Genomic DNA, 110,966 nt, shown 5'->3' with positions numbered 1-110,966 from the left:
CCGGGCAGTGGCTGCTCAAGGCGACCGCTACCCTGGAGATCGAAGGCGAAGAGAAGCCGGCCTATATCGCTGAACCCCTCTCGCTCTGCTTCGTCTGACAGGGGCGATTCGCGGGTGAACCCGCTCCCACAGGATCGCCACACGGCCAGGCCTTGTGCCGTACCTGTGCGAGCGGGTTCACCCGCGAAGGATCCAACACCGATTCCGATTGGATCACAGATACCTGCGCCCCGTATTCTGCGGCATACTCGGCAGACCTTTTGCCCGGATTCCGCCATGCGTCCACTGCTCCCCCTCGCACTGACCCTGATGCTCGCTGCCTGTGGCGATGGTGAATCGTTGTCCCCGCCTGACGCGCGCCTGCCCGACGGTGGCCGCTACCGTGGGCAGGTGGTCGATGGGTTGCTGCAGGGCGAGGGGCGCATCGACTACCCCAACGGCAGCTGGTACGCCGGCAGCTTCAAGGACGGCCAGTGGCACGGCCAGGGCGAGTGGCACGGCAGCAATGGCGAGATCTACCGAGGCCAGTTCGACAAGGGGCTGTTCCACGGCCTGGGCGACCTGACCACCCCCGGCAGCCACTATGCCGGCACCTTCAGCCACGGCCGACGTGACGGTGAAGGTACGCTCAAGCAAGCCGACCTGACCTACCGCGGCCAATTCAAGGATGACCAGTACGAAGGCGCAGGCGAACTGGAAATGGCCGACGGCAGCCGCTACCAAGGCTTGTTCGCCAAAGGCAAACCCAATGGCGCCGGCGTGCGCAGCGATGCCAGCGGCAACCAGTTCAGCGGCCGCTTCGTCGATGGCCAGTTGCAGGGCAGCGGCACCTACGACAGTGTCGATGGCGAGCAATACATCGGTGAGTTCAAGGACAACCGCCTGGAGGGCCGTGGCCGCTACGAGAACGCCGACGGCGACGTCTGGATAGGCGAGTTCAAGGACGGCTCGCTGACCGGGGAAGGCGAATTGCTCGGCAGCGACGGCAGCCACTACAAAGGCACCTTCGTCGACTGGCACCTGTCTGGCCAAGGCAGCCTGCAGTTGCCGGATGGCAGCCAGTACGTCGGCGGTTTCGACAACGACGCCTACCAGGGCCACGGCAAGCTGACGCTGGCCAGCGGCCAGGTCGAAAGCGGCTTCTGGGTCAATGGTGTGCGCGTACGTGACCAGAAAGGCAAGCTACTGCCCGACCCGCTGGACCTGGCCCTGCTCAATCAGGGCCGCCTGCTCGATGAAGCCTTGGCGCGGGTACCGCGCTCGGCGCCGCCCGTCCAGCTGTACAGCCTGGTAGTGGCCGGCGATGGCCAGCAGAGCGTGTTCCTGCGCGAAGCCGACTATGTCAGCAACATGCTCAATGTGCGTTTCGGTGCCCGTGGCCAGGTCACCTTGGTCAACCACCGCGACCAGATGACCACCCGCCCCATGGCCACCCGCGAGAATCTCAGCCGCGCCGCCCGCACCCTGGCCGAACGCAGCGGCCCGGAAGACTTGATCTTCATCTACCTGACCAGCCACGGCAGCCAGGACCACCAGCTGGTGCTCGACCAACCGCGCCTGCAGCTGGCCGACCTGTCCGCCGACGAATTGGCCAGCGCCCTGGCCCCGCTCAAGGACCGCGACAAGATCATTGTCATCTCCGCCTGTTATTCAGGTGGCTATATCCCCCCGCTCAAGGATGACCGTACGCTGATCATGACGGCCGCCCGTGCCGACCGGGTGTCGTTCGGGTGCTCGGAAGAAGCTGACTTCACCTACTTCGGCGATGCCTTGTTCGCCGAGGCCTTGAACCAGACCGATGACCTGAAACAAGCGTTTGAACTGGCGCGCGCCAGTGTTGCCGAAAGAGAACGGAGGGAAGGTTTCGAGGCCTCCGAACCCCAGATCTGGGCGCCGCCCGCAGTACTGGCACACTGGCAGCAACTGCGTAAGCACCAGGCCGAGGAAGCCTTGCGTAATGCGGCACAGGCCAAGCCGGAGGAACAGGCAAAAACGCCTGCCAGCCGCTAAGCTTGTGTGTAACAAGGGAGAGACATCATGTATTTGACGCCTCAGCATGTCCTGCTTGCCGGTGCCACCGGCCTTACCGGTGAGCACCTGCTCGACCGTCTGCTCAACGAACCCACCATCAGTCGCGTGCTGGCCCCGACCCGTCGGCCACTGGCCGAGCACCCCCACCTGGAAAACCCGGTGGGCGACCCCGCAGTGTTTCTCCCGCAACTGGCCGGCCGGGTCGATATTGCCTATTGCTGCCTGGGCACCACCCTCAAGCAGGCGGGCTCTGAGCAAGCGTTTCGCGCCGTCGATCTGGACATGGTCGTGGCCTTCAGCAAGCGCGCACGGGAAATGGGTGCGCGTCACCTGCTGGTAGTCAGCGCCCTTGGAGCAGACCCCAAGTCGTCGATCTTCTACAACCGGGTCAAAGGCGAAATGGAAGAAGCGCTCAAAGCGCAGGACTGGCCACAACTGACCATCGTACGGCCATCGTTGCTGCTCGGTGAACGGGTGGAACCCCGCCTGGGTGAGAAGCTGGCCTCGCCGTTCTCGAAGTTGATGCCAGGTAAATATCGCGGGATCGAGGCATGCACACTGGCACGGGCGTTGTGGCGTCTGGCGCTGGAAGAAGAGGACGGAATCCGCGTGGTGGAGTCCGACGAGTTACGCAGGCTCGGCAAGAATTAGCCGCTACAGGCCACCCGTAGCCTGAAACCCTATGCCTGCCGCCGTCAGCAATGACAGCGGCAGGAACAGCGTGTCCAGCAGCATGCTGCCAGGCAGGTCCAGGTGAGGATACGCCGGTGCCTCGGCCCCGAAGCGATCCTTGGGGCAGCAGCCACCCTTGATCACGTACAGATCCAGCCGGGTCCCGGCATACACCACTGGCGCCCCAGGCTTGTTGGCGTCCAGCGTGCGCACCGTGGCGCAGCCGCCAAGCAGGCTTGCCGCCAGCACCCCGGCCAGAAAGCGCCTCACTCATCAGCCCCGAAGTGATGCTCGCCCCAGCGCGGCAACATGTCCTGTGGAATGTTCAACAGGTTGAGAATGCGCGCCACGACGAAGTCGATCAGGTCATCGATGGTCTGCGGCTGATGATAGAACCCCGGAGCCGCCGGCAGGATCACTGCCCCCATCTGTGACAGCTTGAGCATGTTCTCCAGGTGAATGGTCGACAACGGTGCCTCGCGTGGCACCAGGATCAGCTGCCGGCGCTCCTTGAGGGTGACGTCGGCGGCTCGCTCGATCAGGTTGTTGCAGGCGCCGGTGGCGATTGCCGACAAGGTACCGGTTGAACACGGCACCACCACCATCGCCGCTGGCGCCCCAGAGCCCGAAGCCACCGGCGACATCCAGTCTTCCTTGCCATAGACACGGATCTGCCCATCGGCAGCCCCCGTGTATTCGGTGAGAAACGCCTGCATGGCCTGCGGCTTGGCCGGCAGGAGCACGTCGGTCTCGGTGGCCATCACCAGTTGCGCAGCCTTGGAGATGAGGAAATGCACCTCGCGGTCCTCGCGCACCAGGCAATCGAGCAGGCGCAGGCCATATTGCACGCCGGAGGCGCCAGTCATGGCCAGGGTGATGCGTTCCGGGCCGCTCACTGCAGTGCCTCGGCCAGCTTGCCATGCAGGCCGCCGAAGCCGCCATTGCTCATGATCACCACATGGGTACCCGGGCGAGCCTGGCCCTTGACCCGGTCGATGATCGCGTCAAGGCTGTCGGCCACCACACTGGGCACCTTGCATTGCGCGGCAGTGCCGGCCAGGTCCCAACCCAGGTTGTCGGGCGCGTACCAGATCACCTGGTCGGCGTCATTGACGCTTTCCGGCAGGCCATCTCGATGGGCGCCCAGCTTCATGGAGTTGGAGCGCGGCTCGATGATGGCGATGACCGGCGCTTCACCCACCCGCTTGCGCAAGCCGTCGAGTGTGGTGGCAATGGCCGTCGGATGGTGGGCGAAATCATCGTAGATGGTCACGCCCTGGACCTCAGCCACCTTTTCCATGCGCCGCTTGACGCTCTTGAACGCACTCAGGCCTTCGATACCCATTACTGGCACCACGCCAACATGACGGGCGGCGGCCAGCGTGGCGAGGGCGTTGGCGACGTTGTGCTGACCGGTCAGTGCCCAGTCCACCACACCCTGCACCTCACCCTCGAACAGCACCTCGAAACGCGATCCGTCGGCACTGAGCAGGCGAGCCTGCCACTCGCCACCTTCACCGGTGGTCTGCACCGGGGTCCAGCAGCCCATGCCGATCACACGCTCCAGCGCCTGCTCGGTGGTCGGGTGAATGACCAGGCCTTCGCTCGGGATGGTCCGTACCAGGTGGTGGAACTGCCGCTCGATGGACGCCAGGTCAGGGAAGATGTCCGCGTGGTCGAACTCTAGGTTGTTGAGGATCGCGGTGCGCGGGTGGTAATGCACAAACTTCGAACGCTTGTCGAAGAAGGCGCTGTCGTATTCGTCGGCCTCGACCACGAAGAACGGTGTGCCGCCCAGGCGCGCCGACACCGAGAAGTTCTGCGGCACGCCGCCGATCAGGAAGCCCGGGCTCATGCCGGCGTGCTCCAGCACCCAGGCCAGCATGCTGCTGGTGGTGGTCTTGCCGTGGGTACCCGCCACGGCCAGCACCCAGCGGCCCTGCAGCACATGGTCGGCCAGCCACTGCGGGCCGGACACATAAGGCAAGCCCTTGTTCAGCACATACTCCACTGCCGGGTTGCCCCGCGACATGGCGTTGCCGATCACTACCAAGTCTGGTGCAGGGTCCAGCTGAGCCGGATCGTAGCCCTGGGTCAGCTCGATGCCCTGGGCTTCGAGCTGGGTGCTCATGGGCGGATAGACGTTGGCGTCGGAGCCGGTGACGCGGTGGCCGAGCTCTTTGGCCAGCACGGCCAGCGAACCCATGAAAGTGCCGCAAATACCGAGAATATGAATATGCATGGTCGACCTCGCAAAACTTCGAGGCAGGGTAGCCTAGGGCGAGAAAAATCGCACACGCTCTTTCGGTTATTACACGCGGCTGATGCCGTGTTTTCGAAGTTTTCGATATAAGGTATTGCGGCTGATGCCCAGGTGCTCGGCGACCCGGGTCAGGTGCCAGTGTTTTGCTTCCAGCACTTCCATCAGCGCCTGATGTTCAGCGCTCTGCAATACATCGACGCCCTCCGAAACTTCAGGCTCGACAGCCGCTCCCACAGAGGGCGCGTACGTCTTGATGATGGCGGGAAGGTCCAGGAAGTGGATGATGGTGTCTTCGCACAGCGCCACCAAGGTCCGTAGCACGTTGCGCATCTGCCGGACGTTCCCCGGCCAGGCAAAGCCAAGCAGTGCCTGACGCGCCTCGGGCGCCAATCGGACCACCTGCCCCTGTGCCTCTTGATGCAGCAGGAAATCCAGCAACTGCTCCTTGTCACTACGCTCGCGCACCGCTGGCAGCGCCACCTCCAGGCCATTGAGCCGGTAGTACAGGTCTTCGCGGAAACTGCCCTGATCCACCCGTTCCAGCAAGTCGCGGTGAGTGGCGCTGACGATCCGCACATCCACCGCCTGCGGCTCACCACCAATCGGCACCACCTGGCGCTCTTCCAGCACCCGCAACAGGCGGGTCTGCAACGCCAGCGGCATGTCGCCTATCTCGTCCAGCAACAAGGTACCGCCATCGGCCTGCAGCAGCTTGCCACGCATGCCCTCTTTGCGTGCTCCGGTAAAGCTGCCACCGCGGTAGCCGAACAGCTCACTTTCGATCAGGCTCTCGGGGATCGACGCACAGTTGACCGCCACGAACGGCTTGCCACGGCGCTGGCTGGCCTGGTGCACGGCCTGGGCAAAGGCTTCTTTACCGCAACCGGTCTCGCCGCGCAGCAGCAGCGGCACATCGCGCTCGAACACGCGCACGGCACGTTGAAAATCGAGTTGCAGGGCCGGGTCCAGCAGGCAGATGCCCGACGCTGCGGCAGGCCTGGCCTGGGGCAGGCTGGCCGGCACCGTCCATCGCGGCGCCTGCGCCTGGCCGCGCAGGCTGGCGAACACCTGGCGTCCATCACGGGTGCGCAACGGCCAGACCGTACTGCCGCCTGGCGTAGCGCGGCTGAACAGCTCGTCGTGGCTGCAGGCGAAGAACATCTCCAGCGGTTTGCCCAACACGCCCCCGCGAATGGTCCCGAGCAGGTTCAGGGCACTCTGGTTGGCGGCGCAGATCCGACCATCGCCGTCGAACGCCAGCAACCCTTCACTGAACTGGCCGACCGACTCCGCCTGCACGTGGATGCGCAGCAACCACTGCTGCTCGAAATGACGCAGGAAATAGCAGCTCTCGATCATCTTCGCCGAAAGGTTGACCAGCGCCATGGTGTGGAACTGGCTCTGGCGCGACACGTCCGGCCGCGCCGAGGACACATCGAGCACCGCCAGCAGCTCACCGTGCGGGTCGAACACCGGGCTCGCCGAGCAGGTCAGCCCGGTATGGCGGCCGCGAAAGTGTTCATTCTGGTGAATGGTCAGGGCCTGGCGCTCGACCAGGCAGGTGCCGATGCCATTGGTACCCTCGCGCGCCTCGCTCCAGTCAGCGCCCAGCCACAGCCCGGCACGCTCGAAGTTGCGCCGCTCGCTGGGCGCGGTGACACAATTGAGGATCACCCCTCGGGCATCGGTCAGCAGCACCGCATGGCCGGCACCGGAGAGCTGCTGGTGCAGGCTGTTCATCTCGCTGTCGGCGATCTTCAGCACCTGGCGCAGGCGCTCGCGGCTCTCGAGCAGGCGGCCGTGTTCCAGCACCACCGGCGCCTCGATCACTGACGGGTCGAGATGATAGTCGTCCAGGCAGCGCAACCAGGAGCGGGCAATCGACGGGTCGCTGCCAGCTTCACCACGGGCGACGGTATGCACCTGCTGGGCATGGCGGCTGAATGAGTTGCTCTGCATTTGTTGTTGTTCTCCGCAGATAGAGATTCACGCCAGCATCCTCCACCCGGGCAGGGTTTGCAACGTGCCCACCGGCAACGTGTCGCAAACGGTACAAAGTGTCACCCCGGGCGTGCCAGGCTTGGCACAGGGCCGCTTCCCGCCCGCATTGCAGCTTGACCCAAGTCATTGATTCCACTGGCTTGCACCACGCTGGCCCAACCTTTGCTCTACGCTTTCCAACTCCTCAACAAACATAACAGCCAGGAGACACACCATGCGTTACGCACATCCCGGTACCGAGGGCGCGAAGGTTTCCTTCAAGAACCGCTACGGCAACTTCATCGGTGGCGAATTCGTGGCCCCCGTCAAAGGCCAGTACTTCGACAACACTTCCCCGGTGAACGGCCAGCTGATCGCCGAATTCCCGCGTTCCACTGCCGAAGACATCGAGAAAGCCCTGGATGCCGCCCATGCCGCCGCCGACGCCTGGGGCCGCACCTCGGTACAGGACCGCTCCAACATCCTGCTGAAGATTGCCGACCGTATCGAGCAGAACCTGGAAATCCTGGCCATTACCGAAACCTGGGACAACGGCAAGCCGATCCGCGAAACCCTCAATGCCGATATCCCGCTGGCCGTCGACCACTTCCGCTACTTTGCCGGCTGCATCCGCGCCCAGGAAGGCGGCGCTGCCGAAATCAACGAAAACACCGTGGCCTATCACATCCATGAGCCACTGGGTGTGGTCGGGCAGATCATCCCGTGGAACTTCCCGATCCTGATGGCCGCCTGGAAGCTTGCCCCAGCCCTGGCCGCCGGCAACTGCGTGGTGCTCAAGCCGGCCGAACAGACACCACTGGGCATCACCGTGCTGGTCGAGCTGATTGGCGACCTGCTGCCCAAAGGCGTGCTCAACGTGGTGCAAGGCTATGGCCGCGAGGCCGGTGAAGCACTGGCCACCAGCAAGCGCATCGCCAAGATCGCCTTCACCGGCTCCACCCCGGTCGGCTCGCACATCATGAAATGCGCGGCCGAGAACATCATCCCGTCCACCGTCGAGCTGGGTGGCAAGTCGCCGAACGTGTACTTCGAAGACATCATGCAGGCCGAGCCGAGCTTCATCGACAAGGCCGCCGAAGGCATGGTGCTGGCGTTCTTCAACCAGGGCGAGGTGTGCACCTGCCCATCGCGCGCGCTGGTGCAGGAATCGATCTACCCGCAGTTCATGGAAGTGGTGATGAAGAAGGTCCTGCAAATCAAGCGCGGCGACCCGCTCGACACCGACACCATGGTCGGCGCCCAGGCCTCCCAGCAGCAGTTCGAGAAGATCCTCTCGTACCTCGACATCGCCCAGCAGGAAGGCGCCGAGCTGCTGACCGGCGGCAAGGTGGAAAAACTCGAAGGCTCGCTGGCCACCGGTTACTACATCCAGCCGACCCTGCTCAAAGGCAACAACCGCATGCGCGTGTTCCAGGAAGAAATCTTCGGCCCAGTGGTCAGCGTCACCACCTTCAAGGACGAAGCCGAAGCCCTGGCCATTGCCAACGACACCGAGTTCGGCCTCGGTGCCGGCGTGTGGACCCGCGACATCAACCGCGCCTACCGCATGGGCCGTGGCATCAAGGCGGGCCGCGTGTGGACCAACTGCTACCACCTGTACCCGGCGCATGCCGCATTCGGTGGCTACAAGAAGTCCGGCGTCGGCCGTGAAACCCACAAGATGATGCTCGACCACTACCAGCAGACCAAGAACCTGCTGGTGAGCTACGACATCAACCCGTTGGGCTTCTTCTAAGACCGAGTCGCCTGCTTCGCGGGTAAACCCGCTCCCACAGGGACCGCACAAGCCTGAAAACTGTGCAATCCCCTGTGGGAGCGGCTTTAGCCGCGAAGAGGCCAGACCCGCTTCCACAGAACCCAGAGCCCCAACCGCTCTGGCTCGCTTCCTGCAGTACCTATCACCATCGGCCCGGAGCCCTTCCGGCCATCAAGAAAAACAACAGGTGAATCTATGCCAAGCGATCATTCCGCCGGCGTGCCGGCAGGTTCTTCCGTCGACTTCGAAAAAGTCGGTTCGGACTATTTCCAGCAACGTGAACTGAAAAAAGGCGCCGCCGGCTGGGTACTGCTGGTGGGCCTGGGCGTTGCTTACGTGATTTCCGGCGACTACGCCGGCTGGAACTTCGGCCTCGCCCAGGGCGGCTGGGGCGGCATGTTCCTCGCCACCCTGCTGATGGCGACCATGTACCTGTGCATGTGCTTCTCGCTGGCCGAGCTCTCCTCGATGATCCCCACCGCTGGCGGCGGCTACGGTTTTGCCCGCAGCGCCTTCGGCCCGTGGGGCGGCTTTTTGACCGGCACGGCGATCCTCATCGAGTACGCCATCGCCCCTGCCGCCATCGCCACGTTCATCGGCGCCTACTGCCAGTCATTGTTCGGCATCGGCGGCTGGATGATTTACCTGGCCTTCTATGTGGTGTTTATCGGCATTCACATCTTCGGCGTGGGTGAAGCGCTGAAACTGATGTTCATCATCACCGCAGTCGCAGCCATTGCCCTGGCCGTATTCCTGGTGGCCATGGTGCCCCATTTTGATGCAGCCAACCTGTTCGACATCGCCAAAACGGACGCCGCGGGCGCCAGCAGCTTCCTGCCATTCGGCTATGTCGGCGTGTGGGCCGCGATCCCCTATGCCATCTGGTTCTTCCTCGCCGTCGAAGGGGTGCCACTGGCCGCTGAAGAAACCAAGAACCCCAAGCGCGACCTGCCACGCGGCCTGATCGGCGCAATGCTGGTACTGCTGGCGTTCGCCCTGCTGATCCTGGTGGTCGGCCCTGGCGGCGCAGGCTCCGAAGCCCTGAAGGCCTCGGGCAACCCGCTGGTCGAAGCACTGGCCAAGGCCTACGGCGGCTCCACCTGGATGGGCAGTTTCGTCAACCTGGTAGGCCTGGCCGGCCTGATCGCCAGTTTCTTCTCGATCATCTACGCCTATTCGCGGCAGATCTTCGCCCTTTCTCGCGCGGGCTACCTGCCGCGCAAGCTGTCGGAAACCAACCAGAGCAAGGCCCCGGTCATGGCGCTGGTGATCCCCGGGATCATCGGTTTCGCCCTTTCGCTGACCGGCCAGGGTGACCTGCTGATCCTGGTGGCGGTATTCGGTGCCACACTGTCGTATGTGCTGATGATGGCCGCGCACATCACCCTGCGTATCCGTCGGCCAAAAATGGAACGCCCTTACCGCACCCCCGGCGGCATCTTCACCTCGGGCCTGGCCCTGGTGCTGGCCTGTATCGCCGTGGTCGCGGGCTTCCTGGTCGACCCACGGGTGGTGATTGGCGCTGCCGTGATCTACGCGGTATTCATCGCCTATTTTGCGTTGTACAGCCGCCACCACCTGGTTGCCGGCACACCGGAAGAGGAATTCGCCGCGATCCAGAAGGCCGAAGAGGCACTGCACTGATCGCCGCCACCTGCCGCGGGCCAGCCCGCGGCTATGGAGATTCTGTATGGCAAGTTTCGTACACACGGTGGGCCACCTGGTCTACCGCTTCGACAGCCTCAAGGACGTGATGGCCAAGGCCAGCCCGGCCCGTTCCGGAGACTTTCTGGCCGGCGTCGCCGCCAGCAACGACGGCGAACGGGTCGCCGCGCAGATGGCCTTGGCCAACATCCCGCTGACACATTTTCTGAATGAAGCTTTGATCCCCTATGAACAGGACGAGATCACCCGGCTGATCGTCGACACCCACGACGCCCAGGCCTTCGCCCCGGTCAGCCACCTGACCGTTGGCGGCCTGCGCGACTGGCTGCTCAGCGAAGAAGCTGATGAGCAGAGCCTGAGCGCCCTCGCCCCTGGGCTGACCCCGGAAATGGCCGCCGCCGTGTCGAAGATCATGCGTGTGCAGGACCTGGTGCTGGTGGCGCAGAAGATCCGCGTGGTCACCCGGTTCCGCGGCACCATGGGCCTGCGCGGGCGCCTGTCGACCCGCCTGCAACCCAACCACCCGACCGACGAGCCGGCCGGTATCGCCGCCAGCATCCTCGACGGCCTGCTCTACGGCAACGGCGACGCCATGATCGGCATCAACCCGGCCACCGACAGCATCGCCTCGATCTGCGCCCTGCTGGAAATGCTCGACGCCATCATCCAGCGCTACGACATTCCCACCCAGGCCTGCGTGCTTACCCACGTCACCACCTCGATCGAAGCGATCAACCGCGGCGTGCCGCTGGACCTGGTGTTCCAGTCGATCGCTGGCACCGAGGCGGCCAACGCCGGCTTCGGCATCAACCTTAACGTGCTGCAGGAAGGCTACGAGGCCGGCCTGTCGCTCAAGCGCGGCACCCTCGGGCAGAACCTGATGTACTTCGAAACCGGCCAAGGCAGCGCGCTGTCGGCCAATGCCCACCACGGCGTCGACCAGCAAACCTGTGAGACCCGCGCCTACGCCGTGGCCCGCCACTTCAAGCCGTTCCTGGTCAACACCGTGGTCGGCTTCATCGGCCCTGAATACCTGTACAACGGCAAGCAGATCATCCGCGCCGGCCTCGAAGACCACTTCTGCGGCAAGCTGCTCGGCGTGCCGATGGGCTGCGACATCTGCTACACCAACCACGCCGAAGCCGACCAGGACGACATGGACACCCTGCTGACCCTGCTGGGTGTGGCCGGGATCAATTTCATCATGGGCATCCCAGGCTCCGACGACATCATGCTCAACTACCAGACCACGTCGTTCCACGATGCGCTGTATGCGCGCCAGACCCTGGGCCTGAAGCCCGGGCCGGAATTCGAAGCCTGGCTGCAACGCACCGGCATCTTCACCCAGGCCGATGGCCGCGTGCGCTTTGGCGACAACCTGCCGCCGGCATTCCGCCAGGCCTTGGCACAGCTGGCTTAGAGGTGACCATGGCAGACCGATCCCCCACCCCGGACAACCCTTGGCTGGCCCTGCGCAACCTGACCCCGGCACGCATCGCCCTGGGCCGTTGCGGCACCAGCCTGCCCACCGGTGCGCAACTGGACTTCCAGTTCGCCCACGCCCAGGCCCGCGACGCCGTGCACCTGGCCTTCGACCACGCCACCCTGAGTGAACAGCTCAAGGACCGTGGCCGCGATAGCCTGGTGCTGCATAGCGCCGCCACTGACCGCCACCAATACCTGCAACGCCCCGACTTGGGCCGGCGGCTGAACCAAGACTCGGCCGAGCGCTTGCGCCAGCATGCCCAGGCCAACCCTGAAGGCGTCGACCTGGCCATCGTGGTCGCCGACGGCCTCTCGGCCCTGGCCGTGCACCGCCATACCCTGCCATTCCTGGCCCGCTTCGAGGAGCAGGCCGCAGCCGATGGCTGGACCAGCGCCCCGGTGGTGCTGGTCGAGCAAGGCCGGGTTGCCGTGGCGGACGAAGTGGGCCAATTGCTCGGGGCACGCATGACCGTGATGCTGATCGGCGAGCGCCCAGGGCTGAGCTCGCCAGACAGCCTGGGCCTGTATTTCACCTACGCCCCAAAGGTCGGCCTGACCGATGCCTACCGCAACTGCATCTCCAACATCCGCCTGGAGGGCCTGAGTTACGGCATGGCGGCCCACCGCCTGCTATACCTGATGCGCGAAGCCTGCCGGCGGCAGCTTTCCGGAGTGAATCTGAAGGACGAAGCCGAGGTCCATAGCATCGACAGTGAAAATACCCCCAATCAGCGCGGCAACTTCCTGCTCGGTGAAGGTTAAAGAACCTGTAACGGAAGGCGGATTGCACTGACGGCCAGCATTGGGGCAGCATGCCCATGAAAGCTGCAGGCTTTCCGCCGTTTCCCCAAATGGACTCTGAGGGCCGCACATGCGCATCATCAAGGCAACCCTGGAACACCTCGACCTGCTCACCCCGCTGTTCGTCAGATACCGCGAGTTCTACGGGCAGCTCCCTTTCCCCGACAGCTCGCGAGCCTTTCTCGAGAAACGCCTCAAACGCGACGAATCGGTGATCTACCTGGCCTTGGCGGATGACGATGACGGTAAATTGCTCGGTTTCTGTCAACTGTACCCGAGCTTTTCATCGCTTTCGCTCAAACGCGTATGGATCCTCAACGACATCTTTGTCGCCGAAGACTCGCGGCGCATGCTGGTGGCCGACCATCTGATGCGCGAGGCCAAGAAAATGGCCAAGCAGACCCAGGCCGTGCGCATGCGGGTATCGACCAGCGCCAACAACGAGGTGGCGCGCAAGACCTATGAGTCGATAGGCTTTCGCAAGGACACCGAGTTCGAGAACTACATCTTGCCGATCAGCCAGGACTGACCATACCGGCCTCTTCGCGGGTAAACCCGCTCCCACGAAGAGGCCCGGACAGGCTTGCACGGTAACCCCTCGCTACAAACTCTACGGGCAGGTTTCCTACTTGGCCGTATAATGCTTCGACCTGTCATGTGTGAAATTTTACCCACTCACAGGTAGTCATGCCGACGCCCAGGGCATTGTCCGTCATCGCGTGCCCGTATAGGCGGGTCAAGAACACAGGTGCTGTACATGGAATTCAACCCGCTGGACTTAATCCTGCATCTCGATGCCTACCTCGATCTGCTGGTCACCAACTACGGCCCCTGGATCTACGCGATCCTGTTTGCTGTGATCTTCTGCGAAACCGGCCTGGTGGTGATGCCGTTCCTGCCGGGCGACTCGCTGCTGTTCATCGCCGGCGCCGTGGCCGCCGGCGGCGGCATGGACCCGGTCCTGCTGGCAGGCCTGCTGATGGCCGCCGCCATCCTCGGCGACAGCACCAACTACATCATCGGTCGCACCACAGGCGAAAAACTGTTCAGCAACCCCAATTCGAAGATCTTCCGCCGCGACTACCTGCAGCGGACCCACGACTTCTATGAACGCCATGGCGGCAAGACCGTAACCATGGCGCGCTTCCTGCCGATCCTGCGCACCTTCGCGCCGTTCGTGGCCGGTATCGCGCACATGCACTACCCGCGTTTCCTGGGCTTCAGCGTGGCCGGCTCGTTGCTGTGGGTCGGTGGCCTGGTGACCCTGGGCTACTTCTTCGGCAATGTGCCGTTCATCAAGCAGCACCTGTCGCTGATGGTGGTCGCCATCATCCTGCTGTCGCTGGTACCGATGATCCTCGGCCTGCTGCGCAGCCGCCTGGGCCGCACCGCCAAGGCCCACTGACAGCAGGCATGTGGTCCTTCAGCGCCTGGCGGCGCAAGCGCACACTCGCACGCTACCCTATCGACCCACAGCAATGGCAGGTGATCCGTGATCGCCTGCCGATGCTCGATGGCATCACCGATGCCGAAGACCAGTGGCTGCGCGAAGCCTGCATCCTGTTCCTGCTCGACAAGCACCTGACCACCCTCCCCGGGGTCGAGCTGGACGACGAGCAGCGCCTGTTTCTCGCCGCCCAGGCGCAGCTACCACTGCTGCACCTGGGCGAGTTGAACTGGTACCAGGGCTTCCACGAGATCATTCTCTACCCCGATGACTTCAAGAGCCCGCAGCGCCACCGCGATGCCACTGGCGTGGAGCACGCGTGGGATGCCGAACACAGCGGCGAAGCCTGGCAGCAGGGGCCGATCATCCTGGCCTGGGCCGGGGTGCTGGCCAGTGGCGGCTGGGAGGCCTACAACCTGGTGATTCACGAGCTGGCACACAAGCTCGACATGCTCAATGGCGATGCCAACGGCCTGCCGCCGCTGCACCCCGGCATGCGCGTGGAAGACTGGGCAGCGGCCATGCAGCAGGCCTACGACGACCTCAACCGCCAGCTCGACGCCGACCCCGACGCTGAAACCGCCATCGACCCCTACGCGGCGGAAAACCCGGCGGAATTCTTCGCCGTCACCAGTGAGTATTTCTTCAGCGCTCCCGACCTGCTGCAGCAGGCTTATCCACAGGTGTACCAGCAGCTGTCGCTGTTCTACCGGCAGAACCCGCTCGAGCGCCTGCTGAAGCTGCAGGCCGGGCACCCGGATTACCGCGAAAGCCACGCCTGATGCGGCCGCACATCCGTCCACACGTGGCATGGCCTGGCAGAATGTGCCTATAATCGCCGCCACTTTTTTGATCAAACACGGGGGCACTGCCCAATGAGCTACAGCAAGATTCCGGCTGGCAAAGACCTGCCGAACGACATCTACGTCGCCATCGAGATCCCGGCCAACCACGCGCCGATCAAGTACGAAATCGACAAGGACAGCGACACCCTGTTCGTCGATCGCTTCATGGCCACCCCGATGTTCTACCCGGCCAACTACGGTTTCATCCCGAACACCCTGGCCGACGACGGTGATCCGCTGGACGTGCTGGTCGTGACCCCATACCCGGTTGCTCCTGGCTCGGTCATCCGTGCCCGTCCGGTCGGCGTGCTGAACATGACCGACGACGGCGGCGGCGACGCCAAGGTCATCGCCGTGCCTCACGACAAGCTGAGCCAGCTGTACGTCGACGTGAAGGAATACACCGACCTGCCAGCCCTGCTGATCCAGCAGATCGAGCACTTCTTCGCCAACTACAAGGATCTGGAGAAGGGCAAGTGGGTCAAGATCGAAGGCTGGGAAGGCGCCGACGCCGCCCGCGCCGCGATCACCAAATCGGTCGCTGCCTACAAAGGCTGATACCGCTTTACTGAAAAAACCCCGCCTCGGCGGGGTTTTTTTATGGGTCACGCAGGAGGTCGGTAAAAAATCCTACCCTGTCCTACGCCTTTGCCCTACATCCCGGCATTTTTCACACCGTTCACATCAACATCACGTTCATTTCGCTACTAGCAATCGGCCGCTACACTCGGCGATATGAACAGATCCGGTGACCGCCTCAAGGCACTCCTTCGGGAATGTGGCCTTACCCCCTCAGAATTCGCTGCCCAACGTCGCGTGTCGTCGCAGCACATCAACAACTGGTTCACCCGGGGCATCCCCATTGCCCGCCTCGATGAAATGGCCGAGTTGTTCTGCGTGCAACGCCGCTGGCTGCTGACCGGCGAAGGTCCCAAGCACCCACATTCGTTGCTGCGCATGTACGCGCCCCAGACCATTCCGACGCACAATGCCGGTTTGCCATCGGAGTCGCCTGCTGCCTTGGTGCACGTGCCCTTTCACGAACTGCGCAACGGCCAGCTCATAGCGCTAGACGGCCACCATATGGCAATGCCGGCACCTGCGCTGGAGGCATTGGCCGTGCCCGTGGACCAGGCCATCTGCATGACCATGCCTGCCGCCAACATGGTGCCGTGGATCCCGCGCGATGCCATCCTGGCGATCGACCTCAGCTACACCCGGGTGGTGGATGGCGAGATCTATGCCCTGCTGCACAACGGCAGGCTCAGGGTGAACAGCCTGAGCCTCGGCCATCAAGGCACGCTGTGCCTCCACAGCCACAATCGGCGCGAGGTGGTGGAGCGCTATACACCGCTACAATGCAAGGCGCAGAAGCTTGAGGTACTGGGCTGGGTGTTCCACTGGTCGCATTACCGCCAGCGACGCCCCGACTGACACACGCTATGCCATTTTTTGCTGGGCATACTGCGCCTGCCCTTGTATGCTACGCGGCACATTCAGCCCCGGCCGGCGCAAGCCGCGTTGCAGAGGGCTCGGCGACGTTCCACACGACCGTTTGCCATCTCTTTCAGGCCCTTGCTGGCCACACAGTTAAGGCGGTTGCGACTTACCATAAATTAGTCGGAAGCGTCCCCGAGAAGCCGGCCACAAGCCGGCTTTTTAATGCCTTGAGATTTTTCAACCAGTGATACCAAGCCAATTGTGCAAGCACCTCATGCACCGCACCTGGCCAGGCTTCGTGGCGAAAAATTCTTTGTCTATGAAAATGTGGCACGCAGATCACTGCCTCATGCCCAACTCGGCATCATCCATCAGTGCCTTGGCCATCGCGCTCAGGTAATGCGAGGCCCAGATCATCATCGGCTTCTCGTCCATCAGGCCGAGGATGGTCAATTCGCGCACATAGCCCATCAATTCCGAGGCTTGCTCGCGGGCATCGCGGCAGGGGATACCGGGTTCGATGCGGAACAATGGGTGGGTCTGGTTTTCACCTTGGAAGAAGGTGGTTTTGCCGACGGTGCAATGGGTGTTGTCTGTGGTCATTTGTAAATCTCCCTGAAAATTCTCGGTTGCTAGGGACTGGCTTCTTCGCAGGTACACCCGCTCCCACAGGGAATCGCCACAGGCTTGAAACTTGCGCTGTACTTGTGGGAGCGGGTTTACCCGCGAAAGGGCCAAACCTGGCAGTGCATCACTCAAGCCTTAATGCAGAGTCCGAGGACTTGCAGGCATCTGCACCTGGATCAACGCCGATTCAAGCAAAGCCCGCAGCGCCTCCAGCTCATGCATCGAGGCCATCATCAGGATCGACACTGGCGACTTGGGCTGCAGCAGCAACGCCTGATGGACCACGGTCGTCGCACACAAGGCGTAGTCGGTGGCCTGGATCAGGGTGTCTTCGAGAGAGTGAATATCGTGGGGTGGATCAGGGACAATCTTAAGCATGGTGAACCTCGTCTGTATTCGAAGGGACCACCACGTCATCACTTGCATTTGATGGGTGGCGGCTACGTGCGGGTCTGCAAGACCGGACAGACGAGAACCGGCAGATCCGAAGATCTCCCGCACGTAGCCACCATTGACCGAACTTGCTGGCAAGCAGCAGCTCGGAAAGCGGTACTGATGTCTGTACGGGCTTGCAGGCCCGGTCGCGTTTTTGGCAACGACAGGCCCACACTATTCCGCCGAGAACACCACCGCAATGGCCCAAGGGCGGTAGGAAGCTAATTCAGAAATGGACTACAAACAACGGGAATTTTCTGAACTTAGAAGTCATACCGCGCCCCGACCATCATGCTCCGCGATGGCCCATAGAAGTTGAACGTCGAGGTCGAGCCCACCCGCGACAGGTAATCCCGGTCGAACAGGTTGTTGACGTTGAAGGTCGCCGTCAGCTTCGAGGTCACCGGGTACGACAGCATCGCATCCACGGTGGCATAGCCCGGCGCATCGATACGCACGCCGCCACTCTCGGAGTAGAAGTTGCTCATCGCCGACACGCCGCCACCGATGGCCAGCCCGTTCAGCGGGCCCTGGCTGATGGTGTACTTGCTCCACAGCGACGCCTGGTTGCGCGGCATGATGAAGAAGGTGGTTTCGGCATCGCCCTTGACGGTGTCGGTTTCCATCCAGGTGTAGCCCGCCAGCAGCTCCCAGTTCGGCGTCAGCTTGCCGCTGACTTCCACTTCCGCGCCCTTGACCCGGGTCTTGCCGGAGGCGACCGAGAACCCGGTGTCCACGCCATCGGCATCGTACTCGGTGCTGGCGCGGTTCTTGTCGGTCAGGCGGAACACCGAGAAGCGGGTGTTCAGGTCGCCACCGAAGTAGCTGCTTTTCAGGCCGAATTCGTACTGCTCGCCCTGGCGCGGCTTGAGCACCCGGCCGTTGCCGTCGGTGTCCGACTGGGGCTTGAACACCTGCGAATAGCTGGCGTACAGCGCGTGGTTTTCGGTGAGGTCGTAGACCAGGCCGCCATACGGCGTGAAGCGGCCATCGACGCGCTTGTTGTCGTCGACTGTCGAGCCGCTGTTCAGGGTGGTGGTGTAGAAATCACCGCGATACCAGCTGAAGCGGCCACCGGCAATCAGCGCCAGGCGCTCGACCGGGCGGAAGGTGACCTTGGAATACAGGCCGTATTCCTCTTCCTGCATGCCGGTCTCGGTGCTGTAGTTCGGCGACGGCTTGGCGAAGCGCGTCGGCGTGTAGGTGTTGACGTTGATGCTGCCCAGATTGGTGGTGCCGTTGAGGTACTCGGTGTCGTAGTTCTTGTAGTCGGTGCCGACCACGAATTCGCTGACTTGGCCAAAGGTCTCGAACGGCTGGCTGTAGCTGGCGTCCAGCGAGTAGGTGTCCTGGGTGAAGTCGCGGGCGCTGGCACGCTCGGAGTTGGCCCCGGTGCTGGCATTGGTCGCGGTGAAGGCATACAGGTAGTTGGTGTCGCGGTGCGAGCCGCGGGCGGCGACGCGGCCATAGCCGCCGTTGTCGAAGCGGTGGGTCAGCTCGGCGACCAGGTCGGTGGTCTCGCCGTCGAAGTAGTTCCAGTCGGCGCCGAGGAACTTCGAATGGCTGAAATCAGGCACCTCGCCCGACAGCGTCGCCGGGTAGCCGTTGTGCGGGGTGATGTTCTTCACTTCGTGGATCAGGCCGAACGACAGCGTGGTGTCGTCGTCCAGGTCGATATCCAGCGCGCCGTAGTAGCTGTTGCTGGTGTTGGCGTTGTAGTCCACTTCACCGTTGGTGTCGTCACGCGAGGCGATGAAGCGCCCGCGCACCCGGCCGGCATCGTCCAGCGGCCCGCTCAGGTCGATTTCTTCGTGGTTGGTGTCCCAGGTGCCATAGCGGCCTTCGACATGGCCCTGGAATTCGGCGGTCGGGCGCTTGCGCACCATGTTGACGATGCCGCCCAGCTCGCTGGTGCTGCTGAACAGGCCGGCCGGGCCGCGCATGATCTCGACCCGGTCGAAGGCCGCCAGCGACGGCACGGTGCCGAAGATGCTGGCCATGGGCGCTGGCAGGCCGTCTATGTTGAATTCGCTGTACTCATAGCCACGGGCGTAGATCGACGAACGGCCACTGTCGTTGGTCAGGGTGCGCAGGCCTGCGGTGTACTTGGCCAGGTCATCCAGGTGCACGAACTGGCGGTCCTTCACGTAATCCTGGGTGTACACGGTAATTGATTGCGGTATGTCCTTGAGTGCCGCCGGGGTCTTGGTGCCCACGGTGGCGGCATCGACGCTGTAACCACCGGTCTGTTCCGAAGGCAGCATGTCGTACAGGCGGTTGCCTTCGATGGTCAGGGCCGGCAGATCGAGCGACGTGTCGTCCGCTGTCACCTCACCCGCCACTGTTTCAGCCAGTGCCGACAACGAAAACGGCGCCAGCAGCCCCAGCACCAGCCATCCCCGCACCCGTCGCGGGCTCCCCACGCCTTTGAAACCGCTCATGACACACCCTTCGCCCAAGTGATATTTAATCGCAAATGAAACACGTTGCTTTTTGCGAACGATACCGGACGAAAAACCAGGGTGCAGCAGGATTAACCTTCTTAACACACGCCGGCAGCACGGGATGATTGCCCTTTGCTTGCTGGCAGTGGGATGATTGCTAACTGATATGAATTCTCATTAAAGACAACCGATGCCCACCTCACTCCTCCTCGCCGAAGATGACGCTCGTCTGCGTGAGGACCTGCAGCGCCATTTTCTCAACCGCGGATTCCGGGTCAACGCCTGCGCCACCGGCACCCAGGCATTGAGTGCCGTGCAGCTCTGCCGTTTCGACCTGGTGCTGCTGGACATCATGCTGCCGGGCATCGACGGCCTCAGCCTGCTCGACGAACTGCGCCGCCAGCACGCCGTGCCAGTGATGCTGATGTCGGCGCTGGGCGCCGAGCAGGACCGTATCAGCGGCTTTACCCGCGGCGCGGACGATTACCTGCCCAAGCCCTTCAGCCTGGCCGAGCTGGACGCACGGGTGGATGCCCTGCTGCGGCGCGTGGCGTTCGGCCGCAATTCGCTGCCGCACAGCGAAGCCGGCCCGCTGGTCTACGACCAGTACCGGCAGGACGTACTGCTGCACGGCAAAGCGGCCGGCCTGACCGCTTCCGAGTTCCGCTTGCTGGCCACGCTCAACGCCCACCCCGGCGAGGCCCTGAGCAAGCCGTTCCTCTATCAGACTGTGTTGCACAGGGCCTACACCCGCCTGGACCGCGGCCTCGATGTGCACGTGTGCAACCTGCGTCGCAAACTGGCCGATATCGGCGCCCAGCACCTGCAGATCCAGGCCGTGCGCGGCCAAGGTTACCTGCTGGTCGACACGGAACACGCCTGATGCGCCGACACCCCTTGCTGTGGAAACTGGCCGCCTTGCAGGTCAGCTTCTGTCTGCTGCTGACCTGGCTGATCTGGACCTGGGGCCTGTCGGTGGAGCGCAGCACCTATTTTCTCTCCCAGGCCGACCAGGACTATCTCGCCCGCTACGCGCAGCAGGCTGAACAGGCCTGGCAGCAAGCGGGGCCGACGGGCGCCGAGGCCTTCCGGCGCCAGCTCGAACACACCGAGAACACTTGGGCGGTGCTGCTCGGGCCGCACCTGCAAAGCCTGGGCACCACACCGCTGGACGCCGAAGAGGCCAGCCACCTGACCTTCATGCGCAAGCTCGACTGGCCGATGAGCCGACGCCTGCAGGATGAACTGCCCTACGTCAGCATCGAGTTCCCGCAACACCCCGAGACTGGCCGCCTGGTGATGCAGCTGCCCGAGCGCCTGCTGCCCACCGGCCTGACGCCCTGGACCCATGTCATCACCCACGGCGTCGCGCCCACACTGCTGGCCCTGCTGCTGGGACTGGCGATCTATCGGCAACTGGTGGTACCGCTCAACCGCCTGCGCGACCGTGCCGACGCCCTGCGAGCAGACGACCTGGACGGCCTGCCGCTGCAGGAGCGCCGCGACGAGCTGGGCGAACTGGCCCAGGCCTTCGAACACATGGCCGGGCGCTTGCGGCAAAGCCTTGAGCAACAGCGCCTGCTGTTGCGCACGTTGTCCCACGAACTGCGCACGCCCTTGGCGCGGCTGCGCATCGCCCAAGACAGCGACTTGACGCCGGCGCAACTGCGTGAGCGCCTGGAGCGGGAGGTCAACGACATGCAGAAGCTGCTCGAGGACACCCTGGACCTTGCCTGGATGGACACCGAGCAGCCGCAACTGCCCACCGAGCCGGTGCTGATGCTTTCCGTGTGGGAAGCGCTGTGCCAGGACATTTGCTTCGAAAGTGGCTGGGACCGCTCGCGCCTGTCCTGCTCGCTGGGCACCGATTGCCGGGTGCAGGTGCATCTGGACAGCCTGGCCCAGGCCCTGGAAAACCTGATGCGCAATGCTATCCGCCATTCGCCCGACGGCGGCCGGGTCAGCCTCGATGGCTGGCGTGAGGGCGATTGCTGGCACCTGCGCCTGAGCGACCAGGGCCGCGGCGTACCGCAAGCGGACCTCGAACGCATCTTCAAGCCCTACCAACGCTTGCCCGACAGTGGCGCAGGCTTTGGCCTGGGGCTGGCCATCGCCCGCCGCGCCATCGAACTGCAAGGCGGCCAGCTGTGGGCCAGCAATGGTCACCCTGGCCTGTGCCTGCATATGGTGCTGCCAATCGGCAAGGAATGTTTAGAAAGTTAATGCGCTTTACGCCCAAACAGCACTGCTTATCATCTGGCCTCACACGCCTTGCGCGCCTTGCAAGGCCCTGACGAGACGCCAGATGAGCAAGATGACCCTGCCCCTGATCATGGCGCTGGCTTTGGCCGCGCCTGTTGTCGTGGCGCAGCCAACGCGTGAGCAGAAGATGGACACCTCGCTGCTGCAGCGCCAGGATCTGGCCTACCGCTTCAGCCACTTCGACCTGGATTCGGCCGACGGCCAGCGCCACTACCGCCTGTGGGTCGGCAAGCCGGATCGCCCGGCGCCTGCCGCCGGTTATCCGGTGCTGTGGATGCTCGACGGCAATGCCGCGCTGGGTGCACTGAACGACCAGCAACTGAGCCAGCTCGCCGCCGGCCAGGCGCCGCTGCTGGTAGCCGTGGGCTACCAGACTGACCAGCGCATCGAGCGGGCCGGGCGTACTTTCGATTACACCCCGGCAGTGCCAGGGCAGGCCGCGCAGCGCGATCCGCTGACAGGTGAGCCCAGCGGTGGGGTGGATGCGTTTCTTGATCTGCTGACCCAGAAGATGCGCCCGCTGGTGGCGGGCGTGGCGCCGATCGACCCGCAGCGGCAGACGCTGTGGGGGCATTCCTACGGGGGCCTGGCGGTGCTGCATGCACTGTTCACCCGGCCTGGTGCGTTCAGTGAGTATGCGGCGGCCAGCCCGTCGCTGTGGTGGAACGATGGGGCAGTCGTGGGTGAGGCGCAGGGGTTGCAGCAGCGCCTGGGTGATAGCCGGCCGCGGTTGTTGTTGATGCGCGGGAGTGAGGAGCCGGCGCATCCGCGCATGGCGGTGAAGGGCGATGTGGAGCGGCCGGCTAGGGAGTTGGCAGCTGATCTGGCCAAGGTGCAGGGGTTGCAGGTGCGTTATGAGCGATTGGAAGGGTTGGGGCATGGGCCGATGCTGCCGGCTTCGCTGGGTAAGGTGATTGAAGAAATGTCGCGGTAGGATTTATTTAGACCGGGTCGGGGCTCAGAGGTGTTCGTCACAGCATTTTCAGCGCCTGTGAGACCGAGCGCCGCCCGGGCGGCGCTCGATCTCTCAGGCGCCAAACATCCCAAGACATGCACACAACCTATCGCCGAAGGTCGTAGAACGGCGGCTTGCCAGCAAGGTGGCACAGTGCTGTATGCTTGGCCGGTCTTCAGGGCGGGGTGAAAGTCCCCACCGGCGGTAAATCGAAAGATGAGCCCGCGAGCGCCCCGGCCATGCCGGGGGTCAGCAGATCTGGTGCGACTCCAGAGCCGACGGTCATAGTCCGGATGAAAGAAGGCGTCAGGCAGGGGCCATTCGGGCGCCCCTGTGCGCGCATTTTGTTCGCCCCGAGACGTTCATCGATCAATCACGAGGAGCGTTTCATGTCCCCTTTGCTGCAAAAACAATTTCCCAATGTGTCCGCCGCCATCGCCGCCTTCCAGGCCGGGCGCCCTGTGCTGCTGCTCGACGATGACGACCGCGAGGACGAAGCCGATATCGTCGCCGCGGCCGAGAACCTGTCGCTGCAGACCATGGCCATGATGATCCGCGATTGCAGCGGCATCGTCTGCCTGTGCCTGGACGAAGCCACTGTCGATGCCCTGCAACTGGCGCCGATGGTGCAGAACAATCAGGCCCGTCACGGCACCGGCTTCACCGTCACCATCGAGGCAGCCGAAGGCGTGAGCACCGGCGTTTCCGCCCAGGACCGCATCACCACCATCGAAGCGGCGCTACGCTCGACCGCCGAACAGCGCCATATCGTCAGCCCGGGCCATGTGTTCCCGCTGCGCGCGCGTGAGGGTGGCGTGCTGACCCGTCGTGGCCACACCGAGGGCTCGGTGGACCTGGCGCGCCTGGCCGGGCTGCGGCCGGCGGCGGTGCTGTGCGAACTGATGAACCCTGATGGCAGCATGGCGCGGGGTGAACAGGTGGCGGTGTATGCGCGGCACTACAACCTGCCGGTGCTGACGATCGAAGAGCTGGCGCGGTGCCGTGAGGCCATGGTCGAGCTGGAAGCCGAGCTCGCCTGAGCCATCACGCCGGGCCGCTTTGCGGCCCATTCGCGGCGGTTCGGCGCCCCGACTAACCCGCTCCTACAGTGACGGCGCCAATGCTGAACCCGGTGCACAACCTGTAGGCGCGGGTGCACCCGCGAAAAAGCCAGTGAACCCAGCGGAAGTTTGCTCCCCTAGCCCCGCTCTGCTAACGTCGCGCGGTTCTGACCCGCCAACGAGACTGTCGCCATGGCCCGCAAAAAAGCCTCCATCGATTTCGAACAATCCCTCGCCGACCTGCAAGCCCTGGTTGAGCGCCTGGAGAACGGCGAACTGTCGCTGGAAGACTCGCTGGCCGCGTTCGAGCAAGGCATCGCCCTGACCCGCGACTGCCAGGGCGCCCTGGCCCAGGCCGAACAGAAAGTGCAGATCCTGCTGGAACGTGACGGCGAACTGGCCGCGCAGCCGTTCGATGCGGAGCCAGAGGCATGATCACTGCTTACCAGGCCAGCTGCCAGGCCCGTGTCGACGCCGCCCTCGAACCGCTGTTCGTCGCCCCGACCAAGGAGCTGGAGCGGCTTTACGCCGCCATGCGCTACAGCGTGATGAACGGCGGCAAGCGCGTGCGCCCGCTGCTCGCCTATGCCGCCTGCGAAGCCCTTGGCGCCCCAGCCGAGCACGCCAACGGTGCGGCCTGTGCGGTGGAACTGATCCACGCCTATTCGCTGGTGCATGACGACCTGCCGGCCATGGACGACGACGACTTGCGCCGTGGCCAGCCGACTACCCACAAGGCCTTCGACGAAGCCTGCGCGATTCTTGCCGGTGACGGTTTGCAGAGCCTGGCGTTCAGCGCCCTGCTCGACCCACGCCTGAGCCCGCAAGCCGACAGCACCCGCCTGGCCATGGTCCAGGCCCTGGCCAAGGCAGCAGGCCCTGCGGGCATGGTCGGCGGCCAGGCCATCGACCTCGGCTCGGTCGGCCTGAAGCTGGACCAGCAGGCCCTGGAATTCATGCACCGGCACAAGACCGGCGCCCTGATCGAAGCCAGTGTGCGCCTCGGCGCCCTGGCCAGTGCCCGCGCCGAGCAGGCACAACTGGATGCGCTGCAGACTTATGCACAGGCGATCGGCCTGGCATTTCAGGTGCAGGACGATATCCTTGACGTGGAAAGCGATACCGCCACCCTCGGCAAGCGCCAAGGTGCCGATATCGCCCGGGACAAACCGACCTACCCGGCGCTGCTGGGGCTGGAAGCCGCCAAGGCCTACGCACTCGAACTGCGCGACCAGGCGCTGATCGCCTTGCAAGGCTTTGGCGAAGCCGCCGAGCCGCTGCGGGCGTTGGCGCGCTATATCGTCGAACGCCGCCATTAAGGCTTGATACCAATCCCCTGTGGGAGCGGGTTTACCCGCGAGCATTCGCGGGTAAACCCGCTCCCACAGGGTCCGCGTAACCCGTGGTCGAATGGGCACTTTTCCCACAATGGGGTAAACTGCCGCGTCTTCACACACCTATAACGACTCGCCTGATGCCCACGACGTTTCAAGAGATCCCCCGCGAACGCCCGGTCACGCCGTTGCTCGACCGCGCTGACACGCCTGCCGGCCTGCGCCGGCTGGCCGAAGCCGACCTGGAGACCCTGGCCGACGAGTTGCGCCAGGAGTTGCTCTATACCGTTGGTCAGACCGGTGGGCATTTTGGCGCCGGCCTGGGCGTCATCGAGCTGACGATCGCGCTGCATTACGTTTTCGACACCCCGGATGACCGGCTGGTGTGGGACGTCGGCCATCAGGCCTACCCGCACAAGATCCTCACTGGCCGCCGCAACCGCATGCTCAGCCTGCGCCAGAAAGACGGCATCGCCGCCTTCCCGCGTCGCAGCGAAAGCGAATACGACACCTTTGGCGTCGGCCACTCGAGCACGTCGATCAGCGCTGCGCTGGGCATGGCCATAGCCGCCCGTCTGCAAAACAGCGCCCGCAAGTCGATCGCCGTGATCGGCGATGGTGCCCTTACTGCCGGCATGGCCTTCGAAGCGTTGAACCACGCCCAGGAAGTCAACGCCGACATGCTGGTGATCCTCAACGACAACGACATGTCGATTTCGCGCAATGTCGGTGGCCTGTCCAACTACCTGGCCAAGATCCTCTCCAGCCGCACCTACGCGAGCATGCGCGAGGGCAGCAAGAAGGTGCTGTCGCGCCTGCCCGGTGCCTGGGAAATCGCCCGTCGCACCGAGGAATATGCCAAAGGCATGCTGGTGCCGGGCACGCTGTTCGAAGAGCTGGGCTGGAACTACATCGGCCCGATCGACGGCCATGACCTGCCGACCATGATCGCCACCCTGCGCAACATGCGTGACCTCAAAGGCCCGCAGTTCCTGCACGTGGTGACCAAGAAGGGCAAGGGCTTCGCCCCGGCCGAGGTCGATCCGATCGGCTACCACGCCATCACCAAGCTCGAACCCGCCGACAAGCCGGCGGCGCCGAAAAAGGTCAGCGGGCCAAAGTACTCTGCAGTGTTCGGCCAGTGGCTGTGCGACATGGCCGCCGCCGACAACCGCCTGGTGGGCATTACCCCGGCGATGAAGGAAGGCTCCGACCTGGTCGATTTCAGCGAACGCTACCCCGAGCGCTACTTCGACGTGGCGATCGCCGAACAGCACGCGGTGACCCTGGCCGCAGGCATGGCCTGCGAAGGCAGCAAGCCAGTGGTGGCGATCTACTCCACCTTCCTGCAGCGCGGTTACGATCAGCTGATCCACGACGTGGCGGTGCAGAACCTCGACGTGCTGTTCGCCATCGACCGTGCCGGCCTGGTCGGCGAAGACGGCCCGACTCACGCTGGCGCCTACGACCTGTCGTACCTGCGCTGCATCCCCGGCATGCTGGTGATGGCCCCGAGCGACGAGAACGAACTGCGCAAGATGCTCAGCACCGGCCACCTGTACAACGGCCCGGCCGCTGTGCGCTACCCGCGCGGCACCGGCCCGAATGCACCGATCAGTGGCGACCTCGAACCGTTGGAAATCGGCAAAGGCGTGGTGCGCCGCCGTGGCGAGAAAGTCGCCCTGCTGGTGTTCGGCGTGCAGTTGGCCGAGGCGCTGCAAGTGGCCGAGCAAATCAATGCCACCGTGGTCGACATGCGCTTCGTCAAACCGCTGGACGAGGCCCTGGTGCTGGAACTGGCTGCCAGCCATGAGCTGCTGGTGACCGTTGAAGAGAACAGCATCATGGGCGGCGCCGGAGCGGCCGTGGGCGAGTTCCTGGCCCATGCAGGCGTGGTCAAGCCGCTGCTGCACCTGGGGTTGCCGGATATCTATGTCGAGCATGCCAAACCGGCGCAGATGCTGGCCGAGTGCGGGCTGGATGCCGCTGGCATCGAGGCCTCGGTGAAAGCCCGCATGGCCAGGCTCGGCCTCTAGGGCCTGTTCGCGGCGGTTCAGGGCGCCGAACCGCCGCGAATACAAGTGTGTTGCCCATGAGAATCCTGACCTTTGCACCGCTGCTCTGCCTCCCCCTACCCCTGCTGGCCGCTGAACGCGACGACGCCCTCAAGCTCCCCGACATATTGATCAGCGCCAACCGCCAGGTCGAATCGCGCAGCGCCACCAGCGCCGCCAATACCGTCTTCACCCGCGCCGACATCGACCGCCTGCAACCCAGCAGCGTCACCGACCTGCTCACCCGCGTGCCGGGCGTGCAAGTCGCGCCCACCGGAGGCCGCGGCAGCCTGCCTGGCATCTTCATCCGCGGCACCAAGGCCGCCCAGAGCCTGGTGCTGGTCGATGGCGTGCGTATCGCCAATGCCACCTCCGGCGACAGCGGCCTGCAGTTTCTCGATGTCGACCAGATCGAACGCGTCGAAGTGCTGCGTGGTTCGCGCTCGGCCGTGTATGGCAGCGATGCCATTGGCGGGGTGATCCAGATCTTCACCCGCCGCAGCAGCGGTGCCGGCCTGCAACCCCGCCTGCGCCTAGCGGCGGGCAGCAACCAGACGTTCCAGCGCAGCCTCGGGCTATCTGGCGGTGACGATGCCACCCGCTTCAATCTCGGCGCCAGCCTGGATGAAACAGCGGGTATCGACTCGACAGGTCCGTCGTTCGCCAGTGACGGCGACCACGACGCCTACCGCAACAAGTCGCTCAACCTGAGCCTGAGCCATACCTTTGGCGAGCGCTTCGAAGCCGGCCTGAACCTGCTCGACAGCCGCGGGCGACACGAGTACGACGAACCACGAGGATCCAGCCCACAAGAACCCTATTCGAACTTCGCTGTCAGCAGCCTAGGCAGTTATCTGGATGCGCAAGTAGCCGAGCAATGGAACACTCGCCTCGAGCTGGCCCACAGTGAGAATCGCGATGAAAGCCGAGACAAAATCAGCCATTCAAGCTTTCCGTTCACGACATACCGTGACCAGGCAACCTGGCAGAACACCCTCACACTGGACGACAGCAACAGTTTGATGCTCGGCGGCGACTGGTATGAAGACCGCGTCCACGCGAGCACCGATTTCACCGAAGACAGCCGCTGGAATCGCGCGGTATTCGCCCAGCATCGCTTCCGTGGGGAGCATTTTTCCACCGAACTTGGCCTGCGCCACGACAAGAACCAGCAGTTCGGCGGACAGAGCACTTGGAGCGGCAGCCTGACTGTACCGCTCAACCAAGCCAACGATGTACTGCTGTCGTACAGCGAAGGTTTCCGCGCCCCCACTTTCAACGACTTGTACTTCCCCGGTTACAACAACCCGGATTTGAAGCCTGAACACTCGAAAAGCTACGAGCTGCAGTGGCGCAGCCAGTTGAGCGAGAGCAGCAGGTTGGAAACATCGCTTTATCGCACCGATCTGCGTGACGCGATCGAATACAGCGATCAGCCTGAGAACGTCGGCTCCGCCCGAATCAACGGCGTTGAAGTAGCGCTGAGCCAGGAGTGGAACGGTTGGATGTCGCGACTGGGCATGGCACTGATCGATCCACGCAACCGCGAAAACGGCCACACCCTTTCTCGACGGGCCAGACGCACCTTGAGCCTTGATATCGACCGTCAGTTCGACCGTTTCAGCCTAGGGGCTAGTTGGCAGGCCGCCAGCAGCAGCTACAACGACGAAGCTAATACCGACCCAATCGGTGGCTACGGCGTCATCGGCCTCCGTGGCAGCTGGGCTGCAAGCCAAGAACTGAAATTCGATTTGAAACTGGATAACTTATTGGACCGACAGTACAGCCGCACCCATTACAGCTACCTGGGTAACAATTACGGCTACCGCGAAGAAGGCCGCACCGCGCTGTTCAGCGTCACCTGGACGCCGGCACACTAGCCGCCAGCAACGCGCACAGGCGGGCAGTAGCCTCGATCATTTGCCCGCTGGGCCGCTCCAGGCCCTTGTCCGGCACGACCAGCAAGCCCTTGCCTGCCACCGCGCTCAGCCGTGGCCAGGCCTTCCAGCTCGCCAGCTGCGCCTCGTCACCCGCCAGGATCACTTGTGGGTCGCGGATCAGTACCGACTCGACATTCACCTGCGGTGCCGGCTGGTCCAGATCGGCAAAGACATTGCGCGCCCCACACACCGCCAGGGCATCGCTGACCACCTGCCGTCCGCCCAGTGTGTACAGCGGCCGGTCCCATACCTGGTAGAACACCCGCAGTGGTTGCTCGCGCCGGTATTGCTGGCGCAGTTGCTGCAGGCGTGCGCGCAGGGCTTGCACGTAGGGCCGGCCTTGCCCACCCCGCCCGATACGCACGGCAATGGCCTCGATCTGGTCGAGCAGCTGGTTCAGGTCGTGGGGTTCGGCGCTGTAAGTGGCAATGCCCAGGCGCTTGAGCTGGTCGCGCTGGGCCGGCGCCACGCTGCCGGGCCAGAGCAGTAGCAGGTCGGGGTTGAGGCTGAGCAGGGTTTCCACGTCCAGCTGGCCCTGGCGGCCGACCGAAGGCAGCCGCTGCAAGGCTGGCGGCCGCTCGCCGCCATCGAGCACACCCACCAGCAGGTCATCGGCGTGCAATTCGAGCATGATTTCGCTCATCGACGGCGCAAGGCTGACCACGCGCAAAGGCTCGTCTGCCCTTGCGGCAAGGGCGAGCAGCGCCATCAGGCAGAGCAGGACGCGCATCAGCCCAGCTGACGCGGAATACGGTAGAGGTAAAGCAGCACCACGGTCGACAGCGCCAGAAGAATCTGCGGCACTGCCTCCAACCCGACCAGCACGGACAGCGCAGCAACCCAGGCCGGGAAGCAGGCGAACAGCATGGCCATGCGCCGCACTCGCGCCAGGGCGATCCAGGCGGCCGGCTCTTCAGCCGTGCCCAGCACCTTGGAGGTGGCGATCAGTGCCCGCTTGTAGGCGCCAAAGCGCGGCAGGCTGAGGAACATGGTTGCGGCGCCGGCGATGAACAGGGGCATCGCCAGCACCGGAATCAAAGCATCACCACCGCCAAAGGCCCAGGCCATCACTGGCAGCGGCACCAGGCCGACTGCCAGGTATTGCCACCAGGCCAGCGCCAGGCGCCGCTTGACCTCACCCCGGGTCACGCCTGGGGCGCCTCGCCCTGGTGTTCATTACCGAGCATGTGGCCAAGCTTGCCGGCCTTGGTCGCCAGGTAGTAGCGGTTGTGCGGGTTGTGCCCGGTGTGCAGCGGCACGCGCTCGGCGACCTTGATACCCATGTCGGTCAGCGCTTTGACCTTGCGCGGGTTGTTGGTCATCAGGCGCAGCGATTTCACACCCAGGTGTTCCAGCATCGGCAGGCACATGGCGTAGTCGCGCTGGTCCGCGGCAAAGCCCAGGCGCTCGTTGGCCTCGACGGTGTCGGCACCACCATCCTGCAGTTCATAGGCACGGATCTTGTTCAGAAGGCCGATGCCGCGGCCTTCCTGACGCAGGTACAGCAGCACGCCACGGCCTTCCCGGGCGATCGCCTGCAGCGCGGCTTCCAGCTGCGAACCGCAGTCGCAGCGCTGGCTGAACAGGGCATCGCCGGTCAGGCACTCGGAGTGCAGGCGCCCCAGCACCGGCTCGCCGTCGGCGATATCACCCAGGCTGAGCACGACGTGCTCACGGCCTGTGGCTTCGTCGAGGAAGCCATGCATGGTGAAGATCGCAAAGGGAGTCGGGAGTTTCGAGGCGGCAACAAAGACGACGGGCACGTTGTGCTCCTGGATTAAGTAGGAAATTTCTCGTGAGCCGATTGTATCAGCAGGTCGCTGCGTGTGCGCTCGTTGAATACCGTGGCTTAAGATCGAAAAGTTCGATGCTTAGCTGCCTCTGCCCTGGGCGATTCATGTGGGAGCGGGTTCACCCGCGAACACCGGCAAAGCCGGTGCCAGCCACCGCGTCGCTTGCTTCGCGGGTAAACCCGCTCCCACAGGGGGGCCTACGCAGGCCATGAGACTGTGGTCTTACTGCGGTTTGCTGTTCGCAGTGAAGGGGTACGGCTGCTTCCAGTGCTCGAAGATCGGCTTCAACTCGCCGCTGTGCACCAGCTCGGCCATGCGTTTATCGAACAGGTCGCGCAACGCCTTGGCGTGTTCGGTCTTGGCAAACGCCAGGTACAAGGGCAGTTCGGCCACATGGGTGCTGCGAAAACGCTCCGGCTGCGAGGTCTGCCCGAGCACATGGTCGACTTCGGTTTGCGCATCGATGTAGAAGTCCACCCGCCCGTGCTCGAGCATCGGCAGGATGCCTTCGCGGCGCTGGATTTCGCGGAAGTTGTGCGCGTTGGGCAGGTAACTGCCGTAGTCATAGCCGCGCACCCAGGCCAGGCGGTAACGGCCGACAGTGGCCAAGGTCGGCACCGGCTTGCTGGCCAGGCCCAGGGCGTAGATGTGGTCCATGTCGAAATGCCAGCGCGGATACAGGTTGTCGTCGATTTCTTCCTTGTAAGACCCGACCCAGGCGTCCGCCTCGCCACGTTTGACCAGGCCAACCGCACGGCTGTACGGCGCACTCTGGGTCAACACCTTGACCCCTGCAGGCTCGAACACCTTGCGCAACACATCCCAGGCCATACCACTGCCATCGGCATTGGTGTAGTCGATCCACTCTTCGCTGACCAGATGAATCTGCTTGGGTAATGCATCGGCCGCCACCGCCCAGGGGGCGAAGCTCAGCATCATTGCCAGCAGCACAGTCCTTATGGCCATCGAAACGCTCCCTGCTTCAGCCCACCGCCCACACCAGAATCTGCATGCCCAGCCAGGCAAATACACCGGCCAGGATATCGTCGAGCATGATCCCGACACCGCCGTGCACATGGCGATCGATCCAGCGAATCGGCCATGGCTTGAGGATGTCGAAGAAGCGGAACATCAGGAACCCCGCGAGAAGCCACTGCCACCCTTCCGGCACCAGCCACAGGGTGATCCACATGCCGACCATTTCGTCCCAGACAATGCCTTCATGGTCGTGCACACGCAAGTCGTTGGCGACCTTGCCGCACAGCCAGAAGCCGAACAGCATGGTCACGCCCAGCAACAGCCAGTAGCCCCAGTCAGGCAGCATCTGCCACAGCGGGATGAACGGGATCGCTACCATCGAGCCCCAGGTGCCGGGCGCCTTGGGCAGGGTGCCGGAGCCGAAGCCGAAAGCGATGAAGTGCCACGGGTTGCGCCAGACCGATGGCGGAACGAACTCCGCAGGCACCTGGTTGGGGTGGTCGGTCACGGTGTCTCCCTAAAGTGTTGATAGCCCCGTTCAACCGGGGTGATGTCCTGGCCCTGCGGGTCGCGCAGGGTCACACCCTGGCCTTCGAGTACGCGGCCGATGACGTGCACCTCGGCAAGTTCGAGGTCGGCCAGCGGAGCGAGCGCGGCAGGCGGCAGGGTGAAAACCAGTACGTAGTCGTCGCCGCCGGTCAACGCTGCCTGCCGAGCCGCATCGTGGCCAAGGAAGGCTTCCAGAGCAGCAGACACTGGCACCTGGGCCAGGTTCACCTCGAGTGCGACCCCGGACGCCTTGGCGATATGCCCACAGTCAGCGAGCAGGCCATCGGAAATATCCAGCGCCGCGGTAGCCCGGCCACGCAAGCGTTGGCCAAGGTGGAGCTGAGGCATCGGTGACCAGTAGTGGTCGAGCAGCGGTTTGCCCAGTTCGGCCGCTGCCTCGCGCTCACCCAGGACCAGCGGCAATGCCCCTGCGGCATTGCCCAGCAAACCGCCGACACAAAGCAGGTCGCCCGGCCGTGCGCCGCTGCGGCGCAACGCCTGCCCGGCCGGCACGCGGCCGAACACGGTGATGGTGATGCTCAGCGGACCACGGGTGGTGTCGCCGCCGATCAGGCTCATGCGGCAACGCTGGGCCATGCGGCTAAGGCCGTCGGCATAGGCCGCCAGCCAGTCGGCGCCGACATCAGGCAGGGTCAGGGCGAGGGTAAAGCCGATCGCCGTCGCGCCCATGGCTGCCAGGTCACTGGCCGCCACAGCCAACGAGCGCTGGCCAAGCAGCAGCGGATCGCAGACAGCAGGGAAATGCACCCCGGCGACCAGGGTGTCGGTCGACACCGCCAGTTGTTCACCGGGTGGAAGGTCCAGCAGGGCACAGTCGTCGCCGATACCCAGAGCCACGCCCTCGCCGCCCTGCGCACAAGGCGCGGCGGCGAAGTAATGGTTGATCAGCTCGAACTCACCCATGGGCAGGCAGCGCCAGGATCAGCGCTTGTTCGCCTTGACTTCTGCTTCACGCAGGGCCGGGGCGAGCTTGTCCAGCACACCGTTGACGAACTTGTGGCCATCGGTGGCGCCGAAGACCTTGGCCAGTTCCACGCCTTCGTTGATCACCACGCGGTACGGTACGTCGACGCGCTTGATCAGTTCCCAGGTAGACAGGCGCAGCACTGCCAGCTCGACCGGGTCGAGCTCTTCCAGGGCGATGGCCATGCATGGCACCAGCGCCTTGTCGATTTCGCCCTTGATCGCCGGGACCCCGTGGAGGATTTCGCGGAAATAGGCACCGTCGACATCGGTAAAATCGTTATCGACCCGGAACTGCGCTTCGATCTCGTTCAGCGAATGCTGGGCCATGTGCCACTGATACAGGGCCTGGGTCGCGAGCTTGCGGGCTTCGCGGCGCTTGGCGCTTTTCGAGGGCTTGCCGGCATCCGCAGGTTTTGGATCGCGCGGGTTGAAACGATCGCTTTCGTCGCTAATCACTTGGCCTCCAACTGCGCCAGCAGGCTGACCATTTCCAGAGCGGACAGGGCAGCTTCACCGCCTTTGTTGCCAGCCTTGGTGCCGGAGCGTTCGATGGCTTGTTCGATGGAGTCGACGGTCAGAACGCCGAAGGCCACCGGTACGCCGAACTCCATGGACACCTGGGCCAGGCCCTTGGTGCATTCGCCCGCCACGTATTCGAAGTGCGGGGTACCGCCACGGATCACGGCGCCCAGGGCGATGATCGCGTCGTATTCGCCTTGCTGGGCGACTTTCTGTGCCACCAGCGGGATTTCGAAGGCGCCCGGGGCACGGATGATGGTGATGTCGCTTTCGCTGACACCGTGGCGTACCAGGGTATCAACGGCGCCGCTCACCAGGCTTTCGACAACGAAGCTGTTGAAGCGGCCAACCACCAAAGCATAGCGACCTTTGGGGGCGATGAAGGTACCTTCGATGGTCTTCAGGGTCATTCCGATATTCTCATCTTCAAGAGCGAGGCCGCTTGCAAGCGGCCTCGACAGGGGTCTGGACTCGAGCTCTGGGCGTCAATGCCGCCTCAAGTCACTCGGAGGGCACGTATTCTACAACTTCCAGATCGAATCCGGATATCGCATTGAACTTCATCGGCGAACTCATCAGGCGCATCTTGCGCACGCCAAGGTCGCGCAGGATCTGCGAACCGGCACCGACGGTGCTGTAGGTGGTCGGCGCCTTGGTCGGTGCATCACCCGCACTTTCGCGGATGTGCGCCAGCAGCACGTCACCGTCCAGCGGGTGGCCCAGCAGCAGCACCACGCCGCTGCCCGCCTCGGCCACGGCGGCCATGGCCGCGCGCAGGCTCCAGCGGCCAGGCTGCTTGACCAGCAGCAGGTCGCGCAGTGGGTCCATGTTGTGCACGCGCACCAGGGTCGGCTCTTCGGCGCAGATGTTGCCCAGGGTCAGAGCCATGTGCACGTCGCCTTCCACCGAGTCACGGTAGGTGACCAGGTTGAACTCGCCCAGCTCGCTCTCGATCGGCTGCTCGGAGACGCGCTGCACGGTGCGTTCGTGGATCATGCGGTAGTGGATCAGGTCGGCGATGGTGCCGATCTTCAGGCCGTGTTCAGCGGCGAACACTTCCAGTTCGGCGCGACGCGACATGGTGCCATCGTCGTTCATCACTTCGCAGATCACGCCGCTCGGCTCGAAGCCGGCCATGCGCGCCAGGTCGCAAGCCGCTTCGGTATGGCCGGCGCGGGCCAGGGTGCCACCTGGCTGGGCCATCAGCGGGAAGATGTGGCCTGGGCTGACGATGTCTTCGGCCTTGGCGTCCTTGGCAGCGGCCGCCTGCACGGTACGTGCGCGGTCAGCGGCGGAGATGCCGGTGGTGACGCCTTCGGCGGCTTCGATCGACACGGTGAACTTGGTGCCGAAGCCCGAACCGTTGCGCGGCGCCATCAGCGGCAGTTTCAGGGTTTCGCAGCGCTCGCGGGTCATCGGCATGCAGATCAGGCCGCGGGCGTGCTTGGCCATGAAGTTGATGTGCTCAGGCAGGCAGCACTCGGCCGCCATGATGATGTCGCCTTCGTTCTCGCGGTCTTCGTCATCCATGAGGATGACCATTTTGCCCTGGCGGATGTCTTCGACCAGTTCTTCGATGCTGTTGAGCGCCACTCGGCACCCCCTTCTCAATCAGGATTTCAAGAAGCCGTTGGCGGCCAGGAAGCTTTCGGTGATGCCACTGCCCTTGCTCGGTTCGGCAGCCTTGTCGCCCAGCAGCAGACGCTCCAGGTAACGGGCCAGCAAGTCGACCTCAAGGTTGACCCGACGCCCTGCTCGGTAGTCGGCCATGATGGTTTCGGACAGGGTGTGCGGGACAATGGTCAGCTCGAATTCGGCGCCATTGACCTCGTTGACCGTCAGGCTGGTGCCGTCGACGGTGATCGAACCCTTGTGGGCGATGTACTTGGCCAGCTCCCTGGGCGCACGCACCCGGAACTGGATGGCGCGGGCGCTATCGCTGCGCGAGATGATTTCGCCGACGCCGTCGACGTGGCCGCTGACCAGGTGGCCGCCCAGGCGGGTGGTCGGGGTCAGGGCTTTTTCCAGGTTGACCTTGCTGCCGCTCTTGAGGTCGATGAACGCGGTGCGCTTGAGGGTCTCGACACTGACGTCGGCCCAGAACCCGTTGCCCGGCAGTTCGACGGCGGTCAGGCACACGCCGTTGACGGCGATGCTGTCGCCGAGCTTGACGTCACCCAGGTCGAGCTTGCCGGTTTCGACGTAGACGCGCACGTCACCGCCCTTGGGGGTCAGGCTGCGGATGGTGCCGATGGATTCGATGATGCCGGTGAACATGGGGACTTCCTCAGAAACGGGTCGCGCGGGGCAAGCCCGGCATTATACGCCGGGCGCCGGCAGAGGGATGGCCGTGACCCGCCAGTCATCGCCCACTGCGCGCATTTCGGTGATTTTCAGCCGTGGTGCCTGGCTCATCTTCTGCAGCGGCCAGTCCAGCAACGGCCGGGCCTGGGAACCGAGGAACGTACCGGCGACGAACAGCTGGTATTCGTCGATCAGGCCCCGCTGGGCAAAGGCGCCGACCAGGCTGGCACCGGCCTCCAGGAGGATCTCATTGACGCCGCGGGCGGCCAGCGCCTGCAGCAGCGCCGGCAAGTCTACCTGGCCATTGTCGCCCGGCAGGCTGAGCAGCTCATGGCCGGCAGCGGCATAGCGCACGTCATCTGCGACGGCAGTGACCACCAGCGCCGGGCCGGCCTGGAAGAACGGCGCGTCCAGCGGCAAACGCAGGCGGCCGTCGACCAAAACGCGCAACGGCGTGCGGCTCAGTGCCAGGGCGGTGGTTTCGGCGTCCAGCCCCAGTTCGCTGCCCCGCACGGTCATCCGCGCGTTATCGGCCAGCACGCTGGCCGCACTGGTCAGCACCACGCTGGAACGGGCGCGCAGGCGCTGCACTGCCGAGCGGGCAGCCGGCCCGGTGATCCACTGGCTTTCGCCGCTGGCCATGGCGGTGCGGCCATCCAGGCTCATGGCCAGCTTGGCGCGGACGAATGGCAGGCCGTGTTCCATGCGTTTGAGGAAGCCAGGGTTGAGGGCGCGGGCTTCGGCTTCGAGCACGCCGCTGGCCACGATGATGCCGGCTTCTGCCAGGCGCCGCAGGCCTTGCCCTGCGACTTGCGGATTGGGGTCCTGCATGGCCGCGACCACCCGGGCTACGCCGGCCTTGACCAGCGCCTCGGCGCACGGCGGCGTGCGGCCATGGTGGCTGCACGGCTCCAGGGTCACGTAGGCGCAGGCGCCACGGGCCCGTTCGCCGGCCTGACGCAGGGCATGCACTTCGGCATGCGGCTCGCCGGCACGCACGTGCCAGCCTTCACCGACCACCTCGCCATCGCGGACGATCACGCAACCCACTCGCGGGTTGGGGTGGGTGGTGTACACACCCTTGCGCGCCAGCTCCAGCGCGCGGGCCATGTAATGGGCGTCGAGGATCGCGGTCTGGCTGGGCATGCTCACTCTTTAGCCGGCTCGCGGGCCAGGCGGTCGATTTCTTCGCGGAATTCGTCGAGGTCCTGGAAGCGCCGGTACACCGAGGCAAAGCGGATATAGGCCACTTCGTCGAGCTTGCGCAGCTCGGCCATGACCATTTCGCCTACCACAAGGGACTTGACCTCGCGCTCGCCGGTGGCGCGCAGGCGGCTCTTGATATGCGCCAGGGCCGCTTCAAGGCGCTCGATGCTGACCGGGCGCTTCTCCAGCGCTCGCTGCATGCCGGCACGCAGCTTCTCTTCATCGAAGGGCTGGCGCGTGCCGTCCTGCTTGATCAGCCGGGGCAGCACCAGCTCGGCGGTTTCGAAGGTGGTGAAGCGCTCGCCGCAGGCGACGCATTCGCGGCGGCGGCGCACCTGTTCGCCCTCGGCGACCAGACGCGAGTCGATGACCTTGGTGTCGTTGGCACCGCAAAAGGGACAGTGCATGGTGGCAGGCAACAAAAAAAGGGAGGGCCATGGTAGCGCATTGCACTGGCAAGACAAGCCAAAGGGGTTAACATCCATACAATTCTGCCCGTGAAGGACCCCACCCATGCATCTTCGTGCGCTCGTCGTGCTGTGCTGCGCTTCCCTGCTCGCCGCCTGCGGCAGTGACCGCCCCAAGCCTGAAGCAGCCCCCGCACCAGCAGCGGCCAAGGTGGCGAAAAACGCCGAACCGCTTGGGCCGCTGCCGGCCTATCAGCGTGAATTGAGCGGCACCTTGCTGGAAATCCCCGCCGGCGCCGACGTGGAGCTGGCGCTGCTGGTCATCGACGACCGCGACCGCCCGCAACAGCTGTTGGCCAGCAGCAACCTGACCGGCACCGGCCAGGCCCTGCCCTATCACCTGCGTTTCAACCCCGAGGCCTTCCCGGCCGGCGCCCGCGTCGAGCTGCGCGGCCGCGCCAGCAGTTCCGGCCAGTTGATCATGCATCTGTCCCCCGTGCGGATCCTCCAGGCCCAGACCCAGGCCACCGGCCCGCTGCGTTTCGAGAAGATGCCGTAAGTGGCGCCGCTTGCCCTGCAACAGGCCCTCAGCAGCCTGATCGGTGAAGCGCGGCTGGTCGTCAGCCATCTGCCTGAGTGTGCGCTGAAGCTGTGGCTGATCGATGATCAGAACATGGACCGCGCCTTCAGCAGCGAAGAAACCCGGCGCATCCTCGAAGAACCACCGTACTGGAGCTTCTGCTGGGCCAGCGGCCTGGCCATGGCCCGCTACCTGGCGGCGCACCCCGAGTGGGTCGCCGGCAAGCGCGTGCTGGACTTCGGTGCCGGCTCCGGCATCGCCGGGATCGCGGCAGCCCGGGCCGGGGCGCTGGAAGTGGTCGCCTGTGACCTTGACCCGCTGGCCTTGGAAGCCTGCCGTGCCAACGCCATGCTCAACCATGTCGAGCTGGGCTATAGCAGCGATTTCTTCGCCGAAGCCGACCGCTTCGACCTGATCCTGGTCGCCGACGTGCTCTATGACCGCGCCAACCTGCCGCTGCTCGATGCCTTCCTTGGCCGTGGCCGCCAGGCACTGGTGGCCGACTCACGTGTCCGTGATTTCAGTCACCCGCTGTACCAGCGGCTTGGCGTGCTGGAAGCCCTGACCCTGCCAGACCTGGCCGAACCGCACGAATTCCGCCGGGTCAGCCTGTACCACGCCAGCCGCGAGCCTTTATAGTGGTGCCATTCACGGATTTGCGAGAGTCGCGATGAGCCAGGACACCCCATATATCTTCGATGCCACCGATGCCACCTTCCAGCAACTGGTGATCGAGAACTCCTTCCACAAGCCGGTGCTGGTGGACTTCTGGGCCGAGTGGTGCGCGCCGTGCAAGGCGCTGATGCCGCTGCTGGCAAAGATCGCCGAGGGTTACCAGGGCGAACTGCTGCTGGCCAAGATCAACTGCGACGTCGAACAGCAGGTAGTCGCCCAATTCGGCATCCGCAGCCTGCCGACCGTGGTGCTGTTCAAGGATGGCCAGCCGGTTGACGGCTTTGCCGGTGCGCAGCCGGAGTCGGCGATCCGTGCCATGCTCGAGCCGCATGTGCAACTGCCGCCCGCCCCAACCGCTTCGCCGCTGGAGCAGGCCAAGGTGCTGTTCAGCGAAAGCCGCTTCGCCGAGGCCGAGGCTGCGCTGAAGGCACTGCTGGGTGAAGACAACAGCAATGCTGAAGCGCTGATCTTCTATGCCCGTTGCCTGGCCGAACGTGGCGAACTGGGCGAGGCCCAAGTGGTGCTGGATGCGGTCAAGACCGACGAGCACAAGGCGGCACTGGCCGGCGCCAAGGCCCAGCTGACCTTCCTGCGCCAGGCCGCCAGCCTGCCGGAAGTTGCCGACCTGAAGAGCCGCCTGGCGCAGAACCCGCAGGATGATGAGGCGGCTTACCAGCTGAGCGTTCAGCAGCTGGCGCGTCAGCAGTATGAAGCGGCGCTGGACGGGTTGCTGAAGCTGTTCCAGCGCAATCGTGGCTATGAGAACGGGTTGCCGCAGAAGGCGATGCTGCAGGTGTTCGAACTGCTGGGCAGTGATCACCCGCTGGTAGGTGTTTACCGCCGCCGGCTGTCTTCGGCCATGTTCTGACCTGCCAATCTTTGCGAGGGCTTCGGCCTCGTTCGCGGGTAAACCCGCTCCTACAGGGATCGCGCAGCACTTGAGCGCTGTGCAGTAGCTGTGGAAGCGGGTTTACCCGCGAGGAGGCCCGCATGGGCAACCTCACCCTACCCAGTGATACACCGGCGCATCCACGCCACTCTCTACCTTCACCTCACTGCTGTGCCGCAAGCGCACCAGCAGCCGCTTGCCCGCCACCGTACTGCCGGCAAGCCCTTCCAGCCGGTCTAGCAATTCCGGCCCGTTCATCTGCCCTGCCAGGCGCAACACCTCACGCGCCGCATTCCATTGCCCATCGTCCTGGCGCGTTGCCGCTGCCGTGGCTACCGGCTGAACCGCCGGCACCTCGATCTGCCGCCCCAACTGCGCCCACTCCTGCGGCTCCAGCTCGATGGTCAGGTCCACCGGCCAGTCACCAATCTGTCCACGAATTCTCACGATGCGTTCCTTGAGCTCAGGTCAATGCCGCCATGCTACCGCAACATGAAACCTGCGCCACTCAGGCTGGCGGCGCAAAGAAAAGTTGTTATAACATAACCGAAACTTCCAGCCCGCCCCCGGAGTCGTCCATGCATCGTCTGCTGCTCGCCCTGCCCTTCGCCCTGCTGCCCCTGGCCGTGGCCCATGCCCACGACGATCACGACCATGACCACGCCCACGGCACTCTCGCCGCCCACGAGCATGGCGTGGCCAAGCTCAATGCCGTGCTCGATGGCAACACCCTGGAGCTGGAGCTGGACAGCCCGGCAATGAACCTGGTCGGTTTCGAGCACATGGCCAGCAGCGATGCTGACAAGGCCAAGGTCGCCGCCGTGCGCCAGCAGCTCGAACAGCCGCTGAAGCTGTTCGCCCTGGCCTCGGCCGCCGGCTGCAAGGAAGACCAGCAAGAGCTGGAAAGCCCACTGTTCGGCGACGCAGCCAAAGCTGACGACGACGGTGACGAGCATGAGAAAGGCCACGTGCACAGCGACATCAATGCCCACTACCAACTGACCTGCGCCACCCCGGAAAAACTGGCCCAGATCGACCTTGCCCCGCTGTACAAGGCCTTCCCGGCCACCCAGAAGATCAACGTGCAACTGATCGGCCCGAACGGCCAGAAAGGCGTCGAGACTTCGCCCGCCAAGGCCGTGGTCGCATTCTGAAATGCGCCAGGCGTTGATTGATCTGCAAGGCCTGGTGTTCGCCTGGCCTGGCCAGGCGCCACTGCTGGATATCCCGGCATTCCGCCTGGAAGCCGGCGAAGCACTGTTCCTCAAAGGCCCCAGCGGCAGTGGCAAGACCACCCTGCTGGGCCTGCTCGGCGGGGTCAACCGGCCGGGACAGGGGCGCATCCAGTTGCTCGGGCAGGACCTCGCCGTGCTCGGCCAGGGCGCGCGTGACCGCTTCCGGGTCGACCATACCGGCTACATCTTCCAGCAGTTCAACCTGCTGCCGTTCCTCTCGGTGCGCGAGAATGTCGAGCTGCCCTGCCGCTTTTCGCGCAGCCGCGCCGAACGGGCCATTCAGCGCCACGGCAGCGTCGACCAGGCCGCCAGCGAGCTGCTCGCGCACCTGGGCCTGGGTGACCCGGCGCTGCTCGCACGGCGTGCCGACAGCCTGTCGATCGGCCAGCAGCAGCGCGTTGCGGCTGCTCGCGCACTGATCGGCCAGCCGGAACTGGTGATCGCCGACGAGCCGACCTCGGCACTGGATGCCGACACCCGTGAGGCCTTCATCCGCCTGCTGTTCGACGAATGCCGCGCGGCCGGTTCCAGCCTGCTGTTCGTCAGCCATGACCAGAGCCTGGCACCGCTGTTCGACCGTCACCTGTCCCTGGCCGAACTCAACCGCGCCGCCAAGCCCCGGGAGGCCTGATGTACCTGCTCCGCCTTGCCCTGGCCAGCCTGGCCAACCGCCGCTTCACCGCCTTCCTCACCGCCTTCGCCATCGCCCTGTCGGTATGCCTGCTGCTGGCGGTCGAACGGGTGCGCACCGAAGCGCGCGCCAGCTTCGCCAGCACCATCAGCGGCACCGACCTGATCGTCGGCGCCCGCTCGGGGTCGGTGAACCTGCTGCTGTACTCGGTGTTCCGCATCGGCAACGCCACCAACAACATCCGCTGGGACAGCTTCCAGCACTACGCCCAGGACCCACGGGTGAAGTGGGCAATCCCTATCTCGCTGGGTGATTCGCACCGTGGCTATCGGGTGATGGGTACCACCACCGATTACTTCAGCCATTACCAGTACGGCCGCAAGCAGCACCTGGAGCTGAGCCAGGGCCGTGAATTCGCCAGCGACCCGTTCGAAGTGGTACTCGGCGCGGAAGTGGCCGACGCGCTGCACTACAAGCTCGGTGACAAGCTGGTATTGGCGCACGGTGTCGCCGCGATCAGCCTGGTCAAGCATGACGACAAGCCGTTCACCGTGGTCGGCGTGCTCAAGCGCACCGGCACGCCGGTCGACCGCACCCTGCACATCAGCCTCGGCGGCATGGAGGCCATCCACATCGACTGGCACAACGGCGTGCCGGCTCGTGGTGCCGGGCGCATCAGTGCCGAACAAGCGCGGACCATGGACCTGCAGCCAGCCGCCATTACCGCGTTCATGCTCGGCCTCAACAACAAGATCGCCACCTTCAGCCTGCAGCGCGAGATCAATGAGTACCGCAACGAGCCGTTGCTGGCGATCCTGCCCGGCGTTGCCCTGCAGGAGCTGTGGAGCCTGATGGGCACTGCCGAACAGGCGTTGTTCGTGGTGTCGTTGTTCGTGGTGCTGACCGGCCTGATCGGCATGCTCACGGCGATTCTCACCAGCCTCAACGAGCGCCGCCGGGAAATGGCGATCCTGCGTTCGGTGGGCGCGCGGCCATGGCATATCGCCGGGCTGCTGGTGCTCGAAGCGCTGGCGCTGGCGGTGACGGGTATCGCGGCGGGGCTTGGGTTGCTGTATGCGGGCATCGCGCTGGCCCAGGGCTACGTCCAGGCCAACTACGGCCTGTACCTGCCACTGGCCTTGCCCAGCGCACATGAATGGACACTGCTGGCTATCATCCTTGGCGCAGCGCTGCTGATGGGCAGCGTGCCGGCCTGGCGCGCCTATCGGCAGTCGCTGGCCGATGGCCTGTCCATTCATCTGTGAGAGGCATCATGCTCCGCGTACTGCTGTTATCGATCCTGTTCCTCGCCGCCCCTGTGTGGGCGGACGAGGTGCGCGAACTGGACTGGCCTGCGCTGATCCCCGAAGGCGCGCCGGTCATCCCGCCACAACTGGCACCGTTGCACGACATGTCGCAGTTGAGCGATGCGCTGTCAGCCGAATCGGCCCCGCCGGCACGCCAGCAGGCGCCCGACGCCCCGGTGGTGAAAAGCCTCGATGGCCAGCAGGTGAAGATCCCGGGCTACATCGTGCCGCTGGAGGTGAGTGAAGAAGGCCGCACCACGGAATTCTTGCTGGTGCCTTACTACGGCGCCTGCATCCATGTGCCTCCCCCACCGTCGAACCAGATCGTGCACATTTTCAGCGAAATGGGTGTGCGCGTGGAGGACCTCTATCAGCCCTACTGGATCGAGGGAAAGATGCAAGTTAGAGCCTCCAGCAGCGAATTGGCCGACGCCGGATACCAGATGGAAGCGGAGAAAATATACGCTTATGTTCTCAAGTGAGAACTGTGTCGGATTCATGACGACGCTTCTTTGAGCTGGGTCAAACATTCCGTTTGGCCAGCTCCGTACCATTGGACTACTCGATTACTCACGTCCTTTGGGAGCTTCCATGAACAAGTCCTTGCTCGGCGCCTCGCTTGTGGCCCTTGCGCTCGCCGCCCCTGTTGCCCACGCCCACCAGGCGGGTGATGTCATCGTCCGCGCCGGTGCCATCACCACCGCCCCGAACGAGAGCAGCGGCGACCTGAAATTCGACGGCAACAAGGTGTCGGGCACCAAGGCGACCCTGGACAGTGACACCCAGCTGGGCCTGACTTTCGCCTACATGCTCACCGACCACATCGGCCTGGAGCTGCTGGCCGCCACCCCGTTCAAGCACAGCGTAGGCGTCAAGGGCCTGGGCGGTGGGCTGGACGGTAAACTGGCCGACATCAAGCAGCTGCCACCGACCCTGTCCGTGCAGTACTACCCGATGGAGCCTAACTCCAAGTTCCAGCCCTATGCCGGCGTCGGCATCAACTACACCTTGTTCTTCGACGAAGACCTGACCAGTGAACGCAAGCAACAGGGCTTCAGCAACCTCAAGCTGCAGGATTCGGTCGGTATCGCCGGCCAGTTGGGCATGGACTACATGATCACCGACAACCTGCTGGTGAACGCCTCGGTCTGGTACGTCGACATCGACACCAAAGCCAGCGTCAACGGCCCAACCGCATTGGGCTACAGCAAGACCAAGGTCGACGTCGATGTCGACCCATGGGTGTACATGGTCGGCCTTGGCTACAAATTCTGACCTGAACACGGCAGGGCGGCTTCGGTCGCCCTTTTTCGTTGCCCCCACGCCCAGTACCCCAGCGCCAGCGCACTGATCGCCATCCCCAGCCCGCATACCGCCGTCCAGCCCCAGCGCGCATACACCCAGCTCGCCAGCACCGCCCCTGAACCGCTGCCGACCGAGTAGCAACACATGTAAGCGCCGATCAAGCGGCTGGCCATCGCGCCACGCCCCGCCAGCAACAGGCTCTGGTTGGTGACATGCACCGCCTGCACGGCGAAATCCAGCATCAGCACACCCAGCACGAACGCTGTCAGCGATTGCCCGAGCAAGGCTGTCGGCAGCCATGACAGCGTCAACAAGGCCAGCGCCAGGCCAGTGGTGCGCTCGCCCTGCCCTAGATCAGCCAGCCGCCCGGCCCTCGACGCTGCCAGGGTGCCGGCGAGACCTGCCAGGCCGAAGAGGCCGATCTCGGTATGGCTGAGCGCCCTGGGTGGTGCACTCAGGGGCAGCACCATGGCACTCCACAGCACACTGAAGGCAGCGAAGATCAACAAACCGAACAAGCCGCGCCGACGCAGCAAGCTGTCATGCCGGTACAAGGTGAACAACGAACCGAGCACTTGCCGGTAGCCTGGACGTTGCGCGGGTACCCGGCTGGCTGGCAGGCAGCGCCAGAGGACCACGGCCATCAGCGTGAGCACAGCTGCTGCCACGAAGTACACGTTGCGCCATCCGGCCAGGTCGGCGAGTGCGCCGGAAACCAGACGCGCGAGCAGAATGCCCAGCACCACCCCGCTGGTGACCGTGCCCACCACTTGCCCCTGACTGGCCGGGGTGGCCAGGGTGGCGGCGTGGGCGACCATCACTTGCACCATGACAGCCATGAGCCCGACCAAGGCCAGAGCAGCCAGCAGAATCAGCCATTGCTGCGCCAGGCTGACACCGATCAGGGCCAGGGCGGCAACCAGCAGCTGCCCCAGCAGCAGGCGCTTGCGTTCGACAAGGTCGCCAAGGGGCACGATCAGGATCAACCCAAGGGCATAACCCACCTGCGTTGCGCCGACCACCCAACCGATCTGCTGCTGCGCCACACCCAGATCACTGGCTATCGAATCGAGCAAAGGTTGGGCGAAATAGACCGTGGCCACGGCCATGGCACAGGTGGCGGCAAGCAACAGGGTTATCCAGCGATTCATCAGGCTGACTCCTTCATGCCTGGTTTCAAATTGAAACCACATGATGGATATTTAGCAAATGTGGTTTTAATCTGCAACCAGATGAACAACGCAGGTGCCGCCATGCTCGATGAAGTGAACGCTCGATGCCCCGTGGCCCGGGCGCTGGAAGTGCTGGGTGACCGCTGGGCGCTGATGATCCTGCGCGATGCCTTCGATGGCCTTCGCCGTTTCAGCGAGTTCCAGAAGAACCTGGGGCTGGCGAAGAACATCCTGGCGTCACGGCTGAAATGGCTGGTGGAGAGTGGGCTGTTGGCTTTGCAGCCGGCGTCGGATGGCAGTGCCTACAAGGAATATGTGCTGACCGAGAAAGGGCGCTCGGTGTTTCCGATCGTGGTGGGGTTGCGCCAGTGGGGGGAGCGCTTTCTGTTCGAGCCGGGGGAAGCGCGGTCTGAACTGGTGGACAGTGCCAAGGGGCGGCCAGTCGGGATTCTACAGGTGCGAGCAGAAGATGGCCGGCTGCTCACGGCGGAGGATTGCCTACGCAAGGTTGTCCGGCATAGGTAGGCTGGGGCCGCTCCGCGGCCCCGGCTCTCTCAGGCCTTGCCGAGCAACTTGGCCAAGCCCTGGACCATCGGGGTCGGCTGCGGGAAGTCGAAGCGCGCCAGCAAACGCTGGTTGTCCGCCCGGGAATGGCGAATGTCACCCGAACGCGCCTGGCCGTAGCTGATCGCCGGCAAGCTGCCCACCACCTGCTCCAGCGCCTTGAGCATCTGGTTCAGCGAAGTCGCCTGGTTCAGGCCGACATTCACCGCGCCCTCTTCCACCTGCGGCTGCTCCAGCGCCTGCACCATCACCTGCACCAGGTCGCCGACGTAGAGGAAGTCACGGGTCTGCTCGCCATCACCGAACACAGTGATCGGCAAGCCTTGGGCCGCCCGCTCGCTGAAGATGCTGATCACCCCGGAATACGGCGAGGAAGGGTCCTGGCGCGGGCCGAAGATGTTGAAGAAGCGGAAAATCACCGGCTCCAGGCCATGCTGGCGGCGGTAGAAATCCAGGTACTGCTCGCTGGCCAGCTTGTCCACGGCATAGGGCGTCAGCGGCGCCTTGGGCGTGTCCTCGGCAATCGACTCGCCTTCGCCATTGTTGCCATATACCGCTGCGCTCGATGCAAAAAGCACGCGGCGCACGCCATGCACGCGCATGGCCTCGGCGACGTTGAGCGTGCCGATGAAGTTGCTCTGGTGGGTCTTCACCGGATCTTCGACCGAGGCTTGCACCGACGCCACCGCGGCCAGGTGGACCACGGCCCGGCAACCGGCGGCGGCACGCTGAACCAGCGCGGCGTCTGCCACATCACCTTCGATCAGCTCGAGGCGCGGGTTGCCCAGTTGCAGGTTTTCGCGCTTGCCGGTGGAAAGGTCGTCGAGAATACGTACGGCATAGCCCTTGGCCAGCAACGCATCGCACAGGTGGGAGCCAATGAAGCCGGCACCGCCGGTGATCAGGATGGGGGCATCAGCCATGGCGGTAGAATCGATCCAATAGTGGCGGCAAGCCAGCGCGCCAGGCACGCGGCTTGATGCCGAAGGTGTGAAGAATTTTCTTGCAGGCCAGTACCGCGTGCTGCGGCTCCTCGCTGGCATCCGGCCGTGCGGCATGAGCCTGCGCGGTCGGGGCCTGCACGGCCAGCTGACGGTACTGCCCGGCCTCGCTGAGAATCGCCTGGCCCAGTGCCAGCGGCGTGGTCGCCTCGTTACCGGCGTAGTGGTAGGTGCCCCACAGCGGCGCGCTGCAATCGAGCTGCTTGAGCACCGACAGGATCACCCGCGCGGCGTCGTCGACCGGTGTCGGGTTGCCACGGCGGTCATCGGCCAGCAGCAGTTCCTGGGGTTGCTCGGCGCGGGTCAGGAAGCGGCCCAAGGCACCGTCAATGCTTTCGTCCAGCAACCAGCCGAAGCGCAGCAGCACATGCTGCGGGCACGCCGCACGCACGCTCTGCTCGATACGCCACAAGGCCTGGCCCCGCTGGCCCAGGGGGACCGGTTCGTCCTTTTCGCTGTAGGCCGTGGCCCGCGAACCGTCGAACACCCGGTAGCTGGAAGGCTGCACCAGGGTGATCTGGTGGTGCTGGCACAACTCCGCCAGCCGCTCTACCGCCCGCTCCTGCTGGGCCAGGCGCTGGTCGCTGACCGACTCGGCCTGGAACCAGTCGAAGTAATAGGCCAGGTTGACCAAGGCATCGGGGCGATGATCGTCAAGCAGCTGAGTGAGGCTGGCCGGCGCCCAGCCGCTCTCCGGCGGGCGCGGTGCCAGGAATGCGATGTCCTCCTCGGCCCCGAGACGAATCAGCGCTTGCCCAAGGGCATTGCCACCACCCAACAGCATCAGGCGCATACGCATAGAGTCAGCAGATCCGAACAGGTTGATAGAAGGAAAGGAGTCATTTTGCGGTTTCCGGGCGGGGAAGTCCAACCCTAGGGTGCGCTGCTACTAATGCGCCTCGGAGCCACCACCTCGCAGGAAAGTTCCTACACCTTCGAGTGGCCAGGTCCTGCATCCAACATCAAAAAAGTTGCCTAAATAGCTTCCGTATCTTCGAAAGTTTCACCGAATCCCTGCAGACAAGGACAAAACAATGACAGGGAGCTATAGCGAAGCATTAAACGATGTTGCTCATTTCAGCTTGCATTCTCGGGACACCATTCTTGATCACAGGAGGCTTCTGGTTCGGCTGTTTGCATATGCACCACACACGGAGCCTCTGGTGCTTCAATCAGACCCACTGGTCGTTCGCGGATAAGGCTGGATAACCAAGTATGGAAATCGAAACTTCAACTTTGTTGATCCTTGCCGTCACTGCATTGCTGGCAGGCTTCTTCGACGCCATCGCAGGCGGCGGTGGTTTACTCACGCTTCCGGCGTTATTCATTGCTGGAGTCGATCCGCTGGCAGCAATGGCTACCAAAAAGTTCCAGGCCTCCTCGGCCAGTTCTTCAGCAGTCTGGGCGTTCGCCCGCAAGCGAATGATCCAATGGCGAACAGACTGGCCAATGGCTTTGCTGTCATTCGCAGGTGGTGCGGCAGGGGCCTTATCGATCAGCTTGCTCGACAGAGCGGTCCTGGAAGCAACTGCGCCGTTCTTGCTGATAGCAGTCGCTGCCTACTTTGCACTCAGCCCCAAGCTTGAAGATCAGGACCGCAAACGGCGGCTGTCGTATTTCTACTTTACGCTCGTGGTTGCTCCAGGCATTGGTTTCTATGACGGGATCTTTGGCCCGGGTACCGGTTCATTCTTCATGGTCGCCTTCACACTGCTGCTGGGGCAGCCTCTCATGCAGGCAATCTGTAGCAGCAAACTGCTCAATGCATCTTGCAACCTTGGAGCATTGTCGGTGTTTGCCTTCGGTGGGGCCATCATATGGCCTTTGGCGCTGGCCATGGCAGCCTGCGCCATCCTCGGCGCTCAACTCGGCGCTCAACTCGGCGCTCGTTGCGCCCTCTTCTTCGGGCCGCAACTGATCAAACCACTGTTGATCACAGTGTGTTGCCTGATGGCCGTGAAGTTGTTGCTGGGTGATGGTCATCCGGTAGCTGAATGGCTGCGCGCTTACACAGCGCTGCGCTAGATGTTTCACTCAATCTCAAACAAGCTGTTACGCAACGGCCCCACACTCAACCGCTCACGCACATCGTCATCGATCCGTGGATCATCCGGCTGGTACAACCTCACCTGCCGATAGGCATTGATGCGGTTGATCTCCTCCCCCAGGTACTCCCACACCACCCGGGTGCAGGCCGGGTTGCGCCGGTCGCCGCTGGAGACCCCGGCCTTCAGGCCGTTCAGGCGGGTGATGCGGCTCTTGAAGCTGGGGATGAGGATGGTCTGGCTCATCTCGTTGAAGGTCAAGGATTCGTAGTCGACCAGGAACATCCGGTCCTGCAGCTGGAACGCCGCCCCCAGGTAGCGGCAGCGCACCTCGGCATGGGGGTCGGTGGCACTGGAGCGCTCCTGGCGTTCCTGGCGCTCGAACAGATAGCGGCCACGCTCCTCCCACAGGTGCACCAACGACACCAGGATGGTGCCCGGGACGGACATGCAGTTGGAGTATTCCAGGTAGTAGCCGCAATAACGCGACAGGTTACCCGCGTGATCGTGCAGCGGGCGGAACAGTTCGCTGATCGGGTCACCGCTCTGCTCGGCCGGTGTCGCCGCACGTGCACCGATCAGGCGGCTGAACTGCTCAGGCGGCAAGTTCAGCTCGTAATCTTCAACGCCGAAGAAATCACCGATGCGCTTGAGGTTGTAAGCCGTCGGACGGCTCTGCCCGCTCAGGTACTTGTTGAATTGCGCGCGGTTTATCGAAAGCTGGCGGCAAACTTCGGAGATAGAGCGGTAATGGCTGCAGGCCAGTTTGAGGTTGGTAGCGAAATGATCGCTCATGCTTAGGGGCTCGGGTGACGCGATTGACGCCAGTGTAGCATCAAGTCGCACCAAATTAGAGCAACCCGCGAAATTGTAACCACCTTTGTCATGGCCAACCATGCGCGCCAACGAATAGCGATACGCCTGCCGTCCGCTGTTCATTCCATGCGAAGAATAAGAATCGAGGTCATTTTCCAATGCTCGAAGCACTCAACGATTTCCTTTCGGGAAAACTCCTCATCGTGCTGATCGTCGGTCTCGGCGGTTACTTCACCATCCGTTCGCGGTTCGTCCAGTTCCGCCACTTCGGCCACATGTTTGCTGTATTCAAGGAATCGCTGCGTGGCCAGGCAGGCCAGCTGAGCTCCTTCCAGGCCCTGATGCTGAGCCTCGCCGGCCGCGTTGGCGCCGGTAACATCGCCGGTGTCGGTATCGCCGTGACCCTGGGTGGCCCAGGCGCGGTGTTCTGGATGTGGGTCACTGCCCTGGTCGGCATGGCCAGCAGTTTCTTCGAATGCACCCTGGCCCAGGTCTACAAGCGCGCTGACGGCGACGGCTTGTACCGTGGCGGCCCGGCCTACTACATCCAGCACGGCCTGAAGCTCAAGAGCATGGCCATCGTGTTCTCGATCCTGCTGCTGGTCACCTATGGCTTCGCCTTCATCGGCCTGCAGTCGTACACCGTGACCCACTCGCTGCAGAATGCCTTCGCCTTCGACCCCAAGCACACCGGCATCGTCCTTGCCGTGCTGCTGGCCATCACCTTCATCGGTGGCATCAAGCGCATTGCCGCAGTGTCCGACCTGCTGGTACCGGTCAAGACTCTGGCCTACATCGGCGTGACCCTGTACGTGATCGGCACCCAGATCGAACACGTGCCGGCCATGCTGGAAACCATCTTCAAGAGCGCATTCGGCCTTGACCCGGCGTTCGGTGGCCTGCTCGGCAGCGCCATCGTCATGGGCGTCAAGCGTGGCGTGTTCGCCAACGAAGCAGGCCTGGGCAGTGCGCCAAACGTGGCTGCCGTGGCCGCCGTGAAACACCCGGGCGCCCAGGGCGTGGTCCAGGCGTTCAGCGTGTTCCTCGACACCTTCGTGATCTGCACCTGCACCGCGCTGCTGATCCTGCTGTCGGGCTTCTACACCCCGGGCTTCGAAGGTGACGGCATCGTCCTGACCCAGAACTCGCTGGCCGCCGTGGTCGGTGACTGGGGCCGCCTGTTCGTCAGCGTGGCACTGTCGCTGTTCGTGTTCACCTGCATCCTCTACAACTACTACCTGGGTGAAAACAGCCTGCAGTTCCTCAGCCGCAACCGCGTAGTGCTGCTGGTATTCCGCGCCCTGGTGCTGGCGCTGGTGGTATGGGGTTCGATGCAGGATCTGTCGACCGTATTCGCCTTCGCCGACATCACCATGACCTGCCTGGCCTTCGTCAACCTGGTGGCCCTGGCGCTGCTGTTCAAAGTCGGCCTGCGGGTAATGCGCGACTACGACGAACAGCGCAAGGCCGGTATCCAGCAGCCGGTGTTCGATTCGTCGAAATTCGCCGACCTGGATTTGGACCGTAACGCCTGGCCTGCCAATCCGCAGGCGGAAACCGCCACTGACGCGGCCGCTGGCCAAGTTCAGACGCAGCGCTGATATCCTCCCCTGCCTGGCCGCCCCGTCCGTGGGCGGCTGCTTCACCTCCGCTCACCGCTACGGATGCTTTCCATGCGTGCTGTCAAGAATCTTCTCGTGCTCTACACCGGTGGCACCATCGGCATGCTCGAAACCGCCGAGGGCCTGGCGCCGGCTGGCGGCTTCGACGCGCGGATGCGCGAACACCTGGCCCAGTTGACCGACGCACCCCAGGTGCAATGGACACTGCAGGAAATGAACCCGCTGCTCGATAGCGCCAACATGCAGCAGCACAACTGGCTGGCGATGCGCGATGCCATCGTCGCGGCGGTGGACGCCGGCCATGACGGCGTGCTGCTGCTGCACGGTACCGACAGCCTGGCCTATAGCGCCGCAGCGCTGTCGTTCCTGTTGCTGGGCCTGCCGGTGCCGGTACTGCTGACCGGCTCGATGCTGCCGGCTGGCGCGCCGGGCAGCGATGCCTGGGGCAACCTGTGCGGGGCCTTGCGCTTGCTCGAACAGGGCCTGGAAGCGGGCGTGCAGCTGTACTTCCATGGCCAGCTGCTGCATGGCTGCCGGGCTTCGAAGCTGCGCAGCGAGGCCTTCGACGCCTTCGCTGCACTGCCGCGCCACCGTGAAGGCGAGCGTGCCGCCGAATTGCCTGCCGCCCTGAGCTATCGCCAGCAGCGTCAGCCAGTCAACCTGGCGGTGATGCCGGTGTATCCGGGCTTGCAAGCCGGTCATCTGAAGGGCTTGCTCGACAGCGGTGTGCAAGGATTGCTGCTGGAATGCTATGGCAGTGGCACCGGCCCGTCGGATGATCAGGCGCTGCTGGCAGTGCTGCGTGCAGCGCGCCAGCGGGGTGTGCTGCTGGCTGCCATCAGCCAGTGCCCCGAAGGTTCGGTCGTGTTCGATACCTATGCGGCAGGCAACCGCCTGCGCGCGGCTGGACTGGTCAGTGCTGGCGGCATGACCCGCGAAGCGGCGCTGGGCAAGATGTTTGCGCTGCTGGGTGCGGGGCTGGATGTAGACGCGGTGGAGCAATGGTTCGCGCTGGACCTTTGCGGCGAGCGGGCCTGAAACCGGAAAATGGCGGAAGGCAGCGGGAGTCGAACCTGCCCGGGAACGGCTGCCGTCCCCAACCGGGTTTGAAGCCCGGCCGCGCCACCGGGCGCGATTGCCTTCCTTGAACTCAGTGCCTGGCCTGATGTTGGGCCAGCGCGCTGTCGGCGCGGATGTAGCGCTGGTCAGCCACCCGACGGGTCAGGCCGATACGGTCGAAGTATTCGAGAATCTGCACACTGCGCTTGCGACCGATGCCCAACATATCGCGAAACGCAGCAACCTGCACTACTGGCGTGTCGTTGGCCTGCCGCAGCAGCAGCTCTGCCATGCGCCTTAGCGTTACCTCAGGATAGAACAGGTCGCGCACCACCTGATGTACCAGGCCCAGCCGGGCCAGCTTGCGCAGCAACAGGCGCACATCCGCCTCCGCGCACTGTTCTTCGGTGGCCAGCGTCCGGACCCAAGGTGGGTCATATTCCCCTGCGAGCAACTTCGGCTGCAGCCGCTCCCATAGCGCGCTGTCGACGGCGCTCAACTGCACCTTGTGATCAGGCAGATGCAGCCAGGGACCGCTGCTGGCGATCATTTCGTCATTGAGCAGCTCATCGAGCAAGCTGACAAACGCCGGGCGCTCTAGCGGCAAGGCAGCGAAGCGGCGCAGGCGGTCGCGGTCCGGGCCGAGCTGGTCAGGCTCCTGCTCATGGAAGCGCGCCAGCTGCTCCAGCACCTGCTGCCTCAGTGCTTGCCATTGGCCTTGGGAAAACAGCAGCGGGCCTTGGCGCGTGGCTACCACCATCGCGTCATTGGGCAACAGCCAGGTATCGCGCTGGCGATTGAACTGGCGCTCCAGGCGCTGCGGGTCGAGCCCCCCAAGCGCACTGGCGAGCAAGGCCGGCAGGGCCTCCTCCAGGCCATCGGCATCACGCAGCACCTGCAGTTGGCGCAGGCGTTGTTCACTACGGCGCTGCCGACTGGGCGCAAACGGGTCGAGCACCTTGCCGCCGCCCAGGGTGCGCTGGGCACGCTGGTCGCGCAGCACCAGGCGGTCTCCATGTACCGCCTGCAACGGTGCGTTGAGCAGCAGCTGGGCAAACATGCGCTGGCCGGCAGCCAGGGTTTCACCTTCGAGCAAAGCCACCCGTGCCGTCACATCCTGAGTACCAAGGTGCACATGTACCGCACTGAAATGCTCGAACAGGCGGGTTTCACCGGGAAGCAGGCAAAATTCGATATCGACTCGCACGCTGGGCGCATGCAGCCATTCCGGCACCAGCCAGTCGCCTCGGTGCACGTGCTCTACCGCGAGGCGCTCGGCGCTAATGTTCAACGCCACCCGCTGGCCGGCCTCGGCCACCAACGCCACCTGGTTCTGCGCGTGCAAGCCACGCACCCGTACCGGCTTGCCGGCCTTGCCCAGCAGCAAGGTGTCGCCGGCACTGATACGCCCGGCCAGTGCCGTGCCGGTCACCACCACCCCGGCACCGGTCACGGCGAAGGCGCGATCGACGGCCAGGCGAAAGCCCCCGCGTGCGCTGCGCTGCCGCACCCGCACCTCGGCCTCCAGCAAGGCCCGACGCAACACCTCGATACCCTGCCCGGTGATGCTCGACACGGGGAACTGCCGTGCCTTGGCATAAGGCCCCGCTGCCAGCAACTCCCTGACCTGCGCCTGCACTTCTGCCAAACGAGCGGGCTCGACCCGGTCACATTTGCTGATCACCACCAGCGCCTGGGGAATCCCCAGCAGTTGGATGATCGCCAGGTGCTCACGGGTCTGTGGCATCACCCCATCGTCGGCGGCCACCACCAGCAGCACCAGGTCGATGCCATGGGCGCCGGCCAGCATGTTGTGGATGAACCGCTCATGGCCCGGCACATCGATGAAGCCGGTCAAGGCCGCCCCTTCGGCCAGCGCCACGTAGCGGTAGCCGAGGTCGATGGTCATGCCACGCGCGCGCTCTTCCTGGCGCTGGTCCCCGGCCTGGCCGGTCAGGGCCTGAAGCAGCGCGGTCTTGCCGTGGTCGATGTGGCCGGCGGTGCCGACGATCATTGCACGGGCCCAAGTTGCAGGGCCGGCAACTGCGCCAGCCATTGGGCTTCATCGTCGAGCTGGCGCAAGTCGAGCCACAGGGCGTCGCCAGCGATGCGCCCAAGCACCGGCACCGGCAGGTCGCGCAAGGCGCGCTCCAGCACATGCAGGCTGCGCCCGCGCAGCTTCTTCGACACCAGCGGGCGCAGGCACAGCGCTGCACTGGGCAGCCGCGCCACTGGCTGGCTGCCGCTGCCGATCATGCCCAGCGCCGGCTCGACACCGACTTGCCATTGCTCACCCAGGTGCGCCTTGAGCTCGGGAGCCAGGCGTTCGGCCTGGGCCTGGATCTCGGCCTGGCCGCGGGTCAGCAGGCGCAGGCTCGGCAAGCGTTCGGCCAGGCGGTCGGGGTTGCGGTATAGCGCCAGCACCGCCTCGAGTGCGGCGAGGGTGATCTTGTCGACCCGCAGTGCGCGCTTGAGCGGGTTCTTCTTGATCCTGGCGATCAAGGCTTTGCGACCGACGATGATCCCGGCCTGGGGGCCGCCCAGCAGCTTGTCGCCACTGAACGTGACGATATCGGCGCCATCGGCCAAGGCCTGGCGCACCGTCGGTTCGGCGGGCAGGCCCCAGCGCGTGAGGTCAAGCAGGCTGCCGCTACCGAGGTCTTCGAGCAGTGGCAAGTCATGCTGGTGAGCGATATGCGCCAGGTCGGCAGTCGGTACCTGATGGGTGAAACCCTGAATGCTGTAGTTGCTGCAGTGCACGCGCATCAGCAGGCCGGTACGCGGGCCGATGGCGGCTTCATAGTCGCGGGCGTGGGTGCGGTTGGTGGTGCCGACTTCGTGAAGCTTCACCCCGGCCCTTGCCATGATGTCGGGAATGCGGAAGGCACCGCCAATCTCGATCAGTTCGCCACGGCTGATGATGCCTTCCTTGCGCGCACCCAGGCTGTTGAGCGCCAGCAGCACGGCAGCGGCATTGTTGTTGACTACGGTGACGGCCTCGGCGCCGGTCAGTTCGCGGATCAGGCCTTCGATCAGGTCATCACGGTCGCCGCGCTTGCCGGTGGCCAGGTCGAACTCCAGGTTGAGGGGATAGCGGGCGGCGGTCTGCATGGCCTCGATGGCCTCCTCGGGCAGCAGCGCACGACCCAGGTTGGTATGCAGCACGGTGCCGGTGAGGTTGAATACGCGGCGGACCTGGCTGCGTTGCTGGATCGAAAGGCGTTCGCCAGCACGCCCGAGGAGGATTTCAGCGGCCAGTTCGGCGGCGTCGAGTTGGCCGTGACGGGCGGGGTCGCGCAGGTCATCGAGCAATTGGCGCAGGGTGGCCAGCACGATGTCGCGGCCGTGGCGGTCGATCAGTGCAAGGCAGGCCGGGTGGCGCAGAAGGTTGTCGATGGAGGGCAAGCGTGGGGTGTCGCTGGCTAGGCTGGAGGACATGCAGTACTACCTTGGACTGATCCGTTGTCTTTGATGGCCCTTTCGCGGGTAAACCCGATCCCACAGGTCCCGCGCCAGCCTTCAGGTTTGCGCGGCACCTTGTGGGAGCGGGTTTACCCGCGAAGCAGGCGACTCGGTATTACAGTGTAGACACTACCCGGGCGCGAGCATCAGGTTGGGTGCCAGGCGATGGAAGCCCTCCTCGTCCAGGCGGATATCCAGCGCCAGGCTGGCCAGGTCGTCGGCCAGCGGCTCGGCCGCCGCATCGTTCTCCAGATAATGCTGTTTCAGGTAGCTCTCACACCCCGGGCAGCATTCAGCGCGCAGCGGCGCCTTGCCCGGGGCATGGCGATCATCTTCGAGGTTGCTGTAACGCAAATCCTTGCTCGACTCGCAATACACGCACTTGACCCGCACCACATGCCACTCACAGGCACACAGCGAACAGGCCAGGTAACGCAGACCGTTGTGCTTGCCACGGTTGCGCACCACCCCCGCCATCGCTGGCGAACCGCAGGCCGGGCACTGCGCCAGACTACCGGCGGGCTTCAGCTCGGGGGCTGGCAGCGCCAGCAACCAGCTCGACCAGGCGGCCTGCAAGGCGGCGCCAATGAACGGCACCAGCGCCGCCGGCACCGCATCATACTGGCCAGCGAGCAAGGCAATACCCCAGCCCTTGCGCTGACTATCCTCACTGTCGCGCAGGGCTTGCAACGCCTCGCCCAGCGCGCCACTGGCCTCACTGTCCAAGTGCATCAGCAAGGCCTGCAACCAGACCAGCCACGGCCCTTCACGCACCAGGCTGTCAGCTGCCAGCGGTGGCAGGCCATGACTTATGCACAGGCGCTGACGTTCCTCAGCCACCGGCAACCCACCAGGAGGGTTATCCACAAGCTGCTGCTGGACGCGGCACAGTTGAGCGATCAGCCGCAGGTAATCGCCAAGGGCATTGCCCTCAGCCAAGTGCTCCAGACGCGCTGCGCGCAGTGCAAACAGATTGGCAGGCGGCAGGTGCAGAAACGGCGGCATCACTGCCGACGCTTCGATCTGCCCGGGTTCGAGTATCGTGCTCAAGCGCTCATCCTTCTTTCCGTCCGTGATTGCCCGGCGTCTTGTCGCCGGTCACTTCGCGGTACCACAACTCATGGTGCTTGCGTGCCCAGGCGCGGCTGACCCCGCCATGCAGCATGGCGCCGATCGAGCCCTTGATCCAGATACCGGCGTAGATGTGCACGATGATGCTGAGGATCAGCACGAACGCCGCCAGTGCATGGGCCAGCGCCGACAGGCGAATGACCTCGATACCGAACAGCTGGCTGAAATACGCGCGCCAGATCACCACGCCGCTGAGCAACAACACCAGCATGCACACCAGCAGGGTCCAGAACAGCAGCTTCTGCCCGGCGTTGTACTTGCCGATCGGCGGCACGCCCTCCTCCTGGTTCAGCATCACCCGGTCCACGCGGCGCAGCCACAGGCGGTCGTTGGCGGTGATGAAGTTGGCGCGCCAGAAACGGAACACCAAGCCAAGGAAGAACACGAACATCGCCACGCCCAGGAACGGGTGCAGGATGCGTGTCCATGGCCCGCCGCCAAACAGATGGCTGAGCCAGAACAGTGCCGGATGGAACAATGCCAGCCCGGAAAGACCTGCCGTCATGAACAGGATGGCGACGATCCAGTGGTTGGTCCGCTCATTGGCGTTGTAGCGCAGGATCGGTTTGTTGTCGTTCATGGCCGCTGCTCCCCTTGCCCGCCGGGCTTGGTCGGATCATAGACATGGACCGACGGGTCCACCTGGTGCACGCTGTCGTTCGGCGCTGTGGGCTGCTCGTCGTCCTCCACCCGCTGCGGCCCAACCCGCACGTAATGGAAGAACCCGGCCAGCACCGCCGCCCCCATCGCCAACAGCGCCAGCGGTTTGGTGAAGCCCTTCCACAAGCCCACCAGCGGGCTGATCACCGGTTGGTCCGGCAGGCCGGCGTACAGCTTCGGTGTGTCGGCGTGGTGCAGTACATACATCACGTGGGTGCCGCCGACACCGTCCGGGTCGTACAGCCCGGCCTGCTCGAAGCCGCGTGACTTGAGGTCGACGATACGCTCGGCGGCATGCACCTTCATCTCCTCCTTGGTGCCGAACACGATCGCCCCGGTCGGGCAGGTCTTCACACAGGCCGGCTCCAGGCCCACGGTCACGCGGTCGGAACACAGGGTGCACTTGTACGCCTTGTGGTCCTTCTGCGAGATGCGCGGGATGTTGAACGGGCAGCCGGTGATGCAGTAGCCACAGCCGATGCAGTGGTCCTGGTTGAAGTCGACGATGCCGTTGGCGTGCTTGATGATCGCGCCCGGGCTTGGGCAGGCCTTCAGGCAGCCCGGCTCGGCGCAGTGCATGCAGCCGTCCTTGCGAATCAGCCACTCCAGGTTGCCGTCGTCGCGCTCGTGCTCGGTGAAGCGCATCAGGGTCCAGGTTTCGGCGGTGAGGTCCTGGGGGTTGTCATAGGTGCCGTGGTTGTGGCCGACCTCGTCACGCAGTTCGTTCCACTCCGAGCACGCCACCTGGCAGGCCTTGCAACCGATGCACTTGGTGGTGTCGATCAGTTTGGCGACCTCGTCCAGCTGGCGTACCGAAGGCGGAACGGTAGTGGTGGCCGAGCGGGCGATGATGTCTTGGCTGGCCATCAGAGTTTCTCCACTTTGACGAGGAACGACTTGGACTCTGGCGTCTGGGTGTTGCCGTCACCGAGGAACGGCACCAGGGTGTTGGTCAGGTAGCCATGCCGCGTGGTCCCGGTGAAGCCCCAGTGCAGCGGAATGCCGATCTGGTGCACCGTCTGGTTGTTGACCTGCAGCGGGCGAATCCGCTTGGTCACCACCGCCACCGCATCGATGTGACCACGCTTGCTCGACACCCGCACCCGGTCACCGGCCTTGATGCCTTTTTCGTTGGCCAGCACCTCGCCGATCTCGACGAACTGCTCGGGCTGGGCGATGGCATTGAGGCGGCAGTGCTTGCTCCAGAAGTGGAAGTGCTCGGTCAACCGGTAAGTGGTCGCCGCATAGGGGAACTCCTCGTGCTTGCCAAGGGTGTCCCACACCGAATCGAAGATCCGCCCTGCCGGGTTGCTGGTGGCCTTCTTGTTCTGCGGGTGCAGCGGGTTGATGCCAATCGGCGTCTCGAACGGCTCGTAGTGCTCGGGGAACGGGCCTTCGGCCATCTTGTCGATGGCGAAGAACCGCGCCACACCTTCGGGGTTCATGATGAACGGGTTCATCCCCGCCTCGGGTGGCGAGTCGACCTTGAAGTCAGGCACGTCGGTGCCAGTCCAGGCCTTGCCGTTCCACCACACCAGGCGCTTTTTGTCTGGGTCCCACGGCTTGCCTTGCGGGTCGCTGGATGCGCGGTTGTAGAGGATGCGGCGGTTGGCCGGCCAGGCCCAGGCCCAGTTCTGCACCTGGTGCATGCCATACGGGTCGCTGTTGTCGCGGCGGGCCATCTGGTTGCCTTGCTCGGTCCAGCAGCCGGCGAAAATCCAGCAGCCGGAGGCGGTACTGCCGTCATCCTTGAGCTGGCCGAAGCCGGACAGTTGCTGGCCAGCCTTGACGACCGCACCGGTCGGGTCGGTGACATCAGTCACTGCCCAGCCGTTCATCTCCCTGGCCAGCTCCTCCGGTGAGGGCTCTTCAGGAATCTTGTACGGCCAGTGGATGTTCATGATGGCGTCTGGATAGGCCCCGCCTTCGGCCTGATAACGCTGGCGCAGGCGAATGAACAACTCGCTCATGATCTGCACGTCGGTGCGGGTCTCGCCCGGGCCGTCGGCGCCCTTCCAGTGCCACTGCAGCCAGCGGCTGCTGTTGACCAGGGAACCGTCCTCCTCGGCGAAACAGGTGGTGGGCAGGCGGATCACCTCGGTCTGGATATTGGCCGTGTCGACATCGTTGAACGGCCCGGCGTTGCGCCAGAACTCCGAGGTTTCGGTGGCCAGCGGGTCCATGATCACCAGCCACTTGAGCTTGCCCAGAGCGGCGGTGACGCGGTTCTTGTCCGGCAGCGCAGCGATCGGGTTGAAGCCTTGGCACATGTAGCCGTTGACCTTGCCCTGGCTCATCATTTCGAACATGCGCAGCACGTCGTACGCCGGCACATCGAGCTTGGGTAGCCAGTCATAGCCCCAGTTGTTTTCCGCCGTCGCGTTCGGCCCGTACCAGGCCTTCATCAGGCTGACGTGGAACTTGCCGTAGTTCTGCCAGTACGACAGCTGCCCCGGGCGCAGCGGCTTGGAAGCGCGCTTGTCGATATAGGCGGCGTAGTCCTGCTCGGCGTCGCCTGCCAAGGTCAGGTAACCCGGCAACGAATTGGACAGCAGGCCGAGGTCGGTCAGGCCCTGGATGTTGGAGTGCCCGCGCAGGGCGTTGACCCCACCACCCGGCATGCCGACATTGCCCAGCAGCAGCTGGACCATGGCCGCACTGCGGATGATCTGCGCGCCGATGGAGTGCTGCGTCCAGCCGAGTGCGTAGAGGATCGTCATGGTCTTGCCCGGTACCGAGCAGGTGGCGATCTCTTCCCAGACTTTCATCATGGCGTCCTGCGGCATGCCGCAGGTCATGCTGGCCAGTTCCGGGGTGTAACGGCTGTAGTGCTGCTTCATCAGTTGGTACACGCAGCGCGGATGCTGCAGGGTCGGGTCGACCTTGGCGAAACCGTCCTCGCCCAGCTCGTAGCCCCAGCCGGATTTATCCGCATACACGCGCTTGGCCTCGTCGTAGCCACTGAACAGCCCGTCCTCGAAGCCGTAGTTTGCTTTGACGATGAACGACACGTCGGTGTAGTTGCGCACGTACTCGTGCTGGATCTTGTCATTGCTCAGCAGGTAATTGATCAGCCCGCCCATGAAGGCGATGTCGGTACCGGTACGGATCGGCGCGTAGTAGTCCGCCACCGAAGCGGTACGGGTAAACCTGGGGTCGACCACGATCAGCCGCGCCTGGTTGTGCGCCTTGGCTTCGGTCACCCATTTGAAGCCGCACGGGTGCGCTTCTGCTGCGTTGCCACCCATCACCAGGACCAGATTCGCGTTGGCGATATCGGACCAGTGGTTGGTCATGGCGCCACGGCCGTACGTCGGGGCAAGACTTGCCACCGTCGGGCCATGTCAGACACGTGCCTGGTTGTCGAACCCCAGCATGCCTGTAGCGCGAACGACCTTGTGGGTCAGGTAGCCTGCCTCGCTGGAGGCGGCGGAAGCAGCGAGGAAACCGGTGGTGAGCCAGCGGTTGACCGTTTGCCCCTGGGCGTTCTTCTCGATGAAGTTGGCGTCGCGGTCCTTTTTCATCAGGTCGGCAACGCGGTCGAGCGCCTCGTCCCAGCTGACCCGCACCCACTCATTGCTGCCCGGCTTGCGCACCTCGGGGTACTTGAGGCGGCTGGGGCTGTGGATGAAGTCGAGCAGGCCGGCACCTTTGGGGCACAGGGTGCCACGGTTGACCGGGTGATCGGCGTCGCCTTCGATGTGGATGATGTTCTGCTTGACGTTCTTGCCCGCATCGCCCTGGCTGTACATGATCAGGCCGCAGCCGACCGAGCAGTAGGGGCAGGTGTTGCGGGTTTCCTTCGTATGCGCCAGCTTGAAGTGACGCACCTGCTCGGCGAAGGCCGGCGTCGGGGCCATGCCCAACGCCGCCAGGCTCGAGCCTCCAAGGCCGACAGCGGCGACCTTGAAGAACTGCCGACGGTTGAGATCCATCGTGCACTCCTGATCAGGTTTGAACGCACGGAACATGGCCGGCGCCTCTTGGTAGTCACGGTGGCGGCCAATTGATGGCCGCCAATGGGTAAGACTAGTCAAGAATCGCGAAGGTGCGATGACATGGGTCAGGAGGTGTGAGGATTGATTGTGTCTGGGGGTTGCGTTGAGGCTGCTGGGTGTATGGCTTGAGTTCTGTAGCGCCTGTGAGAGCGAGCGCCGCCCGCGCGGCGCATCGCGAGCTGCGCCCGCTCCTACGTTTGTTTCTGGCCAGTAACGCCTGTGCCAGGCGGTCGCGAGCATTGCAGCTCGAAGCTGACCTCAAGCGTTCTGTAGCGACTCTGTGTGGCGAAAGGCTGCATGGCAGCCCCAGCCATTGTTCACGCACAACCGAAAATCTAGGGCCGCATACGGGCGCTCCTACAACGCCGGCGTCGGTTTTGATGTACTCAATGAAATGTTGAAGTCATCCTCTGCTATATGGCGTATGTCGACATGCTCTCTGGCGTCACTCCCATCAATGCCAATTACCTTGTAATGAGCAAGCAGAAACAACTCTTGGCTTAGCTGGTCTTCACCACGTACTTTTTGGGCTAGGGCCAAGAAAAGAACCCCCACCGATACCACAAGATGAGGGGCAATCTGCATGTGCTGTATGAAGCTCGGCCCAGAAAGACGGTTGTAGTAAATGGTCGACGGACCGAACATCCAGATACCAAGGCCCAATGCTGCTATAGCAATACCTATAACCATAAGTACACCAGCACCGTGCCGCCTGTCAGCGCACTCTTCTGAGTGGACTTCATAGGCATTGGAAAAGCCGGGTACCTGATAATCCTGCTTGCCTGGCTGAAGCTTTACTTCCTGCACGAGATTGCTATCCGATGCTTGCATGGCCCACTCCTTAAAAAGGCCGATACTAAGCAATCGCGGCAACAGATAGTTGGCATAAAACCAATTTCAGAAATATCCTACAACACTTAAACATGCAACTCGAATGCGTCAGTCTCGCATCCAGGCGCATGCTTCAAGATTCGTGGCAATCACTTAGAGGCCCTCACACATTTTGCTGAGGTGCCCTACGAAAATGTCACCCGTAAAGATGTAGAAGCACAGCCCCGAACAACACCAGACTAACCCCACCAATTTGAATGGCCGACAGCCGCTCGCGATAAAAGAAGTACCCGAGTATCGCGGCAATGCCGCCCGATAAGGTGCTGATGACAGTGACGACAGAAACCGAGCCATTGAGCGCACCCCAGGAGAACGCGGAGAACCCGCCCAGGTTGAAAAAACTGGCGCCGCACAGTGAGCCAAAGGTCTTCAACCTCATCGTCGTGTGGTCCCGCAGTAACCTGAAGGTTTCAGGGATGAGAAACAGGACTCCCACTGCATAGCCCAGCGCCAGCATGTTCACCGGCCCTAGCGCTGGCAAGGCGAACTTGCCTTGAATCCAGAAGCTGATGCCATAAAGCATGGCCGCTAACAAGGCAAACCCTACAGATATGGTACTGGTGGTCTTACGCTCGAAATCACCTCCGTGATCACTGCGACTGGCCAGTAGAACGCCGAAGAAGCAAACGAGAATACCGCTCACTTGCCAAGCTGACAGAGCATCACCGCCCAGCCACGCCAGCAGAGTAGTAAAAACGCCATACGAGGTGACCAAGGGGGCTACAACTGCAGTTTTACCAATAGCAAAAGCCTTCGACAGCGCCAGCGCCCCCACTACGGTACACAGAGAAGCTACTACGCCCAACCCTACTGCACGCCATGGCGCAGCAATAAACTTTTCCCACTGGCTGGCAGAGATGACGATAATGATCGTCATTAACAAAAGCCCCAGTAACTGCCCGAAAAAGACCGCCCGCTTGACCCCAACCGCTCGTGCGTTCACGCCGGCCAAAAAGTCCGTCGCTCCCCAGAACGCCGCCGCTAACAAGCCCATGAATACGTCCACAGTAACGTTCCTTATTATTACTTCCCTCTGCTTCCCTCCAGACAGTAATCGGGATCATGTCAAAAATCAAACACCTGATTGGGATTAAACTTTACATCCCGACGTTTCTTTATAAGACTGCCATCTCAGCAACTCAGCTAGCAGAATTAGTCAATACAGCTGAAACAACAATAAACATCAAAAGGTCAATATAGGAAACTTCTTACAAAGCCATTCCCAAAATCTTACACCGAAATTTACTGCATCATTGGCGAACAACATTGGGTTAATTAGCCGCCTCGCTGGAGACGGCGGGTTGCGCATTCCTGAGGGCTTGAGGCGGCTGGGGCTGAGGATAATGTTGATTAGGCCCAGTCAGGCCATTGCATACGCCATCAACACCGCGGCAGATTACGCGCCACATTGAGCGCCGCGCTGCTCTGGGCCACCGGCATGATCTCGACGGTATTGATATTCACATGCCCCGGCTGCTCGGCAATCCAGGCCACCGTAGCGGCGATGTCCTCCGGCAGGATGGCCTCCACGTCGCGGTAGAGCGCTTGCACAGCGTCCAGATCACCGTTCAGGCGCACCACCGAGAAGTCGGTGCCCGAGCACAAGCCCGGTTCGATATTGCTCACCCGCACGCGGGTGCCTGCGAGGTCGGCGCGCAGGTTGAGGCTGAACTGGCGGACGAAGGCCTTGCTGGCGCCATACACATTGCCGCCCGGGTACGGATAAGTGCCGGCAATCGACCCCATGTTGATGATCATGCCGCTGTCGGCTTCCACCATCTGCGGCAGGACCTTGTGGGTCACCATGGCCAGGCCGGTGACGTTGGTGTCGATCATCTGCTGCCAGTTCGCGCTACTGCTGGCCTGGGCACGGTCGACGCCCAGCGCCAGCCCGGCATTGTTCACCAGCAGGTCGATCTGCAGCGAGGCGTCACGGACCTGATCGAACGCCGCCTCGATCGACAGTGGATCGGTGACATCCAGCGCCAGCGCAATGAAGTTGACGCCCAACTCGGCTTCCAGCGCTTGCAGTTTGTCCATGCGCCGGGCGGCGCCGATCACACGGTAACCCTTGCCGATCAGGGTACGGCAGATGGCCCGGCCAAAGCCCGAAGACGCGCCGGTCACGAATGCAGTTTTCATCAGTTATCTCCTTGGAAGGGTCAGGCCAGGTACTTCACACCCAGGCTGGTAAACAGGCAGAGCATCGAGAACACCAGCGCCTTGCGCACCACTTCATTGCCTTTGCGCAGGGCCAGGGCGCTGCCCAGGTGGTTGCCGAGGATGTTGCAGGCCACCAGCGGTAGCGCCAGCAGGTAAACGACCTTGCCCGCCATGACGAACGCCACCAGCGCGCCGATGTTCGAGGCGAAGTTGAACGTCTTGGAATTGGCGGAACTGGACACCAGGTCCATGCGCAGCAGGTAGTGGAACGCGATGATGAACATGCTGCCGGTACCGGGGCCGAAGAACCCGTCATAGAAGCCGATGGCCAGGCAGGTCAGCGGAACCACGCTGAACAGCATGCGCGGCGACAGCTCACGCTCTGCCACCGGGCGGTCTTTGGGGGTAAGAAAGATGAGGATGCCGAACGGGATCAGCGCCAGGATGATCTTGCCCACGAGTTCCTGCGGGATCGACACGATCAGGTGCGCGCCCAGGTAAGCCCCAAGCAATGAAAACGGCACCCCGACCAGCGCTACCTGCCAGACCATCTTGCTGTTGGCCAGGAAGTTGCGGATGGCCGCAAGTGTGCCGAGGGTGCTGACCAGCTTCTCCTGCCCCAGGGCAACCTGCGGCGGCATGCCCACCAGCAGAAAGCCGGGCACCAGGAACAGCCCGCCTCCCCCGGCGATGCTGTCGACAAAGCCTGCAACGAATGCAATAGCGCCCAGCATGAGGATCGCCAGCAACCAGTGTTCCGCCCAGAAGGCGCCTAACAGTTCCATATCGGTACGTCCGTCGAGTCAGTAAAAAATTCAGGAGAGCACTTCGTAGGGATGGTCGGCCCGGGCGAAATGCACGCGGTTAAGGTCGTTGACCGCGAACAGACGCAGCAGCCAACGGTCAGCACCATCGTTCTGCGGCTCGAAGCCATCGCGGGCATGCAGCACACGCTGGTTCTTGAAGACCATGAAGTCGCCCGGCAGCAGCAGGTGCGGTTCATCGAAGCGGCGGGTTTCCAGCACACCGCGCAAGCTGGCCAGCGCTTGCTCGGCACGCAGGTTGAGACCGTGCGTGTTCTCGCTGTCGAAACGGCACAACCACTCACCGGCATGGCCACGCACCAGCACCGGGAGTTCGGCCGTGCAACGGCGGTTGCCACTGAACGAGTCCGGGCGGCGGATCTCGAATTGTGGCAGGCACAGCTCGCGCACCGTGGTCGCGGGCAGTGCCGCCACCACGGCATCGAGGCTGACCAGCGTGGTACTGATGCGCGGGTCGCAGCGCATGCCGAAGAACGACAGGTACTCCGGGCAGCACGAAGCGGCGCCGAGGGGCTCGGATGACAGCGGCAGGTCCGGGTTGTCCACGTGATAGGAGAAGCGCAGCCGCGAGCCATGGGAACTCTTGTGGCTGGAGGAATGGCGCGACGGGATGACATGGCGGAACAGCCGGCCGTCGTTTTCGCCCTCGTACACCACAGGGTTGATCCCCATCAGGCTCTGCATGGTCAGGCTGACCAGGCACGCAACCGGGGTGCTGCGCGGACTGAGCACCCCCGAGTATGGCGTGGGCGGGATATCACGGTCACGCGGGCAGTTACGCACGATCATGCTGGTCTGGTACGGATCCGCGACAAAGCCATGGATCTGTTGGCACAGCGCCTTGCCCAACACGTCCTGCGCCTGGTCCTTGAGCTGCGGATAAAGTTCTTTGTTCGTCTCGGAGTCGAGCGGGGTGTTGTTCAGCAGGGTTTGCCAGGCGCTGGAGATGACCCAGGGCAGACGGATCTCCAGTGAGGCTTGAAACTCGGCGCCTTGATGCAGGTGTGCACTTTCCATTTGCAGTGATATTCCATGTTGCTGGCTGAGGCCAGTCGGTGTCGTCGGCAGATGTTGATGTTTTATGAAGCCGGTCACAGCGGGACGATCGAGCATGCCGGGGGACGGCCTGCGCATTGAATCGACTCAATCATTGTAATTACAAAAATAACATCGACTCAATGCATTTTATCGATGACGCAAACACGCAAATGGTTCTACGCTATTAACCTATTGATTTTAAGAAGATTTATTTCAAGTTCGATATGAAAACGCCCAATCAAAGCCAGCTTGCACGACTGGCGGCCATCAGCTGAAAAGCCGGATACCGTAAGATCGAAGCGATTTAATCGATGCAATTTACCAGTAAGAAAACACAATTACTGGCATCAGACCATTCGTGCTAGGCTTCCGGGCTCTCGCAGATTCTGGTGCCATTTCTATGTGGGTTCCTCACTACAGCGACCTGGCGCAGCCGGTCTACCTGATGATCGCCGATGCCCTGGAGCAGGACATCGGCAGCGGCCGGCTGGTGGCTGGCGAACGCTTGCCAACCCTCAAGGACCTCGCCGAGTCACTGGACGTGACACCCGGTACCATCGGCCGAGCCTATGACGAAGCCGCCAAGCGTGGCCTGGTGGTGGGCGAAGTCGGGCGCGGAACCTTCGTGCTGCCGCAACCACAGGCGCAGCCCCCCGCCCCGCCTGCGCCTGCGCGTTCTGGGGCCGCCCTCGTCGAGCGCGACAACGGGCAGATCGACCTGTCGATCATCAAGCCCAACGACGGGCACATGACCGACTGGCTACGCGGCGCCATCAACGAGCTGGCCCAAGCGCCCGACCTGGCCCAGGTGCTGGACTATGTCACCGAGGGCGGCCATGCGACGCACAAGCAGGCCGGCGCGGCCTGGATCAGGCGTTGGCTCCCCGAAGCCAGCTGGCAGCAAGTAGTACTGACGTCCGGCGCCCAGCACGGCCTGCTGGTGGCCATCAGCAGCCTCTCGAAGAGCGATGACGTAGTGCTGTGCGAGTCATTCTGCTACCCAGGCATCATCTCCCTGGCCCACAGCATGGGCCGCCGCCTGCGCGGCGTAGCCATGGACGAGTTCGGCCTGATTCCTGAAGCACTGCGTGCGGCATGCATGGAATACCGGCCTTCGCTGCTGGTCTGCGTCACCACGCACCAGAACCCGACCAACTCGATCATGCCCCACGCACGGCGCGAGGCCATCGCACAGATCGCTCGCGAGTTCGACCTGTTCATCGTCGATGACGACATCTACGGCTTTCTCGAGCCCTCCCCGGATTACAAGCCGCTTGCCGCCTATGCCCCTGAACGTTCGGTGTACCTCACCAGCCTGTCCAAAAGCGTGCTGCCGGCGCTGCGCATCGGCTACCTGTATGCCCCGCCGCAAACCCTCTCGCGGCTGTCGTCGATGGTGCGCAGCAGTGTCTGGATGCCTTCGCCATTGATGGCGCAGCTGGCTAGCAACCTGATCAACAGTGGCATGGCCGACCAGCTGGTGCAGGTACAACGGGAAGAAGCGGCTGCACGCCAGCATATGGCATGCGAGATCCTCGGCAAGTACAGGATCCGCAGCCAAGCCAACAGCTTCCATATCTGGCTGGAACTGCCCGAACCCTGGACCAGCGACGAGTTCGCCAATCTGGCGCGCAACAATGGCGTTACGGTAGTCAGTGGCAGCCAGTTCCTGCCCGAGCGCAGCCATGCCACGTGCGGGGTACGCATTGCCTTGATGGCCCCAACCCGCCAGGAATTGGGGTTTGCCTTGACCAAACTGGCGAGCCTGCTGGATTCGTCAGAGCCCCGGTTGTTTTATTGAGTCGACCGCAGGAACACGGAAATATAGGCATAAAAAAACCCAGGGCAAATGCCCTGGGTTTCTGTGCCAGCCAGACGCCTGACCGTTCAATCAGAACGGAATGTCGTCATCGAAGCTGTCAAAGTCAGCCGCTGGTTGCGGTGCTGGCTGCTGCGGCGCCGGGCGCTGTTGCTGCTGCGGGCGCTGAGCCTGTTGGCGTGGCGGGGCCTGGTTGTACTGTTGCTGTTGGCCGCCACCGTAGTTGCCGCCACCCTGGTTGTACGGGTCACCGCCCTGCTGCTGGCCCTGCGGACGACCGCCGAGCAACTGCATGGTGCCGTTGATGTCGACGATGATTTCGGTGGTATAGCGCTTGATACCGTCCTTTTCCCACTCGCGGGTCTGCAGCTTGCCTTCGATGTAGCACTGCGAACCTTTGCGCAGGTACTCGCCGGCAATTTCGGCAACCTTGCCGAACAGCGAGACACGGTGCCACTCGGTACGCTCGACCTTCTGGCCCGACTGCTTGTCGGTCCACTGCTCGCTGGTGGCCAGGCTCAGGTTGGTCACGGCGTTACCGTTGGGCAGGTAGCGGACTTCGGGATCCTGGCCACACGTGCCGACCAGAATGACTTTGTTAACCCCACGGGCCATAACGTTCTCCTAGGCTTCGCACGCCGATGAGACTGGATTCACCAGTCGCTCGAGGGTCGCACGGTCCAAAATTTTCGTATCCAGTTTGATATAGATGGCGGCTTCATCTGCCACCACCACGGCGTCGGTCACACCCGGCACGGCCATCAGGCGCTCGGTCAAGCCGGCTTCCCGAACGGCCTCTGGCGTCAGCGGCATGCGCAGGCTGGTCACATAGGGCGGCTCGTTCATGCGCAAGGCGACGACCAACCAGATGGCACACAGGATTGCGCAACCAAGGAACACCATGTTCAGCCCGCCGTGCTGGAACAGCCAGCCACCGAGGATGCCTCCCAGGGCAGCGCCGAGGAACTGGCTGGTGGAATACACCCCCATCGCCGTCCCCTTGCCACCAGCAGGCGACACCTTGCTCACCAGCGAAGGCAACGAGGCCTCCAGCAGGTTGAATGCGGTAAAGAATACCACGGTGCCAATCACCAGTCCGCGCAAACCGTCAGCCCACTGCCAGAAGAACACTTCCGTCAGCAGCAGGACACTGACCGCACCGGCCAGGACGCGTTTCATCTTGCGCTTTTTTTCGCCGTAGATGATGAACGGGATCATTGCAAAAAATGAGATCAGCAACGCGGTCAGGTATACCCACCAGTGCTGCTCCTTGGGCAGGTCGCCGCGTTCGACGAAGGCCAGGGGCAGCGCGACGAAGCTGGCCATGAGGATGGCGTGGAGGATGAAAATGCCCGCATCCAGGCGCAGAAGGTCCGGATGACGCAGGGTCGGGCCGAGGGCCTGGCGCGCCACACCCGACTCGCGGTGCTGCAATGTGCTGTGCGTATTGGGTACGACAAAGGCGATCAGCAGGATACCCACCAGGGCAAGTCCTGCGGTGGCCAGGAACAATCCTGACAAGCCGAAGTGGCTTGTGAGCAATGGGCCTATGACCATGGCCACGGCAAACGACAGGCCGATGCTCATGCCGATCATCGCCATCGCCTTGGTCCGGTGCTGCTCGCGGGTCAGGTCCGAGAGCAAGGCCATGACCGCCGCGGAAATCGCCCCCGCGCCCTGCAGGATACGCCCGGCGATCACCCCCCAGATGGAGTCTGCCTGAGCCGCCAGCAGGCTACCCAGAGCAAACACCACCAGCCCCAGGTAAATGACTGGCCGGCGGCCAATGCGGTCGGAAATCATCCCGAACGGGATCTGCAATACCGCCTGGGTCAGGCCATAGGCGCCTATGGCCAGGCCGATCAGCGCAGGGGTAGCGCCGGCCAGGTCCATGCCGTAGGTGGCCAGCACCGGCAACACCATGAACATGCCCAGCATACGAAAGGCAAAGACCAGGGCCAGGCCGCCAGCAGCGCGGGTTTCGCCGCTGCTCATGCGCTCGTTGTGGGTGTCGTGCATGGATAAACCTCGTGTGAACCGGCGGCGATTCTATCAGTCCGACAGCTTGACGGCATCTACGCGACGCTTTGCCGCGTACTGGCAGCGCGCCGTATACTTCCTTGTTTATGCCCGCCGAGCGAGGCCGCAGTGGACAAGATCCTGATTCGTGGGGCACGTACCCACAACCTGAAGAACATCGACCTGACCCTGCCGCGGGACAAGCTTATCGTGATCACCGGCCTGTCCGGATCCGGCAAGTCGTCCCTGGCGTTCGACACACTCTACGCCGAAGGCCAGCGCCGCTACGTGGAATCGCTGTCGGCCTATGCCCGGCAATTCCTGTCGATGATGGAAAAGCCCGACGTCGACACCATCGAAGGCCTGTCGCCAGCGATTTCCATCGAGCAGAAGTCGACATCGCACAACCCAAGGTCAACGGTCGGCACCATCACCGAGATCTACGACTACCTGCGTCTGCTGTACGCCCGCGTCGGTACGCCGCGCTGCCCGGACCACGACATCCCTCTGGAAGCGCAAACGATCAGCCAGATGGTCGACCTGGTACTGGAGCGCCCGGAAGGCAGCAAGCTGATGTTGCTGGCGCCGGTCGTGCGCGAGCGCAAGGGTGAGCACCTGGCGGTATTCGACGAGTTGCGCGCCCAGGGCTTCGTGCGTGCGCGGGTCAACGGCAAGCTTCATGAGCTGGACGAACTGCCGAAGCTGGACAAGCAGAAGAAGCACAGCATCGACGTGGTAGTGGACCGTTTCAAGGTCCGCGCCGACCTGCAACAGCGCCTGGCCGAGTCGTTCGAAACCGCGCTGAAGCTCGCCGACGGCATCGCCTTGGTAGCGCCCATGGACGACGAGCCCGGCGAGGAGATGATCTTCTCCGCGCGCTTCGCCTGCCCGGTGTGCGGCCACGCGATCAGCGAGCTGGAGCCGAAGCTGTTCTCCTTCAACAACCCGGCCGGTGCCTGCCCGACCTGCGACGGCCTCGGGGTGAAGCAGTTCTTCGATACCAAGCGCCTGGTCAACAGCGAGCTGACCCTGGCCGAAGGCGCGATTCGCGGCTGGGACCGGCGCAACGTGTATTACTTCCAGATGCTCGGCTCGCTGGCCGCACATTATGGCTTCAGTCTGGAAGAGCCGTTCGGTGAACTGTCAGCCGAGCACCAGAAGGTGATCCTTCAAGGCAGCGGCAAGCAGAGCGTCGACTTCAAGTACCTCAACGACCGCGGCGATATCGTCAAGCGCTCGCACCCGTTCGAAGGCATCGTGCCAAACCTCGAACGCCGCTATCGCGAGACCGAGTCGGCCACCGTGCGTGAAGAGTTGGCCAAGTTCCTCGGCACCCAGCCCTGCCCGGACTGTCGCGGCACCCGCCTGCGCCGCGAAGCCCGCCACGTGTGGGTTGGCGAGAAGACCCTGCCAGCGGTGACCAACCTGCCGATCGGTGAGGCCAGCAGCTATTTCGCTGACCTGAGCCTGACCGGCCGGCGCGGCGAGATCGCGGCAAAGATCCTCAAGGAGATCTGCGAGCGCCTGCAGTTCCTGGTCAACGTCGGCCTCGACTACCTGACCCTCGACCGCAGCGCCGATACGCTGTCTGGCGGTGAGGCCCAGCGTATTCGCCTGGCCAGCCAGATCGGTGCCGGCCTGGTCGGGGTCATGTACATCCTCGACGAACCGTCCATCGGCCTTCATCAACGCGACAACGACCGCCTGCTGGCCACCCTCAACCACCTGCGGGACCTGGGCAACACGGTGATCGTGGTTGAACACGACGAGGACGCCATACGTCTGGCCGACTACGTGGTGGACATCGGCCCGGGTGCCGGCGTGCACGGTGGCCAGATCGTCGCTGAGGGCTCGCCGCAGGAGGTCATGGACCACCCTGATTCGCTGACCGGCAAGTACCTGTCCGGGCGCAAGAAGATCGTCGTGCCCGCCAAGCGCACCCCGCGCGACAAGAAACTGCAGCTCAAGCTCAAGGGCGCACGTGGCAACAACCTGCAGAACGTCGACCTGGAAATCCCGATCGGCCTGCTAACCTGCGTGACCGGCGTGTCCGGCTCGGGCAAGTCGACGCTGATCAACAACACGCTGTTCCCCCTCGCGGCCACCGCCCTGAATGGCGCGAGCACCCTGGAAGCTGCGCCGCACACCAGCATCGACGGCCTGCAGCACCTGGACAAGGTGGTAGATATCGACCAGAGCCCGATCGGCCGCACACCGCGCTCGAACCCGGCTACCTACACCGGTATCTTCACGCCGATTCGCGAGCTGTTCTCCGGCGTGCCGGAATCGCGCTCGCGCGGCTACGGTCCGGGGCGCTTCTCGTTCAACGTCAAGGGTGGTCGTTGCGAAGCCTGCCAGGGGGATGGCCTGATCAAGGTCGAGATGCACTTCCTGCCGGACATCTACGTGCCCTGCGACGTTTGCAAGAGCAAGCGCTACAACCGCGAAACTCTGGAGATCAAGTACAAGGGCAAGAACATCCATGAAGTGCTGGAAATGACCATCGAGGATGCCCGTGCGTTCTTCGATGCGGTACCAGCGCTGGCGCGCAAGCTGCAGACGCTGATGGACGTGGGGCTTTCGTACATCAAGCTGGGGCAATCGGCGACCACCCTGTCCGGTGGCGAGGCACAACGGGTGAAGCTGTCTCGCGAGTTGTCCAAGCGTGACACCGGCAAGACCCTCTACATCCTCGACGAGCCGACTACCGGGTTGCACTTCGCCGACATCCAGCAGCTGCTGGACGTTCTGCATCGCCTGCGTGACCACGGCAATACCGTGGTAGTGATCGAGCACAACCTGGATGTGATCAAGACGGCCGACTGGCTGGTGGACCTGGGGCCGGAGGGCGGTTCCAAGGGCGGGCAGATCATCGCCTGCGGGACGCCTGAAGAGCTGACCAAGATGAAGCAGTCTTATACCGGGCACTACCTCAAGCCGCTGCTGGAGCGTGACCGGGCCTGACGGTTGGCACGGGGCATGAAAAAGCCCCTGGTACCGTTGGTGCCAGGGGCTTTTTCGTGACGCTGTGGATAACTTACATCTGCGACTGCAGGTAATTCTCCAGGCCGATGGCCTTGATCAGACCCTGCTGCTTTTCCAGCCAGTAGGTGTGATCTTCTTCGGTGTCAGCCAACTGCGCGCGCAGGATGTCGCGGCTGATGTAGTCCTTGTGCAGTTCGCACAGCTCGATGCCTTTGCACAGAGCGCCACGCACCTTGTACTCGAGCTTGAGGTCGGCCTCGATCATTTCCGGCACGGTGCTGCCCACTTCGAGATCATCCGCGCGCATGTCTGGAGTGCCTTCGAGCATGAGGATACGACGCATCAGGGCATCAGCGTGCTGCGTCTCTTCTTCCATCTCGTGGTTGATACGCTCGTAGAGCTTGGTCAGGCCCCAGTCTTCGTACATGCGTGAGTGGATGAAGTACTGGTCGCGAGCCGCCAGTTCGCCCTTCAGCAACGTGACGAGGTAGTTGATAACGTCCGGGTGACCTTGCATCGCCCTGCTTCTCCCTGTGAAAACGACTGATGCACATAGTGTGAACCAGCTTTTGCGCGCGGTCACTGAAAAACGCGCAATTAGAAGCAAAAAATCGGTTAAACAGTAGTGATATTCATTGAAAAACCGCCCAAATGAGGGCGGTTCTTCTTATCACTTCGACTTAGGCGAGATTCACCCCCAATGCCTTGGCGATGCCTTCGCCGTAGGCCGGGTCAGCCTTGTAGAAGTACTGCAACTGGCGCTGAATCACGTCTTCGCTGACGCCCGCCATGGTGCCGGCGATATTACTGATCAGCAGTGCCTTCTGCTCGTCACTCATCAGGCGGAACAGCGCACCGGCGTGGCTGTAGTAATCGTTGTCCTCGCGGTGATTGTGGCGGTCCGCCGCACCGCTGAGAGCCAGTGCGGGTTCGGCGTAACGTGGCGACTGCTTCGGCGCATCGGCGTAGCTGTTGGGCTCGTAGTTCGGCGCACTGCCGTAACTGCCCATGGCCATCGAACCATCGCGCTGGTAGCTGTTCACCGGGCTACGTGGGGCGTTCACCGGCAGCTGCTGGTGGTTGGTACCCACACGGTAGCGGTGTGCATCGGCGTAAGCGAATACGCGGCCCTGCAGCATGCGGTCAGGCGACAAGCCGACACCCGGAACCATGTTGCTCGGGCCGAATGCCGCCTGCTCCACCTCGGCGAAATAGTTGAGCGGGTTGCGGTTGAGCTCCAGCACCCCGACTTCGATCAGTGGGTAGTCCTTTTGCGACCAGGTCTTGGTCACATCGAACGGGTTCTCGTCGCGGTTGGCCGCCTCGGCCTCGCTCATCACCTGGATGCACACGGTCCAGCGCGGGAAGTCACCCCGCTCGATGGCCTCGAACAGGTCACGCTGGGCGTAGTCCGGGTCGGTACCGGCCAGGCGTGCTGCGTCGGCCGGCGTCAGGTTCTTGATACCTTGCTGAGTCTTGAAGTGCCACTTGACCCAAGTGCGCTCGCCTTGACCATTGATCAGGCTGTAGGTGTGGCTGCCAAAACCGTGCATATGCCGGTAACCGTCCGGAATGCCGCGGTCGGAGAACAGGATCGTGACCTGGTGCAGGGCCTCGGGCGAATGCGACCAGAAGTCCCACATCATCTGGGCGTTCTTCAGGTTGGTTTGCGGGTGACGCTTCTGGGTGTGGATAAAATCCGGGAACTTGAGCGGATCGCGGATGAAGAATACCGGGGTGTTGTTGCCCACGATGTCCCAGTTGCCTTCCTCGGTGTAGAACTTGACCGCGAAGCCACGCGGATCGCGCTCAGTATCCGCCGAGCCACGCTCGCCGCCGACCGTGGAGAAGCGCAGGAAGGTCTCGGTCTGCTTGCCAATCTGTTCGAACAGCTTGGCGCTGGTGTACGAGGTGATATCGCGGGTGACGGTGAAGGTGCCGTAGGCGCCCGAACCTTTCGCATGCACACGGCGCTCAGGGATGTTCTCGCGGTTGAAGTGGGCAAGCTTCTCGATCAGGTGGAAGTCGTCGAGCAGCAGCGGGCCACGCGGGCCGGCGGAGCGGGAATTCTGGTTGTCGGCTACAGGTGCACCGCTGGCGGTGGTGAGAAGTTTGCTCATGGGCTCTCCTTATCGGTCTTCGAGTGCCGGCTAGACGGCTTGAGAAGAAGTATCGATGAGCGGCCATCTCAGAACAAATTCATTACATGAGTTACATCAATAGAAATAAATAATACCTGCAAGAACAAAAAACCGGGCACTAGGCCCGGTTCTTTGTAGCAGACAGAACGTCTTACTCAGCAGCTTCTACAGCACCGCCGACCGGACGATCAACCAGCTCGACGTACGCCATAGGCGCGTTGTCGCCAGCGCGGAAACCGCACTTCAGGATGCGCAGGTAGCCGCCCTGACGGGTGGCGTAACGCTTGCCCAGGTCGTTGAACAGTTTGCCAACAGCGGACTTCGAACGGGTACGATCGAAGGCCAGACGACGGTTAGCAACGCTGTCTTCCTTGGCCAGGGTGATCAGCGGCTCGGCAACGCGGCGCAGCTCCTTGGCTTTCGGCAGGGTGGTTTTGATCAGCTCGTGCTCGATCAACGACACTGCCATGTTCTGGAACATAGCCTTGCGGTGAGAGCTGGTACGGCTCAGGTGACGTCCACTTTTACGATGACGCATGATTCATTCCTTACCAAACACTACGTTCGGTGATTACGACGATCAGGCGGTCGCCTTGTCGTCTTTCTTAAGACTTGCAGGCGGCCAGTTGTCGAGGCGCATGCCGAGAGACAGACCACGAGAGGCCAGGACGTCCTTGATTTCAGTCAGGGACTTCTTGCCCAGGTTAGGAGTCTTCAACAGCTCTACTTCGGTACGCTGAATCAGGTCGCCGATGTAGTAGATGTTCTCCGCCTTGAGGCAGTTGGCCGAACGTACAGTCAGTTCCAGGTCGTCAACCGGGCGCAGCAGGATCGGATCGATCTCGTCTTCCTGCTCGACTACGACAGGCTCGCTGTCACCCTTGAGGTCGACGAACGCGGCCAACTGCTGTTGCAGGATGGTCGCAGCGCGGCGGATAGCCTCTTCAGGATCCAGGGTGCCGTTGGTTTCCAGATCAATGACCAGCTTGTCCAGGTTGGTACGCTGTTCAACACGGGCGTTTTCGACCACATAGGCGATACGACGCACCGGGCTGAACGAAGCGTCCAGCTGCAGACGGCCAATGCTACGGCTTTCGTCTTCGTCGGTTTGACGGGAGTCAGCCGGCTCGTAACCACGACCACGAGCTACGGTGAGCTTCATGTTCAGGGCGCCGTTGGACGCCAGGTTCGCGATTACGTGATCGGGGTTGACGATCTCGACATCGTGATCCAGCTGAATATCGGCAGCGGTAACCACCCCCGAACCCTTTTTCGACAAGGTCAGCGTAACTTCGTCACGACCGTGCAGTTTGATAGCCAGGCCTTTCAGGTTCAACAGGATTTCAATGACGTCTTCCTGAACACCTTCGATCGCGGAGTACTCGTGGAGTACGCCATCGATCTCGGCCTCGACTACTGCACAGCCAGGCATGGAGGACAACAGGATGCGGCGCAGCGCGTTGCCCAGGGTATGGCCGAAACCACGCTCGAGAGGCTCGAGCGTAATCTTGGCGCGGGTCGGACTGACTACCTGCACATCAATATGGCGGGGAGTCAGGAACTCATTTACCGAAATCTGCATGGATGCACCTATTTTCTAGCCCTTACTTGGAGTAGAGCTCGACAATCAGGTTTTCGTTGATGTCGGCAGACAGATCGCCGCGAGCAGGAACGTTCTTGAAAACGCCCGACTTCTTAGCAGAATCTACTTCTACCCACTCAACGCGGCCACGCTGGGCGCACAGTTCAAGGGCTTGAACAATGCGCAGCTGGTTCAGCGACTTCTCGCGAACCGCGACCACGTCACCCGGACGAACTTGGTAGGATGGAATGTTTACAGTCTTACCGTTGACGCTGATCGCCTTGTGCGAAACCAGCTGACGGGATTCGGAACGAGTCGAACCGAAGCCCATACGGTAAACGACGTTATCCAGACGGCACTCGAGCAGTTGCAGCAGGTTCTCACCGGTTGCGCCTTTTTTCGAGGCAGCAGCTTGGTAGTAACCGCGGAACTGACGCTCCAGAACACCGTAGATACGACGGACTTTTTGCTTCTCGCGCAGCTGGGTACCGTAGTCGGACTGACGGCCACGGCGCTGACCGTGGATACCTGGGGCTGCTTCGATGTTGCACTTCGATTCCAGAGCGCGAACGCCGCTCTTCAGGAACAGGTCGGTGCCTTCACGACGAGACAGTTTGCATTTTGGACCAATGTAACGTGCCATTCTTCTGTCTCCTGATTACACGCGACGCTTCTTCGGCGGACGGCACCCGTTGTGCGGGATAGGCGTCACGTCGGTGATGCTGGCGATCTTGTAGCCGCAGCTGTTCAATGCACGAACGGCGGATTCACGACCTGGACCTGGGCCCTTGACGTTGACGTCGAGGTTCTTCAGGCCATATTCCAGCGCAGCTTGACCAGCACGCTCAGCAGCGATCTGGGCTGCGAACGGGGTGGATTTGCGCGAACCACGGAAACCCGAACCACCGGAAGTAGCCCAGGACAGTGCGTTGCCCTGACGGTCGGTGATGGTCACGATGGTGTTGTTGAAAGACGCATGGATGTGGGCGATGCCATCAACCACTGTCTTTTTGACTTTTTTACGAGGACGAGCAGCAGGTTTTGCCATGTCTATATTCCTGGGCGATTACTTGCGGATCGGCTTACGCGGGCCCTTACGGGTGCGTGCGTTGGTCTTGGTGCGCTGACCGCGAACCGGCAGACCTTTACGATGACGCAGGCCGCGGTAGCAACCCAGGTCCATCAAGCGCTTGATCTTCATGTTGATGTCACGACGCAGGTCACCTTCGGTGGTGAACTTCGCGACTTCGCCACGCAGGGTTTCGATTTGCTCGTCGCTCAGATCCTTGATCTTTGCGGCTGGGTTGACACCAGCGTCTGCACAGATCTTCTGTGCAGTAGTGCGACCGACACCATAGATGTAGGTCAGCGAGATAACAGTATGCTTGTTATCTGGAATGTTGACGCCTGCAATACGGGCCATTCAGTGGGACTCCAATTGACAGCTACCTACGCCCCGGAAGCCAAGAAATAGGGCGCGAGATAATATCGCTGTAGAAACGAATAATCAACCCAGCAGCACACTAGCTGCTGGGTTTGAAGCGCAGATCACACTCAGCCTTGGCGCTGTTTGTGACGCGGTTCCGCGCTGCAGATCACTCGTACGACGCCTTCGCGACGGATGATCTTGCAGTTGCGGCACAGCTTTTTCACCGATGCACGAACTTTCATTACCGACTCCTCGAACCTTAGGGGCGTATCAGCGCAGCAGACCGCTGCCACCGTAGCCTTTCAGGTTGGCTTTCTTCATCAGGGATTCGTACTGGTGCGAAACGAGGTGCGATTGTACTTGGGACATGAAGTCCATCACAACCACTACCACAATCAGCAACGAGGTCCCGCCAAGGTAGAACGGCACATTTGCTGCCACCACCAGGAACTGGGGCAGAAGGCAGACGGCCATCATGTAAAGAGCACCGAACATGGTCAGACGAGTCAGAACGCCATCAATGTAGCGTGCGGACTGCTCACCAGGACGGATACCCGGAATAAAGGCACCGGACTTCTTCAGGTTTTCCGCTACGTCTTTCGGGTTGAACATCAACGCTGTGTAGAAGAAGCAGAAGAAAATGATCCCTGCACTAAACAGCAGAATGTTCAACGGCTGACCAGGAGCGATCGACTGCGAGATGTCCTGCAGCCAGCCCATACCTTCGGACTGACCGAACCAGGCACCCAGCGAAGCCGGGAACAGCAGAATGCTGCTCGCGAAAATGGCCGGGATAACCCCTGCCATGTTCACCTTCAGCGGCAAGTGGCTGGTCTGCGCGGCAAAGACCTTGCGGCCCTGCTGACGCTTGGCGTAGTGAACGGCGATACGACGCTGACCACGCTCAATGAACACCACGAAACCGATGATCGCTACTGCAAGCAAACCGATTGCGACCAGGGCGAAAATGTTGATATCGCCTGTGCGTGCAGACTCGAAAGACTGCCCGATTGCTCTCGGAAGACCGGCAACGATACCTGCGAAGATCAACATCGAGATACCGTTACCCACACCGCGCTCGGTGATCTGCTCACCCAGCCACATCATGAACATCGCGCCTGCCACGAAGGTGGAGACAGCAACGACATAGAAGCCGAGCCCTACAGAAAACGCCACGCCCTGGTTGGCCAGGCCAATGGACATGCCAATGGCTTGAACCAGTGCCAGGATAACGGTGCCGTAGCGGGTGTACTGGCTGATCTTGCGACGGCCAGCTTCACCTTCCTTCTTCAACTGCTCCAGTTGCGGGCTGACCGCCGTCATCAGCTGCATGATGATCGATGCCGAGATGTACGGCATGATCCCCAATGCAAAGATGCTCATGCGCTCAAGCGCGCCACCGGAAAACATGTTGAACAAGCTAAGAATGGTCCCCTCATTCTGCCGAAACAGATCCGCCAGACGGTCTGGATTGATGCCAGGAACCGGGATATGCGCACCTATCCGATAGACGATGATCGCCATGAACAGAAAGCGCAGACGAGCCCAGAGTTCCGACATCCCGCCCTTACCGAGCGAAGAGAGAGCACCTTGCTTAGCCATTTATTCCTCGAATTTGCCGCCAGCTGCTTCGATAGCCGCACGCGCACCCTTGGTGGCTGCGATGCCCTTGATGGTGACTGCGCGAGTGACTTCGCCAGACAGCATGATTTTCACACGCTGTACATTCTGGCCAATCACGTTGGCGTCCTTCAGGGACTGTACGGAAACCACGTCGCCTTCCACCTTGGCCAGTTCGGACAGACGCACTTCAGCGCGGTCCATGGCTTTCAGGGAAACGAAGCCGAATTTCGGCAGACGACGGTGCAGCGGCTGTTGACCGCCTTCGAAGCCAGGAGCGATCGAACCACCGGAACGGGAGGTCTGACCTTTGTGGCCACGGCCGCCGGTCTTACCCAGACCGCTACCGATACCACGACCTGGACGATGCTTCTCGCGACGGGAACCCGGCGCTGGACTCAGATCATTGAGTTTCATCGATTAACCCTCGACCTTCAGCATGTAGTAAGCCTTGTTGATCATCCCGCGGTTCTCGGGAGTATCCTGGACTTCTACAGTGTGACCGATGCGACGCAGACCCAGACCTTTAACGCACAGTTTGTGGTTAGGCAGCCGGCCCGAGACGCTCTTGATCAGCGTTACTTTTACGGTTGCCATGATTAGAAGATCTCCTCAACGCTCTTGCCGCGCTTGGCAGCAATGGACTCAGGAGATTGCATGGCTTTCAGACCCTTGAAGGTGGCGTAAACCACGTTCACTGGGTTGGTCGAACCGTAGCACTTGGCCAGGACGTTCTGAACACCAGCAACTTCCAGGACGGCACGCATTGCACCGCCGGCGATGATACCGGTACCTTCCGAAGCAGGCTGCATGTAAACCTTCGAGGCGCCGTGGGCGGCCTTGGTGGCGTACTGCAGGGTGGTGCCCTTCAGGTCAACCTGGATCATGTTGCGACGTGCAGCTTCCATGGCTTTCTGGATCGCAGCAGGTACTTCGCGCGACTTGCCACGGCCGAAACCAACGCGACCCTTGCCATCACCCACCACGGTCAGTGCGGTGAAGGTGAAGATACGGCCGCCTTTTACGGTTTTAGCTACGCGGTTAACTTGAACCAGCTTCTCGATGTAGCCTTCGTCGCGCTTTTGATCGTTATTTGCCATAACTTAGAACTCCAGCCCGCCTTCACGAGCAGCATCAGCCAGCGCTTTGACGCGGCCATGGTACTTGAAGCCGGAACGGTCAAAGGCAACTTGAGATACACCGGCGGCTTTCGCGCGCTCAGCTACCAGCTTGCCAACCTTAGTGGCCGCGTCGATGTTGCCAGTGGCGCCATCACGCAGGTCTTTGTCCAAGGTCGAGGCGCTTGCCAGAACCTTGCTGCCGTCGGCCGAAATGACCTGGGCGTAGATGTGCTGCGAGGAGCGGAACACGCACAGGCGCACGACTTCGAGTTCGTGCATCTTGAGACGTGCTTTGCGAGCGCGACGCAGTCGAATAACTTTTTTGTCGGTCATTTGCTAGGCCCTACTTCTTCTTGGCTTCTTTACGACGGACTGCTTCGTCCGCGTAACGCACACCCTTGCCCTTGTAAGGCTCTGGCGGACGGAACCCGCGGATTTCAGCGGCCACCTGACCTACCAGCTGCTTGTCGATACCCTTGATCAGGATGTCGGTCTGGCTAGGAGTTTCAGCGGTGATGCCGGCTGGCAGTTCGTAGTCCACTGGGTGAGAGAAGCCCAGGGCCAGGTTCAGGACGGTGCCTTTGGCCTGTGCCTTGTAACCAACACCGACCAGCTGGAGCTTGCGCTCGAAGCCTTGGCTTACGCCTTGGACCATGTTGTTGACCAGAGCGCGGGTAGTACCGGCCATGGCGCGAGCTTGCTGGTCACCATTGCGAGCGACGAAACGCAGCTCACCAGACTCTTCGGTAACTTCAACAGACGAGTGAACGTTCAGTTCGAGAGTACCTTTGGCACCCTTCACCGAAAGCTGCTGACCGGCGAATTTGACTTCGACACCAGAAGGCAGCTTAACGGGGTTCTTAGCGACGCGAGACATGTCTATCCCCCCTTAGAACACTGTGCAGAGAACTTCGCCGCCGACACCGGCAGCGCGCGCAGCGCGATCAGTCATCACACCTTTGTTGGTGGAGACAATAGACACGCCCAGGCCGCCACGTACTTTCGGCAGCTCAGCGACGGACTTGTACTGGCGCAGGCCTGGACGGCTGGAGCGCTTCAGTTCCTCGATGACCGGACGGCCTTCGAAGTACTTCAGTTCGATCGACAGGGAAGGCTTGGCTTCACCAGTAACCTGGTAGCCAGCGATGTAACCTTCGTCCTTCAGAACTTTGGCAACCGCGACCTTCAGGGTGGAGGAAGGCATGCTTACGACGGACTTTTCAGCCATCTGGGCATTACGGATGCGAGTTAGCATGTCCGCTAACGGGTCCTGCATACTCATGGGCTAGATGCTCCTGATACAAGAAATATTAGCCTTGCGGCTATCACAACCACCCGAGCGGGCAGGGTAAAAAACCCAGGCTCAGGTGAGCCGGTCATTCTAGACATAAGGCAGAAACGAAACAAGCCCCACGAGGGGGCTTGTTTGTTGGCGAGGTCACCGATGGTCGGAAGATTCCTCCCCGTCCACCGGGATCACACCTGTAGCGATTACCAGGAGGCTTTGACCAGGCCTGGTACGTCACCGCGCATTGCAGCTTGACGCAGCATGTTACGGCCCAGGCCGAACTTACGGTATACACCGTGAGGACGACCGGTCAGGCGGCAACGGTTGCGCAGACGCGCAGCGCTGGCATCACGTGGCTGCTTCTGCAGAGCGACAACGGCAGCGAAACGCTCTTCTGGAGAGGCGTTCAGGTTGACGATGGTCGCTTTCAGCTCAGCACGCTTTTTGGCGAACTTGGCTACCGTGAGCTGACGCTTCAGCTCGCGGTTCTTCATGCTCTTCTTGGCCATTTTCCTACTCCAATCAGTTGCGGAACGGGAATTTGAATGCACGCAGCAGAGCGCGGCCTTCGTCATCCGAACGAGCAGTGGTGGTCAGGGTGATGTCCAAACCGCGCAGAGCATCGATCTTGTCGTAATCGATTTCCGGGAAGATGATCTGCTCTTTCACGCCCATGCTGTAGTTGCCACGGCCATCGAAGGACTTGGCATTCAGGCCGCGGAAGTCGCGTACCCGAGGCAGGGAGATCGCCAGCAGGCGGTCCAGGAATTCGTACATCTTGTCGCTACGCAGGGTCACCTTGACGCCGATCGGCCACCCTTCACGGACTTTGAAGCCCGCGATGGATTTACGAGCGAAAGTCACGACCGGCTTTTGACCGGTGATCTTTTCCAGGTCGGCAACAGCGTGCTCGATGACTTTCTTGTCGCCGATCGCTTCGCCCAGACCCATGTTCAGGGTGATCTTGGTAACGCGCGGAACTTCCATCACGTTCGACAGCTTAAGTTCTTCCTTAAGCTTAGGAGCGATTTCGTTCCGGTAAATCTCTTTCAGTCGTGCCATGGTCTTCTACCTAGCAGTGTTCAAGCATCAACCGCTTTTTGGGTCGACTTGAAGACACGAATTTTCTTACCGTCTTCTACTTTGAAACCAACGCGGTCAGCCTTGTTGGTTTCGCCGTTGAAGATGGCAACGTTGGAAGCGTGCAGAGGCGCTTCTTTTTCGACGATACCGCCCTGAACGCCCGCCATCGGGTTAGGCTTGGTATGACGCTTGACCAGGTTCACACCACCAACGACCAGACGGTCATCAGCCAGAACCTTCAGCACCTTACCGCGCTTACCTTTGTCTTTGCCGGCGATCACGATGATCTCGTCGTCACGACGAATCTTTTGCATGTCGGATCTCCTTACAGCACTTCAGGGGCGAGCGAGACGATCTTCATGAACTTCTCAGTACGAAGTTCACGGGTCACTGGCCCGAAGATGCGAGTGCCGATCGGCTCTTGCTTGGTGTTCAGCAGAACAGCAGCGTTGCCGTCGAAACGAATGATGGAACCGTCAGCGCGACGTACACCGTGACGGGTACGGACGACAACAGCAGTCATCACTTGGCCTTTTTTGACCTTACCGCGTGGAATTGCTTCCTTGACGGTTACTTTGATGATGTCACCGATGCCGGCGTAACGGCGGTGCGAACCGCCGAGAACCTTGATGCACATGACGCGACGAGCGCCGCTGTTATCGGCCACATCGAGCATGGATTGAGTCTGAATCATAAAATTTCTCCGACCCTTAGCCCTTAGACTTCAACAGCGCGTTCGAGGACTTCAACCAGTGCCCAGGACTTGGTCTTGGCCAGCGGACGGGTTTCACGGATGGAAACCTTGTCGCCGATTTTGCACTGGTTGGATTCGTCGTGCGCGTGCAGCTTAGTCGAACGCTTAACGTATTTACCGTAGATCGGGTGCTTTACGCGACGCTCGATCAGAACGGTGATGGTCTTGTCCATTTTGTCGCTGACGACACGGCCAGTCAGCGTACGGACGGTTTTTTCAGCTTCAGCCATGATCACTTACCTGCCTGCTGGTTAAGCACAGTTTTCACGCGAGCGATGTCACGCTTAACTTGCGAGAGCAGGTGCGACTGCCCCAACTGGCCAGTTGCCTTCTGCATACGCAGATTGAACTGGTCGCGCAGCAAGCCGAGCAGTTGCTCATTCAGTTGCTGTGCAGATTTTTCACGAAGTTCATTCGCTTTCATCACATCACCGTCCGCTTAACAAAGGAGGTGGCGAGAGGCAGCTTTGCAGCAGCCAGGGCGAAAGCTTCGCGCGCCAGCTCTTCAGAAACACCCTCGATCTCGTACAGGACTTTGCCTGGCTGGATCTGGGCAACCCAGTATTCCACGGAACCTTTACCTTTACCCATACGAACCTCGAGAGGCTTCTTGGAGATCGGCTTGTCCGGGAACACACGGATCCAGATCTTACCGCCACGCTTGACGTGACGGGTCAGCGCACGACGTGCGGACTCGATCTGGCGAGCGGTGAGGCGACCGCGAGCAACAGCTTTCAGGGCGAATTCGCCGAAGCTGACTTTGCTACCGCGCAGTGCCAGACCACGGTTGTGGCCAGTCATCTGCTTGCGGAATTTTGTACGCTTTGGTTGCAACATTTGGCGTACCCCTTACTTAGCAGCTTTTTTACGAGGCGCTGGTGCTTGTGGTTTCAGTTCTTCTTGGCGACCACCAATAACTTCGCCTTTGAAGATCCAAACCTTCACACCGATCACACCGTAAGTGGTGTGAGCTTCGTAGGTGTTGTAGTCGATATCGGCACGCAGGGTGTGCAGCGGCACACGACCTTCGCGATACCACTCGGTACGAGCAATCTCAGCACCGCCGAGACGACCGCTCACCTGGATCTTGATGCCCTTGGCACCAATACGCATGGCGTTCTGTACTGCGCGCTTCATGGCGCGACGGAACATTACGCGGCGTTCCAGCTGCTGAGCTACGCTCTGCGCAACCAGCATAGCGTCGAGTTCCGGCTTGCGGATCTCTTCGATGTTGATGTGCACAGGCACACCCATCTGCTTGGTCAGGTCCTGACGCAGCTTCTCGACATCTTCACCCTTCTTCCCGATAACGATACCTGGACGAGCGGTGTGGATGGTGATGCGTGCAGTTTGAGCCGGACGATGAATATCGATACGGCTTACGGACGCGCTTTTTAGTTTGTCTTGGAGGTACTCACGCGTTTTCAGATCCTTCAACAGGTAATCTGCGTAAGTAGCACCGTCTGCGTACCAGACGGAGGTGTGCTCCTTGACGATTCCCAGGCGAATGCCAGTGGGATGTACTTTCTGACCCATCTGATCGACTCCGTTACTTGTCCGCAACCTTGACAGTGATATGGCAAGACCGCTTGACGATGCGATCAGCACGGCCTTTGGCACGTGGCATGATGCGCTTCAGCGAACGCCCTTCGTTGACGAAGACGGTGGAGACCTTCAGGTCATCAACGTCTGCGCCTTCGTTGTGTTCGGCGTTGGCTACGGCCGACTCGAGGACTTTCTTCATGATTTCAGCGGCTTTTTTGCTGCTGAAGGCCAACAGGTTGAGCGCTTCGCCCACCTTCTTCCCGCGGATCTGGTCGGCGACCAAGCGGGCTTTCTGGGCGGAGATGCGAGCGCCCGACAACTTAGCGGCTACTTCCATTTCCTTACCCCTTAACGCTTGGCTTTCTTGTCAGCCACGTGCCCGCGATAGGTGCGGGTACCGGCGAACTCGCCCAGTTTGTGGCCGACCATGTCTTCGTTCACGAGAACTGGGACATGCTGACGACCGTTGTGAACCGCGATGGTCAGACCGACCATTTGTGGCAGGATCATCGAACGGCGCGACCAGGTTTTAACTGGCTTGCGATCGTTCTTCTCCACCGCCACTTCGACCTTCTTCAACAGGTGAAGATCGATAAAAGGACCTTTTTTCAGAGAACGTGGCACTGTCGTATCCCTCTAGTTACTTGCGACGACGGACGATCATGTTGTCGGTACGCTTATTACCGCGGGTCTTCGCACCCTTGGTTGGGAAGCCCCATGGCGATACCGGATGACGACCACCGGAGGTACGACCTTCACCACCACCATGTGGGTGGTCAACCGGGTTCATGGCAACACCACGAACGGTTGGGCGAACGCCGCGCCAGCGTTTGGCACCAGCTTTACCCAGCGAACGCAGGCTGTGCTCGGAGTTCGAGACTTCACCCAGGGTCGCACGGCACTCAGCCAGGACTTTACGCATTTCACCAGAGCGCAGACGCAGGGTCACGTAGACACCTTCACGAGCGATCAGCTGAGCCGAAGCACCAGCGGAACGTGCGATCTGAGCACCTTTACCCGGCTTCAGTTCGATGCCGTGAATGGTGCTACCTACTGGAATGTTGCGCAGCTGCAAGGAGTTACCGGCCTTGATTGGGGCCAGGGCACCTGCGATCAGCTGGTCGCCAGCGCTCACGCCTTTAGGGGCGATGATGTAGCGACGCTCACCGTCTGCGTAGCACAGCAGGGCGATGTGAGCAGTACGGTTTGGATCGTATTCGATACGCTCGACAGTGGCTGGGATGCCATCTTTGTCGTTGCGACGGAAGTCGACCAGACGGTAATGCTGCTTGTGACCACCACCAACGTGACGAGTGGTAATGCGGCCATTGTTGTTACGACCACCAGACTTCGATTTTTTCTCGATCAGCGGTGCGTGAGGAGCGCCTTTGTGCAGCTCCTTGTTGACCACCTTGACCACGAAACGGCGGCCAGGGGAAGTCGGTTTGCATTTAACGATTGCCATGATGCACCCCTTCCTTACTCAGCACTGCTGCTGAAATCGAGATCTTGGCCTGGCTGAAGGGAGACGATCGCCTTCTTCCAGTCATTACGCTTGCCCAGACCACGTGCGGTACGCTTGGTTTTACCCAGAACGTTAACAGTCGACACGTTTTCAACTTTTACGTTGAACAGGCCTTCGACAGCTTTCTTGATTTCCAGCTTGGTTGCATCGGTAGCAACCTTGAATACGAACTGGCCTTTTTTCTCAGCCAGAACGGTAGCCTTCTCGGAAACGTGCGGGCCAAGGAGGACTTTGAATACGCGTTCCTGGTTCATCCCAGCAGCTCCTCGAATTTCTTCACGGCCGAGACGGTGATCAACACCTTCTCGTATGCGATCAGACTGACCGGGTCGGAACCTTGAACGTCACGTACGTCGACGTGCGGCAGGTTGCGAGCAGCCAGGTACAGGTTCTGATCAACAGCGTCGGAAACGATCAGTACGTCGTTCAGACCCATGCCGTTCAGCTTGTTCAGCAGATCTTTGGTTTTCGGCGCTTCAACAGCGAAGTCCTGAACCACGACCAGACGGTCGCTACGCACCAGCTCAGCGAGGATGGAGCGCAGGGCTGCGCGGTACATCTTCTTGTTGAGCTTCTGCGAGTGATCTTGAGGACGAGCTGCGAAGGTTACACCACCGCCACGCCAGATCGGACCACGAGTGGTACCAGCACGAGCACGGCCAGTACCCTTCTGACGCCATGGGCGCTTACCGCCACCGGCCACGTCGGAACGGGTCTTCTGCTGCTTGGTGCCCTGACGGCCGCCAGCCATGTAGGCTACGACTGCTTGGTGTACCAGCGTCTCGTTGAATTCGCCACCGAAAGCCAGTTCGGAAACTTCGATCGCCTGAGCGTCATTTACATTAAGTTGCATGTCAGTATCCCCTTAACCGCGAGCCTTGACAGCTGGACGGACAACCACGTCGCCGCCAGTAGCGCCAGGAACGGCACCCTTGACGAGCAGCAGGTTGCGCTCAGCGTCTACGCGAACTACTTCCAGGGACTGAACAGTCACGCGCTCGGCGCCCATGTGACCGGACATTTTCTTGCCCTTGAACACACGACCAGGAGTCTGGCACTGGCCGATGGAACCTGGGACACGGTGCGACACGGAGTTACCGTGGGTGTTGTCCTGGCCACGGAAGTTCCAGCGCTTGATGGTACCGGCGAAGCCTTTACCTTTGGACTGACCAGTAACGTCAACCAGCTGGCCTGCAGTGAAGAGTTCAGCTTTGATCGAGTCGCCAGCCTGGAACTCGCCTTCTTCAAGACGGAACTCCCAGACACCGCGACCAGCGGCAACGTTGGCCTTGGCGAAGTGACCTGCCTGAGCGGCAGTCACGCGCGAAGCACGACGCTCGCCGACAGTGACTTGCACTGCACGGTAGCCATCGGTTTCTTCAGTTTTGAACTGGGTGACACGATTCGGCTCGATCTCAATGACCGTGACCGGAATGGAGACACCTTCTTCGGTGAAAATGCGGGTCATACCGCACTTGCGACCGATTACACCAATAGTCATGTTGTAAACCTCATGAGTGTACGGGGCTTTCACCCGCTATGGCCGCCCATTTCAGAGCGTTACACGACTAGACCGAAGTCTTAGCCGAGGCTGATCTGTACTTCCACACCTGCCGCCAGATCGAGCTTCATCAGCGCGTCAACGGTTTTATCCGTTGGCTGGACGATGTCCAGAACACGCTTATGAGTGCGAATCTCGTACTGGTCACGCGCGTCTTTGTTGACGTGCGGGGAGACCAGAACGGTGAAACGCTCTTTGCGGGTAGGCAGTGGAATTGGACCACGCACTTGTGCACCAGTACGTTTCGCGGTTTCCACGATTTCCTGGGTGGATTGGTCGATCAGGCGATGGTCGAAAGCCTTCAACCTGATACGGATTTGCTGATTTTGCATTGGATTTCAGACTCCAGGCTGTTCCCAACGGACGCACTACGCCCGCTAAAAGGAGGCGTGATTCTATAGACGCCCCAATTTAGTGTCAACCCAATAAAAAAAACCCCCGCTGAGCGGGGGTTTTTTCAATCGGTCGAGTGATTACTCGATGATTTTGGCTACGACGCCGGCGCCGACGGTACGACCGCCTTCACGGATAGCGAAGCGCAGACCGTCTTCCATTGCGATGGTCTTGATCAGGGTGACAGTCATCTGAATGTTGTCACCTGGCATTACCATTTCAACGCCTTCCGGCAGTTCGCAGTTACCGGTCACGTCAGTGGTACGGAAGTAGAACTGAGGACGGTAGCCTTTGAAGAACGGAGTGTGACGACCGCCTTCTTCCTTCGACAGGACGTAGACTTCTGCGGTGAACTTGGTGTGCGGCTTGACCGAACCTGGCTTGACCAGAACCTGGCCACGCTCAACGTCGTCACGCTTGGTACCACGCAGCAGAACGCCGCAGTTCTCGCCAGCACGACCTTCGTCCAGCAGCTTGCGGAACATCTCGACACCGGTGCAGGTGGTGGTGGAGGTGTCACGCAGACCAACGATTTCCAGCGGATCCTGAACGCGGACGATACCACGCTCGATACGGCCGGTAACAACGGTACCACGACCCGAGATCGAGAATACGTCTTCGATTGGCATCAGGAATGGCTGGTCGATGGCACGAACTGGCTCAGGGATGTAGGCATCCAGAGTTTCTACCAGCTTCTTGACAGCGGTAGTGCCCATTTCGTTGTCGTCTTTGCCTTCCAGAGCCATACGAGCCGAACCGATGATGATCGGAGTGTCGTCGCCTGGGAAGTCGTAGGTGGACAGCAGGTCGCGAACTTCCATCTCGACCAGTTCCAGCAGCTCAGCGTCGTCTACCAGGTCAGCCTTGTTCAGGAAAACCACGATATACGGAACGCCAACCTGACGGGACAGCAGGATGTGCTCACGGGTTTGTGGCATCGGACCATCGGCGGCCGAGCAAACCAGGATCGCGCCGTCCATCTGGGCAGCACCGGTGATCATGTTCTTCACGTAGTCAGCGTGACCTGGGCAGTCAACGTGAGCGTAGTGACGAATGTTCGAGTTGTACTCGACGTGAGCGGTGTTGATGGTGATACCGCGTGCTTTTTCTTCTGGAGCCGAGTCGATCTTGTCGAACTCAACGACGGCCGAACCGAAAACTTCGGAGCAGACGCGAGTCAGAGCTGCGGTCAGAGTGGTCTTACCGTGGTCAACGTGGCCGATGGTGCCGACGTTAACGTGGGGAAGGGAACGATCAAATTTTTCTTTAGCCACGACAGTGAACCTCTTGCCTAAAGGGGATTAGCCTTGTTTTTTAACGAGTGCTTCGACGATGTTCGACGGAGCTTCGGCGTATTTGGAGAATTCCATGGAGTAGCTTGCGCGACCCTGAGACATGGAACGAACGTCGGTCGCGTAACCGAACATCTCTCCGAGCGGAACTTCAGCGCGGACGACGCGGCCAGAGACCGACTCATCCATACCCTGTACCAGACCACGACGACGGTTCAGGTCACCCATCACGTCACCCAGGTAGTCTTCCGGGGTTACAACTTCGACCTTCATGATCGGCTCGAGAACCACGCCACCGCCCTTCTGGGCCAGTTGCTTGGTTGCCATCGAAGCAGCGATCTTGAACGCCATTTCGTTGGAGTCGACGTCGTGGTACGAACCATCGAATACCGCGGCCTTCAGGCCGATCAGAGGATAACCGGCAACAACGCCGTTTTTCATCTGCTCTTCGATACCCTTCTGGATCGCAGGGATGTATTCCTTAGGAATCACACCACCAACGACTTCGTTGGCGAACACCAGACCTTCGGTGATGTTGCCCTTGTCGTCCTGATCCGGCTCCGAGAAACGGATCCAGCAGTGACCGAACTGACCACGGCCGCCCGACTGACGAACGAATTTGCCTTCGATTTCGACGTTGGACTTGGTGATCTTCTCGCGGTACGAAACCTGCGGCTTACCGATGTTGGCTTCGACGTTGAACTCGCGCTTCATGCGGTCAACGAGGATGTCCAGGTGCAGCTCGCCCATACCGGAGATGATGGTCTGGCCGGTTTCTTCGTCGGTCTTGACGCGGAACGACGGGTCTTCCTGGGCCAGCTTGCCCAGAGCGATACCCATCTTCTCCTGGTCAGCCTTGGTTTTCGGCTCTACGGAGAGCGAAATTACCGGCTCAGGGAAGTCCATACGCTCGAGGATGATCGGCTTGTCGGCGTTGCACAGGGTGTCACCGGTGGTGACGTCCTTCATGCCGATCAGAGCAGCGATGTCGCCTGCACGTACTTCCTTGATTTCTTCACGCTGGTTGGCGTGCATCTGCACCATACGACCAACGCGCTCTTTCTTGCCCTTGACCGAGTTGATGACGGAGTCACCAGAGGTCAGGAAGCCCGAGTAAACGCGGACGAAGGTCAGAGTACCAACGAACGGGTCGGTGGCAATCTTGAATGCCAGAGCCGAGAACGGCTCGTCATCGCTGGCGTGACGCTCGTCGTACTGCTCAGGAGTGACTTCATCCTTCGGCACTTCGGCCAGATCAGGGTGGATACCCTTGATCGCAGGAATCTCGGTCGGAGCAGGCAGGAAGTCGATGACGGCGTCGAGAACCAGGGGAACGCCCTTGTTCTTGAACGACGAACCGCAGACAGCCGGAACGATCTCGCTGGCCAGGGTGCGCGCGCGCAGGCCTGCCTTGATTTCTTCGACGGTCAGCTCACCTTCTTCAAGGTACTTGTTCATCAGCTCTTCGCTGGCTTCGGCGGCGGCTTCAACCATGTTGTTGCGCCATTCGTTAGCCAGGTCGACCAGATCCGCAGGAATTTCTTCCTCACGGTAGGTAGTACCCTTGTCGTCTTCGTTCCAGTAGATGGCTTTCATCTTGATCAGGTCGACCTGACCCTGGAAATCGTCTTCTGCACCGATAGCCAGCTGGATCGGAACCGGGGTGTGACCCAGGCGGTTCTTGATCTGGCCGACAACGCGCAGGAAGTTGGCACCGGCACGGTCCATCTTGTTCACGTAGACAACACGTGGAACGCCGTACTTGTTGGCCTGACGCCATACGGTTTCGGACTGCGGCTCAACGCCGGAAGTACCGCAGAACACTACGACCGCGCCGTCGAGCACACGCAGCGAACGCTCAACTTCAATGGTGAAGTCAACGTGGCCGGGGGTGTCGATGACGTTTACGCGGTAGTTGTCGTACTGACCACGGGAACCTTTCCAGAAGGTGGTAACGGCAGCGGAGGTAATGGTGATACCGCGCTCCTGCTCCTGCACCATCCAGTCGGTGGTCGCGGCGCCGTCATGCACCTCGCCCATCTTGTGGCTCAGACCTGTGTAGAACAGGATCCGCTCGGTAGTGGTAGTCTTGCCCGCGTCAACGTGGGCGCAGATACCGATGTTACGGTAGCGGTTAATTGCTGTAGTACGAGCCATAAAGCCCTCGCAAAATAATTGATGCTTGAATTAGAAGCGGTAGTGCGAGAACGCTTTGTTGGCTTCAGCCATACGGTGCACGTCTTCACGCTTCTTGACCGCAGCACCTTTGCCTTCGGCAGCATCCAGCAGCTCACCGGCCAGGCGCAGAGCCATCGACTTCTCGCCGCGCTTGCGGGCGTAGTCTACGAGCCAGCGCATTGCCAGAGCGTTACGACGGGATGGACGAACTTCAACCGGAACCTGGTAAGTGGCACCGCCGACACGGCGGGACTTTACTTCGACCAGCGGAGCGATGGCGTCGAGAGCTTTCTCGAAGATTTCCAGGGGGTCGCTGTTCTTGCGTGCTTTGACGGTATCCAGGGCACCGTAAACGATGCGCTCGGCTACGGCCTTCTTGCCGCTTTCCATCACGTGGTTCATGAACTTGGCGAGGATCTGGGATCCGTACTTCGGATCGTCAAGGATCTCACGTTTTGCTGCTACACGACGTCTTGGCATGATAAGCCCTCAAACGGTCTTCAGGTTAGCCCGGGACGCGGGTCTTCGACCCCTGCCCGACCTTACTCTTATCGACTCAAAAAAATGGATGTCTGCAAACGGCCGATTACTTCGGACGCTTGGTACCGTATTTCGAACGACCCTGGTTACGGCCTTTAACGCCCGAAGTATCCAGAGAGCCGCGAACGGTGTGGTAACGAACACCTGGCAAGTCTTTTACACGGCCGCCACGGATCAGGACGACGCTGTGCTCTTGCAGGTTGTGGCCTTCACCACCGATGTACGAGGAAACCTCGAAACCGTTGGTCAGACGCACACGGCATACTTTACGCAGTGCCGAGTTAGGTTTTTTCGGCGTGGTGGTGTACACGCGGGTGCACACGCCACGACGCTGCGGGCAGTTCTGCAGCGCAGGAACGTCGGACTTCTCGACCGAACGCTTACGCGGCTGACGTACCAGCTGGTTGATAGTTGCCATCTACTAGCTCCACTGATTGTCTTGCGACTCTATTGTCTTGCAAGAAAGCCAAAAATTGGCGAGACGGAGCCTCACCAAATTTAAGGGTACAAAAGTCTACGGAGGATCTTGCACCCAGTCAAGACGAGGCCCCGGCCCTCCTCGCCCGATCATCGGCAACATTTCATGTCAGCGACGGTCGTTCGAGGTTTGCCGGGGCCCTGCCCTGTACTTAGTTGCCGCTGGAGTTCAGCGCTTCGGTCAGTGCGGCTTCCACCTCACTGGCGCTCACACGCAGCGGTTTGTCGGCATCACGGCGACGCTTGCGCTCGCTGTGGTAGGCCAGACCAGTACCAGCCGGGATCAGACGACCCACGACCACGTTCTCTTTCAGGCCGCGCAGGTAGTCGCGCTTGCCGGTTACAGCCGCTTCGGTCAGTACGCGGGTGGTTTCCTGGAAGGAAGCCGCGGAGATGAACGATTCGGTCGACAGCGAGGCCTTGGTGATACCCAGCAGCACGCGGGTGTACTTGGAGACGAACTTGTCTTCCGCTGCCAGGCGCTCGTTTTCCATCAGCACCTGGGTCAGTTCCATCTGGTCGCCCTTGATGAAGCTGGAGTCACCCGACTCGGCGATCTCGACCTTGCGCAGCATCTGACGCAGGATGGTCTCGATGTGCTTGTCGTTGATCTTAACGCCTTGCAGACGGTAAACGTCCTGGATCTCGTTGACGATGTATTTCGCCAGCGCGCTCACACCCAGCAGACGCAGGATGTCGTGCGGATCGCTCGGGCCGTCGGAGATAACTTCGCCGCGGTTTACCTGTTCGCCTTCGAAGACGTTCAGGTGGCGCCACTTCGGAATCAGCTCTTCGTACGGCTCGCTGCCGTCGGTCGGAGTGATGACCAGACGACGCTTGCCCTTGGTCTCCTTACCGAACGCGATGGTGCCGCTGACTTCAGCCAGAATCGAGGCTTCCTTCGGACGGCGCGCTTCGAACAGGTCGGCAACGCGTGGCAGACCACCGGTGATGTCGCGAGTCTTCGACGTTTCCTGCGGAATACGCGCGATAACGTCACCAACACCGATCTGAGCACCGTCAGCCACACCCACGAGGGCGTTGGCCGGCAGGAAGTACTGGGCAGGTACGTCGGTACCTGGCAGGTACAGGTCCTTGCCAGCGGCGTCGACCATCTTGATTGCCGGACGGATTTCCTTGCCTGCGGCAGGGCGATCCTTGACGTCCATTACTTCAATGTTGGTCAAGCCGGTCAGCTCATCCGTCTGACGCTTGATGGTGATGTTCTCTTCCATGCCCACGAAGGTCACGGTACCTTTCAGCTCGGTAACGATCGGGTGGGTGTGCGGGTCCCACTTGGCGACGATGGCGCCAGCTTCGACCTTGTCACCTTCCTTGACCGAGATCACCGCACCGTAAGGCAGCTTGTAGCGCTCACGCTCACGACCGAATTCGTCGGCAATGGCCAGCTCGCCGGAACGCGATACGGCAACCAGGTTACCGTCGGCACGCTCAACCTGTTTCAGGTTGTGCAGGCGCACCATACCGCCGTTCTTCACCTGGACGCTGTCGGCAGCCGAGGTACGGCTTGCAGCACCACCGATGTGGAACGTACGCATGGTCAGCTGGGTACCCGGCTCACCGATCGACTGTGCAGCGATAACGCCGACAGCTTCACCGATGTTCACCTGATGACCACGAGCCAGGTCGCGACCGTAGCACTTGGCGCAGATACCGAAGCGGGTTTCGCAGTTGATCGGCGAACGCACGATCACTTCGTCGATGCTGTTCAGCTCGATGAACTCGACCCACTGCTCGTCGACCAGGGTACCGGCCGGAACGATGACGTCCTCGGTGCCTGGCTTGAACACGTCACGGGCAATGACACGGCCCAGTACACGCTCACCCAGCGGCTCGACCACGTCGCCGCCTTCGATGTGCGGGGTCATCAGCAGGCCCTGGTCGGTGCCGCAGTCGATCTCGGTCACGACCAAGTCTTGCGCAACGTCTACCAGACGACGAGTCAGGTAACCGGAGTTCGCAGTCTTCAGTGCGGTATCCGCCAGACCCTTACGAGCACCGTGGGTCGAGATGAAGTACTGGAGTACGCTCAGACCTTCACGGAAGTTGGCGGTGATCGGCGTCTCGATGATCGAGCCGTCCGGCTTGGCCATCAGGCCACGCATACCAGCCAGCTGACGGATCTGGGCTGCGGAACCCCGCGCACCCGAGTCAGCCATCATGTACATCGAGTTGAAGGACTCTTGGTCGACTTCGTTGCCATCGCGGTCGATGACCTTCTCTTTCGAGAGGTTGGCCATCATCGCCTTGGACACTTCGTCGTTCGCCTTCGACCACAAGTCGATGACCTTGTTGTACTTCTCGCCCTGGGTGACCAGGCCGGAAGCGTACTGGCTCTCGATTTCCTTCACTTCGTCGGTAGCGTTACCGATGATGCGGGCTTTCTCGTCCGGGATAACGAAGTCGTTAACACCGATGGAAACGCCGGAAATGGTCGAGTAGGCGAAACCGGTGTACATCAGCTGGTCAGCGAAGATAACGGTCTCTTTCAGACCAACCACGCGGTAGCACTGGTTGATCAGCTTGGAGATCGCCTTTTTCTTCATCGGCTGGTTGACCACGTCGTACGGCAGGCCTGCCGGTACAACCTGGAACAGCAGCGCACGGCCGACGGTGGTGTCGACGATGCGGGTATTCTTGACCACCGAACCGTCACGCTCTTTCACGGTTTCGTTGATACGAACCTTGATCTTCGCGTGCAGGGCAGCTTCGCCGGCGCGGAATACGCGGTCGACTTCCTGCAGGTCGGCAAATACGCGACCTTCACCCTTGGCATTGATGGCTTCACGGGTCATGTAGTACAGACCCAGTACAACGTCCTGCGACGGAACGATGATTGGCTCACCGTTGGCTGGCGACAGGATGTTGTTGGTCGACATCATCAGCGCACGTGCTTCGAGCTGGGCTTCCAGCGTCAGCGGCACGTGGACGGCCATCTGGTCACCGTCGAAGTCGGCGTTGTACGCGGCGCAGACCAGCGGGTGCAGCTGAATGGCCTTACCTTCGATCAGTACCGGTTCGAATGCCTGGATACCCAGACGGTGCAGGGTCGGTGCACGGTTGAGCAGCACGGGGTGTTCGCGAATCACTTCGGCGAGAACGTCCCATACCTCTGGCAGCTCGCGCTCGACCATCTTCTTGGCAGCCTTGATGGTGGTCGCCAGACCACGCATTTCCAGCTTGCCGAAAATGAACGGCTTGAACAGCTCGAGGGCCATCTTCTTCGGCAGACCGCACTGGTGCAGACGCAGGGTCGGGCCTACGGTAATTACCGAACGGCCGGAGTAGTCCACACGCTTACCGAGCAAGTTCTGACGGAAGCGACCTTGCTTACCTTTGATCATGTCGGCCAGGGACTTCAGCGGACGCTTGTTCGAGCCAGTGATGGCGCGACCGCGACGGCCGTTGTCCAGCAGGGCGTCGACCGCTTCCTGCAGCATGCGCTTTTCGTTGCGCACGATGATGTCCGGCGCCGACAGATCGAGCAGGCGCTTCAGACGGTTGTTACGGTTGATCACCCGACGATACAGGTCGTTCAGGTCGGAGGTCGCGAAGCGGCCGCCATCCAGCGGTACCAGCGGACGCAGGTCCGGCGGCAGTACTGGCAGGACGGTCAGGACCATCCACTCAGGCAGGTTACCCGAGCCCTGGAACGCTTCCATCAGCTTCAGGCGCTTGGACAGCTTCTTGATCTTGGTTTCCGAGTTGGTCTGCGGAATCTCTTCACGCAGGCGGCCGATCTCGTGCTCCAGGTCGATGGCGTGCAGCAGCTCGCGGACAGCCTCGGCACCCATGCGGGCGTCGAAGTCGTCACCGAACTCTTCCAGCGCTTCGAAGTACTGCTCGTCGTTCAGCAGCTGGCCCTTCTCGAGGGTGGTCATGCCTGGGTCGATCACGACGTAGCTCTCGAAGTAGAGCACGCGCTCGATGTCACGCAGGGTCATGTCCATCAGCAGGCCGATACGGGACGGCAGCGACTTCAGGAACCAGATGTGGGCAACCGGCGAGGCCAGCTCGATGTGCGCCATGCGCTCACGACGAACCTTGGCCAGGGCAACTTCAACGCCGCACTTCTCGCAGATCACGCCACGGTGCTTGAGGCGCTTGTACTTGCCGCACAGGCACTCGTAGTCCTTGACTGGGCCAAAGATCTTGGCGCAGAACAGGCCGTCACGCTCAGGCTTGAACGTACGGTAGTTGATGGTTTCCGGCTTCTTAACTTCACCGAACGACCACGAACGGATCATTTCAGGCGACGCCAGACCGATGCGGATGGCGTCGAACTCTTCGACTTGACCCTGGTTTTTCAGCAAATTCAGTAGGTCTTTCAAGGCCTTTCCTCCTGGCGGAGCAGGGAGCGGGCATTACCTGCCCCACTCCCCTTCGCGTCACGTGTTATTCGGTTTCCAGATCGATATCGATACCGAGCGAACGGATCTCTTTGATCAACACGTTGAAGGACTCGGGCATGCCCGGCTCCATACGGTGATCGCCATCCACGATGTTCTTGTACATCTTGGTACGGCCGTTCACGTCGTCCGACTTCACTGTGAGCATTTCTTGCAGGGTGTATGCCGCGCCGTATGCTTCCAGCGCCCACACTTCCATCTCCCCGAAACGCTGACCACCGAACTGCGCCTTACCACCCAGCGGCTGCTGGGTAACCAGGCTATAGGAACCAGTGGAACGCGCGTGCATCTTGTCGTCCACCAAGTGGTTCAGCTTGAGCATGTACATGTAACCAACGGTCACAGGACGCTCGAACTTGTTGCCGGTACGGCCGTCGAACAGCACCATCTGGCCGCTTTCTGGCAGGTCTGCCAGTTTCAGCATGGCCTTGATCTCACGCTCCTTGGCACCGTCGAAGACTGGAGTAGCCATTGGCACGCCTTTCTTCAGGTTGTTCGCCAGGGCGATGATCTCTTCGTCGGTGAACTCGTCCAGGTTCTCCTGACGACCACCGATCTCGTTGTAGATCTCGGTGAGGAAGGTGCGCAGTTCAGCGGCTTTACGCTGCTCTTCGATCATGCGGTCGATCTTCTCGCCCAGGCCTTTGGCCGCGAGGCCCAGGTGGGTTTCAAGGATCTGACCGACGTTCATACGCGAAGGTACACCCAGCGGGTTCAGTACCACGTCAACCGGAGTACCGTTGGCGTCGTGCGGCATGTCTTCTACCGGCATGATCACCGAGACGACACCCTTGTTACCGTGACGACCGGCCATCTTGTCACCCGGCTGGATGCGACGGCGGATTGCCAGGTAGACCTTGACGATCTTCAGTACGCCTGGAGCCAGGTCATCGCCCTGCTGCAGCTTGCGCTTCTTGTCTTCGAACTTGTCGTCCAGCAGACGGCGGCGGTCGACGATGTACTGCTGAGCCTTTTCCAGCTGCTCGTTCAGTGCATCTTCGGCCATGCGCAGTTTGAACCACTGGCCGTGCTCCAGACCGTCCAGGACTTCGTCGGTGATCACGGTGCCTTTCTTCAGGCCCGCGCCACCGTCGACCACTTGGCCGTTCAGGGCAGCACGCAGACGCTCGAAGGTTGCACCTTCGACGATGCGGAACTCTTCGTTGAGGTCCTTGCGGATCTCGTCCAGCTGCATCTTCTCGATGGACAGGGCGCGGCTGTCACGCTCCACGCCATCACGGGTGAAGACCTGCACGTCGATGACGGTACCCTTGGTGCCGGTCGGCACACGCAGGGAGGTGTCCTTAACGTCGCTGGCCTTTTCACCGAAGATGGCGCGCAGCAGTTTTTCTTCCGGCGTCAGCTGGGTTTCGCCCTTAGGCGTGACCTTGCCAACCAGGATGTCGCCAGCGCCAACTTCGGCACCCACGTAGACGATACCGGCTTCGTCCAGCTTGTTCAGAGCGGCTTCACCCACGTTCGGGATGTCCGCAGTGATTTCCTCTGGGCCAAGCTTGGTGTCACGCGCCACACAGGTCAGTTCCTGGATGTGGATGGTGGTGAAGCGGTCTTCCTGAACCACACGCTCGGACAGGCAGATGGAGTCTTCGAAGTTGAAGCCGTTCCACGCCATGAACGCGATGCGCATGTTCTGGCCCAGCGCCAGTTCACCCATGTCGGTGGACGGGCCGTCAGCCATGATGTCGCCACGCTGGACCTTGTCACCTTTGCTCACCAGCGGACGCTGGTTGATGCAGGTGTTCTGGTTCGAACGGGTGTACTTGGTCAGGTTGTAGATATCCACACCTGCTTCGCCGGTCTCGACTTCGTCGTCAGCAACACGAACGACGATACGGCTGGCGTCGACCGAGTCGATCACACCACCGCGGCGAGCAACCACGCAGACACCGGAGTCACGGGCAACGTTGCGCTCCATGCCGGTACCTACCAGCGGCTTGTCAGCACGCAGGGTGGGTACAGCCTGACGCTGCATGTTCGAACCCATCAACGCACGGTTGGCGTCGTCGTGCTCGAGGAACGGAATCAGCGACGCGGCAACGGAAACTACCTGCTTCGGCGAAACATCCATCAGGGTGACGTCTTCCGGCGCCTTGACGGTGAATTCGTTCAGGTGACGAACCGCTACCAGCTCATCGATCAGCTGCTTCTTCTCGTTCATCGCAGCCGAAGCCTGAGCGATCACGTGATCCGCTTCTTCGATGGCCGACAGGAACACGATGTCATCGCTGACCACGCCTTCCTTCACCACACGGTACGGGCTTTCCAGGAAGCCATACTGGTTGGTGCGGGCATAGGCGGCCAGGGAGTTGATCAGACCGATGTTCGGACCTTCAGGGGTCTCGATCGGGCACACGCGGCCGTAGTGGGTCGGGTGTACGTCACGGACTTCGAAGCCGGCGCGCTCACGGGTCAGACCACCAGGGCCGAGTGCAGAGACACGACGCTTGTGGGTGATCTCGGAGAGCGGGTTGTTCTGGTCCATGAACTGCGAGAGCTGGCTGGAACCGAAGAACTCCTTCACCGCCGCCGCTACCGGCTTGGCGTTGATCAGGTCCTGCGGCATCAGGCCTTCGCTTTCGGCCATCGACAGACGTTCCTTGACCGCACGCTCAACACGCACCAGGCCAACGCGGAACTGGTTCTCGGCCATCTCGCCAACGCAACGAACGCGGCGGTTACCCAGGTGGTCGATGTCGTCGACGATGCCTTTGCCGTTACGGATATCGACCAGGGTCTTCAGAACCTCGACGATATCTTCTTTGCTCAGCACGCCCGAACCTTCGATCTCGGTACGACCGATGCGACGGTTGAACTTCATGCGGCCGACGGCAGACAGGTCGTAACGCTCGGCGCTGAAGAACAGGTTGTTGAACAGGGTCTCGGCAGCATCCTTGGTCGGCGGCTCGCCTGGACGCATCATGCGGTAGATCTCGACCAAAGCTTCCAGCTGGTTGCTGGTGGTGTCGATCTTCAGGGTATCCGAGATGAACGGACCGCAATCGATGTCGTTGGTGTACAGGGTCTCGATGCGGACAACCTGAGCCTTGGCGATCTTGATCAGCAGCTCGGTGGTCAGCTCGGTGTTGCACTCGGCCAGGATCTCGCCGGTAGCCGGATGAACGATGGCTTTGGCAGTGGTGCGACCGAGGACGTATTCCATCGGCACGTCCAGCTGGTTGACGCCAGCCTTCTCGAGCTGATTGACGTGACGCGCAGTGATGCGACGACCCTGCTCGACAATGACCTTGCCAGCGCCGTCATGGATGTCCATGACCGCGACTTCACCACGCAGACGCTGAGGTACCAGTTCCAGGCTCAGCTTCTCGCCCGAAATGTGGAACACGTTGGTGGTGTAGAAGGTGTTGAGAACTTCTTCCGTGCTGTAGCCCAGCGCGCGCAGCAGCACCGAGGCCGGCAGTTTGCGGCGACGGTCGATACGCACGAACACGCAGTCTTTCGGGTCGAACTCGAAGTCCAGCCACGAACCGCGGTAAGGGATGATGCGAGCGGAGTACAGCAGCTTGCCGGAGCTGTGCGTCTTGCCACGGTCGTGGTCGAAGAACACACCAGGCGAACGGTGCAGCTGGGAAACGATTACTCGTTCGGTACCGTTGATAACGAAGGTACCGTTCTCAGTCATCAGGGGGATTTCACCCATGTAGACTTCTTGCTCTTTGATGTCCTTGATCGCTTTGTTCGACGATTCCTTGTCGAAGATGATCAGGCGCACCTTGACCCGCAGTGGGACCGCGAAGGTCACGCCACGCAGGACACATTCCTTCACATCGAAGGCGGGATCGCCCAGGCGGTAGCCTACGTACTCCAGGGCAGCATTGCCGGAGTAGCTGATGATCGGGAATACCGACTTGAAGGCCGCGTGCAGGCCGACGTCACGGAACTGATCCTTGGATGCTCCCGCTTGCAGGAATTCGCGATACGAATCCAGCTGGATGGCCAGAAGATATGGCACATCCATGACGTCCGGCAACTTGCTAAAGTCCTTGCGGATACGTTTTTTCTCAGTGTATGAGTAAGCCATCAGCGTTCCCCAGCTTGGTCACCTGCTTGTTTGGCTTCTCCCGGCGGGAGCAGCCAGAAAATCGTGCAAACCCCTTGGTTTGCGCACCCACATGGGTGTCTTGCAGCGTGTTATCGGGGCCGGCTTGACCAGCCACCAATAACGGAAAAAGGCCGGTGGCATAAGCCACCAGCCATCAGCCTTTCGCTCAACGCTCAGGCTGGCATCGCAAAGTCGAAATTACTTCAGCTCGACTTTAGCGCCTGCTTCTTCCAGCTTCTTCTTAGCGTCTTCAGCGGCTTCTTTCGAAACGCCTTCAGCTACAACCTGAGGAGCGCCGTCGACTTTCTCTTTGGCTTCTTTCAGGCCCAGACCGGTCAGTTCGCGAACGGCTTTGATCACGTTCACTTTCTTGTCGCCGGCTTCAACCAGAACAACGTTGAACTCGGTCTGCTCTTCAACAGCGGCAGCGGCGGTAGCTGGGCCAGCGGCAACAGCGGCAGCAGCGGTAACGCCGAAGGTTTCTTCCATCGCTTTGATCAGTTCAACAATTTCCAGAACGGTTTTCTGGCCGATCGCTTCGATGATTTGCTCGTTAGTCAGAGACATGACTTAAATCCTGTATTGGGGTGACAGCCTACGCAGCCATCAAATTAAACGTATGATTTTGAAAGAGTTGCGCGTGCCTTAGGCAGCAGCAGCTTCTTTCTGGTCGCGCAGAGCTGCCAGGGTACGAGCCAGCTTGCTGGTTGCACCTTGGATTACGCTCATCAGCTGTGCGATAGCCTCGTCGCGAGTTGGCAGGGTTGCCAGCACGTCGATCTGGTTAGCGGCAAGGAACTTGCCGTCAAACGCAGCTGCCTTGATCTCGAACTTGTCCTGACCCTTGGCGAACTCTTTGAACAGACGAGCGGCAGCGCCCGGGTGTTCGTTGGAGAAAGCAATCAGGGTCGGGCCTTTGAACGCGTCGTTGAGGATCGAGAATTCGGTGCCTTCAACAGCGCGCTTGAGCAGCGTGTTACGTACGACACGTACGTATACGCCAGCTTCGCGGGCCTCTTTACGGAGTCCGGTCATTGCGCCTACAGTCACACCACGGGCATCGGCCACGACAGCGGACAGAGCGACTTTGGCAGCCTCGTTGACTTCAGCGACGATGGCCTTCTTGTCTTCGAGTTTAATTGCCACGGGTTTACTCCTGGTTTTTACCGTTTCATCTGGCCGAAGCCGGATGTCGTTTTGGTGTCTGATTCGGTAAACGAATCGGGAGCACCATCTGCGTGGGCTGGGGTTTTAAGGCTCGCGCCGCCTACGGTCTTGGATAGCCCCCGCCAGGCAGGGACCCCAATTTTTGCTGGTGGCGCGACAGGTCGCGCCACCATGTTCTTACACGTTCAGCGAGCTCTGATCGATGATCAGACCTGGGCCCATGGTGGTGCTCAGGGTAACGCGCTTGACGTAGATACCTTTCGAAGAGGCCGGCTTGATACGCTTCAGATCAGCGATCAGGGCTTCAACGTTTTCCTTCAGCTTGTCAGCTTCGAAGCCGATCTTGCCAACGGAGGTGTGGATGATACCGTTTTTGTCGGTACGGTAGCGAACCTGACCAGCCTTGGCGTTTTTGACAGCGCCGGCTACGTCTGGGGTCACGGTACCCACTTTCGGGTTAGGCATCAGGCCGCGAGGACCCAGAACCTGACCCAGCTGACCTACAACGCGCATGGCATCAGGCGATGCGATGACGACGTCATAGTTCAGGTCGCCGCCTTTCATTTCGGCAGCCAGATCGTCCATACCTACGCGGTCAGCGCCGGCAGCCAGAGCGGCTTCAGCAGCTGGACCCTGGGTGAAGACAGCAACACGTACGGTCTTGCCAGTGCCGTGTGGCAGCACGGTAGCGCTACGAACGACCTGGTCGGATTTACGCGGGTCAACACCGAGGTTAACGGCGATGTCGTAGGATTCTACGAACTTGGCAGCCGGCAGCGAAGCGAGCAGAGTTGCGGCTTCTTCGAAGTTGTAGGCCTTGCCTGCTTCGATTTTCTCGGCGATTGCCTTTTGGCGCTTGGTCAGCTTAGCCATTACACACCCTCCACGTTCAGGCCCATGCTGCGGGCAGAGCCAGCGATGGTGCGTACAGCTGCGTCCAGGTCAGCGGCGGTCAGATCAGCCTGTTTAGCCTTGGCGATATCTTCCAGCTGAGCACGGGTAACGGTACCGACTTTAACGGTGTTCGGGCGAGCCGAACCACTGGTCAGGCCAGCAGCTTTCTTCAGCAGAACCGAGGCAGGGGTGCTCTTGGTCTCGAAGGTGAAGCTACGGTCGCTGTAGACAGTGATGATCACTGGAGTCGGCAGGCCGGCTTCCTGACCCTGAGTACGGGCGTTGAAGGCCTTGCAGAACTCCATGATGTTCACACCGTGTTGGCCCAGAGCTGGACCGACGGGTGGGCTTGGGTTGGCCTGGCCGGCCTTAACTTGCAGCTTGATGTAAGCCTGAATCTTCTTAGCCATGAGCTACTCCAAAATCGGGTACGAACGCCTGATGGCTCCCCGGATGACTTGCGTTTTATCCCAGTGACGACAAAACCCCGCAGCACACAGGGCTGCGGGGTATGGGATGCTTCGTCCGCCTAGACCTTTTCGACCTGGCTGAACTCGAGCTCCACCGGAGTAGAGCGACCGAAAATGAGCACCGCGACCTGCAGGCGACTCTTTTCGTAGTTAACCTCTTCGACACTACCATTGAAGTCAGCGAACGGACCGTCAATGACTCGAACCACTTCACCCGGCTCGAACAGCGTCTTCGGCTTCGGCTTGTCACTACCGTCGGCAACGCGACGCAGGATAGCTTCAGCTTCTTTATCGGTAATCGGTGCAGGCTTGTCTGCAGTACCACCGATAAAGCCCATCACACGAGGGGTATCCTTGACCAAGTGCCAGGTCCCTTCGTTCATCTCCATCTGGACCAATACATAGCCAGGGAAGAATTTGCGCTCACTTTTGCGCTTCTGGCCATTGCGCATTTCAACGACTTCTTCGGTCGGGACCAGGATCTCGCCGAAACCGTCTTCCATGCCTGCCAGCTTCACGCGCTCGATCAGAGAGCGCATTACATGCTTCTCGTAACCCGAGTAAGCATGCACAACATACCAACGCTTAGCCACGGGACACCTTTAGCCAACGATCAGGGAGACCGCCCAGCCGAGCAGGGAATCAAGACCCCACAGCAGCAGTGCCATAACCAGCACGACAGCCACAACAATCAGCGTGGTCTGGGTGGTTTCCTGGCGGGTCGGCCACACGACTTTACGGATCTCGGTACGAGCTTCCTTCGCCAGCACAAAGAACGACTTACCCTTCGCAGTCTGCAGAGCTACAAAGCCTGCGACAGCAGCCAGGGCGAGAAGTGCAAGGACGCGATACAGGATTGGAGCGGCGGAGTAATACTGATTACCCACGACACCAACAACCACCAAAGCCACTACAGCCAGCCACTTGAACAGATCAAAACGCGATTCTTGGGCTTCAGTTTTGGGGGTCATCGAGGAGGATCCTGTAAGAAGAAAGCCATCACACCGAGGTGAAATGGCAGGTCAGGAGGGAATCGAACCCCCAACCTACGGTTTTGGAGACCGTCGCTCTGCCAATTGAGCTACTGACCTGTAACGCTGTATCAGGCCGGCCATTATACCGGCCTGATCAAGTAAATCAACTACTTATTCAATAATTTTTGCTACGACGCCGGCACCGACGGTACGACCGCCCTCACGGATAGCGAAGCGCAGACCGTCTTCCATTGCGATGGTCTTGATCAGGGTGACAGTCATCTGAATGTTGTCACCTGGCATTACCATTTCAACGCCTTCCGGCAGTTCGCAGTTACCGGTCACGTCAGTGGTACGGAAGTAGAACTGAGGACGGTAGCCTTTGAAGAACGGAGTGTGACGACCGCCTTCTTCCTTCGACAGGACGTAGACTTCTGCGGTGAACTTGGTGTGCGGCTTGACCGAACCTGGCTTGACCAGAACCTGGCCACGCTCAACGTCGTCACGCTTGGTACCACGCAGCAGAACGCCGCAGTTCTCGCCAGCACGACCTTCGTCCAGCAGCTTGCGGAACATCTCGACACCGGTGCAGGTGGTGGTGGAGGTGTCACGCAGACCAACGATTTCCAGCGGATCCTGAACGCGGACGATACCACGCTCGATACGGCCGGTAACAACGGTACCACGACCCGAGATCGAGAATACGTCTTCGATTGGCATCAGGAATGGCTGGTCGATGGCACGAACTGGCTCAGGGATGTAGGCATCCAGAGTTTCTACCAGCTTCTTGACAGCGGTAGTGCCCATTTCGTTGTCGTCTTTGCCTTCCAGAGCCATACGAGCCGAACCGATGATGATCGGAGTGTCGTCGCCTGGGAAGTCGTAGGTGGACAGCAGGTCGCGAACTTCCATCTCGACCAGTTCCAGCAGCTCAGCGTCGTCTACCAGGTCAGCCTTGTTCAGGAAAACCACGATATACGGAACGCCAACCTGACGGGACAGCAGGATGTGCTCACGGGTTTGTGGCATCGGACCATCGGCGGCCGAGCAAACCAGGATCGCGCCGTCCATCTGGGCAGCACCGGTGATCATGTTCTTCACGTAGTCAGCGTGACCTGGGCAGTCAACGTGAGCGTAGTGACGAATGTTCGAGTTGTACTCGACGTGAGCGGTGTTGATGGTGATACCGCGTGCTTTTTCTTCTGGAGCCGAGTCGATCTTGTCGAACTCAACGACGGCCGAACCGAAAACTTCGGAGCAGACGCGAGTCAGAGCTGCGGTCAGAGTGGTCTTACCGTGGTCAACGTGGCCGATAGTGCCGACGTTAACGTGGGGAAGGGAACGATCAAACTTTTCCTTAGCCATCGATACAATCCTCCGCAGAAGAAAATAGTCTTACGCTGATAAAACAAAGGCAGATATTTTCATATCTGCCTTGTTTATATGGAGCTCTTGAGCGGACTTGAACCGCTGACCTCACCCTTACCAAGGGTGTGCTCTACCAACTGAGCTACAAGAGCGAAACACTTTGCGCAAAATCCAGCAAACTTGGAGCGGGTAGCGGGAATCGAACCCGCATCATCAGCTTGGAAGGCTGAGGTTCTACCACTAAACTATACCCGCGGAGCTTGCGGCTCTCGCTAAAACTGGTGGAGGGAGAAGGATTCGAACCTTCGAAGCTCTCGCAACGGATTTACAGTCCGTCCCCTTTGACCGCTCGGGAATCCCTCCAGATGTGGCCGGCATTCTATTTGTCTGCCGTCCCAGTGTCAAGCTTTTTTTCAAATTTTTTCAATCAAATCTGAAACTTAGCTGCTTTGACACTCACTTCCAGTTCTGCCACCTGAGTGGTGTTCCCTGTGAAGCGGGCGCCATTCTATCAAGCTATTCACCAGTTGCAATACCCTGGCAGAAAATAATTTTATGTTTTAAGTCTTTGAAATCGTTGGAAAGAGTCTCGAGAACGGTTTGATCCAGCAAACGCTCGCTTTCCGGGGAAATCTTGAGCCAGGAACCTTCAGCGCCAGGCAGCTGGCCAGACACCGGCACAGCATTGATATCCAGGCTCAGCAGGCGCTGTCGCAGCGCATCGAGTTGATCGCGAGCCGTCAGTCCACCGACCACCAGACATTCATCGCGACGCCGGGCCGGTGCAGATGCGCCAGTCTCCTTGAGCAGACGGATCTCTTGCTGATTTCCTTTGTACAACGACAACGGCGCGACGTCCTTCGCCTTCAGCGGGGCCTCCTGTTGGTGCCAGACGTAATAGAAGACGTTAAGCACCAGCAACAGCAGAAACAACCAACGCATAAGCACCTCAGTCCAGTGGACAGGCCATGGCCAGACCGACAAATACCAGGTCAGGGACTACCCTGCCCTGCGGCGCCGCCTCTCGTACCAGCGGCGCATCCCCTCCCGTCAGGAACACCGTGAAGTCTTCACCCCACAAAGCCCGCGCCTGCTCGAGCTGCGTGCGGGCAAAACCCTGCAGCATCAATACACAACCGCGCTCTACCGCTTCGACTGTGGAGCGCCCTGGCGCAAGGCTGCTCAATGCCCGCTCAGCCGAAGCGTCGTCGTAGCGAATACGGCGGGTATGCGTACGCAGTTGGCTGCGCATGAGTGGCATACCTGGGCAGATGTAGCCACCCAGGTGTTCGCCATCGGCCGATACAAAGTCGGCCTTCGCCGCTGTGCCCAGATCAATGACCAGGCAGGCGCCCTTGGCGAGATGGAACGCACCCAATGCCGCGAGCCAGCGATCCATGCCGAGGCGCTGGTAATCGTCATAGCCATTGCGCACACCTGCCATTTCTTGTGCAGGTTCTGCAACTCGAGCCACCACTGCAAAAGCCTTGGCGATCCGTGCGCAGAGGGCAGCGGTTTCATCCTCGCTACGCACACTGACGATTCGACAACCGGTAAGACGCAATGATTGCAGGGCCGCAACCTCGTCTACCAGCGCCTGGTCCGAATCGACAATGCCACCACCGACAATGGTGGCGTCGGCAGCATGAATGACACGCCACTTGATGAAGCTGTTACCGCAATCGAGCTCAAGAATCATCACGCAACCTCAAACTGAGCTCACCACCACTGAAGCTCTTTTCCACACCGTCGACTTCAAGGCGCAATCCGCCCTGCCCGTCCACCCCCAACACGACACCATCGATACGGGTGGCACCGGCGATCAGCGATACATTACGCCCCTGCCACAGGTGCGACTGCTCCCACTCTTCCTGGAATGCCGCAAAACCGTAGCGCCGATGACGGGCCAATTCATGTTGCAGTTGTCGGCTGAGCACGGCCACCAGGCGATTGCGATCAATTGTCACTCCAACCTCACGTCGCATCGAGGTCCACTGCTGATCGACCTGCTCATTGACCTGCATGTTCACGTTGACGCCGATGCCAAGCACCACATGGCAGACGTCTGCTGGATCGCCCACCAGCTCAAGAAGAATACCGGTGATCTTCTGCCCGCGAACCAGGACATCGTTGGGCCACTTCAACCCCACGTCCTTTACACCAAACGCCTGCAGCGTGCGCATCACAGCCAATCCGACCACCAGACTGAGCCCCTCCAACTGACGCATGCCACCATCTACGCGCAAAACCAGGCTGTAATAGAGGTTTTCTGCGAATGGACTTATCCACATGCGCCCTCGCCGGCCACGCCCAGCGCTTTGACGCTCGGCCAGGACCAGGAATGGCGCTGGCTGTCCTTCACTGGCAAGCCTCAGGCCTTCGGCGTTGGTCGAATCGATTGTTTCGTGGATGAAAACGGGCCAGCGCTCACCCTCGGTAAGCTCAGCGATCGCCTGCGCATCAAGCAAGCTCAACGGCGCAACCAACTGGTAACCACGCCCTCGAACTTTATGAATGGTGAGGTTCAGCTCACTTTCCAGGTGTTGCAGCTGCTTCCAAACGGCGCTGCGACTCACCCCGAGGGCTGCCCCCAAGGCTTCTCCGGAATGGAACCGGCCATCCTTGAGGAGATTCAACAACTTCAGCATGCCAGTCTCGACTTGGAATAAGGCTGGCATGATAGCTAGGGGTCGTTGGCTTGCATAGGAAAAGGGCTGCGCATGGCTGCGACAAAGGCCAGTATTGAGCCCAGAAAGACAAAACCCCTACCTGCGTGCGCAGATAGGGGTTTTGCGAAATGAATCTTGACGATGACCTACTCTCACATGGGGAAACCCCACACTACCATCGGCGATGCATCGTTTCACTACTGAGTTCGGGATGGGATCAGGTGGTTCCAAT

Annotated in this window: 117 protein-coding genes, 5 tRNA genes, 1 rRNA gene and 1 riboswitch (1 of these 124 running past the window's edge); of the genes, 34 read left to right on the top strand and 89 right to left on the bottom strand. The window is 61.5% G+C overall.

Going from position 1 to position 110,966, the window contains the following annotated elements:
- The 3 genes from L6D64_RS16260 to L6D64_RS16250 form a co-directional block, all read left to right on the top strand.
- Positions 1–98: the 3' portion of a MaoC family dehydratase gene (locus L6D64_RS16260; RefSeq protein WP_054886172.1), read on the top strand. The gene continues 358 nt to the left of window position 1, outside the view; only the last 98 of its 456 coding nucleotides appear in the window; its start codon lies beyond the left edge, outside the window; it ends in the stop codon at positions 96–98.
- Between the two features lie 178 nt (positions 99–276).
- Entirely contained in the window at positions 277–2,010 is a 1,734-nt protein-coding gene (locus L6D64_RS16255) for a C13 family peptidase (RefSeq protein WP_176507062.1), read from the top strand.
- A 27-nt stretch (positions 2,011–2,037) separates the two neighbouring features.
- Complete coding sequence (locus L6D64_RS16250) at positions 2,038–2,682, top strand: oxidoreductase (RefSeq protein WP_176507061.1); 645 nt, start codon at positions 2,038–2,040, stop codon at positions 2,680–2,682.
- A 3-nt stretch (positions 2,683–2,685) separates the two neighbouring features.
- Here L6D64_RS16250 and L6D64_RS16245 read toward each other — a convergent pair whose 3' ends face one another.
- The 4 genes from L6D64_RS16245 to L6D64_RS16230 all read right to left on the bottom strand — a co-directional run bounded on the left by L6D64_RS16245 (position 2,686) and on the right by L6D64_RS16230 (position 6,925).
- Positions 2,686–2,973: a YceK/YidQ family lipoprotein gene (locus L6D64_RS16245; RefSeq protein ID WP_176507060.1), complete on the bottom strand. Its 288-nt coding sequence runs from the start codon at positions 2,971–2,973 to the stop codon at positions 2,686–2,688.
- Positions 2,970–3,599 (bottom strand): flavin prenyltransferase UbiX, encoded by a 630-nt coding sequence (gene ubiX / locus L6D64_RS16240; protein WP_176507059.1) that lies wholly within the window; start codon positions 3,597–3,599, stop codon positions 2,970–2,972. Before ubiX ends, L6D64_RS16245 begins: the two co-directional genes overlap by 4 nt.
- Positions 3,596–4,945: a UDP-N-acetylmuramate:L-alanyl-gamma-D-glutamyl-meso-diaminopimelate ligase gene (gene mpl / locus L6D64_RS16235; protein ID WP_176507058.1), complete on the bottom strand. Its 1,350-nt coding sequence runs from the start codon at positions 4,943–4,945 to the stop codon at positions 3,596–3,598. The genes ubiX and mpl overlap by 4 nt, the downstream gene beginning before the upstream one ends.
- 69 nt (positions 4,946–5,014) lie before the next feature.
- Positions 5,015–6,925, bottom strand: a complete 1,911-nt coding sequence (locus L6D64_RS16230; RefSeq protein WP_176507057.1) for a sigma-54-dependent Fis family transcriptional regulator — start codon at positions 6,923–6,925, stop codon at positions 5,015–5,017.
- A 256-nt stretch (positions 6,926–7,181) separates the two neighbouring features.
- On the opposite strand from L6D64_RS16230, the gene exaC reads away from it, so the two are divergent.
- From exaC to L6D64_RS16185, 9 genes are all read left to right on the top strand, one after another.
- A complete protein-coding gene (exaC, locus tag L6D64_RS16225) occupies positions 7,182–8,702 on the top strand; it encodes an acetaldehyde dehydrogenase ExaC (protein WP_176507055.1) in 1,521 nt (506 codons plus the stop codon).
- A 216-nt stretch (positions 8,703–8,918) separates the two neighbouring features.
- On the top strand, positions 8,919–10,367 hold the full coding sequence (gene eat / locus L6D64_RS16220) for an ethanolamine permease (RefSeq protein ID WP_176507053.1): 1,449 nt from the start codon (positions 8,919–8,921) through the stop codon (positions 10,365–10,367).
- A 46-nt stretch (positions 10,368–10,413) separates the two neighbouring features.
- Positions 10,414–11,808: an ethanolamine ammonia-lyase subunit EutB gene (locus L6D64_RS16215; RefSeq protein ID WP_176507051.1), complete on the top strand. Its 1,395-nt coding sequence runs from the start codon at positions 10,414–10,416 to the stop codon at positions 11,806–11,808.
- 8 nt (positions 11,809–11,816) lie between these two features.
- On the top strand, positions 11,817–12,635 hold the full coding sequence (gene eutC, locus L6D64_RS16210; protein WP_176507049.1) for an ethanolamine ammonia-lyase subunit EutC: 819 nt from the start codon (positions 11,817–11,819) through the stop codon (positions 12,633–12,635).
- 109 nt (positions 12,636–12,744) lie between these two features.
- Entirely contained in the window at positions 12,745–13,203 is a 459-nt protein-coding gene (locus L6D64_RS16205) for a GNAT family N-acetyltransferase (protein ID WP_054886183.1), read from the top strand.
- A 228-nt stretch (positions 13,204–13,431) separates the two neighbouring features.
- Positions 13,432–14,079 carry a DedA family protein gene (locus tag L6D64_RS16200; RefSeq protein ID WP_054886184.1) on the top strand — a complete coding sequence of 216 codons (648 nt, stop codon included), beginning with the start codon at positions 13,432–13,434 and terminating at the stop codon, positions 14,077–14,079.
- A gap of 8 nt (positions 14,080–14,087) precedes the next feature.
- Positions 14,088–14,903 (top strand): M90 family metallopeptidase, encoded by an 816-nt coding sequence (locus tag L6D64_RS16195; RefSeq protein ID WP_054886185.1) that lies wholly within the window; start codon positions 14,088–14,090, stop codon positions 14,901–14,903.
- A gap of 93 nt (positions 14,904–14,996) precedes the next feature.
- A complete protein-coding gene (ppa, locus tag L6D64_RS16190; protein WP_003255365.1) occupies positions 14,997–15,524 on the top strand; it encodes an inorganic diphosphatase in 528 nt (175 codons plus the stop codon).
- A 177-nt stretch (positions 15,525–15,701) separates the two neighbouring features.
- Complete coding sequence (locus L6D64_RS16185) at positions 15,702–16,400, top strand: XRE family transcriptional regulator (protein ID WP_176507048.1); 699 nt, start codon at positions 15,702–15,704, stop codon at positions 16,398–16,400.
- A gap of 345 nt (positions 16,401–16,745) precedes the next feature.
- On the opposite strand, the gene L6D64_RS16180 is transcribed toward L6D64_RS16185, so the two are convergent.
- From L6D64_RS16180 to L6D64_RS16170, 3 genes are all read right to left on the bottom strand, one after another.
- Entirely contained in the window at positions 16,746–17,009 is a 264-nt protein-coding gene (locus L6D64_RS16180) for a DUF3077 domain-containing protein (protein WP_176507046.1), read from the bottom strand.
- 159 nt (positions 17,010–17,168) lie between these two features.
- Positions 17,169–17,411 carry a hypothetical protein gene (locus tag L6D64_RS16175; protein ID WP_176507045.1) on the bottom strand — a complete coding sequence of 81 codons (243 nt, stop codon included), beginning with the start codon at positions 17,409–17,411 and terminating at the stop codon, positions 17,169–17,171.
- Positions 17,412–17,731: 320 nt separating this feature from the next.
- The gene (locus tag L6D64_RS16170) at positions 17,732–19,909 is read right to left on the bottom strand and encodes a TonB-dependent siderophore receptor (protein WP_176507043.1); all 2,178 of its coding nucleotides are present in this window, start codon (positions 19,907–19,909) and stop codon (positions 17,732–17,734) included.
- Between the two features lie 193 nt (positions 19,910–20,102).
- Here L6D64_RS16170 and L6D64_RS16165 point away from each other — a divergent pair, with 193 nt between their 5' ends.
- The 8 genes from L6D64_RS16165 to L6D64_RS16130 all read left to right on the top strand — a co-directional run bounded on the left by L6D64_RS16165 (position 20,103) and on the right by L6D64_RS16130 (position 29,458).
- Positions 20,103–20,795 (top strand): response regulator transcription factor, encoded by a 693-nt coding sequence (locus L6D64_RS16165; protein ID WP_176507042.1) that lies wholly within the window; start codon positions 20,103–20,105, stop codon positions 20,793–20,795.
- Entirely contained in the window at positions 20,795–22,135 is a 1,341-nt protein-coding gene (locus L6D64_RS16160; RefSeq protein ID WP_176507040.1) for a HAMP domain-containing sensor histidine kinase, read from the top strand. The genes L6D64_RS16165 and L6D64_RS16160 overlap by 1 nt, the downstream gene beginning before the upstream one ends.
- 82 nt (positions 22,136–22,217) lie before the next feature.
- The gene (locus tag L6D64_RS16155; protein ID WP_176507038.1) at positions 22,218–23,108 is read left to right on the top strand and encodes an alpha/beta hydrolase; all 891 of its coding nucleotides are present in this window, start codon (positions 22,218–22,220) and stop codon (positions 23,106–23,108) included.
- 188 nt (positions 23,109–23,296) lie between these two features.
- Positions 23,297–23,438: riboswitch (FMN riboswitch) on the top strand.
- A gap of 80 nt (positions 23,439–23,518) precedes the next feature.
- Complete coding sequence (gene ribB / locus L6D64_RS16150) at positions 23,519–24,169, top strand: 3,4-dihydroxy-2-butanone-4-phosphate synthase (protein WP_176507037.1); 651 nt, start codon at positions 23,519–23,521, stop codon at positions 24,167–24,169.
- A gap of 213 nt (positions 24,170–24,382) precedes the next feature.
- Positions 24,383–24,625: an exodeoxyribonuclease VII small subunit gene (locus L6D64_RS16145; RefSeq protein ID WP_008092375.1), complete on the top strand. Its 243-nt coding sequence runs from the start codon at positions 24,383–24,385 to the stop codon at positions 24,623–24,625.
- Positions 24,622–25,509, top strand: a complete 888-nt coding sequence (gene ispA, locus L6D64_RS16140; protein ID WP_176507036.1) for a (2E,6E)-farnesyl diphosphate synthase — start codon at positions 24,622–24,624, stop codon at positions 25,507–25,509. Before L6D64_RS16145 ends, ispA begins: the two co-directional genes overlap by 4 nt.
- Positions 25,510–25,664: 155 nt before the next feature.
- Complete coding sequence (gene dxs / locus L6D64_RS16135; protein WP_176507035.1) at positions 25,665–27,560, top strand: 1-deoxy-D-xylulose-5-phosphate synthase; 1,896 nt, start codon at positions 25,665–25,667, stop codon at positions 27,558–27,560.
- 56 nt (positions 27,561–27,616) lie between these two features.
- A complete protein-coding gene (locus L6D64_RS16130; protein ID WP_176507034.1) occupies positions 27,617–29,458 on the top strand; it encodes a TonB-dependent receptor plug domain-containing protein in 1,842 nt (613 codons plus the stop codon).
- On the opposite strand, the gene L6D64_RS16125 is transcribed toward L6D64_RS16130, so the two are convergent.
- The 12 genes from L6D64_RS16125 to nrdR all read right to left on the bottom strand — a co-directional run bounded on the left by L6D64_RS16125 (position 29,436) and on the right by nrdR (position 38,261).
- A complete protein-coding gene (locus tag L6D64_RS16125; RefSeq protein WP_176507033.1) occupies positions 29,436–30,248 on the bottom strand; it encodes a cobalamin-binding protein in 813 nt (270 codons plus the stop codon). The two genes, L6D64_RS16130 and L6D64_RS16125, sit on opposite strands and share 23 nt — an antisense overlap.
- Positions 30,248–30,667: an MFS transporter gene (locus tag L6D64_RS16120; RefSeq protein WP_176507032.1), complete on the bottom strand. Its 420-nt coding sequence runs from the start codon at positions 30,665–30,667 to the stop codon at positions 30,248–30,250. The genes L6D64_RS16125 and L6D64_RS16120 overlap by 1 nt, the downstream gene beginning before the upstream one ends.
- A complete protein-coding gene (gene ribA, locus L6D64_RS16115) occupies positions 30,664–31,281 on the bottom strand; it encodes a GTP cyclohydrolase II (protein ID WP_054886555.1) in 618 nt (205 codons plus the stop codon). Before ribA ends, L6D64_RS16120 begins: the two co-directional genes overlap by 4 nt.
- 252 nt (positions 31,282–31,533) lie before the next feature.
- On the bottom strand, positions 31,534–32,277 hold the full coding sequence (locus L6D64_RS16110) for a substrate-binding periplasmic protein (protein WP_176507031.1): 744 nt from the start codon (positions 32,275–32,277) through the stop codon (positions 31,534–31,536).
- 16 nt (positions 32,278–32,293) lie between these two features.
- Positions 32,294–32,797: a phosphatidylglycerophosphatase A family protein gene (locus L6D64_RS16105; RefSeq protein WP_054886553.1), complete on the bottom strand. Its 504-nt coding sequence runs from the start codon at positions 32,795–32,797 to the stop codon at positions 32,294–32,296.
- Positions 32,794–33,762 carry a thiamine-phosphate kinase gene (gene thiL, locus L6D64_RS16100; RefSeq protein WP_176507030.1) on the bottom strand — a complete coding sequence of 323 codons (969 nt, stop codon included), beginning with the start codon at positions 33,760–33,762 and terminating at the stop codon, positions 32,794–32,796. The genes L6D64_RS16105 and thiL overlap by 4 nt, the downstream gene beginning before the upstream one ends.
- An 18-nt stretch (positions 33,763–33,780) precedes the next feature.
- Positions 33,781–34,281 carry a transcription antitermination factor NusB gene (nusB, locus tag L6D64_RS16095; RefSeq protein WP_054886551.1) on the bottom strand — a complete coding sequence of 167 codons (501 nt, stop codon included), beginning with the start codon at positions 34,279–34,281 and terminating at the stop codon, positions 33,781–33,783.
- On the bottom strand, positions 34,278–34,754 hold the full coding sequence (gene ribH, locus L6D64_RS16090; RefSeq protein ID WP_027917814.1) for a 6,7-dimethyl-8-ribityllumazine synthase: 477 nt from the start codon (positions 34,752–34,754) through the stop codon (positions 34,278–34,280). The genes nusB and ribH overlap by 4 nt, the downstream gene beginning before the upstream one ends.
- Before the next feature lie 91 nt (positions 34,755–34,845).
- Positions 34,846–35,937, bottom strand: a complete 1,092-nt coding sequence (gene ribBA, locus L6D64_RS16085) for a bifunctional 3,4-dihydroxy-2-butanone-4-phosphate synthase/GTP cyclohydrolase II (protein WP_054886550.1) — start codon at positions 35,935–35,937, stop codon at positions 34,846–34,848.
- Between the two features lie 18 nt (positions 35,938–35,955).
- Positions 35,956–36,621, bottom strand: coding sequence for a riboflavin synthase (locus L6D64_RS16080; RefSeq protein WP_176507029.1), 666 nt, complete (start codon positions 36,619–36,621; stop codon positions 35,956–35,958).
- A gap of 42 nt (positions 36,622–36,663) precedes the next feature.
- The gene (gene ribD / locus L6D64_RS16075) at positions 36,664–37,794 is read right to left on the bottom strand and encodes a bifunctional diaminohydroxyphosphoribosylaminopyrimidine deaminase/5-amino-6-(5-phosphoribosylamino)uracil reductase RibD (protein WP_176507028.1); all 1,131 of its coding nucleotides are present in this window, start codon (positions 37,792–37,794) and stop codon (positions 36,664–36,666) included.
- A 2-nt stretch (positions 37,795–37,796) separates the two neighbouring features.
- Positions 37,797–38,261 (bottom strand): transcriptional regulator NrdR, encoded by a 465-nt coding sequence (gene nrdR, locus L6D64_RS16070; protein ID WP_054886565.1) that lies wholly within the window; start codon positions 38,259–38,261, stop codon positions 37,797–37,799.
- A 106-nt stretch (positions 38,262–38,367) separates the two neighbouring features.
- On the opposite strand from nrdR, the gene L6D64_RS16065 reads away from it, so the two are divergent.
- From L6D64_RS16065 to trxA, 3 genes are read left to right on the top strand one after another with little or no spacing between them, the layout of a single operon-like run.
- Complete coding sequence (locus L6D64_RS16065) at positions 38,368–38,820, top strand: YbaY family lipoprotein (protein WP_176507026.1); 453 nt, start codon at positions 38,368–38,370, stop codon at positions 38,818–38,820.
- The gene (locus tag L6D64_RS16060) at positions 38,821–39,480 is read left to right on the top strand and encodes a class I SAM-dependent methyltransferase (protein ID WP_176507025.1); all 660 of its coding nucleotides are present in this window, start codon (positions 38,821–38,823) and stop codon (positions 39,478–39,480) included.
- Between the two features lie 31 nt (positions 39,481–39,511).
- Positions 39,512–40,384, top strand: coding sequence for a thioredoxin (gene trxA, locus L6D64_RS16055; protein WP_176507023.1), 873 nt, complete (start codon positions 39,512–39,514; stop codon positions 40,382–40,384).
- Positions 40,385–40,516: 132 nt separating this feature from the next.
- Here the strand turns inward: trxA and L6D64_RS16050 are convergent, their stop codons facing one another.
- Complete coding sequence (locus tag L6D64_RS16050; RefSeq protein ID WP_176507022.1) at positions 40,517–40,852, bottom strand: hypothetical protein; 336 nt, start codon at positions 40,850–40,852, stop codon at positions 40,517–40,519.
- Between the two features lie 131 nt (positions 40,853–40,983).
- Between L6D64_RS16050 and L6D64_RS16045 the strand changes: the two genes are divergently transcribed.
- The 5 genes from L6D64_RS16045 (at position 40,984) to L6D64_RS16025 (ending at position 44,853) form a co-directional block, all read left to right on the top strand.
- Positions 40,984–41,559: a DUF2796 domain-containing protein gene (locus tag L6D64_RS16045; protein ID WP_176507020.1), complete on the top strand. Its 576-nt coding sequence runs from the start codon at positions 40,984–40,986 to the stop codon at positions 41,557–41,559.
- A gap of 1 nt (position 41,560) precedes the next feature.
- Complete coding sequence (locus L6D64_RS16040; RefSeq protein WP_176507018.1) at positions 41,561–42,271, top strand: ABC transporter ATP-binding protein; 711 nt, start codon at positions 41,561–41,563, stop codon at positions 42,269–42,271.
- A complete protein-coding gene (locus tag L6D64_RS16035; RefSeq protein WP_176507016.1) occupies positions 42,271–43,536 on the top strand; it encodes an ABC transporter permease in 1,266 nt (421 codons plus the stop codon). Before L6D64_RS16040 ends, L6D64_RS16035 begins: the two co-directional genes overlap by 1 nt.
- Before the next feature lie 8 nt (positions 43,537–43,544).
- Positions 43,545–44,060, top strand: coding sequence for a DUF3299 domain-containing protein (locus L6D64_RS16030; RefSeq protein ID WP_176507014.1), 516 nt, complete (start codon positions 43,545–43,547; stop codon positions 44,058–44,060).
- Between the two features lie 109 nt (positions 44,061–44,169).
- Entirely contained in the window at positions 44,170–44,853 is a 684-nt protein-coding gene (locus L6D64_RS16025) for an OmpW/AlkL family protein (RefSeq protein ID WP_054886541.1), read from the top strand.
- Here the strand turns inward: L6D64_RS16025 and L6D64_RS16020 are convergent.
- Complete coding sequence (locus tag L6D64_RS16020) at positions 44,841–46,076, bottom strand: MFS transporter (RefSeq protein WP_371870299.1); 1,236 nt, start codon at positions 46,074–46,076, stop codon at positions 44,841–44,843. The genes L6D64_RS16025 and L6D64_RS16020 overlap by 13 nt on opposite strands.
- Positions 46,077–46,136: 60 nt before the next feature.
- Between L6D64_RS16020 and L6D64_RS16015 the strand changes: the two genes are divergently transcribed.
- Positions 46,137–46,580: a winged helix-turn-helix transcriptional regulator gene (locus tag L6D64_RS16015; protein WP_176507160.1), complete on the top strand. Its 444-nt coding sequence runs from the start codon at positions 46,137–46,139 to the stop codon at positions 46,578–46,580.
- Between the two features lie 29 nt (positions 46,581–46,609).
- Here L6D64_RS16015 and L6D64_RS16010 read toward each other — a convergent pair whose 3' ends face one another.
- Both L6D64_RS16010 and L6D64_RS16005 read right to left on the bottom strand, forming a co-directional pair.
- Entirely contained in the window at positions 46,610–47,542 is a 933-nt protein-coding gene (locus L6D64_RS16010) for an NAD-dependent epimerase/dehydratase family protein (RefSeq protein ID WP_176507011.1), read from the bottom strand.
- Positions 47,535–48,419 (bottom strand): sugar nucleotide-binding protein, encoded by an 885-nt coding sequence (locus L6D64_RS16005; RefSeq protein ID WP_176507009.1) that lies wholly within the window; start codon positions 48,417–48,419, stop codon positions 47,535–47,537. The genes L6D64_RS16010 and L6D64_RS16005 overlap by 8 nt, the downstream gene beginning before the upstream one ends.
- A gap of 416 nt (positions 48,420–48,835) precedes the next feature.
- Here L6D64_RS16005 and L6D64_RS16000 point away from each other — a divergent pair, with 416 nt between their 5' ends.
- The gene (locus tag L6D64_RS16000; RefSeq protein ID WP_176507007.1) at positions 48,836–49,645 is read left to right on the top strand and encodes a TSUP family transporter; all 810 of its coding nucleotides are present in this window, start codon (positions 48,836–48,838) and stop codon (positions 49,643–49,645) included.
- A 5-nt stretch (positions 49,646–49,650) separates the two neighbouring features.
- Here L6D64_RS16000 and L6D64_RS15995 read toward each other — a convergent pair whose 3' ends face one another.
- A complete protein-coding gene (locus L6D64_RS15995) occupies positions 49,651–50,460 on the bottom strand; it encodes a helix-turn-helix domain-containing protein (RefSeq protein ID WP_176507006.1) in 810 nt (269 codons plus the stop codon).
- A 179-nt stretch (positions 50,461–50,639) separates the two neighbouring features.
- On the opposite strand from L6D64_RS15995, the gene L6D64_RS15990 reads away from it, so the two are divergent.
- Both L6D64_RS15990 and L6D64_RS15985 read left to right on the top strand, forming a co-directional pair.
- Positions 50,640–52,082, top strand: coding sequence for an alanine/glycine:cation symporter family protein (locus tag L6D64_RS15990; protein ID WP_176507004.1), 1,443 nt, complete (start codon positions 50,640–50,642; stop codon positions 52,080–52,082).
- 72 nt (positions 52,083–52,154) lie between these two features.
- On the top strand, positions 52,155–53,141 hold the full coding sequence (locus L6D64_RS15985; RefSeq protein ID WP_176507002.1) for an asparaginase: 987 nt from the start codon (positions 52,155–52,157) through the stop codon (positions 53,139–53,141).
- Between the two features lie 10 nt (positions 53,142–53,151).
- On the opposite strand, the gene L6D64_RS15980 is transcribed toward L6D64_RS15985, so the two are convergent.
- From L6D64_RS15980 to L6D64_RS15925, 12 genes are all read right to left on the bottom strand, one after another.
- A tRNA-Sec gene (locus L6D64_RS15980) sits at positions 53,152–53,247 on the bottom strand.
- A gap of 6 nt (positions 53,248–53,253) precedes the next feature.
- The gene (selB, locus tag L6D64_RS15975; protein WP_176507001.1) at positions 53,254–55,176 is read right to left on the bottom strand and encodes a selenocysteine-specific translation elongation factor; all 1,923 of its coding nucleotides are present in this window, start codon (positions 55,174–55,176) and stop codon (positions 53,254–53,256) included.
- Positions 55,173–56,600 (bottom strand): L-seryl-tRNA(Sec) selenium transferase, encoded by a 1,428-nt coding sequence (gene selA / locus L6D64_RS15970; protein WP_176506999.1) that lies wholly within the window; start codon positions 56,598–56,600, stop codon positions 55,173–55,175. The genes selB and selA overlap by 4 nt, the downstream gene beginning before the upstream one ends.
- A 153-nt stretch (positions 56,601–56,753) precedes the next feature.
- Entirely contained in the window at positions 56,754–57,674 is a 921-nt protein-coding gene (fdhE, locus tag L6D64_RS15965) for a formate dehydrogenase accessory protein FdhE (protein WP_176506997.1), read from the bottom strand.
- Between the two features lie 4 nt (positions 57,675–57,678).
- Complete coding sequence (locus L6D64_RS15960; RefSeq protein WP_176506996.1) at positions 57,679–58,335, bottom strand: formate dehydrogenase subunit gamma; 657 nt, start codon at positions 58,333–58,335, stop codon at positions 57,679–57,681.
- The gene (gene fdxH / locus L6D64_RS15955) at positions 58,332–59,282 is read right to left on the bottom strand and encodes a formate dehydrogenase subunit beta (RefSeq protein ID WP_176506994.1); all 951 of its coding nucleotides are present in this window, start codon (positions 59,280–59,282) and stop codon (positions 58,332–58,334) included. The genes L6D64_RS15960 and fdxH overlap by 4 nt, the downstream gene beginning before the upstream one ends.
- Complete coding sequence (gene fdnG, locus L6D64_RS15950; RefSeq protein ID WP_176506993.1) at positions 59,282–62,350, bottom strand: formate dehydrogenase-N subunit alpha; 3,069 nt, start codon at positions 62,348–62,350, stop codon at positions 59,282–59,284. Before fdnG ends, fdxH begins: the two co-directional genes overlap by 1 nt.
- Before the next feature lie 420 nt (positions 62,351–62,770).
- Positions 62,771–63,244, bottom strand: coding sequence for a hypothetical protein (locus L6D64_RS15945; RefSeq protein ID WP_176506991.1), 474 nt, complete (start codon positions 63,242–63,244; stop codon positions 62,771–62,773).
- 196 nt (positions 63,245–63,440) lie between these two features.
- Positions 63,441–64,310, bottom strand: a complete 870-nt coding sequence (locus tag L6D64_RS15940) for a DMT family transporter (RefSeq protein WP_236192503.1) — start codon at positions 64,308–64,310, stop codon at positions 63,441–63,443.
- A 374-nt stretch (positions 64,311–64,684) separates the two neighbouring features.
- Positions 64,685–65,446 (bottom strand): SDR family NAD(P)-dependent oxidoreductase, encoded by a 762-nt coding sequence (locus L6D64_RS15935; RefSeq protein WP_176506990.1) that lies wholly within the window; start codon positions 65,444–65,446, stop codon positions 64,685–64,687.
- Positions 65,447–65,466: 20 nt separating this feature from the next.
- Positions 65,467–66,252 carry a sulfite exporter TauE/SafE family protein gene (locus L6D64_RS15930; RefSeq protein ID WP_176506988.1) on the bottom strand — a complete coding sequence of 262 codons (786 nt, stop codon included), beginning with the start codon at positions 66,250–66,252 and terminating at the stop codon, positions 65,467–65,469.
- A gap of 30 nt (positions 66,253–66,282) precedes the next feature.
- Positions 66,283–67,308 carry a TauD/TfdA family dioxygenase gene (locus L6D64_RS15925; protein ID WP_176506986.1) on the bottom strand — a complete coding sequence of 342 codons (1,026 nt, stop codon included), beginning with the start codon at positions 67,306–67,308 and terminating at the stop codon, positions 66,283–66,285.
- 421 nt (positions 67,309–67,729) lie between these two features.
- On the opposite strand from L6D64_RS15925, the gene L6D64_RS15920 reads away from it, so the two are divergent.
- A complete protein-coding gene (locus L6D64_RS15920; RefSeq protein ID WP_176506981.1) occupies positions 67,730–69,130 on the top strand; it encodes an aminotransferase-like domain-containing protein in 1,401 nt (466 codons plus the stop codon).
- A 90-nt stretch (positions 69,131–69,220) separates the two neighbouring features.
- Here L6D64_RS15920 and L6D64_RS15915 read toward each other — a convergent pair whose 3' ends face one another.
- The gene (locus L6D64_RS15915) at positions 69,221–69,763 is read right to left on the bottom strand and encodes a single-stranded DNA-binding protein (protein ID WP_085677073.1); all 543 of its coding nucleotides are present in this window, start codon (positions 69,761–69,763) and stop codon (positions 69,221–69,223) included.
- Positions 69,764–69,772: 9 nt separating this feature from the next.
- A complete protein-coding gene (locus L6D64_RS15910) occupies positions 69,773–71,167 on the bottom strand; it encodes an MFS transporter (protein ID WP_176506979.1) in 1,395 nt (464 codons plus the stop codon).
- Between the two features lie 129 nt (positions 71,168–71,296).
- Here L6D64_RS15910 and uvrA point away from each other — a divergent pair, with 129 nt between their 5' ends.
- Positions 71,297–74,131 carry an excinuclease ABC subunit UvrA gene (gene uvrA, locus L6D64_RS15905; protein WP_176506978.1) on the top strand — a complete coding sequence of 945 codons (2,835 nt, stop codon included), beginning with the start codon at positions 71,297–71,299 and terminating at the stop codon, positions 74,129–74,131.
- Between the two features lie 73 nt (positions 74,132–74,204).
- Here the strand turns inward: uvrA and bfr are convergent, their stop codons facing one another.
- The 51 genes from bfr to rrf form a co-directional block, all read right to left on the bottom strand.
- The gene (bfr, locus tag L6D64_RS15900; RefSeq protein WP_016715322.1) at positions 74,205–74,669 is read right to left on the bottom strand and encodes a bacterioferritin; all 465 of its coding nucleotides are present in this window, start codon (positions 74,667–74,669) and stop codon (positions 74,205–74,207) included.
- A 163-nt stretch (positions 74,670–74,832) separates the two neighbouring features.
- Positions 74,833–76,272, bottom strand: coding sequence for a catalase (locus L6D64_RS15895; RefSeq protein WP_176506976.1), 1,440 nt, complete (start codon positions 76,270–76,272; stop codon positions 74,833–74,835).
- Between the two features lie 172 nt (positions 76,273–76,444).
- On the bottom strand, positions 76,445–76,831 hold the full coding sequence (rplQ, locus tag L6D64_RS15890) for a 50S ribosomal protein L17 (protein ID WP_003255451.1): 387 nt from the start codon (positions 76,829–76,831) through the stop codon (positions 76,445–76,447).
- A 42-nt stretch (positions 76,832–76,873) separates the two neighbouring features.
- Entirely contained in the window at positions 76,874–77,875 is a 1,002-nt protein-coding gene (locus tag L6D64_RS15885) for a DNA-directed RNA polymerase subunit alpha (RefSeq protein WP_003255452.1), read from the bottom strand.
- A gap of 22 nt (positions 77,876–77,897) precedes the next feature.
- Positions 77,898–78,518, bottom strand: a complete 621-nt coding sequence (gene rpsD, locus L6D64_RS15880; RefSeq protein ID WP_176506975.1) for a 30S ribosomal protein S4 — start codon at positions 78,516–78,518, stop codon at positions 77,898–77,900.
- A gap of 15 nt (positions 78,519–78,533) precedes the next feature.
- The gene (rpsK, locus tag L6D64_RS15875) at positions 78,534–78,923 is read right to left on the bottom strand and encodes a 30S ribosomal protein S11 (RefSeq protein WP_003255454.1); all 390 of its coding nucleotides are present in this window, start codon (positions 78,921–78,923) and stop codon (positions 78,534–78,536) included.
- Between the two features lie 18 nt (positions 78,924–78,941).
- Entirely contained in the window at positions 78,942–79,298 is a 357-nt protein-coding gene (gene rpsM, locus L6D64_RS15870) for a 30S ribosomal protein S13 (RefSeq protein ID WP_003255457.1), read from the bottom strand.
- 131 nt (positions 79,299–79,429) lie between these two features.
- On the bottom strand, positions 79,430–79,546 hold the full coding sequence (gene rpmJ / locus L6D64_RS15865; RefSeq protein WP_002555468.1) for a 50S ribosomal protein L36: 117 nt from the start codon (positions 79,544–79,546) through the stop codon (positions 79,430–79,432).
- Between the two features lie 28 nt (positions 79,547–79,574).
- Positions 79,575–80,906 carry a preprotein translocase subunit SecY gene (secY, locus tag L6D64_RS15860; RefSeq protein ID WP_016393394.1) on the bottom strand — a complete coding sequence of 444 codons (1,332 nt, stop codon included), beginning with the start codon at positions 80,904–80,906 and terminating at the stop codon, positions 79,575–79,577.
- Positions 80,907–81,341 carry a 50S ribosomal protein L15 gene (gene rplO, locus L6D64_RS15855; protein WP_023382625.1) on the bottom strand — a complete coding sequence of 145 codons (435 nt, stop codon included), beginning with the start codon at positions 81,339–81,341 and terminating at the stop codon, positions 80,907–80,909. It lies immediately after the preceding gene.
- Between the two features lie 3 nt (positions 81,342–81,344).
- Complete coding sequence (gene rpmD, locus L6D64_RS15850) at positions 81,345–81,521, bottom strand: 50S ribosomal protein L30 (protein ID WP_003255463.1); 177 nt, start codon at positions 81,519–81,521, stop codon at positions 81,345–81,347.
- A 2-nt stretch (positions 81,522–81,523) separates the two neighbouring features.
- Positions 81,524–82,024 carry a 30S ribosomal protein S5 gene (gene rpsE, locus L6D64_RS15845; RefSeq protein ID WP_003255465.1) on the bottom strand — a complete coding sequence of 167 codons (501 nt, stop codon included), beginning with the start codon at positions 82,022–82,024 and terminating at the stop codon, positions 81,524–81,526.
- 3 nt (positions 82,025–82,027) lie between these two features.
- A complete protein-coding gene (rplR, locus tag L6D64_RS15840; RefSeq protein WP_003255467.1) occupies positions 82,028–82,378 on the bottom strand; it encodes a 50S ribosomal protein L18 in 351 nt (116 codons plus the stop codon).
- Between the two features lie 10 nt (positions 82,379–82,388).
- The gene (rplF, locus tag L6D64_RS15835) at positions 82,389–82,922 is read right to left on the bottom strand and encodes a 50S ribosomal protein L6 (protein ID WP_054887033.1); all 534 of its coding nucleotides are present in this window, start codon (positions 82,920–82,922) and stop codon (positions 82,389–82,391) included.
- A gap of 12 nt (positions 82,923–82,934) precedes the next feature.
- On the bottom strand, positions 82,935–83,327 hold the full coding sequence (gene rpsH, locus L6D64_RS15830) for a 30S ribosomal protein S8 (RefSeq protein WP_009681971.1): 393 nt from the start codon (positions 83,325–83,327) through the stop codon (positions 82,935–82,937).
- Positions 83,328–83,536: 209 nt separating this feature from the next.
- Positions 83,537–83,842, bottom strand: a complete 306-nt coding sequence (gene rpsN / locus L6D64_RS15825) for a 30S ribosomal protein S14 (RefSeq protein WP_012316516.1) — start codon at positions 83,840–83,842, stop codon at positions 83,537–83,539.
- A gap of 13 nt (positions 83,843–83,855) precedes the next feature.
- Entirely contained in the window at positions 83,856–84,395 is a 540-nt protein-coding gene (gene rplE, locus L6D64_RS15820; RefSeq protein WP_003255474.1) for a 50S ribosomal protein L5, read from the bottom strand.
- Positions 84,396–84,415: 20 nt separating this feature from the next.
- Positions 84,416–84,730 carry a 50S ribosomal protein L24 gene (gene rplX, locus L6D64_RS15815; RefSeq protein WP_016715319.1) on the bottom strand — a complete coding sequence of 105 codons (315 nt, stop codon included), beginning with the start codon at positions 84,728–84,730 and terminating at the stop codon, positions 84,416–84,418.
- An 11-nt stretch (positions 84,731–84,741) separates the two neighbouring features.
- A complete protein-coding gene (rplN, locus tag L6D64_RS15810; protein ID WP_008089810.1) occupies positions 84,742–85,110 on the bottom strand; it encodes a 50S ribosomal protein L14 in 369 nt (122 codons plus the stop codon).
- A gap of 23 nt (positions 85,111–85,133) precedes the next feature.
- Positions 85,134–85,400 (bottom strand): 30S ribosomal protein S17, encoded by a 267-nt coding sequence (gene rpsQ / locus L6D64_RS15805; RefSeq protein WP_008089812.1) that lies wholly within the window; start codon positions 85,398–85,400, stop codon positions 85,134–85,136.
- Positions 85,401–85,402: 2 nt separating this feature from the next.
- Entirely contained in the window at positions 85,403–85,594 is a 192-nt protein-coding gene (rpmC, locus tag L6D64_RS15800) for a 50S ribosomal protein L29 (protein ID WP_002555481.1), read from the bottom strand.
- Positions 85,594–86,007, bottom strand: a complete 414-nt coding sequence (rplP, locus tag L6D64_RS15795) for a 50S ribosomal protein L16 (protein WP_003255479.1) — start codon at positions 86,005–86,007, stop codon at positions 85,594–85,596. Before rplP ends, rpmC begins: the two co-directional genes overlap by 1 nt.
- A gap of 12 nt (positions 86,008–86,019) precedes the next feature.
- The gene (gene rpsC / locus L6D64_RS15790; RefSeq protein ID WP_003255481.1) at positions 86,020–86,706 is read right to left on the bottom strand and encodes a 30S ribosomal protein S3; all 687 of its coding nucleotides are present in this window, start codon (positions 86,704–86,706) and stop codon (positions 86,020–86,022) included.
- A gap of 13 nt (positions 86,707–86,719) precedes the next feature.
- The gene (gene rplV / locus L6D64_RS15785) at positions 86,720–87,052 is read right to left on the bottom strand and encodes a 50S ribosomal protein L22 (protein WP_003103908.1); all 333 of its coding nucleotides are present in this window, start codon (positions 87,050–87,052) and stop codon (positions 86,720–86,722) included.
- A gap of 11 nt (positions 87,053–87,063) precedes the next feature.
- Entirely contained in the window at positions 87,064–87,339 is a 276-nt protein-coding gene (gene rpsS / locus L6D64_RS15780) for a 30S ribosomal protein S19 (protein WP_003255482.1), read from the bottom strand.
- A gap of 16 nt (positions 87,340–87,355) precedes the next feature.
- A complete protein-coding gene (rplB, locus tag L6D64_RS15775; RefSeq protein ID WP_003255483.1) occupies positions 87,356–88,180 on the bottom strand; it encodes a 50S ribosomal protein L2 in 825 nt (274 codons plus the stop codon).
- A 14-nt stretch (positions 88,181–88,194) separates the two neighbouring features.
- Complete coding sequence (rplW, locus tag L6D64_RS15770; RefSeq protein WP_003255484.1) at positions 88,195–88,494, bottom strand: 50S ribosomal protein L23; 300 nt, start codon at positions 88,492–88,494, stop codon at positions 88,195–88,197.
- The gene (rplD, locus tag L6D64_RS15765; protein ID WP_027917846.1) at positions 88,491–89,093 is read right to left on the bottom strand and encodes a 50S ribosomal protein L4; all 603 of its coding nucleotides are present in this window, start codon (positions 89,091–89,093) and stop codon (positions 88,491–88,493) included. Before rplD ends, rplW begins: the two co-directional genes overlap by 4 nt.
- 12 nt (positions 89,094–89,105) lie before the next feature.
- Positions 89,106–89,741, bottom strand: coding sequence for a 50S ribosomal protein L3 (gene rplC, locus L6D64_RS15760; protein WP_027917847.1), 636 nt, complete (start codon positions 89,739–89,741; stop codon positions 89,106–89,108).
- Between the two features lie 80 nt (positions 89,742–89,821).
- Entirely contained in the window at positions 89,822–90,133 is a 312-nt protein-coding gene (gene rpsJ, locus L6D64_RS15755) for a 30S ribosomal protein S10 (RefSeq protein WP_003186070.1), read from the bottom strand.
- A 141-nt stretch (positions 90,134–90,274) separates the two neighbouring features.
- Positions 90,275–91,468 carry an elongation factor Tu gene (tuf, locus tag L6D64_RS15750; protein ID WP_054881963.1) on the bottom strand — a complete coding sequence of 398 codons (1,194 nt, stop codon included), beginning with the start codon at positions 91,466–91,468 and terminating at the stop codon, positions 90,275–90,277.
- Between the two features lie 27 nt (positions 91,469–91,495).
- Complete coding sequence (gene fusA, locus L6D64_RS15745; protein ID WP_176510301.1) at positions 91,496–93,643, bottom strand: elongation factor G; 2,148 nt, start codon at positions 93,641–93,643, stop codon at positions 91,496–91,498.
- Positions 93,644–93,673: 30 nt separating this feature from the next.
- On the bottom strand, positions 93,674–94,144 hold the full coding sequence (gene rpsG / locus L6D64_RS15740; protein ID WP_003246741.1) for a 30S ribosomal protein S7: 471 nt from the start codon (positions 94,142–94,144) through the stop codon (positions 93,674–93,676).
- 106 nt (positions 94,145–94,250) lie between these two features.
- The gene (gene rpsL, locus L6D64_RS15735; protein WP_003255492.1) at positions 94,251–94,622 is read right to left on the bottom strand and encodes a 30S ribosomal protein S12; all 372 of its coding nucleotides are present in this window, start codon (positions 94,620–94,622) and stop codon (positions 94,251–94,253) included.
- 211 nt (positions 94,623–94,833) lie between these two features.
- Positions 94,834–99,033, bottom strand: coding sequence for a DNA-directed RNA polymerase subunit beta' (rpoC, locus tag L6D64_RS15730; protein ID WP_176510300.1), 4,200 nt, complete (start codon positions 99,031–99,033; stop codon positions 94,834–94,836).
- A 64-nt stretch (positions 99,034–99,097) separates the two neighbouring features.
- Positions 99,098–103,171, bottom strand: coding sequence for a DNA-directed RNA polymerase subunit beta (gene rpoB / locus L6D64_RS15725; RefSeq protein WP_054887146.1), 4,074 nt, complete (start codon positions 103,169–103,171; stop codon positions 99,098–99,100).
- A 219-nt stretch (positions 103,172–103,390) separates the two neighbouring features.
- Positions 103,391–103,759: a 50S ribosomal protein L7/L12 gene (gene rplL / locus L6D64_RS15720; protein WP_054887147.1), complete on the bottom strand. Its 369-nt coding sequence runs from the start codon at positions 103,757–103,759 to the stop codon at positions 103,391–103,393.
- A gap of 78 nt (positions 103,760–103,837) precedes the next feature.
- On the bottom strand, positions 103,838–104,338 hold the full coding sequence (gene rplJ, locus L6D64_RS15715; protein WP_003257082.1) for a 50S ribosomal protein L10: 501 nt from the start codon (positions 104,336–104,338) through the stop codon (positions 103,838–103,840).
- Positions 104,339–104,536: 198 nt separating this feature from the next.
- Positions 104,537–105,232, bottom strand: a complete 696-nt coding sequence (gene rplA, locus L6D64_RS15710; RefSeq protein ID WP_027919361.1) for a 50S ribosomal protein L1 — start codon at positions 105,230–105,232, stop codon at positions 104,537–104,539.
- Positions 105,232–105,663, bottom strand: coding sequence for a 50S ribosomal protein L11 (gene rplK / locus L6D64_RS15705; RefSeq protein ID WP_003255500.1), 432 nt, complete (start codon positions 105,661–105,663; stop codon positions 105,232–105,234). The genes rplA and rplK overlap by 1 nt, the downstream gene beginning before the upstream one ends.
- A gap of 119 nt (positions 105,664–105,782) precedes the next feature.
- On the bottom strand, positions 105,783–106,316 hold the full coding sequence (nusG, locus tag L6D64_RS15700) for a transcription termination/antitermination protein NusG (protein WP_003255501.1): 534 nt from the start codon (positions 106,314–106,316) through the stop codon (positions 105,783–105,785).
- 9 nt (positions 106,317–106,325) lie between these two features.
- Positions 106,326–106,694 (bottom strand): preprotein translocase subunit SecE, encoded by a 369-nt coding sequence (secE, locus tag L6D64_RS15695; RefSeq protein WP_176510299.1) that lies wholly within the window; start codon positions 106,692–106,694, stop codon positions 106,326–106,328.
- A 44-nt stretch (positions 106,695–106,738) separates the two neighbouring features.
- A tRNA-Trp gene (locus L6D64_RS15690) sits at positions 106,739–106,814 on the bottom strand.
- A 54-nt stretch (positions 106,815–106,868) separates the two neighbouring features.
- The gene (tuf, locus tag L6D64_RS15685; RefSeq protein WP_054881963.1) at positions 106,869–108,062 is read right to left on the bottom strand and encodes an elongation factor Tu; all 1,194 of its coding nucleotides are present in this window, start codon (positions 108,060–108,062) and stop codon (positions 106,869–106,871) included.
- A 79-nt stretch (positions 108,063–108,141) separates the two neighbouring features.
- Positions 108,142–108,217 (bottom strand) — tRNA-Thr (locus L6D64_RS15680).
- 29 nt (positions 108,218–108,246) lie between these two features.
- Positions 108,247–108,320: transfer RNA gene (locus L6D64_RS15675), tRNA-Gly, on the bottom strand.
- A gap of 24 nt (positions 108,321–108,344) precedes the next feature.
- A tRNA-Tyr gene (locus tag L6D64_RS15670) sits at positions 108,345–108,428 on the bottom strand.
- Between the two features lie 153 nt (positions 108,429–108,581).
- A complete protein-coding gene (locus L6D64_RS15665) occupies positions 108,582–109,007 on the bottom strand; it encodes a hypothetical protein (protein ID WP_176509688.1) in 426 nt (141 codons plus the stop codon).
- A gap of 7 nt (positions 109,008–109,014) precedes the next feature.
- Complete coding sequence (locus tag L6D64_RS15660) at positions 109,015–109,764, bottom strand: pantothenate kinase (protein WP_176509687.1); 750 nt, start codon at positions 109,762–109,764, stop codon at positions 109,015–109,017.
- Complete coding sequence (gene birA / locus L6D64_RS15655) at positions 109,754–110,713, bottom strand: bifunctional biotin--[acetyl-CoA-carboxylase] ligase/biotin operon repressor BirA (protein WP_176509686.1); 960 nt, start codon at positions 110,711–110,713, stop codon at positions 109,754–109,756. Before birA ends, L6D64_RS15660 begins: the two co-directional genes overlap by 11 nt.
- A 154-nt stretch (positions 110,714–110,867) precedes the next feature.
- Positions 110,868–110,966: ribosomal RNA gene (gene rrf, locus L6D64_RS15650) — 5S ribosomal RNA — on the bottom strand; the annotation flags it as partial.

Source organism: Pseudomonas urethralis, assembly GCF_021602465.1.
GTDB lineage: Bacteria > Pseudomonadota > Gammaproteobacteria > Pseudomonadales > Pseudomonadaceae > Aquipseudomonas > Aquipseudomonas vlassakiae.
The sequence above is the reverse complement of the archived record's forward strand: the minus strand, read 5'-3'. Positions and strand labels throughout refer to the sequence as shown.

What these genes read in the sequence shown, in the direction of transcription:
- rpsG (WP_003246741.1), bottom strand. Translation starts at nt 94,144, where the DNA reads ATGCCAAGACGTCGTGTAGCAGCAAAACGTGAGATCCTTGACGATCCG.
- ribH (WP_027917814.1), bottom strand. Translation starts at nt 34,754, where the DNA reads ATGACCCTGAAGACCATCGAAGGTACCTTCATCGCCCCCAAAGGTCGC.
- L6D64_RS16165 (WP_176507042.1), top strand. Translation starts at nt 20,103, where the DNA reads ATGCCCACCTCACTCCTCCTCGCCGAAGATGACGCTCGTCTGCGTGAG.
- L6D64_RS16215 (WP_176507051.1), top strand. Translation starts at nt 10,414, where the DNA reads ATGGCAAGTTTCGTACACACGGTGGGCCACCTGGTCTACCGCTTCGAC.
- rplD (WP_027917846.1), bottom strand. Translation starts at nt 89,093, where the DNA reads ATGCAACTTAATGTAAATGACGCTCAGGCGATCGAAGTTTCCGAACTG.
- rpsK (WP_003255454.1), bottom strand. Translation starts at nt 78,923, where the DNA reads ATGGCAAAACCTGCTGCTCGTCCTCGTAAAAAAGTCAAAAAGACAGTG.
- L6D64_RS15885 (WP_003255452.1), bottom strand. Translation starts at nt 77,875, where the DNA reads ATGCAGATTTCGGTAAATGAGTTCCTGACTCCCCGCCATATTGATGTG.
- tuf (WP_054881963.1), bottom strand. Translation starts at nt 108,062, where the DNA reads ATGGCTAAGGAAAAGTTTGATCGTTCCCTTCCCCACGTTAACGTCGGC.
- birA (WP_176509686.1), bottom strand. Translation starts at nt 110,713, where the DNA reads ATGCTGAAGTTGTTGAATCTCCTCAAGGATGGCCGGTTCCATTCCGGA.
- L6D64_RS16170 (WP_176507043.1), bottom strand. Translation starts at nt 19,909, where the DNA reads ATGAGCGGTTTCAAAGGCGTGGGGAGCCCGCGACGGGTGCGGGGATGG.
- L6D64_RS15935 (WP_176506990.1), bottom strand. Translation starts at nt 65,446, where the DNA reads ATGAAAACTGCATTCGTGACCGGCGCGTCTTCGGGCTTTGGCCGGGCC.
- dxs (WP_176507035.1), top strand. Translation starts at nt 25,665, where the DNA reads ATGCCCACGACGTTTCAAGAGATCCCCCGCGAACGCCCGGTCACGCCG.
- rpsL (WP_003255492.1), bottom strand. Translation starts at nt 94,622, where the DNA reads ATGGCAACTATCAACCAGCTGGTACGTCAGCCGCGTAAGCGTTCGGTC.
- exaC (WP_176507055.1), top strand. Translation starts at nt 7,182, where the DNA reads ATGCGTTACGCACATCCCGGTACCGAGGGCGCGAAGGTTTCCTTCAAG.
- rpsD (WP_176506975.1), bottom strand. Translation starts at nt 78,518, where the DNA reads ATGGCACGTTACATTGGTCCAAAATGCAAACTGTCTCGTCGTGAAGGC.
- rplQ (WP_003255451.1), bottom strand. Translation starts at nt 76,831, where the DNA reads ATGCGTCATCGTAAAAGTGGACGTCACCTGAGCCGTACCAGCTCTCAC.
- L6D64_RS15910 (WP_176506979.1), bottom strand. Translation starts at nt 71,167, where the DNA reads ATGCACGACACCCACAACGAGCGCATGAGCAGCGGCGAAACCCGCGCT.
- rplO (WP_023382625.1), bottom strand. Translation starts at nt 81,341, where the DNA reads ATGAAACTCAATGATCTGAGTCCAGCGCCGGGTTCCCGTCGCGAGAAG.
- fusA (WP_176510301.1), bottom strand. Translation starts at nt 93,643, where the DNA reads ATGGCTCGTACTACAGCAATTAACCGCTACCGTAACATCGGTATCTGC.
- rplV (WP_003103908.1), bottom strand. Translation starts at nt 87,052, where the DNA reads ATGGAAGTAGCCGCTAAGTTGTCGGGCGCTCGCATCTCCGCCCAGAAA.
- L6D64_RS16010 (WP_176507011.1), bottom strand. Translation starts at nt 47,542, where the DNA reads ATGGCTGATGCCCCCATCCTGATCACCGGCGGTGCCGGCTTCATTGGC.
- rpoB (WP_054887146.1), bottom strand. Translation starts at nt 103,171, where the DNA reads ATGGCTTACTCATACACTGAGAAAAAACGTATCCGCAAGGACTTTAGC.
- L6D64_RS15985 (WP_176507002.1), top strand. Translation starts at nt 52,155, where the DNA reads ATGCGTGCTGTCAAGAATCTTCTCGTGCTCTACACCGGTGGCACCATC.
- L6D64_RS16080 (WP_176507029.1), bottom strand. Translation starts at nt 36,621, where the DNA reads ATGTTCACCGGCATCATCGAATCCATCGGCACCATCCGCAGCCTGACC.
- L6D64_RS15925 (WP_176506986.1), bottom strand. Translation starts at nt 67,308, where the DNA reads ATGGAAAGTGCACACCTGCATCAAGGCGCCGAGTTTCAAGCCTCACTG.
- L6D64_RS15915 (WP_085677073.1), bottom strand. Translation starts at nt 69,763, where the DNA reads ATGGCCCGTGGGGTTAACAAAGTCATTCTGGTCGGCACGTGTGGCCAG.
- selB (WP_176507001.1), bottom strand. Translation starts at nt 55,176, where the DNA reads ATGATCGTCGGCACCGCCGGCCACATCGACCACGGCAAGACCGCGCTG.
- rpsM (WP_003255457.1), bottom strand. Translation starts at nt 79,298, where the DNA reads ATGGCCCGTATTGCAGGCGTCAACATTCCAGATAACAAGCATACTGTT.
- ribB (WP_176507037.1), top strand. Translation starts at nt 23,519, where the DNA reads ATGTCCCCTTTGCTGCAAAAACAATTTCCCAATGTGTCCGCCGCCATC.
- secY (WP_016393394.1), bottom strand. Translation starts at nt 80,906, where the DNA reads ATGGCTAAGCAAGGTGCTCTCTCTTCGCTCGGTAAGGGCGGGATGTCG.
- eat (WP_176507053.1), top strand. Translation starts at nt 8,919, where the DNA reads ATGCCAAGCGATCATTCCGCCGGCGTGCCGGCAGGTTCTTCCGTCGAC.
- L6D64_RS16015 (WP_176507160.1), top strand. Translation starts at nt 46,137, where the DNA reads ATGCTCGATGAAGTGAACGCTCGATGCCCCGTGGCCCGGGCGCTGGAA.
- L6D64_RS15665 (WP_176509688.1), bottom strand. Translation starts at nt 109,007, where the DNA reads ATGCGTTGGTTGTTTCTGCTGTTGCTGGTGCTTAACGTCTTCTATTAC.
- L6D64_RS16110 (WP_176507031.1), bottom strand. Translation starts at nt 32,277, where the DNA reads ATGGCCATAAGGACTGTGCTGCTGGCAATGATGCTGAGCTTCGCCCCC.
- rplC (WP_027917847.1), bottom strand. Translation starts at nt 89,741, where the DNA reads ATGACTATTGGTGTAATCGGTCGCAAGTGCGGTATGACCCGCATTTTC.
- rpsE (WP_003255465.1), bottom strand. Translation starts at nt 82,024, where the DNA reads ATGGCAAATAACGATCAAAAGCGCGACGAAGGCTACATCGAGAAGCTG.
- rplL (WP_054887147.1), bottom strand. Translation starts at nt 103,759, where the DNA reads ATGTCTCTGACTAACGAGCAAATCATCGAAGCGATCGGCCAGAAAACC.
- L6D64_RS16005 (WP_176507009.1), bottom strand. Translation starts at nt 48,419, where the DNA reads ATGCGTATGCGCCTGATGCTGTTGGGTGGTGGCAATGCCCTTGGGCAA.
- bfr (WP_016715322.1), bottom strand. Translation starts at nt 74,669, where the DNA reads ATGCAAGGTCACCCGGACGTTATCAACTACCTCGTCACGTTGCTGAAG.
- L6D64_RS16155 (WP_176507038.1), top strand. Translation starts at nt 22,218, where the DNA reads ATGAGCAAGATGACCCTGCCCCTGATCATGGCGCTGGCTTTGGCCGCG.
- rpsQ (WP_008089812.1), bottom strand. Translation starts at nt 85,400, where the DNA reads ATGGCTGAAGCTGAAAAAACCGTCCGTACGCTGACTGGCCGTGTCGTC.
- rpmD (WP_003255463.1), bottom strand. Translation starts at nt 81,521, where the DNA reads ATGGCAACCGTAAAAGTAACGCTGATCAAGAGCGTCTCGGGCCGGCTG.
- L6D64_RS15990 (WP_176507004.1), top strand. Translation starts at nt 50,640, where the DNA reads ATGCTCGAAGCACTCAACGATTTCCTTTCGGGAAAACTCCTCATCGTG.
- rpmC (WP_002555481.1), bottom strand. Translation starts at nt 85,594, where the DNA reads ATGAAAGCGAATGAACTTCGTGAAAAATCTGCACAGCAACTGAATGAG.
- rplX (WP_016715319.1), bottom strand. Translation starts at nt 84,730, where the DNA reads ATGCAAAAGATTCGTCGTGACGACGAGATCATCGTGATCGCCGGCAAA.
- L6D64_RS16160 (WP_176507040.1), top strand. Translation starts at nt 20,795, where the DNA reads ATGCGCCGACACCCCTTGCTGTGGAAACTGGCCGCCTTGCAGGTCAGC.
- L6D64_RS16145 (WP_008092375.1), top strand. Translation starts at nt 24,383, where the DNA reads ATGGCCCGCAAAAAAGCCTCCATCGATTTCGAACAATCCCTCGCCGAC.
- rplA (WP_027919361.1), bottom strand. Translation starts at nt 105,232, where the DNA reads ATGGCTAAGCTGACCAAGCGCCAAAAGGCAATCGCCGAGAAAATCGAA.
- rpmJ (WP_002555468.1), bottom strand. Translation starts at nt 79,546, where the DNA reads ATGAAAGTTCGTGCATCGGTGAAAAAGCTGTGCCGCAACTGCAAGATC.
- L6D64_RS15895 (WP_176506976.1), bottom strand. Translation starts at nt 76,272, where the DNA reads ATGAGCAAACTTCTCACCACCGCCAGCGGTGCACCTGTAGCCGACAAC.
- L6D64_RS16035 (WP_176507016.1), top strand. Translation starts at nt 42,271, where the DNA reads ATGTACCTGCTCCGCCTTGCCCTGGCCAGCCTGGCCAACCGCCGCTTC.
- fdxH (WP_176506994.1), bottom strand. Translation starts at nt 59,282, where the DNA reads ATGGCCAGCCAAGACATCATCGCCCGCTCGGCCACCACTACCGTTCCG.
- ppa (WP_003255365.1), top strand. Translation starts at nt 14,997, where the DNA reads ATGAGCTACAGCAAGATTCCGGCTGGCAAAGACCTGCCGAACGACATC.
- L6D64_RS16250 (WP_176507061.1), top strand. Translation starts at nt 2,038, where the DNA reads ATGTATTTGACGCCTCAGCATGTCCTGCTTGCCGGTGCCACCGGCCTT.
- L6D64_RS16185 (WP_176507048.1), top strand. Translation starts at nt 15,702, where the DNA reads ATGAACAGATCCGGTGACCGCCTCAAGGCACTCCTTCGGGAATGTGGC.
- ispA (WP_176507036.1), top strand. Translation starts at nt 24,622, where the DNA reads ATGATCACTGCTTACCAGGCCAGCTGCCAGGCCCGTGTCGACGCCGCC.
- eutC (WP_176507049.1), top strand. Translation starts at nt 11,817, where the DNA reads ATGGCAGACCGATCCCCCACCCCGGACAACCCTTGGCTGGCCCTGCGC.
- L6D64_RS16020 (WP_371870299.1), bottom strand. Translation starts at nt 46,076, where the DNA reads ATGTGGTTTCAATTTGAAACCAGGCATGAAGGAGTCAGCCTGATGAAT.
- L6D64_RS16180 (WP_176507046.1), bottom strand. Translation starts at nt 17,009, where the DNA reads ATGACCACAGACAACACCCATTGCACCGTCGGCAAAACCACCTTCTTC.
- L6D64_RS16255 (WP_176507062.1), top strand. Translation starts at nt 277, where the DNA reads ATGCGTCCACTGCTCCCCCTCGCACTGACCCTGATGCTCGCTGCCTGT.
- L6D64_RS15660 (WP_176509687.1), bottom strand. Translation starts at nt 109,764, where the DNA reads ATGATTCTTGAGCTCGATTGCGGTAACAGCTTCATCAAGTGGCGTGTC.
- nrdR (WP_054886565.1), bottom strand. Translation starts at nt 38,261, where the DNA reads ATGCACTGTCCCTTTTGCGGTGCCAACGACACCAAGGTCATCGACTCG.
- L6D64_RS16130 (WP_176507034.1), top strand. Translation starts at nt 27,617, where the DNA reads ATGAGAATCCTGACCTTTGCACCGCTGCTCTGCCTCCCCCTACCCCTG.
- selA (WP_176506999.1), bottom strand. Translation starts at nt 56,600, where the DNA reads ATGTCCTCCAGCCTAGCCAGCGACACCCCACGCTTGCCCTCCATCGAC.
- L6D64_RS16040 (WP_176507018.1), top strand. Translation starts at nt 41,561, where the DNA reads ATGCGCCAGGCGTTGATTGATCTGCAAGGCCTGGTGTTCGCCTGGCCT.
- L6D64_RS15930 (WP_176506988.1), bottom strand. Translation starts at nt 66,252, where the DNA reads ATGGAACTGTTAGGCGCCTTCTGGGCGGAACACTGGTTGCTGGCGATC.
- rplK (WP_003255500.1), bottom strand. Translation starts at nt 105,663, where the DNA reads ATGGCTAAGAAGATTCAGGCTTACATCAAGCTGCAAGTTAAGGCCGGC.
- thiL (WP_176507030.1), bottom strand. Translation starts at nt 33,762, where the DNA reads ATGGGTGAGTTCGAGCTGATCAACCATTACTTCGCCGCCGCGCCTTGT.
- secE (WP_176510299.1), bottom strand. Translation starts at nt 106,694, where the DNA reads ATGACCCCCAAAACTGAAGCCCAAGAATCGCGTTTTGATCTGTTCAAG.
- L6D64_RS16175 (WP_176507045.1), bottom strand. Translation starts at nt 17,411, where the DNA reads ATGCTTAAGATTGTCCCTGATCCACCCCACGATATTCACTCTCTCGAA.
- L6D64_RS15995 (WP_176507006.1), bottom strand. Translation starts at nt 50,460, where the DNA reads ATGAGCGATCATTTCGCTACCAACCTCAAACTGGCCTGCAGCCATTAC.
- ribD (WP_176507028.1), bottom strand. Translation starts at nt 37,794, where the DNA reads ATGCCCAGCCAGACCGCGATCCTCGACGCCCATTACATGGCCCGCGCG.
- L6D64_RS16230 (WP_176507057.1), bottom strand. Translation starts at nt 6,925, where the DNA reads ATGCAGAGCAACTCATTCAGCCGCCATGCCCAGCAGGTGCATACCGTC.
- L6D64_RS15945 (WP_176506991.1), bottom strand. Translation starts at nt 63,244, where the DNA reads ATGCAAGCATCGGATAGCAATCTCGTGCAGGAAGTAAAGCTTCAGCCA.
- L6D64_RS16205 (WP_054886183.1), top strand. Translation starts at nt 12,745, where the DNA reads ATGCGCATCATCAAGGCAACCCTGGAACACCTCGACCTGCTCACCCCG.
- rplF (WP_054887033.1), bottom strand. Translation starts at nt 82,922, where the DNA reads ATGTCTCGCGTCGCTAAGAACCCCGTTAAGCTGCCTTCTGGTGTCGAA.
- mpl (WP_176507058.1), bottom strand. Translation starts at nt 4,945, where the DNA reads ATGCATATTCATATTCTCGGTATTTGCGGCACTTTCATGGGTTCGCTG.
- trxA (WP_176507023.1), top strand. Translation starts at nt 39,512, where the DNA reads ATGAGCCAGGACACCCCATATATCTTCGATGCCACCGATGCCACCTTC.
- L6D64_RS16065 (WP_176507026.1), top strand. Translation starts at nt 38,368, where the DNA reads ATGCATCTTCGTGCGCTCGTCGTGCTGTGCTGCGCTTCCCTGCTCGCC.
- L6D64_RS16025 (WP_054886541.1), top strand. Translation starts at nt 44,170, where the DNA reads ATGAACAAGTCCTTGCTCGGCGCCTCGCTTGTGGCCCTTGCGCTCGCC.
- rpsN (WP_012316516.1), bottom strand. Translation starts at nt 83,842, where the DNA reads ATGGCCAAGAAGAGCATGAAGAACCGCGAGCTGAAGCGTCAGCTCACG.
- L6D64_RS16030 (WP_176507014.1), top strand. Translation starts at nt 43,545, where the DNA reads ATGCTCCGCGTACTGCTGTTATCGATCCTGTTCCTCGCCGCCCCTGTG.
- rplN (WP_008089810.1), bottom strand. Translation starts at nt 85,110, where the DNA reads ATGATTCAGACTCAATCCATGCTCGATGTGGCCGATAACAGCGGCGCT.
- L6D64_RS16200 (WP_054886184.1), top strand. Translation starts at nt 13,432, where the DNA reads ATGGAATTCAACCCGCTGGACTTAATCCTGCATCTCGATGCCTACCTC.
- rplW (WP_003255484.1), bottom strand. Translation starts at nt 88,494, where the DNA reads ATGAACCAGGAACGCGTATTCAAAGTCCTCCTTGGCCCGCACGTTTCC.
- rpsJ (WP_003186070.1), bottom strand. Translation starts at nt 90,133, where the DNA reads ATGCAAAATCAGCAAATCCGTATCAGGTTGAAGGCTTTCGACCATCGC.
- rplB (WP_003255483.1), bottom strand. Translation starts at nt 88,180, where the DNA reads ATGGCAATCGTTAAATGCAAACCGACTTCCCCTGGCCGCCGTTTCGTG.
- L6D64_RS16000 (WP_176507007.1), top strand. Translation starts at nt 48,836, where the DNA reads ATGGAAATCGAAACTTCAACTTTGTTGATCCTTGCCGTCACTGCATTG.
- L6D64_RS16125 (WP_176507033.1), bottom strand. Translation starts at nt 30,248, where the DNA reads ATGCGCGTCCTGCTCTGCCTGATGGCGCTGCTCGCCCTTGCCGCAAGG.
- L6D64_RS15960 (WP_176506996.1), bottom strand. Translation starts at nt 58,335, where the DNA reads ATGAACGACAACAAACCGATCCTGCGCTACAACGCCAATGAGCGGACC.
- L6D64_RS15920 (WP_176506981.1), top strand. Translation starts at nt 67,730, where the DNA reads ATGTGGGTTCCTCACTACAGCGACCTGGCGCAGCCGGTCTACCTGATG.
- L6D64_RS16195 (WP_054886185.1), top strand. Translation starts at nt 14,088, where the DNA reads ATGTGGTCCTTCAGCGCCTGGCGGCGCAAGCGCACACTCGCACGCTAC.
- rpsC (WP_003255481.1), bottom strand. Translation starts at nt 86,706, where the DNA reads ATGGGTCAGAAAGTACATCCCACTGGCATTCGCCTGGGAATCGTCAAG.
- rpsH (WP_009681971.1), bottom strand. Translation starts at nt 83,327, where the DNA reads ATGAGTATGCAGGACCCGTTAGCGGACATGCTAACTCGCATCCGTAAT.
- rplE (WP_003255474.1), bottom strand. Translation starts at nt 84,395, where the DNA reads ATGGCACGACTGAAAGAGATTTACCGGAACGAAATCGCTCCTAAGCTT.
- L6D64_RS16045 (WP_176507020.1), top strand. Translation starts at nt 40,984, where the DNA reads ATGCATCGTCTGCTGCTCGCCCTGCCCTTCGCCCTGCTGCCCCTGGCC.
- rplR (WP_003255467.1), bottom strand. Translation starts at nt 82,378, where the DNA reads ATGACCGACAAAAAAGTTATTCGACTGCGTCGCGCTCGCAAAGCACGT.
- rplP (WP_003255479.1), bottom strand. Translation starts at nt 86,007, where the DNA reads ATGTTGCAACCAAAGCGTACAAAATTCCGCAAGCAGATGACTGGCCAC.